107 protein-coding genes and 1 pseudogene (2 of these 108 running past the window's edge) are annotated in these 115,343 nt (G+C 32.8%); 62 read left to right on the top strand and 46 right to left on the bottom strand.

Annotation, left to right across the window (positions count from 1 at the left end):
• The 4 genes in view from G6042_RS13390 to G6042_RS13375 are tightly spaced (at most 50 nt apart) and all read right to left on the bottom strand, a layout consistent with a single transcriptional unit that may run on beyond the window.
• On the bottom strand, window positions 1-1,248 hold the 5' portion of the coding sequence (locus tag G6042_RS13390) for a (Fe-S)-binding protein (RefSeq protein WP_169524948.1). It extends 60 nt beyond the left edge of the window; only the first 1,248 of its 1,308 coding nucleotides appear in the window; the start codon lies at window positions 1,246-1,248; its stop codon lies off the left edge, out of view.
• Between the two features lie 15 nt (window positions 1,249-1,263).
• Complete coding sequence (locus tag G6042_RS13385) at window positions 1,264-2,214, bottom strand: MlaD family protein (protein ID WP_169524947.1); 951 nt, start codon at window positions 2,212-2,214, stop codon at window positions 1,264-1,266.
• Between the two features lie 50 nt (window positions 2,215-2,264).
• Window positions 2,265-3,419 carry an N-acetylmuramoyl-L-alanine amidase gene (locus G6042_RS13380; protein ID WP_169524946.1) on the bottom strand — a complete coding sequence of 385 codons (1,155 nt, stop codon included), beginning with the start codon at window positions 3,417-3,419 and terminating at the stop codon, window positions 2,265-2,267.
• Window positions 3,420-3,439: 20 nt separating this feature from the next.
• On the bottom strand, window positions 3,440-4,504 hold the full coding sequence (locus G6042_RS13375) for an N-acetylmuramoyl-L-alanine amidase (RefSeq protein ID WP_169524945.1): 1,065 nt from the start codon (window positions 4,502-4,504) through the stop codon (window positions 3,440-3,442).
• A gap of 167 nt (window positions 4,505-4,671) precedes the next feature.
• Between G6042_RS13375 and G6042_RS13370 the strand changes: the two genes are divergently transcribed.
• Window positions 4,672-7,341: a putative LPS assembly protein LptD gene (locus G6042_RS13370; protein WP_211161690.1), complete on the top strand. Its 2,670-nt coding sequence runs from the start codon at window positions 4,672-4,674 to the stop codon at window positions 7,339-7,341.
• A gap of 10 nt (window positions 7,342-7,351) precedes the next feature.
• Window positions 7,352-7,732 (top strand): RidA family protein, encoded by a 381-nt coding sequence (locus G6042_RS13365; RefSeq protein WP_169524944.1) that lies wholly within the window; start codon window positions 7,352-7,354, stop codon window positions 7,730-7,732.
• Between the two features lie 8 nt (window positions 7,733-7,740).
• Here G6042_RS13365 and G6042_RS13360 read toward each other — a convergent pair whose 3' ends face one another.
• Complete coding sequence (locus G6042_RS13360; protein WP_169524943.1) at window positions 7,741-8,919, bottom strand: AIR synthase related protein; 1,179 nt, start codon at window positions 8,917-8,919, stop codon at window positions 7,741-7,743.
• Window positions 8,920-9,147: 228 nt separating this feature from the next.
• Window positions 9,148-10,206, bottom strand: a complete 1,059-nt coding sequence (locus tag G6042_RS13355; protein ID WP_169524942.1) for a carboxypeptidase-like regulatory domain-containing protein — start codon at window positions 10,204-10,206, stop codon at window positions 9,148-9,150.
• Between the two features lie 179 nt (window positions 10,207-10,385).
• On the opposite strand from G6042_RS13355, the gene G6042_RS13350 reads away from it, so the two are divergent.
• The 4 genes from G6042_RS13350 to nhaA all read left to right on the top strand — a co-directional run bounded on the left by G6042_RS13350 (window position 10,386) and on the right by nhaA (window position 13,442).
• Window positions 10,386-10,868 (top strand): hypothetical protein, encoded by a 483-nt coding sequence (locus G6042_RS13350; RefSeq protein WP_169524941.1) that lies wholly within the window; start codon window positions 10,386-10,388, stop codon window positions 10,866-10,868.
• Entirely contained in the window at window positions 10,861-11,343 is a 483-nt protein-coding gene (locus G6042_RS13345; protein ID WP_169524940.1) for a hypothetical protein, read from the top strand. Before G6042_RS13350 ends, G6042_RS13345 begins: the two co-directional genes overlap by 8 nt.
• A 181-nt stretch (window positions 11,344-11,524) precedes the next feature.
• A complete protein-coding gene (locus G6042_RS14210; RefSeq protein ID WP_211161689.1) occupies window positions 11,525-11,749 on the top strand; it encodes an SRPBCC family protein in 225 nt (74 codons plus the stop codon).
• A 370-nt stretch (window positions 11,750-12,119) separates the two neighbouring features.
• On the top strand, window positions 12,120-13,442 hold the full coding sequence (nhaA, locus tag G6042_RS13335) for a Na+/H+ antiporter NhaA (RefSeq protein ID WP_169524939.1): 1,323 nt from the start codon (window positions 12,120-12,122) through the stop codon (window positions 13,440-13,442).
• A 77-nt stretch (window positions 13,443-13,519) separates the two neighbouring features.
• On the opposite strand, the pseudogene G6042_RS13330 reads toward nhaA, so the two are convergent.
• A pseudogene (locus tag G6042_RS13330) lies at window positions 13,520-14,696 on the bottom strand (IS3 family transposase).
• A 185-nt stretch (window positions 14,697-14,881) separates the two neighbouring features.
• Between G6042_RS13330 and G6042_RS13325 the strand changes: the two are divergent.
• From G6042_RS13325 to G6042_RS13290, 8 genes are all read left to right on the top strand, one after another.
• Complete coding sequence (locus G6042_RS13325) at window positions 14,882-15,643, top strand: Rossmann-like and DUF2520 domain-containing protein (RefSeq protein ID WP_169524938.1); 762 nt, start codon at window positions 14,882-14,884, stop codon at window positions 15,641-15,643.
• Window positions 15,627-16,154 (top strand): KdsC family phosphatase, encoded by a 528-nt coding sequence (locus G6042_RS13320; RefSeq protein ID WP_169524937.1) that lies wholly within the window; start codon window positions 15,627-15,629, stop codon window positions 16,152-16,154. The genes G6042_RS13325 and G6042_RS13320 overlap by 17 nt, the downstream gene beginning before the upstream one ends.
• A gap of 58 nt (window positions 16,155-16,212) precedes the next feature.
• A complete protein-coding gene (locus tag G6042_RS13315; RefSeq protein ID WP_169524936.1) occupies window positions 16,213-17,139 on the top strand; it encodes a geranylgeranylglycerol-phosphate geranylgeranyltransferase in 927 nt (308 codons plus the stop codon).
• The gene (locus G6042_RS13310) at window positions 17,132-17,716 is read left to right on the top strand and encodes a Maf-like protein (protein ID WP_169524935.1); all 585 of its coding nucleotides are present in this window, start codon (window positions 17,132-17,134) and stop codon (window positions 17,714-17,716) included. Before G6042_RS13315 ends, G6042_RS13310 begins: the two co-directional genes overlap by 8 nt.
• Window positions 17,717-17,722: 6 nt before the next feature.
• Window positions 17,723-18,253: a mechanosensitive ion channel family protein gene (locus G6042_RS13305; protein ID WP_169524934.1), complete on the top strand. Its 531-nt coding sequence runs from the start codon at window positions 17,723-17,725 to the stop codon at window positions 18,251-18,253.
• A gap of 333 nt (window positions 18,254-18,586) precedes the next feature.
• Window positions 18,587-18,964 (top strand): hypothetical protein, encoded by a 378-nt coding sequence (locus tag G6042_RS13300; protein ID WP_169524933.1) that lies wholly within the window; start codon window positions 18,587-18,589, stop codon window positions 18,962-18,964.
• 90 nt (window positions 18,965-19,054) lie between these two features.
• A complete protein-coding gene (locus tag G6042_RS13295; RefSeq protein WP_169524932.1) occupies window positions 19,055-21,556 on the top strand; it encodes a PIG-L family deacetylase in 2,502 nt (833 codons plus the stop codon).
• Between the two features lie 111 nt (window positions 21,557-21,667).
• Window positions 21,668-23,392 (top strand): sodium:solute symporter, encoded by a 1,725-nt coding sequence (locus tag G6042_RS13290; protein ID WP_169524931.1) that lies wholly within the window; start codon window positions 21,668-21,670, stop codon window positions 23,390-23,392.
• A gap of 54 nt (window positions 23,393-23,446) precedes the next feature.
• Here G6042_RS13290 and G6042_RS13285 read toward each other — a convergent pair whose 3' ends face one another.
• Window positions 23,447-24,301 carry a DUF2911 domain-containing protein gene (locus G6042_RS13285; protein ID WP_169524930.1) on the bottom strand — a complete coding sequence of 285 codons (855 nt, stop codon included), beginning with the start codon at window positions 24,299-24,301 and terminating at the stop codon, window positions 23,447-23,449.
• A gap of 136 nt (window positions 24,302-24,437) precedes the next feature.
• Here G6042_RS13285 and G6042_RS13280 point away from each other — a divergent pair, with 136 nt between their 5' ends.
• The 3 genes from G6042_RS13280 to G6042_RS13270 all read left to right on the top strand — a co-directional run bounded on the left by G6042_RS13280 (window position 24,438) and on the right by G6042_RS13270 (window position 27,100).
• Complete coding sequence (locus G6042_RS13280) at window positions 24,438-24,905, top strand: SRPBCC family protein (protein WP_169524929.1); 468 nt, start codon at window positions 24,438-24,440, stop codon at window positions 24,903-24,905.
• Between the two features lie 3 nt (window positions 24,906-24,908).
• On the top strand, window positions 24,909-25,607 hold the full coding sequence (locus G6042_RS13275; RefSeq protein ID WP_169524928.1) for an SDR family NAD(P)-dependent oxidoreductase: 699 nt from the start codon (window positions 24,909-24,911) through the stop codon (window positions 25,605-25,607).
• A gap of 206 nt (window positions 25,608-25,813) precedes the next feature.
• Window positions 25,814-27,100, top strand: a complete 1,287-nt coding sequence (locus tag G6042_RS13270; RefSeq protein WP_169524927.1) for a cryptochrome/photolyase family protein — start codon at window positions 25,814-25,816, stop codon at window positions 27,098-27,100.
• Window positions 27,101-27,159: 59 nt separating this feature from the next.
• Here G6042_RS13270 and G6042_RS13265 read toward each other — a convergent pair whose 3' ends face one another.
• The 5 genes from G6042_RS13265 to glmM form a co-directional block, all read right to left on the bottom strand.
• On the bottom strand, window positions 27,160-27,579 hold the full coding sequence (locus G6042_RS13265) for an endonuclease domain-containing protein (protein ID WP_169524926.1): 420 nt from the start codon (window positions 27,577-27,579) through the stop codon (window positions 27,160-27,162).
• Between the two features lie 100 nt (window positions 27,580-27,679).
• Window positions 27,680-28,333: a GDSL-type esterase/lipase family protein gene (locus tag G6042_RS13260; RefSeq protein ID WP_169524925.1), complete on the bottom strand. Its 654-nt coding sequence runs from the start codon at window positions 28,331-28,333 to the stop codon at window positions 27,680-27,682.
• A 2-nt stretch (window positions 28,334-28,335) separates the two neighbouring features.
• Window positions 28,336-28,992: an HAD family hydrolase gene (locus G6042_RS13255; RefSeq protein ID WP_169524924.1), complete on the bottom strand. Its 657-nt coding sequence runs from the start codon at window positions 28,990-28,992 to the stop codon at window positions 28,336-28,338.
• Between the two features lie 71 nt (window positions 28,993-29,063).
• Complete coding sequence (locus G6042_RS13250; protein ID WP_169524923.1) at window positions 29,064-29,789, bottom strand: tRNA threonylcarbamoyladenosine dehydratase; 726 nt, start codon at window positions 29,787-29,789, stop codon at window positions 29,064-29,066.
• Between the two features lie 143 nt (window positions 29,790-29,932).
• Entirely contained in the window at window positions 29,933-31,321 is a 1,389-nt protein-coding gene (glmM, locus tag G6042_RS13245) for a phosphoglucosamine mutase (RefSeq protein WP_169524922.1), read from the bottom strand.
• A gap of 135 nt (window positions 31,322-31,456) precedes the next feature.
• Here glmM and G6042_RS13240 point away from each other — a divergent pair, with 135 nt between their 5' ends.
• The 5 genes from G6042_RS13240 to G6042_RS13220 all read left to right on the top strand — a co-directional run bounded on the left by G6042_RS13240 (window position 31,457) and on the right by G6042_RS13220 (window position 37,434).
• A complete protein-coding gene (locus tag G6042_RS13240; RefSeq protein ID WP_169524921.1) occupies window positions 31,457-32,041 on the top strand; it encodes an acyl carrier protein phosphodiesterase in 585 nt (194 codons plus the stop codon).
• Window positions 32,038-33,786, top strand: a complete 1,749-nt coding sequence (ggt, locus tag G6042_RS13235; RefSeq protein WP_235933318.1) for a gamma-glutamyltransferase — start codon at window positions 32,038-32,040, stop codon at window positions 33,784-33,786. The genes G6042_RS13240 and ggt overlap by 4 nt, the downstream gene beginning before the upstream one ends.
• Before the next feature lie 9 nt (window positions 33,787-33,795).
• Window positions 33,796-34,467, top strand: coding sequence for a DNA alkylation repair protein (locus tag G6042_RS13230; RefSeq protein WP_169524920.1), 672 nt, complete (start codon window positions 33,796-33,798; stop codon window positions 34,465-34,467).
• Window positions 34,468-34,504: 37 nt separating this feature from the next.
• Window positions 34,505-36,325: a chloride channel protein gene (locus G6042_RS13225; protein ID WP_169524919.1), complete on the top strand. Its 1,821-nt coding sequence runs from the start codon at window positions 34,505-34,507 to the stop codon at window positions 36,323-36,325.
• Window positions 36,326-36,471: 146 nt separating this feature from the next.
• Complete coding sequence (locus tag G6042_RS13220; protein WP_169524918.1) at window positions 36,472-37,434, top strand: Fic family protein; 963 nt, start codon at window positions 36,472-36,474, stop codon at window positions 37,432-37,434.
• 38 nt (window positions 37,435-37,472) lie between these two features.
• Here G6042_RS13220 and G6042_RS13215 read toward each other — a convergent pair whose 3' ends face one another.
• Window positions 37,473-37,994 carry a hypothetical protein gene (locus G6042_RS13215; protein ID WP_169524917.1) on the bottom strand — a complete coding sequence of 174 codons (522 nt, stop codon included), beginning with the start codon at window positions 37,992-37,994 and terminating at the stop codon, window positions 37,473-37,475.
• A 111-nt stretch (window positions 37,995-38,105) separates the two neighbouring features.
• Between G6042_RS13215 and uvrA the strand changes: the two genes are divergently transcribed.
• From uvrA to G6042_RS13125, 18 genes are all read left to right on the top strand, one after another.
• Window positions 38,106-40,937, top strand: coding sequence for an excinuclease ABC subunit UvrA (gene uvrA / locus G6042_RS13210; RefSeq protein ID WP_169524916.1), 2,832 nt, complete (start codon window positions 38,106-38,108; stop codon window positions 40,935-40,937).
• Window positions 40,938-41,043: 106 nt separating this feature from the next.
• Window positions 41,044-41,769, top strand: a complete 726-nt coding sequence (locus tag G6042_RS13205) for an LOG family protein (RefSeq protein WP_169524915.1) — start codon at window positions 41,044-41,046, stop codon at window positions 41,767-41,769.
• Window positions 41,770-41,887: 118 nt separating this feature from the next.
• Entirely contained in the window at window positions 41,888-43,321 is a 1,434-nt protein-coding gene (locus tag G6042_RS13200; RefSeq protein ID WP_169524914.1) for an MBOAT family O-acyltransferase, read from the top strand.
• Window positions 43,321-44,211 (top strand): hypothetical protein, encoded by an 891-nt coding sequence (locus G6042_RS13195; protein WP_169524913.1) that lies wholly within the window; start codon window positions 43,321-43,323, stop codon window positions 44,209-44,211. The genes G6042_RS13200 and G6042_RS13195 overlap by 1 nt, the downstream gene beginning before the upstream one ends.
• Entirely contained in the window at window positions 44,208-46,997 is a 2,790-nt protein-coding gene (locus tag G6042_RS13190) for a gluzincin family metallopeptidase (protein ID WP_317168097.1), read from the top strand. The genes G6042_RS13195 and G6042_RS13190 overlap by 4 nt, the downstream gene beginning before the upstream one ends.
• A gap of 185 nt (window positions 46,998-47,182) precedes the next feature.
• Window positions 47,183-49,588, top strand: coding sequence for an alpha-ketoacid dehydrogenase subunit alpha/beta (locus tag G6042_RS13185; protein ID WP_169524912.1), 2,406 nt, complete (start codon window positions 47,183-47,185; stop codon window positions 49,586-49,588).
• Window positions 49,589-49,829: 241 nt separating this feature from the next.
• Entirely contained in the window at window positions 49,830-50,261 is a 432-nt protein-coding gene (locus G6042_RS13180; RefSeq protein WP_169524911.1) for a MarR family winged helix-turn-helix transcriptional regulator, read from the top strand.
• A gap of 100 nt (window positions 50,262-50,361) precedes the next feature.
• Window positions 50,362-52,752, top strand: a complete 2,391-nt coding sequence (locus G6042_RS13175) for a 3-hydroxyacyl-CoA dehydrogenase/enoyl-CoA hydratase family protein (RefSeq protein ID WP_169524910.1) — start codon at window positions 50,362-50,364, stop codon at window positions 52,750-52,752.
• 132 nt (window positions 52,753-52,884) lie between these two features.
• On the top strand, window positions 52,885-53,238 hold the full coding sequence (locus G6042_RS13170; RefSeq protein WP_169524909.1) for a four helix bundle protein: 354 nt from the start codon (window positions 52,885-52,887) through the stop codon (window positions 53,236-53,238).
• A gap of 53 nt (window positions 53,239-53,291) precedes the next feature.
• Complete coding sequence (locus G6042_RS13165) at window positions 53,292-54,473, top strand: acetyl-CoA C-acyltransferase (RefSeq protein ID WP_169524908.1); 1,182 nt, start codon at window positions 53,292-53,294, stop codon at window positions 54,471-54,473.
• A gap of 133 nt (window positions 54,474-54,606) precedes the next feature.
• Window positions 54,607-56,397: an acyl-CoA dehydrogenase family protein gene (locus G6042_RS13160; protein WP_169524907.1), complete on the top strand. Its 1,791-nt coding sequence runs from the start codon at window positions 54,607-54,609 to the stop codon at window positions 56,395-56,397.
• A gap of 196 nt (window positions 56,398-56,593) precedes the next feature.
• Entirely contained in the window at window positions 56,594-57,526 is a 933-nt protein-coding gene (locus G6042_RS13155; protein WP_169524906.1) for a HipA domain-containing protein, read from the top strand.
• A 1-nt stretch (window position 57,527) separates the two neighbouring features.
• Entirely contained in the window at window positions 57,528-58,181 is a 654-nt protein-coding gene (locus G6042_RS13150) for a hypothetical protein (RefSeq protein WP_169524905.1), read from the top strand.
• A gap of 277 nt (window positions 58,182-58,458) precedes the next feature.
• The gene (gene def / locus G6042_RS13145) at window positions 58,459-59,103 is read left to right on the top strand and encodes a peptide deformylase (protein WP_169524904.1); all 645 of its coding nucleotides are present in this window, start codon (window positions 58,459-58,461) and stop codon (window positions 59,101-59,103) included.
• Between the two features lie 59 nt (window positions 59,104-59,162).
• Entirely contained in the window at window positions 59,163-60,818 is a 1,656-nt protein-coding gene (locus G6042_RS13140; protein WP_169524903.1) for an LIC_10190 family membrane protein, read from the top strand.
• Window positions 60,819-60,891: 73 nt separating this feature from the next.
• The gene (locus tag G6042_RS13135) at window positions 60,892-61,416 is read left to right on the top strand and encodes a superoxide dismutase family protein (RefSeq protein WP_169524902.1); all 525 of its coding nucleotides are present in this window, start codon (window positions 60,892-60,894) and stop codon (window positions 61,414-61,416) included.
• Window positions 61,417-61,425: 9 nt separating this feature from the next.
• Complete coding sequence (locus G6042_RS13130) at window positions 61,426-61,989, top strand: YdeI/OmpD-associated family protein (RefSeq protein ID WP_169524901.1); 564 nt, start codon at window positions 61,426-61,428, stop codon at window positions 61,987-61,989.
• Window positions 61,990-62,067: 78 nt separating this feature from the next.
• On the top strand, window positions 62,068-63,267 hold the full coding sequence (locus G6042_RS13125; protein WP_169524900.1) for an LETM1-related biofilm-associated protein: 1,200 nt from the start codon (window positions 62,068-62,070) through the stop codon (window positions 63,265-63,267).
• Between the two features lie 31 nt (window positions 63,268-63,298).
• On the opposite strand, the gene G6042_RS13120 is transcribed toward G6042_RS13125, so the two are convergent.
• From G6042_RS13120 to G6042_RS13100, 5 genes are all read right to left on the bottom strand, one after another.
• A complete protein-coding gene (locus tag G6042_RS13120) occupies window positions 63,299-63,934 on the bottom strand; it encodes a carbonic anhydrase (RefSeq protein ID WP_169524899.1) in 636 nt (211 codons plus the stop codon).
• An 11-nt stretch (window positions 63,935-63,945) separates the two neighbouring features.
• Window positions 63,946-64,629, bottom strand: coding sequence for a carbonic anhydrase family protein (locus tag G6042_RS13115; protein ID WP_169524898.1), 684 nt, complete (start codon window positions 64,627-64,629; stop codon window positions 63,946-63,948).
• 25 nt (window positions 64,630-64,654) lie between these two features.
• Window positions 64,655-66,436: a SulP family inorganic anion transporter gene (locus tag G6042_RS14315; RefSeq protein ID WP_235933316.1), complete on the bottom strand. Its 1,782-nt coding sequence runs from the start codon at window positions 66,434-66,436 to the stop codon at window positions 64,655-64,657.
• 60 nt (window positions 66,437-66,496) lie between these two features.
• Window positions 66,497-66,778, bottom strand: a complete 282-nt coding sequence (locus G6042_RS13105) for a hypothetical protein (protein WP_169524897.1) — start codon at window positions 66,776-66,778, stop codon at window positions 66,497-66,499.
• Between the two features lie 65 nt (window positions 66,779-66,843).
• Window positions 66,844-67,323 carry a Dps family protein gene (locus G6042_RS13100; RefSeq protein ID WP_169524896.1) on the bottom strand — a complete coding sequence of 160 codons (480 nt, stop codon included), beginning with the start codon at window positions 67,321-67,323 and terminating at the stop codon, window positions 66,844-66,846.
• 115 nt (window positions 67,324-67,438) lie between these two features.
• Here G6042_RS13100 and G6042_RS13095 point away from each other — a divergent pair, with 115 nt between their 5' ends.
• The gene (locus tag G6042_RS13095; RefSeq protein ID WP_169524895.1) at window positions 67,439-68,380 is read left to right on the top strand and encodes a LysR substrate-binding domain-containing protein; all 942 of its coding nucleotides are present in this window, start codon (window positions 67,439-67,441) and stop codon (window positions 68,378-68,380) included.
• A 36-nt stretch (window positions 68,381-68,416) separates the two neighbouring features.
• On the opposite strand, the gene G6042_RS13090 is transcribed toward G6042_RS13095, so the two are convergent.
• From G6042_RS13090 to G6042_RS13070, 5 genes are all read right to left on the bottom strand, one after another.
• Window positions 68,417-68,611, bottom strand: coding sequence for a hypothetical protein (locus G6042_RS13090; protein ID WP_169524894.1), 195 nt, complete (start codon window positions 68,609-68,611; stop codon window positions 68,417-68,419).
• 213 nt (window positions 68,612-68,824) lie between these two features.
• Window positions 68,825-69,019 carry a hypothetical protein gene (locus G6042_RS13085; RefSeq protein ID WP_169524893.1) on the bottom strand — a complete coding sequence of 65 codons (195 nt, stop codon included), beginning with the start codon at window positions 69,017-69,019 and terminating at the stop codon, window positions 68,825-68,827.
• Between the two features lie 114 nt (window positions 69,020-69,133).
• Entirely contained in the window at window positions 69,134-69,802 is a 669-nt protein-coding gene (mnmD, locus tag G6042_RS13080; protein WP_169524892.1) for a tRNA (5-methylaminomethyl-2-thiouridine)(34)-methyltransferase MnmD, read from the bottom strand.
• 2 nt (window positions 69,803-69,804) lie between these two features.
• Window positions 69,805-70,263: a hypothetical protein gene (locus G6042_RS13075; RefSeq protein ID WP_169524891.1), complete on the bottom strand. Its 459-nt coding sequence runs from the start codon at window positions 70,261-70,263 to the stop codon at window positions 69,805-69,807.
• Window positions 70,264-70,266: 3 nt separating this feature from the next.
• Complete coding sequence (locus G6042_RS13070; protein WP_169524890.1) at window positions 70,267-70,755, bottom strand: DUF4920 domain-containing protein; 489 nt, start codon at window positions 70,753-70,755, stop codon at window positions 70,267-70,269.
• A 272-nt stretch (window positions 70,756-71,027) separates the two neighbouring features.
• Between G6042_RS13070 and G6042_RS13065 the strand changes: the two genes are divergently transcribed.
• Window positions 71,028-72,095, top strand: coding sequence for a branched-chain amino acid aminotransferase (locus G6042_RS13065; RefSeq protein ID WP_169524889.1), 1,068 nt, complete (start codon window positions 71,028-71,030; stop codon window positions 72,093-72,095).
• A gap of 82 nt (window positions 72,096-72,177) precedes the next feature.
• Here G6042_RS13065 and G6042_RS13060 read toward each other — a convergent pair whose 3' ends face one another.
• Window positions 72,178-72,561: a pyrophosphohydrolase domain-containing protein gene (locus G6042_RS13060; RefSeq protein WP_169524888.1), complete on the bottom strand. Its 384-nt coding sequence runs from the start codon at window positions 72,559-72,561 to the stop codon at window positions 72,178-72,180.
• Between the two features lie 76 nt (window positions 72,562-72,637).
• Between G6042_RS13060 and G6042_RS13055 the strand changes: the two genes are divergently transcribed.
• Window positions 72,638-72,826 (top strand): hypothetical protein, encoded by a 189-nt coding sequence (locus G6042_RS13055; protein WP_169524887.1) that lies wholly within the window; start codon window positions 72,638-72,640, stop codon window positions 72,824-72,826.
• On the opposite strand, the gene G6042_RS13050 is transcribed toward G6042_RS13055, so the two are convergent.
• Window positions 72,823-74,442 carry a class I SAM-dependent methyltransferase gene (locus G6042_RS13050; protein ID WP_169524886.1) on the bottom strand — a complete coding sequence of 540 codons (1,620 nt, stop codon included), beginning with the start codon at window positions 74,440-74,442 and terminating at the stop codon, window positions 72,823-72,825. The genes G6042_RS13055 and G6042_RS13050 overlap by 4 nt on opposite strands.
• A gap of 92 nt (window positions 74,443-74,534) precedes the next feature.
• Here G6042_RS13050 and G6042_RS13045 point away from each other — a divergent pair, with 92 nt between their 5' ends.
• The 4 genes from G6042_RS13045 (at window position 74,535) to G6042_RS13030 (ending at window position 77,167) form a co-directional block, all read left to right on the top strand.
• On the top strand, window positions 74,535-75,659 hold the full coding sequence (locus G6042_RS13045) for an SRPBCC family protein (RefSeq protein ID WP_169524885.1): 1,125 nt from the start codon (window positions 74,535-74,537) through the stop codon (window positions 75,657-75,659).
• 61 nt (window positions 75,660-75,720) lie between these two features.
• Window positions 75,721-76,263 (top strand): RNA polymerase sigma factor, encoded by a 543-nt coding sequence (locus G6042_RS13040; RefSeq protein ID WP_169524884.1) that lies wholly within the window; start codon window positions 75,721-75,723, stop codon window positions 76,261-76,263.
• Window positions 76,264-76,293: 30 nt separating this feature from the next.
• Window positions 76,294-76,704 (top strand): hypothetical protein, encoded by a 411-nt coding sequence (locus tag G6042_RS13035; RefSeq protein WP_169524883.1) that lies wholly within the window; start codon window positions 76,294-76,296, stop codon window positions 76,702-76,704.
• 4 nt (window positions 76,705-76,708) lie between these two features.
• Complete coding sequence (locus tag G6042_RS13030) at window positions 76,709-77,167, top strand: sensor of ECF-type sigma factor (protein WP_169524882.1); 459 nt, start codon at window positions 76,709-76,711, stop codon at window positions 77,165-77,167.
• A 54-nt stretch (window positions 77,168-77,221) separates the two neighbouring features.
• Here G6042_RS13030 and G6042_RS13025 read toward each other — a convergent pair whose 3' ends face one another.
• Entirely contained in the window at window positions 77,222-78,277 is a 1,056-nt protein-coding gene (locus tag G6042_RS13025) for a sialidase family protein (RefSeq protein ID WP_169524881.1), read from the bottom strand.
• Between the two features lie 122 nt (window positions 78,278-78,399).
• Between G6042_RS13025 and G6042_RS13020 the strand changes: the two genes are divergently transcribed.
• From G6042_RS13020 to G6042_RS13000, 5 genes are all read left to right on the top strand, one after another.
• The gene (locus G6042_RS13020) at window positions 78,400-79,653 is read left to right on the top strand and encodes a hypothetical protein (protein ID WP_169524880.1); all 1,254 of its coding nucleotides are present in this window, start codon (window positions 78,400-78,402) and stop codon (window positions 79,651-79,653) included.
• A 129-nt stretch (window positions 79,654-79,782) separates the two neighbouring features.
• Window positions 79,783-81,765, top strand: a complete 1,983-nt coding sequence (locus G6042_RS13015; protein WP_169524879.1) for a KUP/HAK/KT family potassium transporter — start codon at window positions 79,783-79,785, stop codon at window positions 81,763-81,765.
• 83 nt (window positions 81,766-81,848) lie between these two features.
• Window positions 81,849-83,060, top strand: a complete 1,212-nt coding sequence (locus tag G6042_RS13010; RefSeq protein WP_169524878.1) for an RsmB/NOP family class I SAM-dependent RNA methyltransferase — start codon at window positions 81,849-81,851, stop codon at window positions 83,058-83,060.
• Between the two features lie 4 nt (window positions 83,061-83,064).
• Window positions 83,065-84,168 carry an endonuclease gene (locus G6042_RS13005; RefSeq protein WP_169524877.1) on the top strand — a complete coding sequence of 368 codons (1,104 nt, stop codon included), beginning with the start codon at window positions 83,065-83,067 and terminating at the stop codon, window positions 84,166-84,168.
• Window positions 84,169-84,328: 160 nt separating this feature from the next.
• Complete coding sequence (locus G6042_RS13000) at window positions 84,329-86,380, top strand: DUF349 domain-containing protein (RefSeq protein ID WP_169524876.1); 2,052 nt, start codon at window positions 84,329-84,331, stop codon at window positions 86,378-86,380.
• A gap of 170 nt (window positions 86,381-86,550) precedes the next feature.
• Here G6042_RS13000 and G6042_RS12995 read toward each other — a convergent pair whose 3' ends face one another.
• The 6 genes from G6042_RS12995 to G6042_RS12970 form a co-directional block, all read right to left on the bottom strand.
• Entirely contained in the window at window positions 86,551-89,004 is a 2,454-nt protein-coding gene (locus G6042_RS12995; RefSeq protein ID WP_169524875.1) for a DUF7619 domain-containing protein, read from the bottom strand.
• A gap of 121 nt (window positions 89,005-89,125) precedes the next feature.
• Window positions 89,126-90,055: an aspartate carbamoyltransferase catalytic subunit gene (locus G6042_RS12990; protein WP_169524874.1), complete on the bottom strand. Its 930-nt coding sequence runs from the start codon at window positions 90,053-90,055 to the stop codon at window positions 89,126-89,128.
• 74 nt (window positions 90,056-90,129) lie between these two features.
• A complete protein-coding gene (gene pyrR / locus G6042_RS12985) occupies window positions 90,130-90,663 on the bottom strand; it encodes a bifunctional pyr operon transcriptional regulator/uracil phosphoribosyltransferase PyrR (RefSeq protein ID WP_169524873.1) in 534 nt (177 codons plus the stop codon).
• A gap of 138 nt (window positions 90,664-90,801) precedes the next feature.
• On the bottom strand, window positions 90,802-91,287 hold the full coding sequence (locus G6042_RS12980; protein WP_169524872.1) for an Lrp/AsnC family transcriptional regulator: 486 nt from the start codon (window positions 91,285-91,287) through the stop codon (window positions 90,802-90,804).
• Between the two features lie 75 nt (window positions 91,288-91,362).
• Window positions 91,363-92,502, bottom strand: coding sequence for a M14 family metallopeptidase (locus tag G6042_RS12975; RefSeq protein WP_169525102.1), 1,140 nt, complete (start codon window positions 92,500-92,502; stop codon window positions 91,363-91,365).
• An 18-nt stretch (window positions 92,503-92,520) separates the two neighbouring features.
• Window positions 92,521-93,084, bottom strand: coding sequence for a 1-acyl-sn-glycerol-3-phosphate acyltransferase (locus tag G6042_RS12970; RefSeq protein WP_169524871.1), 564 nt, complete (start codon window positions 93,082-93,084; stop codon window positions 92,521-92,523).
• A 60-nt stretch (window positions 93,085-93,144) separates the two neighbouring features.
• Here G6042_RS12970 and G6042_RS12965 point away from each other — a divergent pair, with 60 nt between their 5' ends.
• Window positions 93,145-93,807 (top strand): spermidine synthase, encoded by a 663-nt coding sequence (locus tag G6042_RS12965; RefSeq protein WP_169524870.1) that lies wholly within the window; start codon window positions 93,145-93,147, stop codon window positions 93,805-93,807.
• Between the two features lie 150 nt (window positions 93,808-93,957).
• On the opposite strand, the gene G6042_RS12960 is transcribed toward G6042_RS12965, so the two are convergent.
• The 7 genes from G6042_RS12960 to G6042_RS12930 form a co-directional block, all read right to left on the bottom strand.
• The gene (locus tag G6042_RS12960) at window positions 93,958-94,473 is read right to left on the bottom strand and encodes a hypothetical protein (RefSeq protein ID WP_169524869.1); all 516 of its coding nucleotides are present in this window, start codon (window positions 94,471-94,473) and stop codon (window positions 93,958-93,960) included.
• 4 nt (window positions 94,474-94,477) lie between these two features.
• A complete protein-coding gene (locus G6042_RS12955) occupies window positions 94,478-94,765 on the bottom strand; it encodes a hypothetical protein (protein ID WP_169524868.1) in 288 nt (95 codons plus the stop codon).
• A 74-nt stretch (window positions 94,766-94,839) separates the two neighbouring features.
• The gene (gene kdsB, locus G6042_RS12950; protein ID WP_169524867.1) at window positions 94,840-95,565 is read right to left on the bottom strand and encodes a 3-deoxy-manno-octulosonate cytidylyltransferase; all 726 of its coding nucleotides are present in this window, start codon (window positions 95,563-95,565) and stop codon (window positions 94,840-94,842) included.
• A gap of 79 nt (window positions 95,566-95,644) precedes the next feature.
• Window positions 95,645-96,298, bottom strand: coding sequence for a response regulator transcription factor (locus G6042_RS12945; protein ID WP_169524866.1), 654 nt, complete (start codon window positions 96,296-96,298; stop codon window positions 95,645-95,647).
• 5 nt (window positions 96,299-96,303) lie between these two features.
• Window positions 96,304-97,062: a sensor histidine kinase gene (locus G6042_RS12940; RefSeq protein WP_169524865.1), complete on the bottom strand. Its 759-nt coding sequence runs from the start codon at window positions 97,060-97,062 to the stop codon at window positions 96,304-96,306.
• Entirely contained in the window at window positions 97,055-97,294 is a 240-nt protein-coding gene (locus tag G6042_RS14205) for a hypothetical protein (RefSeq protein ID WP_211161688.1), read from the bottom strand. Before G6042_RS14205 ends, G6042_RS12940 begins: the two co-directional genes overlap by 8 nt.
• A 425-nt stretch (window positions 97,295-97,719) precedes the next feature.
• The gene (locus G6042_RS12930) at window positions 97,720-98,298 is read right to left on the bottom strand and encodes a hypothetical protein (protein ID WP_169524863.1); all 579 of its coding nucleotides are present in this window, start codon (window positions 98,296-98,298) and stop codon (window positions 97,720-97,722) included.
• 266 nt (window positions 98,299-98,564) lie between these two features.
• On the opposite strand from G6042_RS12930, the gene G6042_RS12925 reads away from it, so the two are divergent.
• Both G6042_RS12925 and G6042_RS12920 read left to right on the top strand, forming a co-directional pair.
• The gene (locus G6042_RS12925) at window positions 98,565-98,792 is read left to right on the top strand and encodes a hypothetical protein (RefSeq protein ID WP_169524862.1); all 228 of its coding nucleotides are present in this window, start codon (window positions 98,565-98,567) and stop codon (window positions 98,790-98,792) included.
• Window positions 98,793-99,008: 216 nt separating this feature from the next.
• Entirely contained in the window at window positions 99,009-100,556 is a 1,548-nt protein-coding gene (locus G6042_RS12920; protein WP_169524861.1) for a T9SS type A sorting domain-containing protein, read from the top strand.
• Between the two features lie 7 nt (window positions 100,557-100,563).
• Here G6042_RS12920 and G6042_RS12915 read toward each other — a convergent pair whose 3' ends face one another.
• Together G6042_RS12915 and G6042_RS12910 are read right to left on the bottom strand one after the other, a co-directional pair.
• Entirely contained in the window at window positions 100,564-100,977 is a 414-nt protein-coding gene (locus G6042_RS12915; protein ID WP_169524860.1) for a DUF6691 family protein, read from the bottom strand.
• 3 nt (window positions 100,978-100,980) lie between these two features.
• A complete protein-coding gene (locus G6042_RS12910) occupies window positions 100,981-101,538 on the bottom strand; it encodes a YeeE/YedE family protein (protein ID WP_169524859.1) in 558 nt (185 codons plus the stop codon).
• Window positions 101,539-101,673: 135 nt separating this feature from the next.
• On the opposite strand from G6042_RS12910, the gene G6042_RS12905 reads away from it, so the two are divergent.
• From G6042_RS12905 to G6042_RS12890, 4 genes are read left to right on the top strand one after another with little or no spacing between them, the layout of a single operon-like run.
• Window positions 101,674-102,132 carry a 2-dehydro-3-deoxyphosphooctonate aldolase gene (locus tag G6042_RS12905; protein ID WP_169524858.1) on the top strand — a complete coding sequence of 153 codons (459 nt, stop codon included), beginning with the start codon at window positions 101,674-101,676 and terminating at the stop codon, window positions 102,130-102,132.
• A gap of 53 nt (window positions 102,133-102,185) precedes the next feature.
• Window positions 102,186-103,004, top strand: a complete 819-nt coding sequence (gene kdsA / locus G6042_RS12900; RefSeq protein ID WP_169524857.1) for a 3-deoxy-8-phosphooctulonate synthase — start codon at window positions 102,186-102,188, stop codon at window positions 103,002-103,004.
• Window positions 103,005-103,022: 18 nt separating this feature from the next.
• The gene (locus tag G6042_RS12895; protein WP_169524856.1) at window positions 103,023-103,865 is read left to right on the top strand and encodes a hypothetical protein; all 843 of its coding nucleotides are present in this window, start codon (window positions 103,023-103,025) and stop codon (window positions 103,863-103,865) included.
• A 54-nt stretch (window positions 103,866-103,919) separates the two neighbouring features.
• Window positions 103,920-110,006, top strand: coding sequence for a choice-of-anchor L domain-containing protein (locus tag G6042_RS12890; RefSeq protein WP_169524855.1), 6,087 nt, complete (start codon window positions 103,920-103,922; stop codon window positions 110,004-110,006).
• A gap of 119 nt (window positions 110,007-110,125) precedes the next feature.
• Here G6042_RS12890 and G6042_RS12885 read toward each other — a convergent pair whose 3' ends face one another.
• The 4 genes from G6042_RS12885 to G6042_RS12870 all read right to left on the bottom strand — a co-directional run bounded on the left by G6042_RS12885 (window position 110,126) and on the right by G6042_RS12870 (window position 114,217).
• Entirely contained in the window at window positions 110,126-111,667 is a 1,542-nt protein-coding gene (locus G6042_RS12885) for an acyl-CoA carboxylase subunit beta (RefSeq protein ID WP_169524854.1), read from the bottom strand.
• Between the two features lie 81 nt (window positions 111,668-111,748).
• Window positions 111,749-113,188, bottom strand: coding sequence for an acetyl-CoA carboxylase biotin carboxylase subunit (gene accC / locus G6042_RS12880; RefSeq protein ID WP_169525101.1), 1,440 nt, complete (start codon window positions 113,186-113,188; stop codon window positions 111,749-111,751).
• A gap of 87 nt (window positions 113,189-113,275) precedes the next feature.
• The gene (locus G6042_RS12875; RefSeq protein WP_169524853.1) at window positions 113,276-113,761 is read right to left on the bottom strand and encodes an acetyl-CoA carboxylase biotin carboxyl carrier protein subunit; all 486 of its coding nucleotides are present in this window, start codon (window positions 113,759-113,761) and stop codon (window positions 113,276-113,278) included.
• A gap of 96 nt (window positions 113,762-113,857) precedes the next feature.
• Entirely contained in the window at window positions 113,858-114,217 is a 360-nt protein-coding gene (locus G6042_RS12870; RefSeq protein WP_169524852.1) for a DUF1801 domain-containing protein, read from the bottom strand.
• A gap of 84 nt (window positions 114,218-114,301) precedes the next feature.
• Between G6042_RS12870 and G6042_RS12865 the strand changes: the two genes are divergently transcribed.
• The 3 genes in view from G6042_RS12865 to G6042_RS12855 are tightly spaced (at most 6 nt apart) and all read left to right on the top strand, a layout consistent with a single transcriptional unit that may run on beyond the window.
• Window positions 114,302-114,922 carry a hypothetical protein gene (locus G6042_RS12865; RefSeq protein ID WP_169524851.1) on the top strand — a complete coding sequence of 207 codons (621 nt, stop codon included), beginning with the start codon at window positions 114,302-114,304 and terminating at the stop codon, window positions 114,920-114,922.
• 2 nt (window positions 114,923-114,924) lie between these two features.
• Window positions 114,925-115,311 carry a hypothetical protein gene (locus tag G6042_RS12860; RefSeq protein WP_169524850.1) on the top strand — a complete coding sequence of 129 codons (387 nt, stop codon included), beginning with the start codon at window positions 114,925-114,927 and terminating at the stop codon, window positions 115,309-115,311.
• Window positions 115,312-115,317: 6 nt separating this feature from the next.
• Window positions 115,318-115,343, top strand: partial view of a winged helix-turn-helix domain-containing protein gene (locus tag G6042_RS12855; RefSeq protein WP_133532891.1) — the 5' portion only. The gene runs 271 nt beyond the window's last position; the window shows 26 of its 297 coding nt (coding positions 1-26); it begins with the start codon at window positions 115,318-115,320; its stop codon lies beyond the right edge, outside the window.

Genomic DNA, 115,343 nt, shown 5'->3' with positions numbered 1-115,343 from the left:
ATTTTCAATATTGGTCATCATTGCATTCAACGATTGTGGTGCAGCACTTTGCTCCATTACTAAATATCTTCTCATGTCCATAATAATAGATAACGGACTGATACTGACTGGACATTCTTCAACACAAGCGTTACACGATGTACATGCCCATAGTTCTTCTGGTGTGATGTAATCGTTTAGTAATGATTTATTATCTTGAACAAAAACACCTTTATTGGCATCGATATTTCTTCCAACTTCTTCCATTCTATCACGTGTATCCATCATGATTTTTCGTGGCGAAAGTTTTTTACCTGTTTGATTTGCAGGACATGATGATGTACATCGTCCACATTCGGTACAAGTATAGGCATTTAACAACTGAACCCAATTCAAATCCTGAACATCAGAAGCACCAAATTTACTTGGAACTGCATTTTCATCAACAGGTTGTGCTGCAAATGGATCGGCGTTTGGGTCCATCATTAGTTTTACTTCTTTAGTTACACTTTCTAGATTGTCAAATTTCCCTTTGGCGTTCAAATCAGCGAAAAAGGTGTTTGGAAACGCTAAAAGTATGTGTAAATGCTTTGAATAATACAAATAGTTCAAAAAAACTAAAATCCCAACGATATGTAACCACCAAGCCGTTCTTTCTACCACTTGAATTTCAAATAGTGATAACGAACTAAACAATGGTGAAATGTATTGAGAAATTATATTTCCAGAATTGGCTTGTTGGAAATAAATATCTGTAGCATTCATTATCAGAAACAAAGACATCAAAATCACTTCAAAATACAGAATGATATTAGCATCTTTTTTAGGTTTTCCTTTTAATTCTGAACTAGTGAAACGTTTCAGTTTGATGATATTTCTTCTAATCCAAAAAGCAAAAACAGCTATCAAAACTAAAACCGCCAATATTTCGAACGAACCGATTAAAACTCCATAAACAACTCCTAATTCTTTGAACACTCTGTGCGTTCCAAATAATCCATCGATAATGATTTCTAAAACTTCAAGATTGATAATTACAAAACCTACATATACTATAATATGTAAAAACCCTGAAACTGGTCTTTTTACCATTTTGGATTGACCTAATGCAATCATCGCCATGTTTTTCCATCGTTCAGAGGAATTGTCAGTTCGATTTACATCTTGTCCGAGCTTGATATTTCGGATTAGTTTTTTTACATTTTTTACAAAAAAACCAACTCCAATCGTTAAAATTATGGCAAAAAGTATATTGTCAATATATATCATAATCTTTGGTTTTTATTATTTAATTGTATCCGAAACTGGCGCTTTATAGGGTTTGTTTTTCTTTCCAAAAAGCGAAACATTCACATATCGTGTTGGATTTAAACGCAAATCTTGCAGCAATAATTCCAATTCCTTTGAAGTTTTGGCAAAATTATTATACATCGTTTCGTCTTTGGCTAATTTACCTAAAGTTCCTTTTCCTGATTGAATATCAGCCATTAATTTATCTACATTAGCCAATGTTTTCTCCAGATTTTTAACCGTTTGACCAATATTAGCTTTCGCAATAGAATCGGAAACTTTACTAAAGTTAGCCGATACTTTTTCAACATTAGTCATTGTTGCGCTTATTTTACCTTTATTATCTGCCAACATTTCGTTAGCCGATTTTGAAACTTCTTTAAATTCAGCCAAAGTTGCATTTAGGTTTTCTAAACTACTTCTCAAATTTTGCTTGGTTTTATCATCCAAAACTTGATTGATGTTTACCAACATTGTATTGGCGTTTTCAAGAACTTTGTCTAATTTATCTTTGATAGGTTTAATTTGATTGGATACTTCCTCGGTTAAACCTAACTTACTAGATGAACCTAAATAATCGCCCGAAACAGCAAATTCAGTAGTTTTTGTATTTGGAATAATACTAATTTGCTTTCCACCAATTGGTCCAGGAGAATACAACTCGGCCACACTGTTTTTTGTAATTTGATAATCGCCATTGATTTGTAATTCAACTAGCGAAGTCCAATCTTTATTCAGTTTTATCGAATGTACTTTACCTACAACCAATCCGTTGATGGTTACTGGTGCCGAATTGATCAAACCTTCTACATTGTCATATTTAACATAAAACGTTTGATAATCAGACAATAAATCTTTTCCTTTTAAAAAACTATAACCCCAAATAAATAGTAAAATGGAAGCTATAACAAGTACTGCGGTCTTAATTTCTCTAGTGATTTTCAATGTGTAAGGTTTTTTGCAAAGTTAAAATAAAATATTAAAACGATGGAGAATTATTGTTTTAAAGCTTCTTGAACCGTTACTTTTTTACCATCTTTAAATGCAATAACAAATGCCGATGTGTAACCTTTTCCTCTAGCTTCTTGCATCAATCGTTTGGCTTCGTCATAACTTGATGTTTGACCATACATATATTTGTATAATGTTCCTTCAGATGACATTGAAATATTGCTCAATCCGTTGAAATTACTTGGAACTAAATCTAGTTTTTTACTACTTGCTGACAATTGTACTTTAAAAACAACACCCGAAGTTACTTCTGGCTTCACTTCTGGTTTAGTTTCCGGTTTTTTAACTTCAGTTGGTGTCGTTGTTGGTTTTTGAACTGGTGTTTCAACTACTTTTACTTCTTCTACTTTTTGTGAAGGTTTTACAATATTATCACTATCATTTGCACCGTAATTTTCTTTTTTATAGGCTATGATTGCGTTAGCTATAGATTGAGCGATTTCGTTTTGACCTTCTTCCGAGTCTAGAATTGCGCCTTCTTTTGGATTAGAAATAAACCCCATTTCAATCAAAACTCTTGGCATATACGCTTTATGCAAAACCATAAATGGCGCTTGTTTTACACCGCGACTTTTTTTACCTATATCAATAAATTCTCTTTGAATCGTTCCTGCCAATGCAATACTATTATCAAGAAATTCTTCTTGCATCATGGTTAATCCAATCAAAGTTTCTGGTGATTTTGGATCAAAACCTTTATATTTTTGCTCGTAATCTTTTTCTAAAAGCACAACTTTATTCTCTTTTCGTGCTGCTTCAAGGTTGGAAGCATTTTTGGACATACCCATTACATAGGTTTCACAACCCGAAGCTTCGGTGTTTTTATTAGCATTACAGTGAATTGACACAAAAATATTAGCATCGGCACGATTAGCAATATTAGCACGTTCAATCAAATCAACAAAAACATCGTTTTTTCTCGTGTAAATTACTTCTATTCCTGAATTTTTTTCTAAAATCTTACCTACTTTAAGCACAACTGCCAAAGCGATATTTTTTTCAATATGTCCGTGATAAACTGCACCAAAATCATGGTCACCATGTCCAGCATCTAACGCTACTTTGAATTTAGCTTGACCAAACGTTAAACTCGAAATTAGTAATGTTATTGCAACTACAACTTGTTTTAATCCTTTCATTTTTTCAATCTATTAAAAACTTAAATTTTCCCTTCTGCAAAAGTAACGATAAACGCATCCGAAAAGCCATTATCTTTTGCTTCTTGACACATTTTTTTTACCTCATCGGCATTTGAAGTATTACCATAATAATACTTGTAAAGATTATTTTCAAACGTAAATGAGATGTTTTTCAACCCTTTAAAATCAGATGAATTCACATTTCTCTTTTTTGAAGTGGCAAACAATTGTACTCGATACAATCCTTGATTATTTGCACTATTTTCAGCTATTGAAACAACTTGTTCTGTATTTTGATTTTTACTTTTTTCTGTAACCAATGGTTTTTCTTCTAAAAAAGTTTCGTTGAAATATTCCTTTTTATACTTGATTATGGCTTGGGCAATTTGTTTTGCCATTTTATTTTGTCCTTCACTTGAATTTAAAAATTCGCCTTCAGCTTTGTTAGACAAAAATCCTAACTCGATTAAAACGCCTGGCATAACTGCTGCATCTAAAACCCACAAAGGTTGCTGCTTTACACCTCTTGATTTTCTGTTTAGATTAAACGTGAAATTATCTTGAATTGTGGAAGCCAAATTAATACTATTGTATAGATTTTCTTCTTGAGCAATAACTCTTCCAATCATACTTTCGGGCTTTTTGGGATCAAAACCTTTGTAAGTTTGTTTATAATCATCTTCCAATAAAATTACGGAGTTTTCTTTTTTTGCAACTTCAAGATTCATATCACTTCTATCCAAACCCATCACAAAAGTTTCTGTTCCTTCTGGTCCATGATTACTAACTGAATTGCAGTGAATGGAAACAAATAAATCAGCTTTAGCTTTATTGGCAACTTTTGGACGATTACTCAACTCAATAAAAGTATCAGACTTTCTGGTGTAAATAACTTCAAATCCTTTTTCTTTTTCTAATAATTCACCAACCAACAAGGTAGTTTTTAATGCAATTTCCTTTTCAACAAAACCGTGATAGGAATTTCCAGGATCTTTTCCGCCATGACCAGCATCCAAAACCACAATAAACTTGTCGTTTTTTGACTGACCAAAAACAGTAAAAACACCTGCAAATAAAAGTGTCATTATCAGAGGTTTTATTTTCGATTTAAAAATCATAAATACTAAAAGTTAATTTTAATTAAAACCTAAAGGTTATAAATACAATATTTCTTTATTTTTGACCGGAAATTATCATTAAGTTTGCCACGTCAAAAATCGAGCCATATATCTACAAAAATAGTATTAAACCTTTGCAAAGAAACTTATTTTATATCGTTTTTTTAACAATCTTCCTAACATTTGGGAATACTCTAACATTTGCGCAAGACGGAAAAAAACCTACCGAATCGTTTCCTCCTAAAAATCAAACAACTACAACCGAAGAAAAAAAAATAGCTACTGAAGAAATTGCAAAAGTCGACATCGATACAAATAAAGTAAACAAGAAAAAACCTTTACTAGAACATAAAGTGAAACGTAAAGCGGTTGATTATGAAAAAATTGACCAAAAAAAGAAACTCATTACACTGTACAATCAAGCCGAAGTTTACTATGACGATATTGAGCTAAAAGCTGGAATTATTGTTATTGATTATCAAAAAAATGAAGTTTATGCCGGAAGAATAAAAGATTCAACTGGAAAATATACCCAACTTCCCGTTTTTAAACAAGGTACAAATGTTGTTGAACCCGATTCTATTCGATTTAATTTTAAGACAAAAAAAGCTATCGTTTGGAATTCAAGAACTGATCAAGGCGAATTTAAAGTAAAAGCTGCCATCACCAAAAAAGAAAACGACTCGGTTTATTTTATGAAAGGTGCGCGTTTTACGACTTCCAAAGACATCGACAATCCTGAATATTATTTTTATACAAACAAAGTAAAAATGGTTCCAGGTAAAAAAGTGGTCGTTGGAATGACCAATATGGTTATTGCTGATGTTCCTACTCCTATTGCTTTGCCTTTTGCTTTTTTTCCAATAACAGATAAAAGCCGTTCGGGTATCATTATGCCAACCTATAATGATAGCAATCTAAGAGGCTTTTCGCTTCAAAATGGTGGTTATTATTTTGCGCTGAGTGATTATTATGATTTAGCCATTTTAGGAGATTATTACACTAACGGAAGTTATGGTTTTAGATTCCAATCGAGTTATGGAAAAAAATATAAATTCAATGGTAACGTTAATGTTCGTTTTGAAAATTTAGTTAATGGCGAAAGAGGTTTCCCTGATTATTCATTGAATAAAATCTACAATATTCAATGGTCGCATTCAAAAGACGCAAAATCCAATCCAAATTCTAGATTTTCGGCTTCGGTAAACTTGGGAAGTAGCACTTATTTTAGGCAATCGTTGAACCAAATCAATGCTGGTTCTGAATTGAACAACACCTTGAGTTCATCGGTTTCCTATTCGAAGACATTCAATACTGTTCCACAAGTCAACATGTCGTTGACGGCAACACATTCTCAAAACACTAATACTGGAGCAATTAACATGACTTTACCAACGCTTCAAGCTAGTGTTGATCGTATATTTCCTTTTGCAAAAGGCGATGGAATTAAAAAAGGTATCATAAAAAACATTAACTTCCAGTATAATTTAAGAGGCGAAAACCGAATCAATACTAACGATTCTATTTTCTTTAAACCCGAAATGTTTAGAGATGCAAAAATGGGTTTTCAACACAGCATTCCGTTGAGTACCAACTTCAAAATCTTCAAGCATTTTAGTGCATCGGCAGCGGTAAACTATAATGAAGTTTGGTATTTTAAAACCATCAGAAGAAGTTACAATGATTTCCAAAATAAAGTAGTCGATACCGAAGTTCAAGGCTTTGATGCGTTTAGAACCTATAATTTCTCTTCGGGAATTGGAACCACAATTTATGGAACTTTCAATTTTAAAGAAGGTAAAAGAATTCAAGCCATTCGCCACGTAATGCGACCAAACGTAAGCTACAGTTATACGCCAAGTTTTGAAAGATATTACGACACTTATGATTCTGATGGAAGCGGAACAATGATTAAAGATTACACTCGATTTGATGGTGGAATTTTTGGCGCACCAGGAAAAAAAATGTCCAACATTATGTCATTCTATTTGAATAATACTTTTGAAGCTAAAGTTACCGATAGAGACTCGACTAAAACCGAACCAAAGAAAATCATGCTGTTGAACAATCTTAACTTTTCAACGAGTTATGATATCACAGCCGACTCGCTTCGTTGGGCACCAATGAGAGTTAGCGGTGGAACGCAATTGTTCAAACAAAAGATGAATGTAAACTTTGCGGCAACGCTTGATCCTTATGCTATCAACAATTCAGGACAAAGAATAAATACTTGGAATATTGACAACGGCGGAAGTTTGTTTAGAATGACAAGTGCAAATATGACTATAAACTATGCTTTTTCTAGTAGTGAATTAGAAGGCAAAGAAAACGAAAATACTGCTGGAAAAAGAAATGGTGGTCGAGAAGATGATTTATTTGGCACCAATGCCGATTTAAGTGATCGGCGCAAAAGTCAGTTTGGTGAAGATGATGAAAGCGAAAGCAAACCTTCAGAATTTTTTAAATATAAATTGCCTTGGGATATGAATTTTGCTTATTCTATAACGTATTCTAACAACAGGCGAGAAAAAAAGATTACCGGAAACTCCTTGATGGTTTCTATGAACACCGATTTAACGCCTAAATGGAAAATTGGGGTTTCAACAGGTTACGACTTTGTTCAACAAGGTGTTACCTATACTCAATTACGATTTGAACGTGATTTATTGAGTTGGCGAATGGATTTCAATTGGGTTCCTTTTGGTACTAATGCCAACTGGGGATTTTTCATCGGGATAAAATCAGGTGTGTTAAGCGATATCAAATGGGATAAACGTAGTTTACCAGATCGTTCTTTAAGATAAAATTACAATTATGAAAAAAATCATTTTTACCGAAAAAGCTCCAGCGCCAATCGGACCATACAACCAAGCGGTTTTAGTAAACGACACACTTTATACGTCAGGTCAAATAGCATTGCATCCTGAAACAATGGAACTAATTCTAGATGATATTGAAACTGAAACCAAGCAAGTAATGGAAAATATGAAAGCCGTTCTTGAAGCTGCTGATATGACTTTTGACAACGTAATTAAAACAACTATTTTCATTATGAATATGGGCGATTTTGCTCGCATCAATTCGGTTTATGGAAGTTATTTTGACGAAAAAACCGCTCCAGCGCGTGAAACGGTTCAAGTAGCTTGTTTGCCAAAAAATGTCAACGTAGAAATCTCTATGATTGCTGTAAAATAAGCTAAAAATTAATATTCAAAAACACCAAACTCACTTTCGATAGTGAGTTTTTTGTTTGCAGAAGCTTCTACTCTACCAACAATTTGTGCCTCAACACCAAATGATTTTGAGATTGCAATAATATCATCAGCAATAGCTTTTGGTACATATAATTCCATTCGATGACCACAATTGAATACTTGATACATTTCTTTCCAATCGGTTTTTGATTGTTCTTGTATTAGTTTAAACAAAGGTGGAATTGGAAATAAATTATCCTTAATTACATGAACATTGTCAACAAAATGCAAGACTTTCGTTTGCGCTCCGCCAGAACAATGAACCATTCCGTGAATTTCGTTTGAAGTATATTTATCTAAAATCGATTTGATAATTGGCGCATAAGTTCGCGTTGGCGAAAGCACTAATTTTCCAGCATCGATTGGCGAATTTTCAACAGCATCGGTTAATTTTATATTTCCAGAATAGACTAAATCAGCTGGAACCGAAGCATCAAAACTTTCTGGAAATTTTTGAGCTAATTCGTTACTAAAAACATCATGTCGCGCCGAAGTCAATCCGTTGCTTCCCATTCCGCCATTGTAACTTTTTTCATATTTTGCCTGACCAAAAGAAGCCAAACCAACGATAACATCTCCAGCTTGAATATTAGCATTATCAATTACATCGCTGCGTTTCATTCGAGCCGTAACCGTTGAATCTACAATAATTGTTCGAACTAAATCACCAACATCGGCAGTTTCGCCACCAGTAGAATGAATGGTTACACCAAAGTTTTTAAGTTCGGTGATCAATTCTTCTGTTCCGTTGATAATTGCAGAAATAACTTCAGCTGGAATTAGATTTTTATTTCTTCCGATAGTTGATGAAAGTAAAATATTATCGGTTGCACCAACGCAAAGTAAATCGTCAATATTCATAATTAACGCATCTTGAGCAATGCCTTTCCAAACCGAAATATCGCCAGTTTCTTTCCAATACATATACGCCAAAGACGATTTTGTTCCGGCACCATCAGCATGCATAATCAAGCAATAATCTTCATCATTGGTTAAATAATCGGGAACAATTTTACAAAAAGCTTTAGGAAATAAACCTTTATCGATGTTTTTTATAGCATTGTGTACATCTTCTTTAGAAGCTGAAACACCGCGCTGACTGTAGCGTTGACTGTTATCAGAACTCATTTTGTAGTGTTGTGTGTTGTTGTGGTGCAAATATAGTTGTATTGTATCAATTTGGCAATGTGAAATTGGTATTCTTTGGTTACATAAACTAATTTTTTAATTTTTAAAACACATAAAAACATAGTTTGTGTTGCTTAAAGAAGAATACCAAAAAACTTCGTTTTATCTAGTTACATCACAATAAAATTAATCAAAATTCGACTTCATTTCTTTGTGAAACAAAAACCACTATTCATCCAAAACCTTTGTTCCTTCAATTCCATAATTGGTTGGTAACAAATCGCCTACACGTTTATCACTCATGTCGCCAGCAAAAAGAATATCGGCAACATTAGAGTGAATTCCAAATTGATCTACATTAAAAACTTGTGTCAAAAAAGTAACTGCCGATGTTCTACTTTTTTGAAAAGAAATTTGATAATGAGCATAAAATTTTTCGTCAACCAAAGCATTTTTTGAAACCACTTTCATTGGCATATCGTTTAACTTCACCTCTATCAAACCTAAATTATCTTTGAGCTTAAAATTATCTTTTACGGCTGCTATCTTTTTACTTTTTACCAACATAAAATCGTTTTCAACCATTTTATCGCTAACCAAACTTCTAAAAAAGTGTAAAACCGAACCGCGATAGGATTTCATTCGTTCCTTTACAACCTCTTTAGAATTAGATGTTTCTTTAAAACGAGAAACACCTGTGAACAATATTTTATGCACATCTTCTGATTTTATGCTTAATGAATGAAACTGAACAATAAAATCACTGATTTCATAAGTAACTTCATATCCAAAAACTGGATTTTGGATAATCAACGGTTTGTCAGACGAAGCTTTGAATACTTTATAATTTTCGTCATATTCAAAATCTAAGTCATTTTCGTTAAGAATAATTGCTTTTTTTCCGGCTTTGGTTTCACCTAGAAATTGCTCTCTAAAAAGCTTTAGCATTTCTTTTCGGGTAAATCGTTCTTTTTTAATAACAACTTCTTTCAAGGAATTGATTGAAGGTTGCAACGTAATTTTTAGTTCCGTTGTATCGTTATAAGAAGCAATACTAACCGATTGATAACCAACATAACTTACAACTAAATTGGTATTAATTCGTGCAATTACAGGAAGTTGAAAAAAACCTTCTTCATTAGAAATGGTGGAAATAGACGTTCCGTCAAGAAAAATTGTAGCTCCAAAAAGTGGTTTATTCGTTTCGTCAAAAACTCGACCTTTAATGGCTTGAGCCAAAGTTATATTGGCAAAAAAGAAGCAAAACAGCAAAAAATATTTTTTCAAAGTGATGGTTTTAATTTTTTTGAAAGATACTACTATTTGTTTTTCTAATATATTGGTTTGATAATTTATTTTATATATTTACGATTGTAAGTACTAATAAAGGTTTGTAAGTACTTGTGATTATTTATAAATAGAACATGTTGCAGACAATAGTGGAAAATCGTAATAAAAAAACATTAATGAGAACATCAACACCTTTTTACAAAATAATCATTTCATATTTTGAAGTTTTGGAAAATGAAAAAAATGAAAGAGAAGTTGAACTAATTTTTAAAAATAAAAACCCATTTTTATCAAGAAGCGAAGCGATTGAAAGATACAATTCTTATTTAGACATTTTTAGCAAAGAAAAAGAAGATGGAAATATTAAAAATTGGTTAGAAATTTTAAAAAGTGATATTGAAACTTTTACAATACCAACTCTGAATTTGTATTTTTGTCAAGACGACAATCAAGAAAATGATTTAGTTTTATTTGGTTCTTTATTAGAAAATTTTGAAGAAAGAATTGAAGAACTTGTAGATGAACTTAATTTCTATAAAGAAAATAATTTTGAAAATATTGAAGAACAAAAAATTGAAGATTTGGACGGAAACAAATATTTGATTTTAAAAAACAGTTTATTTCATAATGAAGACAAAAAGTTTTTAAAAAATGGATAAATACAAAAAATTAGGTTTTCAAGGTTTTTTAACTATTGAAGAACTTCAAAGAAACTCATCAGTAATTCCGAAAAGCATGGGAATTTATTATGTTTTAAACTTAAAAAGAGGAAAACAAAGATTTCTTAACATTGGAACAGGTGGTTTTTTTAAAGACAAAAATCCAAACGTAAGCATTCTAGAATTAGAACAAAATTGGATAGAAAATACTGAAATTATTTACATCGGAAAAGCTGGAAGTCTTGACGGTAGCGCAACATTACAATCGAGATTAAAACAATATTTAAACTTTGGTCTTGGTAAAAAAGTTGGTCATTGGGGCGGAAGATATATTTGGCAAATTGAAAACTCGCAAGAATTATTAATTTGTTGGAAAATATTAGATAAAGAAGAACCAAGAAAAGTCGAAAAAGACCACATCGAATTGTTTAAAAAGGAATATGGAAAAAGACCATTTGCAAATCTAACTGACTAATTTGCCGATCCGCCAACACACGTAACCGTTACACAACTTCCTTTTTTTCAAAATAATTCCAAAAAAACACCTATTTCAAATCAATTTAAAAGAGGTTGGTTTTTGAAGACAAAAAACGCAACTGATTTTCAACTTTTTGTATCTTCGAATACACAAATAATTAAAACTAATCCATTCAAAAATGGCAAATATCAATCAGAGAATAGGCATACAATCTTCTGTACAAAAAGTTTATGAAGCATTAGCCACAACGGATGGAATTTCAAATTGGTGGACAAATGATACAACGGGAACATCCGAAATTGGGAAAACGATTTGTGTTCGATTTAATACGCTCAACGGAGAAGAATTAGGCAGCATGGAAATGGAAGTTACCGTTTTAAATCCTAATAAAACCGTGCAATAGAAGTTTGTTTCTGGTCCAAATGAATGGATTGATACCAAAGTAACGTTCAATTTAGCTCAAGAAGAAAATTATACTATCGTTTTATTTCAACACAGCGTTTGGCGCGAAGAAGTTGAATTTATGTCACATTGCAGTATGAAATGGGCAACTTTTTTAATTAGCTTAAAAGAATTTGTTGAAACCGGAAAAGGAAAACCATCGCCTGATGACTTCAAAATTGACAATTGGAATTAATTTTTAGTTTCTTTTTCAAAAAATAACAAGCAACGAAAACTTTTTACACTAGTATTCGTTGCTTTTGCTTTTATCATCGTTTGTTAATCCTTTTTTAAAAACGTAATTTTGTACTATTCTAAAAAAATAAAAAACAATGACCGAACAAAATTATTCTACAATTGACCGTGTTACTTATCCTATTCGAAAATTTATGCAACAGGAAAAAGCAGGCGGAATTGTACTTGGCATCAGTGTTATAATTGCTTTGATATTAGCAAATTCGCCTTTATCACATGATTATCATCATTTTTTAGAACACAAACTAGGATTTCTATTTGATGGAAAACCATTTCTAGATTACACCTTTCACCATTGGATAAACGACGGATTGATGTCGATTTTCTTTTTTGTGGTTGGTTTAGAATTAAAACGAGAAATTGTTGGTGGCGAACTTTCTAATCCACGAAAAGCATTGTTGCCTATTGGTGCTGCACTTGGCGGAATGATTGTTCCAGCACTAATTTATCTAGCATTTAATCCAGTAGGCGAAGTTCACAGCGGTTGGGGAATTCCAATGGCTACCGATATTGCTTTTGCTCTGGGCGTTTTATACCTTTTAGGAAGTAAAATTCCGGTGAGTTTAAAAGTATTTTTAACCGCTTTAGCGATTGTTGACGATTTAGGAGCAGTTCTAGTCATCGCATTTTTCTACACTTCTGATATTTCAATGACGAGTTTAGCCATTGGTTTAGGCTTCATTTTAATTATGTATGCTGGAAACAAAATGGGAATTAGAAATATTTTATTTTATGCCTTTGTAGGTATTATTGGTGTTTGGATTGCGTTTTTACTTTCGGGAGTTCATGCTACAATTGCAGCGGTTTTAGCGGCATTTACCATTCCTGCTGATGTAAAAATAAAAGAAAGTGATTATTATACTAAAATTCAAAAATACTTATCAGAATTTAGTTCGATTGATCCCAATAATAAAATCCCAACTTTAACCCATGATCAATTGCATCTTTTAGACGAAATTAAAAAAGATACTAATAGCGCAATTCCACCACTACAACGCTTGGAACATGCTATGCATCCATTAGTTACCTTTTTTATTATTCCTATTTTTGCTATTGCAAATGCTGGAGTTTCGCTAGATATTGATGTAGATCAGCTATTTAGTACCAATGTTGCAATTGGTGTTGCGCTTGGTTTGTTATTAGGTAAAGTTATTGGTGTTGTAGGGTTTACAATGGCTTTTGTCAAGCTAAAAATTGCTCCGTTTCCAACCGGAATGAATGTTAGAAATTTGTTTGGTTTAGGACTATTGGCAGCTATCGGTTTCACGATGTCGCTATTCATCACATCATTGGCATTTACTCATGAAGAATATATGGTACAAGCCAAAATTGGAATTTTTACAGCCTCAATAATCGGTGGTGTTTTAGGATATTTTATTCTGAGTAAATCAAGTAAGTAAATTAAAATCAATTGAAAATATTTATTATATTTGATTGTGGAATTCCTATAAAAAAAGTGGACAATTTTTCATAGACCTTAAGCCACCATTTTTAAATAGTTGTTAATTAGTTTTTGATGCTCTAAAATAGTTAAATTATTTAATTGTTTGTGTCTTCTTTTTGTGTTATAAAATGTTTCTATGTATTCAAAGATTGATAATTCTGCTTCTTGTCTGGTTTGATAGCGATTTTGATAAATCAGTTCTACTTTTAATGTTTTAAAAAAACTTTCGGCTACGGCATTGTCCCAACAATTTCCTTTTCTAGACATGCTTCTGATTATAGATTTATGCCTATTTAATTCGGATACAAATTCTTCGCAAGCATATTGTATTCCTCTATCTGAATGAAAAATCAACGATTGATTATTTTTAATTGGTCTATTAATTAAAGCCATTTTAAAAGCTGCAAGCTAGTATCTTTTGCTCTCATTGTGTTGCTTAATGACCAACCAATCACTTTTCTGTCAAACAAGTCAATTACTGATGTTAAACACAACCAGCCTTGACCAGTGCTGATATAAGTGATGTCTAAAACCCAAGCTGTATTTTCTTTAATAACAGTAAATTCTCTGTTCAATTTATTTTCTACAACAGCATATTTGTGGGAAGAATTGGTAGTTATTTTAAATTTTCGTTTTACAATACTTTGCAAATTAGATTTTTTCATTAGCTTTCTAACTAATTGTTTGGATACTTTATATCCTAGCATTTCCAATTCTTTTGCTATCCGTGGACTGCCATATCTTCTTTTGCTTTGGTAATAAATTCTTTTAATTTCTTCAAACAAGAATAGATTGTATAATTCTCTTTTTGATGGTGTTCTCACCAGCCATTTATAATAACCACTTTTACTTACTTTAAAAACAAAACACATCTTCTCGACTGAAAATTCAGATTTATAGCATTGGATAAATTTATATTTTACTTGTCGCTCTTGGAGAAGATGCCAACTGCCTTTTTTAATATGTCACGATCCATTTTTACATCAGCCAATTCTTTTCGCAATCGTATCACTTCTTCTTCCTCTTTGCTTCTCACAGGTGTAGTCTTGCCTGTCAATTTTCCTTGATTAAACTCTTTATTCCAACGTTTTATATTATCCGAACTAACATTTAATTCGTTTGCAACACTTACCAAGCTACCTCTTTGATTGCTCAATTCTACTGCCTTTAGCTTAAATTCTAAACTGTAAATTCTTATCTGTCTTTCCATTTTGTAAAGTTACAGCATAAGGTCTTAATCAATTCGTCCACTCAAAGGTAGGAACTCCAGTACAGCAACGGTATGGTTGTGGTACTCCATCAATTTAAAAAACCATACTCTTTCCTCAATTTTCTAAATTCTAAATTCTAATTTCAAATTTTTAAGATCTTGCTAATTTTAGTACTTTTGCCATTATGACTAAAGTAGTAGTAATAGGTGCTGGAAATGTAGCGCAACATTTGATTGTAGCTTTTAAAGAAAGTAATCAAATTGAGTTGGTTCAAGTAGTGGCACGCGATGTAACCAAGTTATCTCACCTACTCGATTCATCGTTGCTAACTTCTACTTTTTCAGAAATTAAAAAAGCAGATGTTTATATTATTTCGGTTAGCGACAATGCCATTCAAGACGTGTCGAGCCAAATTCCTTTCGGCAATCAATTGGTTGTACATACTTCAGGAAGTGTTGCTATGACTGATTTGAATGACAAAAACCGAAAAGGTGTTTTTTATCCATTACAAACATTTTCTAAAACCAAAGCTGTTAATTTCAAGGAAATACCTATTTGCATCGAAGCCGAAAATGAAGCTGACTTTAAAACGCTTGAAACTTTGGCAAAAAGTTGTTCCGATGTAGTGTATAACGTTTCCTCAGCACAACGAAAAGCTTTGCACGTAGCAGCTGTTTTTGTTTCTAATTTTGTAAACCACCTGTATGCTATTGGAAATGAAATATGTGAAGAAAACCAGCTGGATTTTGACCTTTTAAAACCATTAATTGCAGAAACTGCCAACAAAGTACAACTGCTATCGCCAACGGCTGCGCAAACTGGTCCAGCAAAACGCAATGATACTACTACTATCAATAGTCATTTAACTTTTTTAAAAGACCACAACCAAAAAGAAATCTATAAATTGCTCACAAAATCAATTATTGACCATGAAAAAAAGCTATAAAGAACTCATGAACGATATTACGACTTTCATCTTTGATGTAGATGGCGTATTAACTGATAGTTCTGTTCATGTTACTGAAAAAGGAGAAATGCTTCGTATTATGAACATTCGTGACGGTTTTGCGATGAAAGCAGCTATCGAAAGTGGTTACAACGTTTGTATCATTTCGGGCGGAAACAACGATGGCGTTCGCATCCGATTGAAAAATTTAGGTATTAATGATATTCATTTGGCTTCGCCAGATAAAGTAGCTACGTTCAATGAATATGCCGCATTGTACAACATCAATCCAGAACACGTTTTATACATGGGCGATGACATTCCCGATTACCATGTGATGCAATTAGTAGGTTTACCAACGTGTCCACAAGATGCAAGTCCTGAAATTAAAGCGATTTCCAAATATATTTCGCATAAAAATGGTGGAAAAGGTGCCGTTCGTGAAGTCATTGAACAAGTGATGAAAGTACAAGGAAAATGGCATTTGTATTATAATGGGAAACATGATTAGTCTGAAGTTGGGAGTTTGGAGTTGGAAGTTTAATAGAGTTTAGAAATAGAATGTTAGGATGAAGTACTTGAAATTAATACGTTTTCAAAATTTACTGATGATTGCTTTGATGCAATGCATCATTCGTTATGGTTTTTTAAAATTGCAAAAGGTTGAATTGGCTTTGGCGGATTGGCAATTTGCTTTGTTGGTTTTAGCTACCGTTTTTATTGCGGCTGGAGGTTATATCATAAACGATATTATGGATCAAGAAACCGATAGTATCAATAGACCTAATCAAGTAATTGTTGGAAAAAGTATTAGCGAAAGCATGGCATACAACCTTTATTTTGGATTTACCATTTCCGGAGCTTTGATTGGGTTTTACTTGTCGAATTTAATTTATAGAGATAACTTTTTTGGCATATTCATCATCACTTCGTTATTGCTTTATATCTATGCTACGAGTTTTAAACAAATAGCCGTTATCGGTAATATTTTAGTTTCATTGGCTTTGGCTTTGAGCGTAATTATTGTTGGTTTATTCGATATCATACCAGCTACAGATCAAGTCAATCGCTTTCAAATGATGCTTTGGTTAGAACTGCTTTTTGACTATGCGGTTTTTGCATTCTTACTTAACTTTATCAGAGAAATTATCAAAGATTTAGAAGATATAAACGGCGATTACAATCAAGGTATGAGAACATTGCCTATCGTTCTTGGTGTTTCGAGAACCGCAAAAGTAGTAGCGGTAATCACTGCCATTGCCACAGTAATACTACTTTGGTACATCAACAATCATTTGATGAATTCAGGTTTATATATTGCCACTATTTATGCATTAGTGTTCTTGGTTAGCCCGATGATTTTTGCTGTAGTAAAGGTTTGGACCGCTACCACACAAAAAGAGTTTCACTTGTTGAGCAACGTGATGAAAGCGGTTATTTTCTTCGGTATTTTGTTTATTTTAATTGTTAATCTTAACATCAAATTCAATGCTTAGAGAAAAATTAAAAGACTATAAAATAGTTTTAGCTTCGGGTTCGCCACGGAGACAACAGTTTTTTAAAGAACTGGACTTAGATTTTGAAATCCGAATAAAAGAAGTCGAAGAAATCTATCCTGATACTTTGCAAGGCGTTGAAATTACTAACTATTTAGCCAAATTAAAATCAGCAGCTTTTGATAATGATATCCAACCTAACGAAATCATTGTTACGAGCGATACTATTGTTTGGCTTGACAACAAAGCTTTGGGCAAACCAAAAGACAAGCAAGACGCATTCTTGATGCTTCAATCAATGGCGGGAAAAACACACGAAGTAATTACATCCGTTTGTTTTAAAACTATAAATAAAATTGACATTCTAAACTGTGTTACTCGCGTTACTTTTAACCCAATAAGCGATGCTGAAATCCTTTTTTACATCGACAAGTACCAACCGTTTGACAAAGCTGGTGCTTATGGCATTCAGGAATGGATTGGCTTAATGGCCATTGCTAAAATTGAAGGTTCATATACTAATGTCGTTGGTCTTCCAACCGATTTAGTCTATCGTTATTTATCTAACTTAAAATAATAAAGCATGAATTTTATAACTAGTTATTCCAAAGAATTGATTGCTACTGGTATTACCTTACTTTTATTGGTAATACTTCGTTTTTTCTTTGCAAAATTGGTTAGAAAATACGCCAAAACCAATCACACTTTTGAGCAAAGAACCAATTTGGTTATCAAATACATTCACATTTTATTAAACATTCTTGCGGTAATTGCTTTAATCATTATTTGGGGAGTTAACAAAGACGATATTTTACTTACTTTTTCTTCAGTAGCAACAGTTATTGGTGTTGCTATGTTTGCCCAATGGTCAATTTTAAGTAATGTAACTTCGGGGATTATTTTGTTTTTCTTCTTCCCGTTTAAAATTGGTGATATCATTAAAATTCACGACAAGGATTTCCCTATTCAGGCTGAAATTGAAGATATAAGTGCGTTTCATGTCAATCTAAAAACCACTGATGGCGAACGAATTACCTATCCAAATAATCTTTTACTTCAAAAAGGAATATCGATTATCAACCAAGAATATGACGATAATGACTTCACAGATTAATATCATTCTTTTAAAATAAAAACATTTCTTTTGAACAAAAGAGACAGCAAATAAAAGTGTTAATTATTTGAAAAAATCTCATTTTATTTACAATTATTTCGTAAATTTAAATTCTCTTTTTTACTAAAATCCATCTACTCGAATGTAATTTCTGCCATTCAACGCTAATAAAATCATACAAATACAATCATTATAAAATAGCTATAAACCTACAATTTTATACATAAAAATGCATTTTAACGATTTTTTATGTATTTAAACGGAAAAATGTTTTATATTTGTCGCATAATAATTCGATACTGACTTTTTTTAGTATCCTAAAAATCTTTAATCATGAATGCAAGAAAAATACTCTTAGTGATTGCATTTATAGTTTGCAACACTATTACAGCTCAAGTTACTTACTTGGAAAACTCAACTTTGAAGTTTGATGCAGATACCAATTGTCAATTACGCTATTTGTATTTTCCAAATATGCAAGCTTACTATGACAAATTGAACAAAGTATATATCTTTAGAGACAAAGGAAATTGGGTAGAAGCCGAAGAACTTCCTCATTTATATGGCGGTTATTCTCTTTACAGCAAAGTAAGAGTTGAAATTACCGATTATGACGAAGACAAACCGTATCTACTGTTAAAACAACACAAAAAGCAATTTCCTTACAGCAAAAAAGGTCATTTTACCTATCAAACTGCTGCGATAGATTAACCAAAGAAATTGTTAAAAACTAACTAAATAAAACTCCAAAATTTATTTAATCAGTATATTTGAAGCCATTGCACCATTAGTATAAAAAACATGCAACAGCTTTACAAATCATCAATTTTACTGTTATTACTATCTTTTCAAATTGGTTTTGCGCAACGACCAACTAAACCAACATCGGTAGAAATTTACCACCAAATACAAAAACTGAACTTTCTGGGTTCAGTTTTATATGTTGCGGCACATCCTGACGACGAAAATACTCGATTAATTTCTTATTTGTCAAATGACAAAAAAGCTCGAACCGGTTATCTATCGCTAACTCGTGGTGATGGTGGACAAAATTTAATTGGAACTGAACTACGCGAATTGCTTGGCGTTATTAGAACACAAGAACTTATCGAAGCTCGAAAAATTGATGGTGGCGAACAGTTTTTTTCTCGTGCCAATGACTTTGGTTTTTCAAAAAATCCTACGGAAACATTAGAAATTTGGGATAAAAATCAGGTTTTGAGTGATGTTGTTTGGGCAATTAGAAAATTTCAACCCGATGTAATCATTAACCGTTTTGATCATCGTTCACCAGGAACCACTCATGGTCATCACACCGCTTCGGCTATGTTGAGTTTGGAAGCTTTTGATTTAGTTAACGATAAAACCATTTATCCTGAACAACTAAAATATGTTTCAACTTGGCAACCTAAACGAGTATTTTTCAACACTTCGTGGTGGTTTTATGGCAGCAAAGAAAAGTTTGAAAAAGCCGACAAATCCACACAAACCAAGTTAAACATTGGAACCTATTATCAAAGTTTGGGTAAATCCAATCAAGAAATTGCCGCTTTAAGCAGAAGTTGTCATCAGTCACAAGGTTTCGGAAATACTGGAACTCGTGGTGAAGAAGACGAATATTTAGAATTTCTAAAAGGCGAAAAACTCAACGACAATACTAATCTTTTTGAAGGAATTGATACTTCTTGGAACCGAGTTCAAGGCGGAAAAGCTATAGGCGATATTTTAAATGCCGTGGAAAAAAACTTCGATTTTAAAAATCCTTCAGCTAGCATTCCTGAATTGGTTAAAGCGTATACTTTAATCCAAAATCTATCGGATAAACATTGGAAAGAAGTCAAAACAGAAGAAATCAAGAAAATCATTGCGGCTTGTGCTGGTTTATACTTTGAAGCTGTTGCCGATGTTCAAGAAATTACACCAAATAGTCCGTTAAAAATTAAACTAGAAGTTATTAATAGAAGTTCAATTCCGATGAAACTTAACGGAATTGGCGCTATTCCAACGTATGAAACTAAGGAGAAAAAAATCATTGACTTAAAAAATAACGTTCCTTTTACCGAAACTACTTCGTTAAACTTAAACAACACCATTGATTACACCAATGCCTATTGGCTTAATCAAGTTGGAACCGAAGGAATGTATCGAGTAGATGAACAAGAAAAAATAGGTTTACCCGATGTAATTCGCCAAGTTACTGTTGGATTTTGGATTGAAATTCTGGGTGTAGAAATTCCGTTTGATAGAAAAGTAGTTTACAAATACAACGACGATGTAAAAGGCGAAGTCTATCAACCGCTTGATATTGTTCCGCTTGCTACTTCAACTATTGCTGAAAAAGTATATATTTTCAACAACGACCGAAGTAAAACCGTAACCGTAAAAGTAAAAGCAGGAAAAGACAAAATCGCAGGAAATGTAAAACTTCAACTTCCTGAAAACTGGTCGGTTTCTCCAACTGAAATTCCTTTTTCGTTAGATAGAAAAGGCGAAGAAGTTTTGGCAATTTTCAATGTTTCGCCTTCCAAAGAAATCAGTGAAATTGAAATCAAAAGCATTGTAACTATTGATAATCAAGTTTTTGACAAACAAAAAATCGACATCAACTATCCGCACATTTACAAACAAATGGTTTTAAAACCTGCTGTTGCTAAAGCCATCCGACTAAAAATTAAAACGAAAAATGAAAAAATCGCATACATTATGGGTGCAGGCGATGAAATTCCAAAAAGCTTGCAACAAATGGGTTATGAAGTAGAAATCATCAAACCTGAAGCTATTTCTGCCGAAAAGTTAAGTCCGTTTGATGTTGTTATTACTGGAATTCGTGCTTATAACGTAGTAAACGCTTTGGCTTACAAACAAAAAACACTTTTAGATTTTGTCAAAAATGGAAAAACAATGATTGTACAATACAACACTTTGGACGATTTAGTTTCTAAAGAAATGGCACCATTTCCATTAAAAATTTCTCGTGACCGAGTTACCGAAGAAGATGCTGAGGTTCGCTTTTTAGCACCAAATCATCCCGTTTTAAATTATCCAAACAAAATTACGGTTGACGATTTTAAAGGTTGGAAACAAGAACAAGGATTGTATTATCCAAGCGAATGGGATAACGCGTTTACTCCTATTCTATCGGCAAATGATACTGGCGAAAAGCCAAAAGACGGCGCATTGCTTATTGCAAAATATGGCAAAGGAAATTACATTTACACCGGATTGAGCTTTTTTAGAGAGTTGCCCGAAGGCGTTTCTGGAGCATTCCGATTAATGGCAAATATGATTGCAATTGGTAAATAATTATGGAAACAAACAAAAAATCTTCTTGGAAAAATAGCTATACTTGGGTTTTATTGGCCAATGCTATTTATATCATTATCTTTTTTCTACTAATGCAATTATTCTATTGATATGCAACAACTTGACTGGATAATTTTATCGGTAACGCTACTTTTTATCGTTTTCTATGGCGTTTATAAAACCAAAGGAAGTGCCAACGTAGAAGAATATATTTTGGGCAACAAAGAAACGCCTTGGTGGACAGTTGGTTTATCTGTAATGGCAACTCAAGCCAGCGCAATTACTTTTTTATCAACGCCAGGACAAGCGTATCATGACGGAATGGGTTTTGTGCAATTCTATTTTGGTTTGCCTATTGCGATGGTCGTAATTTCTATGACGTTTATTCCTATTTATCATAAACTGAAAGTTTACACCGCTTATGAATATCTCGAACAACGATTTGACTTAAAAACACGTTCGTTTACAGCCGTTTTATTCTTAATTCAGCGTGGTTTAGGAACTGGTTTAACCATTTATGCACCATCCATTATTCTTTCGGCGGTATTGGGTTGGAACTTAACGATGTTGAACATCATCATTGGGATTTTGGTAATTATTTACACATTTACTGGCGGAACAAAAGCGGTAAACGTTACTCAAAAACAACAAATGTTTGTCATCATGAGCGGAATGTTTATCACATTTTTCTTGATATTACATTATTTGCCAAACGACATGACATTTTCTAATGCGATGCATATTGCTGGCGCCAATGACAAAATGAATGTACTTGATTTTTCCTTTGATCCCGAAAATCGATATACTTTTTGGAGCGGAATTACCGGAGGTTTTTTCTTGATGCTTTCCTATTTTGGAACGGATCAATCTCAGGTTGGACGTTATCTATCTGGAAAATCAGATAAAGAAAGCCAAATGGGATTAATCATGAATGGTTTCTTAAAAGTACCTATGCAGTTTTTCATCCTATTGACTGGTGTAATGGTTTTTGTTTTCTTTCAATTCAATCCGGTTCCGTTGCATTTTAATCCGGTAAATCGTGGTGCGATTGAAAAATCGATTTATGCCAATGAATACAATTCACTTGAAAAACAACTCAATCAACTTAGCGAAGAAAAAAAGGAATTCAATTTGTTGTATATCGACCATTTGAACCAAAATTATGATAATCCAATCTTGAGGAGAAAACTGAGTTCGCTTTCTGAAAAAGAAAAAGATTTACACGACCAAGCCAAAGTTATCATTCAAAAAGTAGATGCTAAAGCTGAAACCAATGATAAAGATTACGTTTTTATCTATTTCATCTTAAACTATTTACCTTCGGGATTAATTGGACTTTTATTGGCAGTTATTCTTTCGGCAGCAATGTCTTCATCGGCTTCAGGTTTAACAGCATTGGCTTCAACCACAGCAATTGACATTTATAAACGAAATGTAAAAGGTCAAAAATCAGACAAACACTATGTTGATGCCACTAAATATTTCACATTGCTTTGGGGAATTATTGCCATACTTTTTGCTTGCGTTGGAACGTTATTTGAAAACTTAATTCAGTTGGTAAACATTGTAGGTTCTATTTTTTACGGAACTGTTTTGGGTGTTTTCTTGGTAGGTTTTTATGTGAAATATGTCAAAGCAAATGCTATCTTTTTAGGTGCCGTAATCAGTCAAACTACTATTTTCTTTATCTATTACTATGCCATTCACATTCATCCAAATGGACAAGAAAAGCTTGGTTATTTGTGGCTAAATTTCATTGGCGCATCGTTAACCGTACTACTATCGATTGTATTTCAAACCTTTATTAAAAGTAAACCCAAAGAAATTGTAGCATAAAAAAAAGCCACGAGAATTAAATTTCGTGGCTTTTTTCATTTAAAGAAAGAGTTATTATTTTTTACTCCATTCTTTAATACTGTCGTTGTTCATTTTAACGTAGTCTGCATTTCCAGCTTTTTCAGCAGCAGCCAATGAAGCTTTAGCCGTAGTAATTGCTCCAGCTTTATCACCTAATTTAGCTTGGATTAATGATTTTAATCTCAAATGCCAAAATGGAACATCTTGTCCTGCTTTTACAGAACTTACTGCTTTGTTTACATATTCTAAAGCTTTATTCAAATCACCATCTGCTTGATAGAAATACTGTGCTGCAGAAAAATAGTCATTTCCTGTTGGACCAGCTAACACTTTTTCGATACTAGCCATAGCCGCTTTTTTAGTTGGTACTTCAAACTTGATAGAAACCATTGTTTTTTCCCAAGAAATATCCAAAGTTGCGCTATCGTTAGTCAAGTTATTTACACCAATAGTGAAAGTTTCAACATGATTTCCTAAAGCCGTTGGATCAACCATAGTGCTTAACGCTACTTTGTTTACATCCCAGTTTTCTGGTGTTCCCCAATTTTCTGTATCCGTGTAGAAAATAACTTCCCACATATCAGCTTTTGGCGTAGTGAAAATAGCATATTTACCTTTTTTCAAAGTATTTCCTTTGATAACTACATCATCACTGAAAGTTACCATTGAGTTTTGGTTTGCACCCGTTCTCCAAAGTTTTCCAAAAGGAACTAAATCACCAAAAACAACTCTTCCTTTTGCACTTGGACGAGAATAATCTAATGTTACATCTGTCAATCCAACTACTTGATTAACTGTAGTCTTAGGACTTGATTGAGGTGTTTTTACCTGAGCTTCAATAGTGAAATTGGCAATCAAAACTGCCAAAACAAAAATAATTTTTTTCATAATGTTTTATTTAGTTGGTCAAATTTACAAATAGTTAAAGACTTCAAATGTTAATTAAAACTTAAATAGCTGTATTTTTTGTTTAACAAAATATAAAATTCATTAAACACTTTGTATCTTTACCAAAAATAATGAGATGAAAATATATAGATTACAAACCCAACAAAAGTTACCTATTACAATGGACAAAGCCTGGGAATTCTTTTCTGATCCAGCGAATTTAAAAACCATTACACCTAATTATATGGGATTTAAAACACTATCAGGCGATGATAGAAAAATGTTTCCAGGACAAATCATTCAATATATTGTTACGCCAGTTTTAGGTATTCCAATGAAATGGGTTACTGAGATTACACACGTAATTGATAGAAAGTATTTTGTTGATGAACAACGCTTTGGTCCTTATTCGCTGTGGCATCACAAACATTTTTTTAAAGAAATTGATGGTGGCGTTGAAATGGAAGATATAGTAGATTATAAAGTTCCGATGGGAATTATTGGTCAACTGGTTCATCCATTTTTAGTAAAACCTAAATTGAATGAAATATTTGAATACCGAAGAAAAAAATTAATTGAACTATTTGGTGAATTTAAAGGTTAAAAAATGAAAAATATATTACTAATTGGTGGTTCGTATGGCATTGGACTTGCTATTGCCATAGAATTACAATATGAAAATAAAGTATTCATCGCTTCAAGAACTAATGAAGAAATTGCCGAAATGAATGTAACTCACATTCCTTTTGATGCAACAACCGATATTTTGGAAACATCCAAATTACCCGAAGTTATCGACGGATTGGTGTATTGTCCTGGAAGTATTAATTTACGTCCGTTTCGTGGTTTGAAGCCCGAAGCATTTGAGCACGATTTACAAATCAATTTTATAAGTTTGGTAAAGGTTATCCAATCGGTTTTACCCAATTTGACGGCTTCCAATCAATCTAGTATTGTGCTTTTTAGTTCGGTTGCTGCCAGCATGGGAATGCCTTTTCACACCTCGGTTGCTGCTGCCAAAGGAGCGATTGAAGGATTTGCAAAAGCATTAGCCGCAGAATATGCTCCAAAAATTAGAGTAAATGTTATTGCACCATCATTAACCGATACACCATTGGCAGAGAAGTTTTTGAGCAACGATGAGAAAAAAGAAAAATCAGCTCAACGCCATCCGATGAAAAGAGTTGGAACTTCTGACGATATGGCGCAAATGGCAAGTTTTTTATTGTCTGAAAAAAGCAGTTGGATATCGGGGCAAATCTTCCATGTTGATGGCGGAATGTCCACTTTACTAACCAATCAATAAATTCAAGTTCAACTTCAAAAATCAAGTTCAACCTCAAAAATCAAGTTCAACTTCAAAAATCAATTGGAATATAAAAATTTAATTTTTTTTTGAATATAATTATAATTTTGAAGTTGCTTTTTGAAGTTGCTTTTTGAAGTTGATTTTTGAAATTGATTTTTGAAATTGATTTTTGATGTTGCTTTTGATATTGAATTTTTAAAAATATGAACATATTCTGGTTTCGACGCGATTTACGATTAGACGATAATGTTGGGCTTTTTCATGCCTTAAATGCAGATGAAGAAGTGCTTCCGATTTTTATATTTGATGAAACTATTTTGTCGCAACTTCCAAAAGATGATGCGCGAGTTACCTTTATTCATCAGCAGTTGGAAAAAATCCAGAAACAACTTCAAGAGATTGGAAAATCATTAGCTGTTTTTCATGGAAAACCATTGGATGTTTATCAAAAATTAATTTCAGAAAATAAAATCAAAGCGGTTTATACCAATCATGATTATGAACCTTATGCTCGCAAACGCGATTTGGATTTATACCATTTATTTAAAGAAAATAACATCGAATTTAAAACTAGTAAAGACCAAGTCATTTTCGAAAAAAGTGAAGTAGTTAAAGACGATGGAACGCCGTATGTAGTTTATACTCCGTATTCTAACAAATGGAAAGAAAACTTTAAAAAAATCCAACTAGTTCATTATAATTCAGAAGATTATTTAAGTAAAATAACGCTTCACTCCTATCCATTTTTGAGTTTAGCTGCTATAGGATTTGAAACCTCATCTATAAAAGTTACTCCATTTGATGTATCGACAACTTTGATAGACAACTATGAAGCCACACGAAATTTTCCAGCTTTGAACAAAACGTCGTATCTTGGAATTTATCTGCGTTTTGGTGCGGTTTCTATTAGAAAAATGGTTGCCAAAGCACTTGAAAGTAGAAACGAAACGTTTTTAAAGGAATTAATTTGGAGGGAGTTTTTTATGCAAATTCTTTGGCATTTTCCGCATACTAACAAATCGAGTTTTAGACCAAAATACGACGAAGTAAAATGGGAAAACAATGAAGTTTTGTTTAAAAAATGGTGTGAAGGAAAAACCGGTTATCCTTTTGTAGATGCTGGAATGCGTGAATTGAACAAAACTGGTCACATGCACAATCGTGTGCGAATGATTGTAGCGAGTTTTTTGTGCAAACATCTTTTAATTGATTGGCGTTGGGGAGAAACTTATTTTGCTACAAAATTATTAGATTACGAACAAGCTAGCAACGTTGGCAACTGGCAATGGGCAGCTGGAAGTGGTGTTGATGCTGCGCCTTATTTTAGAATTTTCAATCCAACGGAGCAAATCAAAAAATTTGATAAAGACTTAAAATACATCAAAAAATGGATACCTGAACTGGAAACCATTCACTATCCAAAACCTATTGTTGAGCATAAAGAAGCGCGAGAAAAATGTTTGAAAGTTTATAAAGAAGCGGTTGGCTAATTGTTTTTATTCTCCTCCTTTGGAGGAGTGTCCGAAGGACGAGGTGGTTTTTGTATTTCTCATTTATACGAAAAATTTTCAATAATAAATAATTCCAACTCTTTCATAACATTATCTAAATCATGTAACACTCTTAGATTTGTTGTTTTGAATATTTTTAATCCTAATGATTCTAAGTAATCCTCTCTTTTTTTATCATATTCCTCTTTATCATTATGGCTTTCTCCATCAATTTCTACTATCAATCCTAGTGTTTTTACGTAAAAATCAACAATAAAATTTCCTATAACTTTTTGCCTATCGAAGTCTATCTTGTGAAATCCATCTTTTTTAACTTGCATCCAAAAAACAACTTCGGAATAATTTCCTGCTTTACGTAAAGCTCTTGCTCTCGATTTAAGTTTAATGTTATAAGGAAGATTTTCAACAAAATTTCTTTTAATAGGGATTTTATTGATGTATGTAATTATTTCTTCCATTTCTTTTCTTTTAAAATTAGTATTTCATTAGATTGAAACTTTTAAAACCACCTCGCCTTTCAGGCACTCCTCCAAAGGAGGAGAATTGTAAACGTAAAAATCAATCGTTAACTAAAGCATTCATTTTTTCAACCCAAATAGCATATCCTTTGGCATTCATGTGAAGGTTATCATGAATATAAATGTCTTTTCTAGGTTCGCCGTTTTCAATCATATCATCCCAAATGTTTACGAAAGTTGCGTTCTTTTTATTTTTCATAAACTGGCTAATCAATTTATTTGTTGCCATCATTCGGTCTTTCATGTGCCAACGGGAAATAGCTGGTTTTAAAGAAACAAAAATAATTGGAGTTTCTGGAAATTGCTTTCTCAAAGTTTTATAGAACGTTTTATATCGCTTGAAAACCATTTTTGGAGTTACTTTTTCTGAGCTTGCAATGTCGTTTTCTCCACAATAAATGAAAATCTTTTTTGGCTTGTATTTCAAAACTACATCGTTTTGAAAATAAATCAAATCCAATAAGGTAGCGCCACCAAAAGCACGGTTTAAAATATTTTGATTATTAAAATCTGACTTTACATCTTTCCACAATCTGAAAGAAGAACTACCTATAAAAAGCAACATTCCATCATTCGGTTTTTGAATACTGTCTTGTTTTCTGAAAGCTTTTATTTCGTTGGTAAATTGATTTTCTTGCGCAATTGTATTGACAGAAATAAAAAGTATCGAAAGAAATAAAATTAGCTTTTTCATTATTATTTTATATTTTTTATAGTATTGAAATCCAATTCGTTAAAATGAGTAATCACTCTATCCGCTTTTGAATAGTCTTGTAGTTTAGAATGAAAACTATCATAACCAACACAATAAATATCAGCCGATTTTGCCGCTTGAATTCCGTTGGTGCTGTCTTCAATCACGATGCAATTTTCTACTGGCGTTTGAGCCAATTCGGCTGCTTTTAAGAAAATGGCAGGATGTGGTTTCGACTTTGGAAAATCTTCACCAGAAACTTTATGAGTGAAATAGTGATGCAAATTAAATCGATCAAAAATACGCTCAATAGTAACATTAGCCGACGATGAAGCCAAGACCAATTGCATTCCGTTAGTATATAAATCTTTAATCAAATCTTCTACTCCATCCAGTAAATACAAATCTTCTTTGCTGTCAAAAGCGTCATTAAATAAGTTGCGTTTGGTTTCGACTAAGGTTTGAACGTCTTGTGCCAAATTATAGGTTTCTTTTAAGCGCTCGTAGATATTTTTGGTAGAATTTCCCGTAAACGAAGCATACATTTCTGGAGAAACTTCAATGTTTAGTTGTTTAAAATGTTGCACGTAAGCATAATGATGAACGGGTTCTGTATCCACTATCACGCCATCCATGTCGAATATTACGGTTTGTATCATTTGTTTAATGAGTTGTGAGTTGTAAATTGTAAATTGTGAATTGTGATCAGTTATTCTTTATTCTTTCCTCTTTACTTTTTACTCTTTTTCAATAAATATTTCACCACTGTTTCGGCAGCATGAAGTCCAAAAAGGCATGGCATCCAGCTGTTTGTTCCGTAGAATGATTTTTTGAAATTTTTCCCATCAGTCAGTTTAATACTAGATTGATCGGGTACTTCGGTAGAAAAAACGGCTTTAATTCCTTTGGAAATTTTTTGTTCTTTTAATCGTTTGCGCATGTTTTTTGCTAACGGACAATATTCGGTTCTACTAATATCGCGAACTTTTACTTTACTTGCTTCATATTTTCCGCCTGCGCCCATACTTGAAATTACTTTTACCTTTTTACGTTTTGACGCAATTAATAAATTCAATTTTGGCGTTACACTATCGATGCAATCTAAAACGTAATCAAAATCGGTAGTTACAATTTCCAATGCTCTTTCTGGCGACAAAAACTCTTCTAAACGAGTTAAATTTAGCTCAGGATTAATATCCATCAATCTGTCGCCAACAATATGAACTTTAGGCAAACCAACTGTTGAATGCAATGCTGGTAATTGTCGGTTAATATTGGTAATATCTACCACATCGCCATCTACAATAGTCATGTTTCCCACGCCAGCACGAGCCAAAAACTCGGCTGCAAACGAACCCACGCCACCTAAACCAACTACTAAAACATTTGCATTTTTTAGATTGTTTAACCCTTCTGCTTTAAATAATAATTCTGCTCTTTCTTGCCACTTTGCCATCGATATTCAAAATTTTAAAGTGGCAAAAATAGGGAATTTATAAATAATGCTGTTACTTTTAACCTTTTGGATTTTATCTGAAATTTGTATAAAAAAACCTTTCTCAAAAAAAGAAAGTTTTTAAAATTTTATAGAAAACTGATTTAAATTCCAGCAATTGCTTTCAATTCATTTACAAAACGAACTGCCAATGCATCAGCAGAATCTTGGGTTGGTGCTTCTGTATAAATTCGGATAATTGGTTCGGTATTGGATTTACGCAAATGAACCCATTCCGTTGGGAAATCAATTTTTACGCCATCAATTGTAGATATATTTTCAGATTTGTAGGTTTCGGTTAAGGTTGCCAAAATTCCGTCAACATCAATTTGTGGTGTCAACTCAATTTTGTTTTTACTCATATAATATTGCGGATAACTTGCTCTAAGTTCTGCAACTGTAACATCTAAATTTGCTAAATGCGTTAAAAACAAAGCGACACCAACCAAGCTATCTCTTCCATAGTGTAACTCTGGATAAATAATTCCGCCGTTTCCTTCGCCACCAATTATGGCGTTTGTAGCTTTCATCAATTCTACCACATTTACTTCACCTACTGCACTGGCTTGATAACTTCCGTTGTGTTTTTCAGTAATATCACGCAACGCACGCGACGAACTCATATTAGAAACTGTATTTCCTGGTGTTTTACTCAAAACATAATCCGCAACGGCAACCAACGTATATTCTTCGCCAAACATTTCGCCATCATTAGAAATAAACGCCAAACGGTCAACATCTGGATCAACTACAATTCCGAAATCGGCTTTTTCTTCTACAACCAATTTACAAATATCTCCTAAATGTTCTTTCAAAGGTTCAGGATTGTGAGGAAAATGTCCGTTAGGTTCACAATATAATTTTACACATTCCACACCCATTTGTTCCAAAAGCTTCGGAATAATAATTCCACCTGAAGAATTCACACCATCAACTACTACTTTGAATTTTCTTTTGGCAACAGCTTCGGCATCAACTAAAGGCAATTCTAAAACCTCATCAATATGAATATCCATGTAAGCATCGTTTGCCATAATTTCACCTAAACTATCTACATCCGAAAAATCAAACGCTTCGGCTTCGGCAATTTCTAATATTTTTGCACCTTCAGCACCGCTAAGAAATTCACCTTTTGCATTTAAAAGTTTCAAAGCATTCCATTGTTTTGGATTGTGAGAAGCTGTTAAAATAATTCCGCCATCAGCTTGTTCCATCGGAACGGCAACTTCAACTGTTGGTGTTGTAGATAAACCTAAATCAATAACATCAATTCCTAAACCAATTAAAGTATTGACTACTAAATTATGAATCATCGGACCTGAAATACGAGCATCACGACCAATAACTACTTTTAGTTTATCTTTATTGATATTGTTTTTCAAAAAAGTACCATAAGCCGAAGCAAATTTTACTGCATCAACTGGGGTTAAATTGTCACCAACATTTCCACCAATTGTTCCGCGAATTCCTGATATTGATTTGATTAATGTCATTTGTATCTTTTTTAGGTTTGTTTTGTTATTTTTTACAAATATAATAGTTGACAGTACGAAAAATAGAAATAAGATATTTTTTTCTATATTTACTATCATATCATCGATGAAAAACCTATTGCAATTATTTTCAGTATGAATTTCCTAGCACATATTTATCTTTCTGGCGACAATGATTTGTTAAAAATCGGCAATTTTATGGCAGATAGTATTCGTGGAAATAGCTATGAAAATTATCCTGACGAAATCAAAAAAGGAATTCTGCTTCATCGTTCGATTGACAGTTTTACGGATATGCATCCCGTTTACAGAAAAAGTAAACATCGATTGCATGAAAAATACGGACATTATTCTGGTGTGATTATGGATATTTTTTACGACCATTTTTTGGCAAAAAACTGGGCAAATTATTCCAATAAAAAGCTAGAAGAGTATGCCGATGAATTTTATCAGCTTTTACAAGACAATTATGATTTACTTACGGATAAAATTCAAGGAATGATGCCGTATATGATTGCTCGAAATTGGTTGGTAAGCTATGCTTCCATCTCAGGCTTGGAAATGATTTTATTCCAAATGGATCATCGAACTAAAAATCGTGTCGCGATGCATGAAGCTATCGTTGAATTACAAGAATTCTACTTGGAATTTGAAACCGAATTTACTTTATTTTTTGAGGAATTGCAACAACATTGCAAAAACAAGTTACTTGAATTATGAAAAAAATATTTAGAATGTTGTCATTCCGTAGGAATCTAATTTGTTATAGATTCCTACGGAATGACAAACAGGACTTAAAAAAGTTAATTCTAGTCTTTTTAACTTTAATATCCTTTTCTTCTCAAGCTCAACAAGGTGTAACTTCTTCCAACGGAATGGTAGTTTCAGCTCGTGAAGAAGCTTCCAAAATTGGCGTTGATATTCTAAAAAAAGGAGGAAATGCATTTGATGCTATGATTGCAACCCATTTGGCTTTGGCAGTTGCTTATCCTTATGCGGGAAATATTTCGGGTGGCGGATTTTTAGTTTACCGAAAAAATAACGGTGAAATTGGTTCGCTTGATTTCAGAGAAAAAGCACCGCTAAAAGCATCCAAAAACATGTACTTGGACAAAAATGGCAATGTAATTCCTAATTTGAGTACCGATAGCGCTTTATCCGTTGGCATTCCAGGAAGTGTTGCAGCTATATTTGAAATCCATAGAAAATTTGGTTCATTACCATTAAAAGATTTGTTTGAACCTGCTATCCTTTTGGCAAAAAAAGGCATTGTTGTAACCGAAAAAGAACACGCAAAACTCAATGAATATCGCTCTAAAATTGTTGAACTAAGCGGAAATCAAACACTTTATGCAGAAAACTTTAAAGTTGGCGATACCATAAAATATTTGGCATTAGCTAATACATTGGAACAAATTCTTAAAAACGGAGAAACCGAATTCTACAAAGGAAAAACCGCTAAAAAATTAGTCAAATTTCTAAAAAGTAAAGGCGGAATAATTTCGCTAAAAGATTTAAAAAAATACAAAACCATTTGGCGAAAACCGATAACTTTTCAATACAAAGAACTAAACATCATTTCGATGGCACCACCAAGTAGCGGCGGAATTACATTGGCTCAAATTATGAAAATGATTGAACCCTTCGACCTTAAAAAACTGCAACACAATTCGGCAGATTACATTAATCTTTTGAGCGAAGCTGAACGTAGAGCTTATGCCGATAGAAATTACTTTCTTGGTGATCCGGATTTTATTACTATTCCCGAAAAAGAATTACTCGACGAAAATTATTTAAAAAATAAGATGAAGAATTTTTCCTTTGTAAATGCAACGTCATCCAAAGAAGTTAGTCATGGTGATATTCAAGTGGTAGAAAGTGATGAAACCACTCATTATTCTATTGTTGATGCAGCTGGAAATGCGGTTTCGGTGACGACAACTTTGAACGGTGCGTATGGTTCTAAACTATATTGTGACGAACTGGGATTTTTTCTCAATAATGAAATGGATGATTTTTCGGTAAAACCTGGTGTACCTAATTATTACGGATTAATTGGTGCTGAAGCCAACAGCATTGCTCCCGAAAAACGAATGCTAAGCTCGATGACGCCAACAATTGTAGAGAAAAGCGGAAAGTTATTTATGCTTTTGGGTTCGCCTGGCGGTTCGACCATAATCACTTCGGTTTTACAAACTATTTTAAATGTTCATGAATTTGAAATGGGAATGCAAAAAGCGGTAAATCAGCCACGTTTTCATCATCAATGGCTACCCGATGAAATTATGCTTGAACCTAATAAATTCAATGTAGAAAGTAAAGAAAAACTCAGACAGAAAGGTCATATTATTAACGAGAAATTTGCACCTGTTATTGGTAAAGTAAATGCGATTTTGGTTCTACCAAATGGCAATTTTGAAGGCGGAGCCGATTTTCGCGGAGATGATAAAGCTATTGGATATTAAATTTAAAAAATGAATTTCATACAAGAATTAGAAACCGAATTAGTTCATCAACAAAACACTGAAAACGCAGCAAAAATGGAAGCTTACATGAAGCATCATTTTTCTTTTTTAGGTATTAAAACCGAAACAAGAAGAGCTATTTTTCAAGATTTATGGAAAAAACACCAATCGGAAATACAATCCAACTTTCGTGAAATCAGTTGGGAACTTTTCAACAAAAAAGAGCGAGAATTCCAGTATTGCGGAATGGAAATTTTAATTAAAGAAATTAAAAAAAAGTATTTAAAAGAAGACGACAAACTGATTGAACAATGGATTATTACCAATTCTTGGTGGGATAGTGTTGATGTTTTGGCAAAATATCTTTTGGGTGGTTATCTTTTGCAATTTCCTGAAAAAACATTAAACATAATCGAACGGTTTTCAAATTCAGAAAATATGTGGCTCAATCGAAGTGCCATTCTTTTTCAATTGAGTTATAAACAAAAAACCAATTTTGAATTATTGAAATCCGAATGCGAAAAACACAAACATTCGAATGAATTTTTTATTCAAAAAGCCATTGGTTGGTCACTTCGAGATTATGGTCGATTTAATCCAAATGCGGTAAAAAGCTATGTAGAAAACACCAATTTAAAACCTTTGAGTAAAAAAGAAGCGCTGAGAAATATTTTAAAATAATCATTTATAGCTATTTTTGTGGAATATTCTCTAATAAATGCCAACAAAAAAAGCACCACTATATAAAATCGTTTTCCGAAATATTTTTCGAAGAATAGAGAATATTATCTTTTCTTTGAAAGAGAAAATATCCGAAAGACAATTTCTTTATTTTTCGGCTGTTGTTGTTGCTATTTCGTGTTCCCTCGCCGTAATTTTATTGAAGAATTTTGCGCACTCCGTTTTTGTATTTGCTAATTATGTAAATACGTATCTCAAACTTCCTTATATCAACAGTTTGTTGCCTATTATTGGAATTCTTTTAACGGTTTTTGTGGTCAAACATTTACTCGATGGAAGCATCGAAAAAGGAAGTTCTAAAATTTTATATGCGGTTGCCAAAAAAGGTGGAATTGTTCCAAAAAAACAAATGTATGCCCAAATTGTAACCAGTTCATTAACTGTTGGACTTGGTGGTTCTGCTGGATTAGAAAGTCCTATAGTAATTACTGGTGCAGCTTTTGGTTCTAATTTTTCTCAGCGTTATCGACTTAGTCAAAAAGATAGAATTTTACTTTTGGCTTGTGGCGTTGCTGCTGGAATTGGTGCAGCTTTTAATGCGCCAATTGCTGGTGTTCTTTTTGCAATTGAAGTTGTTTTAGCCGATATAACGATTTCTGCTTTTATTCCAATTATGATTTCGGCAGCAACAGGAGCTTTAGTTTCAACCGTTGTATTGAATGAAGATGTTTTACTATCGTTCAAACAACAGCAAGTTTTTGATTATCATAATATTCCATATTACATTTTACTCGGTGTTCTTGCTGGATTGGTTTCGGTCTTTCATGCTCGAAATTTCCGAAGAGTTGAACATTATTTCCAAAAAAAGAAAAGTAAAATTTACAACAAAGCACTTTTTGGAGCTAGTATTTTAGCTCTAATGATTTTCTTTTTTCCAACACTTTTTGGCGAAGGATATGAAAGTATCAAAACACTTTCTACCAAAAATCCTGGTGCATTATTAGAAAATACTTTACTAGACAATCATAAAAGTAACGAATGGATTTTACTGATTTTTGTTGGTGTAACAATGCTGCTAAAATCATTTGCAACCGGATTAACTTTAGGTTCGGGAGGAAATGGTGGTAATTTTGCACCATCGCTTTTTGTTGGAAGTTATTTGGGCTTTTTTGTGGCCAAATTTTTTGATTTAACCGGAATTAACAACCATTTACCCGTTGCTAATTTCACTATTGTTGGTATGGCAGGAATTCTAAGTGGTTTATTTCATGCGCCATTAACTGCTATCTTTTTGATTGGTGAAATTACTGGTGGTTATAATTTGATGGTTCCGTTGATGATTGTTTCTTCCATTAGTTTTGCGGTTTCAAAACGTTTTGAAAAACATTCAATGGATGTAAAACCTCTGGCAGATAAAGGCGATGTTTTCACAAGCGATAAAGATAAAAACATTCTACTGAAAATTGATGTTTTAAAACTTATTAAAACCGATTATCAAACACTTTCAAAAGATAATTCACTTGAAAAAGTAGTTGAATTGTTTGCTTCTACTTCCCAAAAAGTAATTCCAATCATCGATGACAAAAAAAATCTTCTTGGTATTATCGAATTTCAACAAGTTAAGTCATTTATTTTCAATCCTTACAGGGTAAAATTTACCACCATTGAGGAAGTCATCACGCAACCCGAAATCGTACTTCAATTTGACGACGGAATGGAAAAAATCATGAATTCTTTTGACAAAACAAATCAAGAAGTCTTACCATTACTAAAGGATGGAAAATATTTTGGTTGTCTTTCTAAACTTGATATTCTGGAAAACTACAGAACCAATTTCAAGGAAATGGTTATTGAGTAAGTCAATTGCAATAACAAATTCAATAGTAATTTTAATATCAAACTAAAAGGAATAAATCCTTAATTATCTCTTTTTGAAAAAAAAATTAATATCGGATTAGTTAAAAATTTTCAATATCCGATATTAAGAAGTATCTTTGTGGTGAAATGTGGAAAATAGATACAACATATAGAGAAGAATTTCAATCAACATTCGAAAGATTGTATGATAAAATGGCTGTTTTAAAACAAAGCAGACCATTACCTTCTATTGCTTTATCCAAAATAAAAGAACAACTTTCTATAGAATGGACTTATAATTCCAATAGTATTGAAGGAAATACATTAACACTTCGTGAAACCCAAATGGTTCTTCAAGAAGGAATTACCGTAAAAGGAAAATCGCTTCGAGAACATTTTGAAGCAAAAAATCACGAAAAAGCTATTAATTACCTTTTTTCAATTGTTAAAGACGATTATGAATTAAGATGCATTGATATTTTATCCATTCATGGTTTAATTTTAAATTTAATCGAAGAAGATTTTGCTGGAAGAATTAGAAACGGTGGTGTTAGAATTACCGGAGCTAATTTTATTCCTCCCAATGCCAATAAAGTTTCAGATTTATTAGATGAATTGATTGATTATGTCAATACCAATCCATTAGATTTAAACGATATAGAATTGGCTACAATCTTTCATCATAAACTCGTTTGGATACATCCTTTTTTTGATGGAAATGGAAGAACGGTTCGATTAGTCATGAATTTATTATTGATGCGAAAAGGTTTTCCGCCAGCAATTATTTTAAATACCGATAGAAAAAAATATTATGAAGCGTTAAATCTTGCTAATAATGGTAATTACCAAAAACTAATGCTTTTAATGTGTCAGGCATTGGAAAGAACTTTAAATATTTATTTGAGTTCGCTTCCTGATAATGATTATGATTTTCAAGAAATATCAAGTATCGTTAACGAACCTGGATCATTTTATGGTCAAGAATACATTTCGCTTTTAGCACGTCAAGGTAAAATTGATGCTCATAAAGAAGGTAGAAATTGGTACACTACAAAGAAAGCCATTCAGGATTATATCGATAATCGTCAAAGGAAAAGAAATATTTATTAACTCCAACAGAGTTTTGAACTCTGTCGGAGTTTTTGTTTTTATTTCGTCTTTTCACCAACAAAATAATCGCTTGTACTTTTAAACAAAACATTAAAAGTCGTCAAACTTCCGTAACATCGTGTAATGTATTGTTGCAATTCAACTTTTTCAGAATTATCTAAATTACTTGAATTTATTTTTTGTTCCATAACTCGAAGTCGATCTCTTACCATAATTATTTTATTGAAAAAAATATCGATAGGAACTTCTTTGTTTTGAGTTGGTGTTCCTGGTTCAAGGACTAATTTTCCGCCTTTCCATTTATCTGCAATTGGAACAATTTGAGAAACATCGCTCCATTTTTGCAACAAATTTTTCAATATTTTTTCCACTTCATAAAAACTAACCGTATCCACTTCACCTTCAACAGCTTCAATCACTTCAAATTCGCTGTCAATATCAATAGTTTCCAATCCGTTTTCGATAAAAGTTACCCAATAGTGCTTTGCTGTAACGTTGGTTACAACTCCAACTCCATACTCTGAGTGTTTTAATCGCGAACCTATACCAAGTATTTTCATTATTTACTATTTTAAAATTTTCCCAAATATAAAATTCTTTAACAAATTCTTGTCAAACGTTCTAATGAATTTTGACCTGAAAAACGTACTTTTGCCATTCAGGTATTTTTTATGCAAAATCAAGACGAATTTATCGAAGTTATTGGAGCAAGAGCTCATAATTTAAAGAATATAGATGTTGTAATTCCTCGTGAAAAACTGGTTGTAATTACTGGTTTATCGGGTTCAGGAAAGTCTTCATTGGCTTTTGACACTATTTATGCCGAAGGTCAACGAAGATATATTGAAACTTTTTCGGCTTATGCTCGTCAGTTTCTTGGTGGATTGGAACGACCAGATGTGGATAAAATCGATGGACTTTCGCCGGTAATTGCTATCGAACAAAAAACAACGAGCAAATCACCTCGCTCGACTGTTGGAACCATTACTGAAATTTATGATTTCTTACGATTACTTTTTGCTCGTGCTGCCGATGCGTATAGTTACAACACGGGTGAAAAAATGGTTTCTTATTCGGATGAACAAATACAAGGTTTGATTAAAGAAACTTTCAACGGAAAACGAATTAATATTTTAGCTCCAGTTATTCGTGCCAGAAAAGGTCATTATGCAGAACTTTTTCAGCAAATTACCAAACAAGGTTTTGTAAAAGTTCGCGTAAATGGAGAAATTCAGGATTTAGTTTCCGGAATGAAACTCGACCGATACAAAACCCATGATATTGAAATTGTGGTTGATCGAATGGAAATCAACACTAATGAAGATACGGATAAACGTTTAGCCGAAAGCATCAAAACGGCAATGTATCACGGCGAAAATATCATGATGGTTATCGAACATGGTAGCAATGAAGTTCGCTATTTCAGTCGAACATTAATGTGTCCGACTACCGGAATTTCCTATCCGAATCCGGAACCGAATAATTTTTCGTTCAATTCACCCAAAGGTGCATGCGATAGCTGTAATGGTTTGGGAACTATCAACCAAATCAACGAAAAAAAGATTATCCCAAATCCAAAATTATCCATAAAAGCAGGTGGTTTCGCACCACTTGGCGAATACAAATCATCTTGGATTTTTAAGCAATTGGAAATCATTGGCGAAAAATTTGGTTTTACTCTGAATGATGCTATCGAAACCATTCCTGCTGAAGCGATGGAAATGATTATGAACGGTGGAAATGAAAAATTCTCTGTAAAATCAAAAGCTGCTGGCGTAACGAAGGATTATAAAATTGAATTTGAAGGTATTGCCAACTTCATCAAAAACCAATATGACGAAAGCAATTCAACCTCTTTAAAACGTTGGGCAAAAGAATTCATGGACGAAATTGCCTGTCCAGATTGTCACGGTTCCCGATTGAAAAAAGAAGCTTTATATTTCAAAATTAATGAAAAAAACATAGCCGATTTATCTACAATGGATATTTCAGAATTGATTGATTGGTTCCAAAATTTAGACGGAAAATTATCTGAAAAACAAGTTACTATTGCTTCCGAAATTTTAAAAGAAATTAAAGCACGATTGCAGTTTTTAATGGATGTTGGTTTAAATTATTTGTCCTTACATCGAAGTTCAAAATCGCTTTCTGGTGGTGAAGCACAACGTATTCGATTGGCGACACAAATTGGCTCGCAACTGGTTGGCGTACTTTATATTCTTGACGAACCAAGTATTGGTTTACATCAAAGAGACAACGAAAGATTGATTAATTCGTTGGAAAATCTTCGTGATATTGGTAACTCGGTTTTGGTAGTAGAACACGATAAAGATATGATTGAACGTGCCGATTATGTTATTGATATTGGACCAAAAGCGGGAAAATTTGGTGGAGAAATCATCAGTAAAGGAACGCCAAAAGAACTATTAAAGGAAAATACCATTACGGCACAGTTCATGAATGGAAAAATGCAGATTGAAGTTCCAAAAAAACGTCGTGAAGGCAACGGAAAAACGCTGAAATTAACTGGTGCAACTGGAAATAACTTAAAAAATGTTTCGGTGGAATTTCCTTTAGGAAAATTGATTTGCGTTACTGGAGTTTCGGGAAGTGGAAAATCGACGTTAATTAACGAAACGCTCTATCCTATTTTGAATGAACATTTCTTTAATGCGGTAAAAAAACCAATGCCTTTCAAGAAAATTGAAGGTTTGGAACACATTGATAAAGTAATTGATATTGACCAAAGTCCGATTGGTAGAACGCCAAGAAGTAATCCAGCAACTTATACTGATGTTTTTAGCGAAATTAGAACGTTGTTTACTCAAGTTCCCGAAGCGATGATACGCGGTTATAAAGCTGGTCGATTTAGTTTTAATGTTTCTGGCGGACGATGCGAAACCTGCGAAGGTTCAGGAGTTAGAACGATTGAAATGAGTTTTTTACCTGATGTTTATGTAGAATGCGAAACGTGTCAAGGAAAACGTTTTAATCGGGAAACTTTGGAAATCAGATACAAAGGAAAATCCATTTCGGATGTGTTGAATATGACAGTGGATGAAGCCGTTCCATTTTTTGAAAACATACCCAAGATTTATAGAAAAATAAAAACTATTCAGGATGTTGGTTTGGGTTATATCACGCTTGGACAACAGAGTACAACACTTTCTGGCGGTGAAGCGCAACGTATCAAATTGGCAACCGAATTGTCTAAAAAAGATACCGGAAATACATTTTATATTATGGATGAACCAACAACTGGTTTGCATTTTGAAGATATTCGGGTTTTGATGGATGTAATCAATAAATTGGTTGAAAAAGGAAATACGGTTTTAATTATTGAACATAATATGGACGTAATCAAATTGGCAGATTATATCGTAGATATTGGTCCGGAAGGCGGAAAATCCGGCGGAGAAGTTGTTGCCAAAGGAACTCCGGAAGAAATTAGTAAGAACAAAAAAAGCTATACGGCTCAATTCTTAAAAAAAGAGCTAAATTAGCAGGCTGTTTTTAGCCCAGATAGAGCCGATATCCTCGCGTAGTTTACGAAGCGAGATAAAGGCGAAAGCTGGAAATAGCTCCAAAAAAAAATTAAAATTTATTATTATGGCGTTTGAACAATACGAAAACGAAGACGAGAGAATTCAAGACAAATTAAAACAAAAAACGTGGAATGAAATCCGAACTAATGATAGTTGGGCGATTTTCAAAGTGATGTCGGAGTTTGTGAACGGCTACGAAACTATGGCGAGAATTGGTCCTTGTGTTTCTATTTTTGGATCGGCACGAACAAAACCGGACAACAAATATTATTTATTAGCCGAAAGAATTGCTTATAAAATCAGTAAAGCTGGTTATGGCGTGATTACTGGTGGCGGACCAGGAATTATGGAAGCCGGAAATAAAGGTGCGCATCATGGCGGCGGAACTTCGGTTGGATTGAACATCGAATTGCCGTTTGAGCAACATTTTAACCCTTATATCGACAAAGATAAAAACTTAAATTTTGACTATTTCTTTGTTCGCAAAGTTATGTTTGTCAAGTATTCACAAGGTTTTGTGGTTATGCCTGGAGGTTTTGGAACTTTGGACGAGTTGTTTGAAGCGGTTACTTTAATCCAAACGAAAAAAATTGGTAAATTCCCAATCATCTTGGTAGGAAGAGAATTTTGGTCGGGATTGATTGATTGGATTAAAACAACTTTAATCGAAAAAGAAAAAAATGCAAGTCCGGAAGACATGAACTTGATTAAGATTGTAGATACTGAGGACGAAGTGGTTGAAGAGTTAGATCGTTTCTATAAAAAATATAATTTAAGTCCGAATTTCTAATAAAGTGTTTAACCACGAAGAACTAGAAAAAAGCACTAAGTACACAAAGAAAAAACTTTGTGAACATTGTAAAAATCTTTGTGTACTTCGTGGTTAATTTTTTTCAATATTTTAAAGGATGTTTTTCAACTCGCTACAATTTGCCATTTTTCTTCCGATAGTATTCATTTTCTATTGGTTTTTTGCCTATAAATCTCGAAAATATCAAAACTTTATTCTTATTCTGGCGAGTTATTATTTTTACTCTTGTTGGGATTGGCGTTTTTTATTTCTTTTAGTTTTTTCAACTTTACTCGATTATTTTTCGGCGATTAAAATAGAAGGAAGTCAAACGAAATCCAGTAAGAAATTTTGGCTTTGGCTTTGTATTTCTATCAATTTAGGGTTTTTAGGTGTTTTTAAATATTATAATTTTTTCGCTGAATCATTTGCCGAATTATTGAATGGTTTTGGGTTTCATACCAATCCAGTTTTACTCAATTTAATTCTTCCTGTCGGGATTTCGTTTTACACCTTTCATGGACTTTCTTATATTATTGATATTTATTACGGTAGAATAAAATCAGAAAGAAATTTTGTTGATTATTCCTTGTTTGTAAGCTATTTTCCGCTTTTGGTTGCCGGACCAATTGAACGAGCAACGCACCTTTTACCACAGTTGAAAATAAAACGGGAATTTAATTTTGAAAAAGCCAAAGAAGGCGTTTATCAAATAATTTGGGGTTTGGTAAAAAAAGTAGTCATTGCTGATAGTTGCGCCATTTATGCTAATGAAATTTTTGACAATCACAATTCTATGAATTCGTTGTCCTTAATTTTAGGTGCTATATATTTTGCTTTTCAAATTTATGGCGACTTTTCGGGGTATTCCGATATTGCATTGGGAACATCCAAACTCTTCGGAATTGATTTGTTGAAAAACTTTAATTATCCATACTTTTCTCGAGATATTGCCGAATTTTGGCGACGTTGGCATATTTCGCTTTCGTCATGGTTTCGAGATTATTTATATATTCCGCTTGGTGGAAGTAAAGGTTCTAAACTATTTCAAATTAGAAACACTTTCATCATTTTTCTTGTAAGCGGTTTTTGGCATGGTGCCAACTGGACGTTTATTGCTTGGGGTTTGATTAATGCAATTTATTTTTTGCCTCTTTTATTATTAAATCAAAATCGAAAAAACTTAGATAATTTTACTTTAGGATTTAATTTTTCATCTGTTCGAATTTTATTCAGTATCGTTACTACCTTTTGTTTAACTTCGTTAGCTTGGATTTTTTTCCGCTCAAAAACTATCCACGATGCTATTGCGTATATTCAACGAATGTTTACCAATCAAAACTTTTCTCCTCAGTATTTTAACATCGAAAGATATAATTATGAGATTTTATTTTTAATCGTACTCTTTACACTAGTTGAATGGAATAATAGATTAAAAATTGAACCAATATCTGGTAAATATAGTAGTTTAAAGCTAGCTATATGCATATTAACTATATTAGCGTTAGGTGTTTTTACTGATTACAAAAGTTTTATTTACTTTCAATTTTAATGAAAAAGTTTATCCTATTTATTGGCCAAATTGTACTGACAATTATACTTTCAGCAATTCTGTTAGATTTAGTTTATACCTATGTATATTCAAAAAACAATAATCGAAACAAAATTGAGTTTGTTCTTAATAGCAATCCAAAAGAGTATGAAGTCATCTTCATTGGCTCATCAAGAGCTCAAAATCATTTTGACAGTAGGATTTTTTCAGAACAAGGAATGACTGTCTTTAATTATGGTATGAGCGGTTCAAGACTTGAAGAGTCTGCTTTGATGTTAAAGTTAATGCTAGAAAAAAAGTATGTTATAAAAAATATTATAATAGAAGTAGATTTAAATATTAGCTCTGATGGTTTTTCTAATGGTACTAGAGCGATGTATATGCCCTATATAAAAGATTATGAAACGATCCAAAATCATTACCAATCAATTACAAATTATAACGAATTATATCATATTCCTTTTTACAGATACATTAATTTTGATACAAAAATAGGCTTCAGAGAAGTGCTTTTTTCTGCTATAAAGAAGAAAACAAGTGCGCTTGGAATAGAAGGTTTTTCTCCATTGAGAAAAGACCAAAGACCACTTATAGCAGCAGACTTTTCTAAACGCTCACCAAAACGCAACAAGTCATACGAAGAGATAAAAAAAATCTGTTCCGATAATAAAATAAATTTAATAGCCATCACAACTCCCGTTTGTTCAGAAGCTATAAACCGTGATTATTTTAATCATATTCATAAAATTTATCCCGAAATTTATCGCATGGAAGATACCGTTATTGATGACAAATATTTTTCTACTTGCGGACACATGAATGAAAAAGGCGCAATAGCTTTTACAAAAATTGTTTTCGACAAATTCTTTAAACCAAAAACTAAATCTTGAAAAAAATTAGCTACATAATTCTCTTTTTCAGTATGATGTTACAAGCACAACATCATTCTAAAATTGTGGCAGAATATGACGAAAAAGAAAAGAAAATCAATGTAGTTCAAGAACTTACTTTTTTTAATCAAACCAACGATACGCTACAATCTATCGTGCTAAACGATTGGATGAATGCTTATGGTGATAAAAATTCGGATATAGGAAAACGATTTGCCGACGAGTTTGAGCGTGCTTTTCATTTGGCAAAAGAAAAAGATCGCGGAAGAACTGAAAATATTACTATTATCACTATTGAAAATTCATTTCTGTCTTGGAAACGTGATGAAAATACAGCCGATGTTATTCAAATTCAATTAAAAGAAAAACTTTCTCCTGGCGAAAAAATCAAGTTGCATCTCACCTATTCCGTTAAAATTCCGAATGCTCGTTTTACAAAATTTGGATTTACCGATGACGAAAAAGTATATCTAAAAAACTGGTTTTTAACGCCTTCTCGATATGAAAACGGAAGTTTTGTTCGATACAACAATCACAACATTGATGATATTGCCAATGCGGTTTCTGATTATGATTTAGAAATTAGATTACCTAAAAATCTTGAAGTTTTTACCGATTTAAACAAAGTTTCTGAAACCGTTTTTACAGGAAAAAATCATCTGGATTTCAACTTGTTTTTTGGCAAAAAAAATGAATTTGAAAGTTTTATTAATCAAAAATTAGAAGTCGTTACCGATTTTAGAGACAATCGTGTTGATGATATTCAACGTGCGATTGTTATTGACAAAATCGTCAATTGGGTTGATAAAAATCTTGGTAAATATCCGCATCAAAAACTAATTTTGGCGAAAGCCGATTATGAAAGAAGTCCGTTTTATGGATTGAACCAACTTCCAGCATTTATTGCGCCGTTTCCCGACCAGTTTTTATATGAAATTAAATTTTTGAAAACCTTTTTGAACAATTATGTTCACTCTACTTTAAATCTAAATCCACGAGATGACAACTGGATTTATGATGGTTTTCAAATTTATTTGATGATGAAATACATCGATGAATTTTATCCAAAAGTAACCATGATGGGAAATGTTGCCAAGCTAAAAATAATGCGTGGTTACAATTTAGTAAGTTTAGATTTCAATGGTCAATACAGCTATTTTTATATGTTGATGGCACGAAAAAATTTAGACCAACCGCTTAATTTTCCAAAAGATAAACTTATCAAATTCAACGAAAAAATCGCTTCAAAATATCGTGCAGGTTTAAGTTTTAAATACCTCAACGAATATTCTCAAAACGGATTAATTGATAAATCAATCGTTCAATTTTATACCACAAATCTTCAAAAACAGCAATCAGCTAATGATTTTGAAACACTTTTAAAGCAAAATACTCCTAAAAACATCAATTGGTTTTTTGACAAAATCATCAATTCTCGAGAAACTTTTGACTATAAATTTGATATGGTTTCCAAAACCAAAGACAGCATCAGTTTCCGATTAAAAAATAAAACCGAAACTCATGTTCCTATTCCAGTTTATGGCACAAAAAAGAAAGAAATTGTATTTAAAAAATGGATTGATGCGTTGTCAAATGACAGCATTTATACCATTCCGAGAAACAATGCCGATAAAATTGTCATAAATTATAATAACGAAGTTCCAGAATTTAACTTGAGAAACAATTGGCGTTCGCTAAAAGGTTTCCGACTGAATAATCGTCCGATAAAATTCATTTTTTTCAAAGATTTAGAAGATCCAAATTATAATCAAATCGTTTACATTCCAACCTTGGAATACAACCTTTATGACGGTTTTTATCCTGGAATACGTTTTCATAACAAAACCATTTTGGACAAACCGTTTATTTTTGACGTAAACCCAAGTTATTCTACAAAAACCAATCAATTAACAGGTCGAGGAACGATTTTTTTCAATCAATACAATCGCGATAGTAATTGGTATCATACTCGCTATTTACTCAACGGTCATTATCTGCATTATGCACCAGAAGCTTCCTATTTAAAACTGATGCCTGTGGTTCATTTTAGAATTCGTCCCGATGATTTTAGAGACAATAAAATTCAAACACTTACTTTAAAACAAACCATTATTGAAAGAGAAAAATCGGATTTTATTGTGGAAGAAAACACCGAAAATTATTCTGTTTTTTCGGCTAAATACTATAACGGAAGAACTGAAATTACCAATCATTATAATTTTTTAACCGATTTTCAATTGTCTAAAAACTTCGGAAAATTAGCTGGAGAAATTCAGTACAGAAAGCTATTTAACGACAACAGACAGTTAAACCTTCGTCTTTTTGCTGGAACATTTTTATACAATAAAACAAAATCGACTTACTTTGATTTTGGGTTAGATCGTCCGTCTGATTATTTATTTGAAAGTGAATATCTTGGTCGTTCGGAAACCACTGGTTTCTTTAGCCAACAATTAATTCCAAATGATGGTTTTTTCAAATCTATTTTTGAAACTCGTTTTGCTAATCAATGGATGATTACCAGTAATGCTAGTTGTAATATTTGGAATTGGATTGAAGTTTATGGCGATATCGGTGCGTTTAAAAACAAAAATAATCCAACAAAATTTGTCTATGATAGTGGTATTCGGCTAAATCTAGTAACCGATTATTTTGAATTGTATCTTCCGGTTCATTCTAGTAATGGTTGGGAAATTGGTCAACAAAATTATGCCGAAAGAATACGATTTATCATCACTTTTAATCCTGACACCTTATTTAGTTTATTTACCCGAAAATGGTTTTAATTTTCAAAAAAATCACATTCATTTTACATTATTCTTATCAAAATTATTGATTTACAGAATTATAATCAAAATAAAATCCAATAACGCCATTTTATTTATCAATAATTAAATTATATTTTTCACAAAGAATTATAATTTTCACTTCTTTTTAGCTAAATTTGTTTCATCTAGAAATAAATTCAGTTATGATTGAGCCACAACTAAAAACAGAAATCACTTTTGAAGATTTTAAATCCGAAGTTACACACGATTACAAAATTGCCCGAATTAGCCGTGAATGTAGTCTTCTTGGAAGAAAAGAAGTACTGACAGGAAAAGCAAAATTTGGAATTTTTGGCGATGGAAAAGAAGTTCCACAATTGGCTTTGGCAAAAGCATTTCAAAACGGTGATTTTCGTTCAGGTTATTATCGTGACCAAACTTTTATGATGGCAATTGGTCAACTATCAATCGAGCAATTTTTTGCAGGATTGTATGGTCATACCGATTTAGATTTTGATCCGATGAGCGCCGGAAGACAAATGGGCGGACATTTTGCAACCCATTCATTAGACGAAAACGGAAACTGGAAAAACCTAACGGCTCAAAAAAATTCCAGTGCCGATATTTCGCCAACAGCTGGTCAAATGCCGAGATTATTAGGATTAGCTCAAGCCTCAAAAATATATAGAAACGTTCGCGGATTGGAAAATTTTACTAATTTTTCAAAAGAAGGAAACGAAGTCGCTTGGGGAACAATTGGAAATGCTTCTACTTCTGAAGGATTGTTTTTTGAAACCATCAATGCTGCTGGAGTTTTACAAGTTCCAATGGTTATGAGCGTTTGGGATGATGAATATGGAATTTCGGTTCACGCTAGATATCAAACTACTAAAGAAAATATTTCTGAAATCTTGAAAGGTTTTCAACGCGATGAAGAAAATAACGGCTACGAAATCTTTACAGTAAAAGGTTGGGATTATCCAACATTGGTTGCAACCTATCAAAAAGCGGCCGCCATTGCTCGTGAAGAACACGTTCCGGTTTTAATACATGTGGATGAATTGACACAACCGCAAGGACATTCTACTTCAGGAAGTCATGAAAGATATAAAAATGCCGAAAGATTAGCTTGGGAAGCTGAATTTGATTGTTTGGCTCAAATGCGTAATTGGTTAATCGAAAATAATTTGGCAACAGCCGAAGAATTAGACGAAATTGATGAAACATCAAGAAAAGAAGTTCTTGAAGGCAAAAAAGCAGCTTGGAATGCTTTTGTTTCACCAATGAAATCGGAACAAAATGAATTGGTTTCTTTGTTAAATTCAATTGCTTCTACTAGCGAAAACAAAGTTTTTATTGAGAAACATGCAAACGATTTGGCTTCGATTAAAGAACCAATCCGAAAAGATATTATTACAACAGCACGCAAAGTTTTACGACTGATTATTAAAGAAAATAGCAAAGGAACTTTGGCAACGTGGATAAAAAATTACACCGAAAAAATTCAGCCAAAATTCAGTTCGCATTTGTTTTCGCAATCAGATAAGAATGTTTTGTCAACAAAAGCTGTTGAACCAACCTATGATAATTCAGCCGAAGCTGTTGATGCACGTTTAGTATTACGTGACAATTTTGACGCTATTTTCAATAAATATCCTGAAACTTTAATTTTTGGTGAAGATGCAGGAAACATTGGTGACGTTAACCAAGGTTTAGAAGGCATGCAGGAAAAATATGGAGAACTTCGTGTTGCCGATGCTGGAATTCGTGAAGCAACTATTCTCGGACAAGGAATTGGAATGGCAATGCGTGGTTTACGACCAATAGCTGAAATTCAATATTTGGATTACCTTTTATATGCTATCCAAATTATGAGTGATGATTTGGCTACGCTACAATATAGAACTCACGGGCGACAAAAAGCACCGTTAATCATCAGAACTCGCGGACATCGATTGGAAGGAATTTGGCATTCGGGTTCACCAATGGGAATGATTATCAACGCTATTCGTGGAATTCATGTTTTGGTTCCAAGAAATATGACCAAAGCCGCAGGTTTTTACAATACATTATTAGAAACTGACGAACCAGCATTGGTTGTAGAATGTTTGAACGGCTATCGTTTAAAAGAAAAAATGCCAACTAATTTAGGTGAATTTAAAACACCAATTGGAGTTGTTGAAACCATCAAATCAGGAAATGATATTACGGTGGTTTCTTATGGATCAACACTTCGCATTATAGAACAAGCTTCAAAAGAACTACTTGAAGTTGGTATTGATGTAGAAATTATTGATGCGCAATCGTTATTACCTTTTGATATCAATCATGATTGTGCTAAAAGCGTTTCCAAAACCAATCGCTTATTAGTAGTCGACGAAGATGTTCCTGGTGGCGCAAGTGCTTTTATTTTACAACAAATTGTAGAGGAACAAAATGCCTATCAGTTTTTAGACAGTCAACCACAAACAATGGCTGCCAAAGCACATCGTCCAGCGTATGGAACTGATGGTGATTATTTCTCAAAACCATCTGCTGAAGATATTTTTGAAAAAGTTTATGCGATTATGCACGAAGCCATGCCAGAAAAATATCCGAGCTTGTATTAGTGATTTATCATAAAAAATTAAAAAAGGAACTCTATTTGGGTTCCTTTTTTTATTAAAAATATCCTTCTATATTTTTCTTATATTTTATCATATAAAAGTTAAAATTCTTAATTTTTACATTTACTTAAATGTTAAATTATTAGAGTTTTGCTTTTTTTTACATTAAATAGTATGCGTGCATAATATTTTTTATTATCTTTGAAATTCAAACTAAAACGTTTTAGTAAAAAAACGAAGTGCAATGAAAGATAAAACAATAGATTACATCCTTCGAGCCACTTGGCAAGCGGTTTCAAGAATGTACAACGAAGAAGCTTCCAAATTTGATGGTTCAATGGCTATAGGTTTTGCACTTTTAAGCATTGACAAAGAAGAAGGAACTCCATCAACAGCTATCAGTTCTAGAATGGGAATGGAAGCAACTTCTCTAACTCGAACATTAAAAACTTTAGAAGAAAAAGGATTAATAATAAGGAAGAAAAACCCAAATGATGGTCGTGGCGTATTAATTTACCTGACTGATTTTGGAAAACAAATGCGAGCGCAATCGAAAGAAACGGTACTTAAATTTAATGAAAGTATTAGAAAAAATATATCCGAAGAAAAACTTCAAAACTTTATAGAAGTCGCAGATATCATTAATGATTTGATTGCAGAGAAAAAGATATTTTAAATTAAGAATATAGAACATAGAATAAAGAACATAGAGGTTGAACTAGATCGAAAAGTCTATTTTCTATTCTCTATTTTCTATTCTCTTTAAAAAGAAAAAAATGAAACGAACAATTAAAAAAGTGGCAGTGGTAGGTTCTGGAATAATGGGTTCTGGAATTGCTTGTCATTTTGCTAACATCGGTTTGGAAGTACTCCTTTTAGACATTGTGCCCAACGCACTAACTGAAATCGAGGAAAAGAAAGGACTAACTTTAGAAAGTAAAGTCGTTCGCAACCGTGTGGTAAATGATCATTTGGCAAATGCTTTAAAGAGCAACCCATCGCCTATTTACAGTCAGAAATTTGCAAGTCGAATTACAACAGGAAACACGACGGATGATATGTCCAAAATTGCAACTTGCGATTGGATTATTGAAGTGGTTGTAGAACGTTTGGACATCAAAAAATTGGTGTTTGAACAAATCGACAAATTCCGTAAACCAGGAACATTGGTAACGTCAAACACTTCGGGAATTCCAATTAAGTTTATGAGTGAAGGCAGAAGCGATGATTTTCAAGCGCATTTCTGTGGAACGCATTTCTTCAATCCTGCTCGCTATTTGAAATTATTTGAAATCATTCCAGGTCCAAAAACATCACAAGAAGTATTGGATTTCCTTTTTGAATATGGTTCAAAATTCTTAGGAAAAACTTCAGTTATAGCAAAAGATACTCCAGCTTTTATCGGAAACCGAATTGGAATTTTTGGAATTCAAAGTTTATTCCACCAAGTAAAGGAAATGGGATTAACTATTGAAGAAGTAGATAAATTAACTGGTCCAGTTATTGGTCGTCCAAAATCGGCAACCTTCAGAACTGTGGATGTCGTTGGTTTAGATACCTTAGTTCACGTAGCCAACGGAATTTATGATAATTGTCCGAATGACGAAGCACACGACTTGTTCAAACTACCCGATTTCATCAACAAAATGATGGAAAATAAATGGCTAGGAAGTAAAACAGGACAAGGATTTTACAAAAAAGAAGGTAAAGACATTCTATCTTTAGACTTAGATACATTAGAATATAGAGCAGCTAAAAAAGCGTCATTTGCCACTTTAGAATTAACAAAAACTATTGAAAAACCAATTGACCGCTTCAAAGTTTTAGTTAAAGGAAAAGACAAAGCAGGCGATTTCTACAGAAAGAATTTCTCAGCAATGTTTGCTTATTGTTCTAACAGAGTTCCAGAAATCACAGAAGAATTCTATAAAATTGATGATGCCATGAAAGCCGGTTTCGGTTGGGAAAATGGACCATTCGAAATTTGGGATGCCATTGGTGTAGAAAAAGCCATTGCCATGATGGAAGCCGAAGGTTACAAACCAGCTGCTTGGGTAACGGATATGTTGATTTCAGGAAACAAATCGTTTTATTCTGTTAAAAATGGTAAAACGTGCTTCTACAACATTTCTTCAAAATCTCAAGATGAAAAACCAGGTCAAGATGCCTTTATCATCTTAGATAATATCAGAGAAAGTCATAAAGTTTGGGGTAACTCAGATGCATCAGTAATCGATTTAGGTGACGGAATTTTGAATTTAGAATTCCATTCAAAAATGAATACCATTGGTGGTGGCGTTTTAACTGCTATCAACAAAGCAATAGACTTAGCCGAAAAAGATTACAAAGGATTAGTGATCGGAAATCAAGGAACTAATTTCTCTGTTGGAGCGAATATCGGAATGATTTTCATGATGGCTGTTGAGCAAGAATACGACGAGTTGAATATGGCTATCAAAATGTTCCAAGACACGATGATGCGAGTGCGCTACTCCTCTATTCCTGTAATCGTTGCGCCTCATGGAATGACACTTGGTGGCGGATGCGAAATGAGTATGCACGCTGATAGAGTTGTTGCCGCTGCTGAAACCTATATTGGTTTAGTAGAATTTGGAGTTGGAGTAATTCCAGGTGGTGGTGGTTCTAAAGAAATGGCAGTTCGTGCAAGTGATTTGTTCCGCAAAAATGATGTGGAATTAAACGTTCTTCAAGAAAACTTCTTAACCATCGGAATGGCAAAAGTTGCAACTTCTGCATACGAAGCGTTTGATTTAGGCATTTTACAAAAAGGAAAAGACATTGTAGTAGTAAACAAAGACCGTCAAATTGCAGTTGCTAAACAAGTAGCATTACAAATGGCTGACCAAGGTTACACACAACCAGTAAGAAGAACTGATATAAAAGTTTTGGGTAAACAAGCATTGGGAATGTTCTTAGTAGGAACCAACCAAATGGTAGCCGGAAAATACATTTCAGAACACGATTTGAAAATTGCCAACAAATTAGCGTATGTAATGGCTGGAGGTGATTTATCAGAACCAACATTAGTAAGTGAACAATACTTATTAGATATCGAACGTGAAGCTTTCTTATCACTTTGTACAGAAAGAAAAACGTTGGAGAGAATTCAATTCATGCTTACTAAAGGTAAACCGTTGAGAAATTAGTATTAAGACTGAAGTATTAAGTATTAAGACTGTTGTATTAAGACTGATGATAAGGGTTTTTAAAATATAAAATAATTAAACATGATTAGTAGACTTAATACTTAATACTCTAATCTTAATACAACACAGAATATGCACAATTTTGAAAAACTAAAAATCTGGCAAAAAGCAATGGATATAGCTGTTGAAGTTTATGAAATTTCTTTGCTTTTACCTGATGATGAAAAATTCAATTTGATACATCAAATAAAAAAATGTGCTGTTTCTATTCCTTCTAACATAGCTGAAGGTTCAGGTAGAAATCATAATAAAGAATTTATCCAATTTTTAGGAATAGCTAATGGTTCTACTTTTGAATTAATAACTCAATTAATACTCGCAAAAAGGTTAAAACTAATATCAGAAGAAATAATACAGCCTATAATTAACAAATTAGTAGAAGTTTCAAATATGAATTTCTCCTTTCAAAAAACATTAAAAGTTTAATAAACGATTGGTAAGTCTTAATACTTAATACTCCAATCTTAATACTTTAAAATATGAAAACAGCATATATAGTATCAGGCTTTAGAACAGCCGTTGGAAAAGCACCAAAAGGAGTTTTTCGTTTCAAACGTCCTGACGAATTAGCAGCAGAAACCATCGAACACATGATGGCACAGTTTCCTGATTTCGACAAAAAAAGAATTGACGACGTAATGGTTGGAAACGCCATGCCAGAAGCTGAGCAAGGTTTAAATGTAGGTCGTTTAATTTCCTTAATGGGATTAAAAGTTACAGACGTTCCAGGTGTTACTGTCAATAGATATTGCGCTTCAGGATTAGAAACTATCGGAATGGCAACGGCTAAAATCCAAAGCGGAATGGCAGATTGTATCATTGCCGGTGGCGCTGAAAGTATGAGTTTTATTCCAATGGGTGGATATAAACCAACACCAGATTACGCCGTAGCAAAAGAAGGTCACGAAGATTATTATTGGGGAATGGGTTTAACCGCTGAAGCTGTTGCTAAACAATTCAATGTATCACGTGAAGACCAAGATGAGTTTGCTTTCAATTCGCATCAAAAAGCCTTAAAAGCTCAAGCCGAAGGTAAATTTAACAGACAAATTGTTCCGATTACTGTGGAGCAAACATTCATCAATGAAAATGGTAAAAAAGAAACCAAATCGTATGTAGTAAATAAAGATGAAGGTCCAAGAGCTGACACCAATATTGCCGCTTTAGGAAAACTAAAACCAGTATTCGCAGCCGATGGTTCTGTAACAGCTGGAAACTCTTCTCAAATGAGTGATGGTGCAGCTTTTGTACTAATCATGAGTGAAGAACTAGTAAAAGAACTTGGCGTTACTCCTATTGCACGATTAGTAAATTTTGCATCTGCAGGTGTTGAACCAAGAATTATGGGAATTGGTCCAGTAAAAGCTATTCCAAAAGCATTGAAACAAGCAGGTTTAACCTTGAATGACATCGATTTAATCGAACTAAACGAAGCATTTGCCTCACAATCCTTAGCAGTTGTTAGAGAATTAGGTTTAAATCCTGATATCGTGAATGTTAATGGTGGTGCCATTGCTTTAGGACATCCACTAGGTTGTACTGGAGCAAAACTATCGGTTCAATTATTTGACGAAATGCGTTTAAGAAAATCCAAATACGGAATTGTAAGTATGTGTGTTGGAACTGGACAAGGTTCTGCAGGTATTTACGAGCTGTTGTAATTAAAATCGGTTCCTCCGCTTTTTGTCATTCCGACGAAGGAGGAATCTCATAATCTTAGAGGAATAGCTTAATGAGATTCCTACGGAATGACAAAATTGTGAATAAACTATTTAAACTAAAAAACATAAAACCATGGAAGATATAACAAGAGGTGGACAATTTTTGGTAAAAGAAACCAAATGTGAAAATGTCTTTACACCAGAAGATTTCTCAGAAGAGCAAATCATGATGCGCGACAGCGTTAAAGAATTCGTTGATAAAGAAATTTGGCCAAACAAAGACCGTTTTGAGCACAAAGACTATGCTTTTACAGAAGAAATGATGCGCAAAGCAGGAGAAATGGGCTTTTTGAGCGTTGCCGTTCCAGAGAATTATGGCGGAATGGGAATGGGATTTGTGGATACTTGCCTTGTTTGCGATTACATTTCGGGAGCTACAGGTTCGTTTTCAACGGCTTTTGGTGCGCATACCGGAATTGGAACTATGCCAATCACATTATACGGCACCGAAGAACAAAAATTAAAATATGTTCCAAAATTAGCTTCTGGCGAATGGTTTGGAGCGTATTGCTTAACCGAACCAGGTGCAGGTTCGGATGCGAATTCAGGGAAAACGAAAGCGGTTCTTTCAGAAGATGGAACACATTACAAAATCACAGGACAAAAAATGTGGATCTCTAATGCAGGTTTTTGTTCGGTTTTCATTGTTTTCGCCCGAATTGAAGATGATAAAAACATCACTGGTTTCATTGTAGAAAATGATCCAAGCAATGGAATTACCATGAACGAAGAAGAGCATAAATTAGGAATTCGTGCTTCTTCTACGCGTCAAGTTTTCTTTGCAGATACTAAAGTTCCTGTTGAAAATATGTTGGCTGGTCGTGGTGAAGGTTTCAAAATAGCAATGAACGCATTGAATGTTGGTCGTATCAAATTGGCAGCTGCTTGTTTGGATGCGCAACGTCGTGTAACTTCAAATGCAGTGAACTATGCTAACGAAAGAATTCAGTTCAACACGCCTATTTCCTCATTTGGAGCTATTCGTTATAAATTGGCAGAAATGGCAACTTCCGCTTATGCTGGAGAAAGTGCTACGTATCGTGCCGCAAAAGACATTGAAAACCGCATCAAACTTCGTGAAGCTGAAGGCGCAAGTCATCAAGAAGCGGAATTAAAAGGAGTTGAAGAATTTGCTATCGAATGTTCTATCTTGAAAGTAGCCGTTTCGGAAGATGTTCAAAACTGTGCTGACGAAGGAATTCAAATTTATGGCGGAATGGGATTCTCAGAAGATACACCAATGGAAAGTGCTTGGCGCGATGCTCGTATCGCTCGTATCTATGAAGGAACGAACGAAATCAACAGAATGCTATCCGTGGGAATGTTAATCAAAAAAGCGATGAAAGGTCACGTTGATTTGCTTGGACCAGCCATGAAAGTACAAGAAGAATTAATGGGAATTCCATCATTTGACACACCAGATTATTCTGAATTATTTTCGGAAGAAAAAGAAATGGTGGGCAAATTGAAAAAAGCCTTCCTAATGGTTGCAGGTGCAGCCGTTCAAAAATATGGAATGGATTTAGATGCTCACCAACAACTATTGATGGCTGCAGCCGATATGTTAATTGAAATTTACATGGCGGAAAGTACTATTCTTAGAACTGAAAAATTAGCCAAAAAAGAAGGCGAAGCCAAAGTACAAGAGCAAATTGCTATGGCAAAATTATACTTATACAAAGCAGTAGATATTGTAGCCGCTAGAGGAAAAGAAAGCATTATCTCTTTTGCCGAAGGCGACGAACAACGCATGATGCTTATGGGATTACGCCGATTTACAAAATACACCAACATGCCAAACATTGTTGGATTAAGAGAAACCATAACCGCCAAGTTAGTGGCTGAAAATAGTTACTGTTTTTAAGTTTAGTTGATTTAATTGTTTGAAAACCACCTCTAAACGGGTGGTTTTTTTACATGACCTTTTATTAAGTTATTTTTTATTAGAATATAATTGCAAAAATAATATCAATTTTCAAAATTAAAGTGGAAATTTTATTGTTAGATGATGTATATTTGAATTTATAGCAATTAATTATAAATAATTTATACAAAATATAGTGGTAAAATTGACTGACATAAGTAAATGGCCAAGTCAAATAAGCGATGTTGTTACAATTGGAAAACGTATTAAAAAAGTTGTTTATCATCCAACATCTTTCAGAGAAAATTATTTTAAAGAACCAAAGGAAGAATTTCCTTGGGAATTTTGGACTGAAGTAATTGCATCAAGAATTGGATTAGAATTTGGGTTCAATATTATTCAATATGATATTGGAATTAGTAATGAAAGTGTAGGTTGCTTATCAAAGTCAATGGTAAAAAGCAACGAAATGCTTGTTCATGGACAACAGTATCTAACCGCATTAAAACTTGATTTTGAAATTGAAAAAGGAATTGACCATACATTTCAATTAGTCGAACAATTTTTTAAAAGCCGTGGAATTTATAACGGAATGATTGATGAGTTTATTGAAATGTTAATTTTTGACGCTATCATTGGAAATAGAGATAGACATCAACAAAATTGGGCTATAATACAACCTAATAGCTTCGTAAGTACAGGTAAAATTCTTTATTCGGAATTTTTGAAAAACCAAACTATGCCTAGATTCTCTCCAATATTTGACAATGGTAATAGTTTGGCTTATGAAATTTTAGAAGATAAAATTCCTAAACTTTTAGATAATTCCGTAACTTGTGAAAAATATTTATTCGGAAAAAAAGCAACGTCTCATGTCAGATGGAATGGGAAAATCGTTACACATATTGAACTTATTACAGAAATACATAACATTTACCCAGACACAGTAAAAAAAGTTGTTCAAAGAGTTCGTGAAAAAAAAGGAAAAATAAATATAGAAGCTATAATTCAAAATATAGATGATGGTATTATATTTGCTGATGCTAAATTCTCTTTAACTGATAATAGAAAAAAATTAATTACGTTATTATTAGAAAAAAGAATAAAAAAATTATTAGATAATTTTTGAAATGATAAATTCAATTCATGTAAGTTGGAGACAAGGTAAAGGGAAATCAAGATATTTGATAGGCTTTTTGATGCGTAATACTGAAGATGAAGGATTTACGTTTAGATATAATCTTAACGAAGTAATTGAAGCAAGGAAAGAAGGATTTGAGAATTATCCAGATTTACCAGAAATTGGAAGAATTTATTCATCTAATTTACAAACTATATTCAAAATGAGATTAATGAGCAAATCGAGACCAGATAGAGAAAAATTTCTATCTTTTTGGAATGCAGATAATCCAAATTATGATTGGTTTGACGAATTGGGATTTACTCAAGGTAAGTTAGCAACAGATAATTTTGAATTTTTAGCGGATTTCCCTCTAATAAAAGGAATAACTTTTGTTTCTGATGCGGCAGCCTTGACTCATAACAAGGTAAGAAATGAAGACATTGAAGTTAATGATAATTTAAGTTTTGTTATTGATTTAAACAATGAATTTGATAAAGATGCTGTAAAACTTTATAAGAATAATGTTAATATTGGTTTTGTTAAGAGAGGACACAATAAGTTTTTTCATAAAATTGCTAAAGAAAAACTTGACATTAGAGTTAAAAGTATTGAAAGAAATGGAAATGCAAATCAGATTTATTTTACTGTTGAAATTAAGTGATTATTTTATAGATGACAAATAGAAATATCCGATAGCGCAAATTAGCAATCCATACCCACAAAACTAATTCCAAAAAACAAATTCAAATAAACCCAACCTTTGTCAATGTTTCCTACTTAGGCAAAGGTTTTTTATTTGCTTTTTTACTAAACGATTAGTACATGTGTCACACTCATTTCAATGCATCCACTAACCCATCGATACAATCCTAAAATCTTAAAATCCGAAAGTCTTAAAATCTTAAAATGACTATCTTTGAAAAAAGTACCGTTTCGCTATGACGTATATCATCAAAACCTTTCTGTTCACTCTATTGTTTTCAACTGTGGTGCATTCGCAGCACGATGAAAAGTTAACCACTCAGGAAAAAGAGTTGATACTTGTCGATACTACCCAAATGATGCGAGTAACGCAAACCAAGTTTCACAACGATTCTATTATTTTAAAAAGTGTTTCCAAACCGATAAATCCAAAAGACAAACTGACCAAAGTATTAGCCAAACGAATGCTGAAATCGGTTATGGATCCAAATCGTCGTGGTGTTGGAATTGCCGCGCCACAAGTTGGCATCAACCGCAGAATGGTTCTAGTACAACGATTTGATAAAGAAAATAAACCGTTTGAAGTTTTCATCAATCCCGAGATTATTTGGCGTTCTGATTTATGGCAAAAAGGTCCAGAAGGCGATTTATCGTTTGACGAACGCGGCATGATTATGCGTCATTACTCGGTTCAAGTGCAGTATTATAACGTGAAAGGTGATAAAGTAACTGAAATATTGGAAGGTTTTACAGCCGTTATTTTTCAGCACGAACGCGACCATTTGGATGGAATTCTGCTTATCGACAGACAAAAAGAACAAGAAAACTTGAAGTTTAAACCGTCAACTACAACAGCCAATTTGTTTTTTATTGAACCATAAATCGATGCTACTAACCTATTTCTTTGCTATTTTTACGCTGAAATACTAACCCAACAATCGTGATTTACTTACTATTAAGTCTGCTCGTTCTACTTCCGCTGCTTTTCGGTTGGGGAAAATTAACTTCTCGTTTGTTAGGTTTTACTTTTACTAGTCTGTGGGCAAACTTAACTGCTGGAATAGTTGGCATTACCGTTGTTGCCAGCGTTGTTGCTTTCTTTTTCTCTTTAGGAATTGTGTTTGAAATTGTTGTTATTCTTATTGGTTTAATCGGTTTGGTTGTTTCAAAAAACAATTTTTCCGAATTCTTTTCATTACTAAAAAACCGATGGTTGCTGGTTTTTATCTTCCTTGGAGTTAGCATAACCACCTTTGCTCCTTTCATCAACGACCATTTTGGTTACTATGTTGGAACCATCAAATGGCTTAGTGAATATGGTTTAGTAAAAGGCATTGCCAATATCAATCTGATTTTAGGACAACAATCGTCTTGGCATATTTTTCAAGCCAGTTTTGATGCTATTTTAGATCCTTTTTTGAGGATAAATTTAGTGTTATACACCATCTTTGTTCTTTATTTATTTGAAAAAAAACTTTGGAATTTATTACTTTTCATTCCTTTTTTCTTTCTCTTTTTACATTCGCCTTCACCCGATTTACCTATTTATATTTTTAGCATTCTGCTTATCGTAGAACTTTTTAAAACTGATTATGCTGAAAATTTTAGTGTTATTTGGTTGCTTTCGGTGTTTATTTTTACGTTAAAACCAACCGTTTTTTGGCTTCCACTATTTGTGTTTTTATTAGGTTTTAAAACTAATAAACAACTGCTATTTAGCATAAAAAACATACTATTGACAGTAGTTTTAGTATCACTTTTTTTCATCAAACAGATTTGGGTTTTTGGCGATTTTATCTTTCCAATAAATAGTAATTTAATCGATGTTTCCTGGAAACCTTCTACTTTTTTATTAGAATTATCCAATAAAATCGGATTACTTAAAACTTATGATTATCAATACACTATACCCGAAATAAACTCGTGGTCAACTTCTGACAAAATCATAAAATGGTTAACATTAAGTGGTTTCAAAAAAATAGTAAATTTGGTGGTAGTTCTTGCTGTGTTTGGATTTGGATTTCTTGCAATTAAAAAACGAAATACCAAACTCATCTTGCTTTGGGTTTGTATCACACTAAAAACTATTGTTATCTTTTATTTCTCTGGACAATATCGCTTTATGATTGATGCGGTTTTGCCTCTTGTTGCTTTAGTACTTTTGAGTATTACATTAAAACCGATACTATCCAAAGGAATTACGCTAGCAGGAATTGGACTGATTTTTATCGTTTTCTTGTTTCCAAAAATTCTGCAAGAAAATGTTAGTTCGTTTTATGTAGGGCAACTTATGGGAAAACCTAGCGCGGAACAACTAACCAAACCTTTGGAATACAGCATTAGCGACTACAACCAACATAAAGTGTCGAATTTTACTTTTCATACGCCAAAAAATTACCATTTGATGCACGATATTCCGTTGCCATGCCTTACACCTTATTCGCTTCATGAGTTTTATGTTGCTGGTATTTTTCCTTATGCATATGATGAAAACGACTTCAAAAAAGGGTTTTATCTAAAAAAATTATCGCCTTCTGATAAGAAAAAAATTGATGAAATTTTGAAAAATTATGTCATCTATTATAAAATCGAATAACTTAGTAAAACGTTAAAAAAAGACAATGCCCATTGATTATTTTGTAAATTTGAAAAACTAAAAATCACAACTTATGAAAAAGATAGTCTTATTTTCCGCCTTACTTTTAGTAATTATTATAGCCTGTAAATCGGGTGACAACACGCCTAAAAATAGTGTAACCATCAACTTAGAACCTAAAAGTGGTAGTAAAGTTGAAGGAAAAGCCACTTTTACTGAACGAAACGGAGTAGTTTATTTAGAAGCAAAAATTAGCGGTTTAACTCCTGGTGTTCACGCTATCCATATTCATGAAAAATCAGATTGTTCAAGTGCTGATGCTGCTTCGGCTGGCGGACATTGGAACCCAACGTTTAAAAAGCACGGAAAATTTGGCGAAGGCGAATACCACAAAGGCGATATTGGTAATTTCACTACTGATCCACAAGGAAATGCTACTGTAGTTTTCAAAACCAACGAATGGTGTATTGGCTGTGGCGATGAAACCAAAGATATTCTAAACAAAGGGTTAATTGTTCATGCCAATCCAGATGATTTTGAAACACAACCTACTGGAAATGCCGGCGGAAGAGTTGCTTGTGCAGGTATTATCAAATAATTTTCACCTTTGGAAGAAGAACATTTATACTTTAAAAATGCCCAAGAATGGAGAAATTGGTTGCACGATAATCATACGAAAGCTACCAAAGCGTATTTAATTTTATACAAAGTTAGCAGTACATTCGAAAGTATGCGATGGGAAGAAGCCGTTCAAGTTGCCATCTGCTACGGTTGGATTGATTCTACTGTAAAGCGAATTGACGACGACAGAAGACGACAACTTTTTACACCAAGAAAAGACAAAAGCGTTTGGAGTAAACTCAATAAAACCTATATCGAAAAACTGATTGCCGATGACTTGATGCATGAAAGTGGTTTGAAAAAAATTGAAATTGCCAAACAAAATGGTTCTTGGGAATCGCTTAATGGCGTTGAAAATTTAGAAATTCCTAAAGATTTAGTAATTGCTTTTAGCCAAAACAAAACCGCTTTAGACAACTACAACAACTTCAGTAAATCCTATAGAAAAAGCTACCTTTATTGGTTAAATCAAGCCAAAAGAGAAGAAACACGAAGCAATAGAATAGCCGAAATCATTTCGCTATGTGAACAAAACATTAAATCGAGGTAACTATTTTAAATTTACTGTTTTTTTCGCTGTTTTTTCTTTCTAAAAAATATAATTTTGCCTTGATTAAAATTCAAAACAATGATTAACCCTTCAATACACGGCTGGATTGACAAGTATTTTGCCGAGCAAAAGCACAAAGAAGACGAAATAGTCATTGACGAAGTTGAATTTTATGAAGCAACGAGAAAAACAGGTTTCATCTTTGGACATATTGTTGCTGTTGATACCATCATTCCTATTGATATTGACAATTGGTTACCGATAGAAATCTCAAAGATTAGCTTACTAAACACGCTATTTAAAGTTCATTGTCTAGTTACTAAAAAAGTAGACAGCACAAAATTCACTAGTGATTGTGTTGCTTTTTATAAAAGTTTAAATCCAAAAAGCAGTTCGATTTTTAAGATTTTAAGCAGCAATTCTAATGTTCAAAACTTAGAAGAAATTATCCATACGAGAGTTCAAACGAATGAAGATATTTTTAGCAAAAACTTCTCTCACGTCATTACCAATGCGCTTTCGTTTATAGATGTTTTGGCTTTTAAAAAGTTTTTGGAACTAGGTGAAATTCCCGAAAAATATTCCAATAAAATTGAAGAAATCGTAATTGGAATTGTTTCGATTTCCTTGAAAGTAAAAACCGGAAAATCGGTTCACGACGAATTGTTGCAAAAACTGTTTGAATCGTCTGTTCGATACAACAAGTTTTCAAACGTTAGCAGTAAAAATATTGAAGAACTAGATCTGAGTTATCTAAACGATGAAATTGAGAAATTATACATTGTTGATTTGGCTGGAATTAGTCTTTGGAGCGATGAAAAAGTAGAAAATGAAGAACGCTATTTCATGTTTAAACTAGGCGAAAATCTAGCCATAAACGATGAGCAAATCATCAAAAGTATTGATTTTATCAACTATTTTATCACAAAATATAAAAGCGAAATTCCCTATTTCAACTTCTCCAATCCGGTGAAGCATTTTTATGACACTACCACCGAAAGCGTTGGTGTTTTAATCAATCGGAATAAAAAACGTTTGATTAAAGAAATTAGACAAAGTAAGGAATTGATGCATCTTTTGGCAAAATCTACGCACAAAGATTTGGATAAAGACGAGAAAAAGAAAGTCAAAAAACAGTTGTTGGACATTTGTAAAACCGTTCCATCGTTAACGATATTTCTATTGCCTGGCGGAGCTTTGCTTTTACCTATTTTAATCAAATTTATCCCGAAAATGCTTCCCTCTGCATTTAACGAAAATAGCGATGAAGACGAATAAAAAAACGCCGCTTAATTAAGCGGCGTTTTCATTAAAACTTGAGTTGATATACATCGTCTAAATCTTTCTCTGAACTGATGTTTACATCTAAATCAGTCACATAACCCGAATTTAATCCATAAACCCAACCGTGTAAATACAACGGCTGATTATTCTGCCAAGCATTTTGTACAATGGATGTTTTGGCCAAATCAAAAACTTGTTCTTTTACATTTACTTCAACAAATTTATTGAAACGTTCTTCTTCATTTTCAATAGCATCCAATTGTTTTTGATGCAAACGATAAGTATCTTTTATATGCCTAATCCAATTATCAATTATTCCGATAGAACTATTTCCCATAGCAGCTTTTACACCACCACAACCATAATGTCCGCAAACGATAACATGTCTAACTTTCAACACATTAACTGCATAATCAAGTACGCTCAACATGTTCATATCCGAGTGAACGACCATGTTTGCAATGTTTCTGTGAACAAAAACATCACCAGGTTTTGCGCCTACAATTTCATTGGCTGGAACACGACTATCAGAACAACCAATCCAAAGGAGTTGCGGATTTTGACCTTTTGCTAAGTCTTTGAAAAAATCTTTATCAATAGCCAATTGATCATCAACCCATTTTTTGTTGTTTTCTAATAGTTTTTTATATAATTCACCCATTGAAATAAATATTAATGTCTTAGTTCTACTACTGAAAATTCTGGATTTAAATCGTCTTTGATATAAGTTACATCATCATAAAACGTAACTTTCCCCGATTCTAAATCGTGCATTGCACCAACAATTCCAATTTCACCATTTTCAAGCATTTGCTCTAAAATAAAACTGCGCTCAATAATGCTTTTCACGCTTCTTTTTACATTGATTTGTGCCACGTTTTCAACAAATGTAGCGTTTTTTGAGCTTCGTTCATCTGTTGTGTCTTTTTCAGCATAAACCGCTGGTTGTAATTTTGATAACAATTCAGTTAAGTTACCCATTTCAACATGATCGCAAGCACCTTTTACAGCACCACATTTACTGTGACCAAGAACAACAATTAGTTTTGAACCTGCTACTTTACAAGCAAATTCCATACTTCCTAAAATATCAGTGTTTACAATATTTCCGGCAATTCTAACCGAAAATACATCGCCTAAACCTTGATCAAAAATTAACTCAGCCGATGTTCTACTATCAATACAACTTAAAATAGTTGCAAACGGCCATTGTCCATCACGAGTTTCATTGGCTTGTTTTAATAAATCTCTATCGGTTTGTAGATTTTTCATAAATCTACCGTTTCCTTCTTTTAAAATTTCTAAGGCTTTTCTAGGTGTAATTTGTGCTTGTAATTCTTTATTTAATGTTTTCATTTTTTATCTTTTTATTTATTAAAAACTAGTTATTAGATGAATTTTGTTCTACAAATACATTCTTTTTTCCAGCTTCTTCAGTGTTTTCTAATTCATAAACTTTTTTAAACCCAACGAGTTTTACTTTTATATTTTCTTCTTTGGCTCTAATTTTTTTAAACTCTTTAATCAAATCCAATATATCGTGAGCAATATAAACAGTATCCGAAGCATTGATAACTACTTTTGAATTTTCAGGAATTGAACTCAATGTTGTTTTGACAGCTGCTTTGTTTAAAAACGAAACTTCTTGCGCTAAATCAATATGGATAATATCACCATCTTTATATTCTTCTTTTCTAAAATTGTAAGCTCGTTTCATGTTTCCTCTTAAAACAAAAATAATACTTATAATCATTCCTAAGGCAACACCTTTAAGCAAATCGGTGAAAACTACAGCAAGCGTTGTTGCAAAAAACGGGAAGTAAATATATTGATTCCGTGATACATTTTTCTTAAATTCTACAGACTTTGATGCTTTGTAAAAACAATATAATAATATCAAAACCGATAATGATGCTAATGATGTTAGCACAATTGAACTAACAGAATTTGTGTATCCAATGATTACTAATACAATAGAAATAATCAATAGGTTTACTTCTTTTGACATGTAACCTGCAAAATGCTTAATATTTGGAACGGCTAATTTATAACCTACTAATAATAAAACGGCAGCTAATGTTGCCAATGGAATTTTATTTAAAACTACTGGAATTGCCAATACACTAATTAGCAATAAAACACCATGAATGATAGTTGACATTTTTGATTTTGCTCCGGCATCGTTATTTGCAGAAGTTCTTACGACAACCGAAGTCATTGGCAAACCACCTAACAATGAACTAACTATATTTCCAATTCCTTGTGCTTTCAACTCGATATTAGTGTTGGTATATCGCTTTAAAGCATCCATTCTATCAGCAGCTTCAATACAAAGTAACGTTTCGATTGAGGCAACAACAGCAATTGTAAAAGCAACAACCCAAACTTTAGAATTGGTTATTGCGGTAAAATCAGGTAAAATAATAATACTTTTAAATTCTTCCAAAGTAGTTGGAACAGGAAGACTAACCAAATGTGATTTGCTTATGGCTAAACTATTTCCTGTGCTGATGAAAAACTCATTTAATAAAATACTAACGATTACAGCTACCAATGCTGGAGGAACTAATTTAATTCTCTTTAGCACATCAACCTTTGGCCACATAATGAGTATAATCAACGAAATAACTGTGATTACAACTGCTCCTGGATGAATATAATCTATTATATTGAATAATTCTGAAAACGTATTTTGTCCATCAGCTTGAGTAAACGTTTCATCGCCTTCATAATCAGCATCGTATCCGAGAGCATGAGGAATTTGTTTTAAAATGATAATTACACCAATACCAGCAAGCATTCCTTCGATTACATTGGTTGGAAAATAATTAGAAATAGAACCAGCTCTTAAAAACCCTAATGCTAATTGGATAATTCCTGCTATTAAAACAGCTAGCAGAAAAACGTTGAAAGCACCCAAATCGGTAATTGCTGTTAATACGATGGCTGTTAAACCTGCCGCTGGACCAGAAACACTCAAATGGGATTGGCTTAAATAACCCACTACAATTCCGCCAACTACTCCAGCTATAATCCCCGAAAACAATGGTGCGCCAGATGCTAATGCAATTCCTAAACATAATGGAAGTGCTACTAAGAAAACCACTAAACCTGATGCAAAATCAGATTTAAGGTTCGCAAAAAGATTTATTTTTTTTGTCATTACCTTACTTTATTTAATACAACTATTGTTCCGCAAGTGCGAAAACTAAACTCGATAGTATTAAATAAATTCGGGCGGTGGAGAAAATATAACCGATGAAACATTGTCGTGTTTAGACAAGTTTTCGGACACTATTCTTGATTTTTTTAAAGCAATTGTAGAAATTGGATAGTCATAAGACTTTATCTCTGCTTTAACTTCTTTTAACTCTTTATGAATTTCTTCTTCGGCCAAACTATAAAAAATTGATACATCAGTCTTCTTTTCTATAATACTCACAACCGTTGGAGTAGAAAGAAAAGCAACAAACAAGACTAATACAATTTGTGCCAAATACTTCATGTTGCAAATGTAATATTCACGAGGGTTTTACTGCTATTTTTAATTAAATTTTAACATCCTATTTTCTAAATTTCTTCTTCAAGCCAAGCTTTCATCATCCAAATAGTTTTTTCTTGTTCTTTGATAAAATCGCTCATCATGGAGTTAGTTCCTTCATCGTCAATAGTTCCCGATTGTGATAAGATAATTCGCTCTACTTTCAACAATTCTGTTAATGAATTTACAATCAAAGCGATAGCTTCTTCATCATTATGGATGTTTTTTCCAATTTTAATTTTGCTATTTTTGGTATAATCATCAAAAGTATGCAATGGAATTCCACCCAACGTTAATACTCTTTCGGCAATTAAATCGATTTTTAATTGAGAATCGTTATACAATTCTTCAAATTTTAAATGCAAATCAAAAAAACGTTTTCCTCTAATATTCCAATGCAAGCCTCGCAAATTTTGATAATACACTTGAAAACTTGACAATAAAATATTCAATTCTGCCACTAATATTTCGGTTTCTTTTACGGGTAATCCAAGACTATTTACTTTCATCTTTATACTTATTTAAATTTAAACAAATTTATTAAATCAAATTTCGACATAAAATGACAATTATCACTATAAATTAAATTGATAGTTTTTATATTTGTATCAAAATTTACTATAAATGACAATTACTCAATTACAATACGTTTTGGCAGTAGCCGAACATAAAAATTTTACGCTCGCAGCCGAAAAATGCTTTGTTACTCAACCTACTTTAAGCATGCAAATACAAAAAGTAGAAGAAGAACTTGGTATTCAAATATTTGACCGAACAAAAAAACCTATCCAACTAACGGAAATTGGTCAAAAAATTGTCAATCAAGCCAAGAATATCGTTAACGAAGCCGATAGAATTAAAGATATTGTTGACCAGCAAAAAGGATTTATTGGTGGCGAATTTAGATTGGGAATTATTCCAACGGTTATGCCAACGCTTTTACCAATGTTTTTAAACAATTTTATCAAAAAATACCCAAAAGTAAACCTCATCATTGAAGAGTTAAACACCAACGAAATTATTGATAAATTAAACAACGGTCATCTTGATGCAGCGATAGCCGTTACACCTTTGGAAGAAGAAAAAATCAAGGAAGTTGTTCTGTATTATGAACCGTTTGTTGCCTATATTCCTGAAAGTCATAAAACATTTGCAAAAACTGAAATTGTAATTGATGATTTGGACATTAACGAAATCCTTTTGCTTCAAGATGGACATTGTTTTAGAGATGGAATTTTAAACCTTTGCAAGAATAAAAATCAAACCGATAAAAATCATTTTCAACTGGAAAGTGGCAGTTTTGAAACTTTAATAAAACTCGCAGATGAAGGTCTTGGAACAACACTTCTTCCCTATTTACATACTTTGGATTTAAACGAAAAAAACAAAGCAAAGCTTCGTCAATTTTCTGAACCAAAACCAGCAAGAGAAGTTAGTTTGCTTTATCCAAAAAATGAATTAAAAATTCATATTATTGATGCTTTACGAAGCACTATTTCGGGAGTTGTTAGAGGTGCAATTGCTTTTCAAAATGTGGAAATTATTAGTCCGTTACAAAAAAAATAAGGAGTTTTTAAACTCCTTATTTTTCTCTTTAAACTCTTAGTTAACAACTTTTAAACACTTTTCTAATTCGGGCTTTTCTTGAATAAAAAATTGAAGCCACCTTTTTAATTGCTCAATTTCATAAGGCAATAAATTTTTAACTGCCTTTTTTAATTCTTTAGCAAAAAGAACTGGATCAAAACTCACTCTTTCGAGCACCGTTTTAGTGTAATCATAGATCATTCTAGGCATAATGGTTAAGATTTAGGGTTATCTTATTTTTATTTCAAGATAAAAGTATATGATTAAATTTTATTCACCAAATATTTTCGACAAAAAACATCGATAAAATACATATTTACACGACAATCGGTATTTTTTAACATTTTTTCAATGTATTTTCTTTCAAAAACAAATTTACTCAAAAAGAAAGAGCAAAAAAAATGCCCTTTCTATATTATATAGTTAATCAATATGTAAAATACACTGTCTTAATTCTGGTTTTTGTTGTGTAAAATTCAACAACCAGTCGGTTAATTCTTCAAGTTCGTGTGGCAACAAAACTTTGTATGCTTTCTTGAGTTCTTTACAAAATAACTCAACGTCAAAACTCACTCCTTTTAAAACTTTTTTGGTATAAACTAACATTGATTTTGACATAGTAAACTAATTTAAAATGAATACTAAAATTGTGCTTTTTTGTATTATTTCAAATTTAATCAAAAGAATTAGTAAGTCATCCGTTTAGTTAGTTAAAAATTATTTAGAGAAAAGTTAAATTTTTAGCATCTTTTTTGCCCGAAGCATTTCTCTCTTTCCTGGTGCGCCAGGAAGTTTTTCAACTTCAAAACCAGCTTCTTTCATTGCATTTTTAATTGAAGTTCTGCAAGCATAGGTAACCAAAATCCCGTTCACTTTCAATGCATTATACATTTTGATAAAAATAGCTGTTGACCATAATTCAGGTTGGACATCAAACCCAAAAGCATCAAAATAAATTAAGTCAAAACATTCTTTATCATCAATATCTTGAAAAAACTGTTTTCGCTTGGTTAACGAAAAGTTGGCATGAATTTGGTTTTCGCTTTCCCAATTTGCTTGATGAATTTCTTTAAAAACATCAATTGTATTAGCATCAATTAAGGCTGCATAATTCATTGCCAAAATTTCCTCAGGAGAAATTGGATACGCTTCTACTCCAACATAATTTATTTGTTGGTTATTTTTTTTGGCTTCCAATGAAGTAATGAAAGCGTTTAAACCTGTTCCAAAACCTATTTCTAAAATAGAAACGGGTTTTGCTTCAAATAAAGAAAACCCGTTTTTTATGAATACATGATACGCTTCTTGAATTGCTCCGTGTTTAGAATGATAACTTTCATTCCACTCGGGAATAAAAATTGAAGTCGAACCATCTTTTGTTTGAATAATTTCTCGTTTCAAACTTATTCTTTTATGTATAATTTTTTAATCCTTGGAATTGGTCCGCCACATTTTTGCTGATGACATTGAACACAAGCATCAACACCTTTGTTAAAATGTTCTTTGGCATTTTTTGGATCTTTATAAATCATTTCCTGCGCCTTGATAAACTTAGCTGCTTGCTCTTTAAAAAAATCATCGTTTTCTTGTTCATCAGTCATTACTGCTTTGTGAATTTTCAAGAAATGCTGTGGAAATTGACCAATAGTATCACCTTTTATAATACGTTCTTTTAATCGTTGATTGTCCACATACATTTGTTCCATCAAAGCTGCCATTTCCGACATTTGGTACATTTCAAAACCATCGTCATCCTTTGAAGTTTCCTTGATTTCAGTAGTACAAGATTCTTTTTTTTCTTCTTCCTTTTTTTGACAAGAAATAACAACAAAAGCAGTCAGTAACAGAAATAACTTCTTCATACTTTATGACTTCTTGATGTAAACACCTGTTGCAGTAAACGAATAAGTAATCTCTGGCTTAGTGATTTTATTGATTTCTTCCTTAGATTTTCCTGCATCTTTTGCATAATGTCTTAATTCATCAACTGATACTACATCTACAAAAGCATATCCGTTAACCACAGCTTGACTATTATCAGCATTTAATGGAACAAAAAAGGCATAGTCTTTAAATTTTACAAATGACTCTTTATTATTACCTAAATCTAGTTTCATCCAACAACCTTTTTTCTTGCAAACTGCTTTAATATTGGTTACAAATTGAACAGCTATACTATCACCTTTTTTCAAATTTTTGTATTTTTTTAGCATTTGTTTTTCGGTCAAAACTTTTTTTGCTTCAAATTTTTCTCCAAAAAGCTTATAATCCTTCGTGTTTACAGTTGTTTGTGCATTTAGATTTAATCCCATAAAAAGGATAATCAATAAAGAATAAAGAGTTGTTTTTTTCATGATCTAATTACGATTAATGTAAGTGTTACAAAAGTAAGAAGTTTAACAAGACTGAGAATTAAAACGGTAAAAAAATTAATTAATTATTAAGAATCTTTTATCAAAATCTAATCTAAATAGCGAATTTGAAAAAAGTTTTTAATATTCAAATTGGATGCATATTTTTATTAGTTTTACAAAAATAACATCACAACTACTAATACAAATAGTTTATTTTACAAGTGATTTAAAATCAATTACTTATATTTTAAATTATTACAAAACAAATTTTAATGAGTTTAAAAACTACCAACGAAATCGATATAGTTAGAGCAAATAGCTCAAAAATTAATGACGTTGATTTTGATAATCTTTCATTTGGAAGTGTATTTACAGACCACATGTTGGTTTGCGATTTTAAAGAAGGTCAATGGGGAAAACCGGTTATAAAACCTTATGAACCGTTTATGATTGATCCTTCAGCAAAAGTGTTTCACTATGGTCAAGCTATTTTTGAAGGAATGAAAGCTTACAAAGATGATAATAACGACGTTTGGTTGTTTAGACCAGACGAAAACTACATCCGATTTAATAAATCTGCTGTTAGAATGGCAATGCCTGAAGTTCCTGAAAATGTGTTCATTGACGGTTTGAAAGCTATTTTGGAAATAGAAAAAAATTGGGTTAAAAAAGGATTAGGCAATACTTTATATATCAGACCTTTTATGATTGCAATTGGCTCAGGAGTTATTGCTCAACCATCAACTCAATATCGTTTTATGATCATATTATCACCTGCAAAATCATACTATTCGGGTGAAGTAAAAGTTATTATCGCGGAACATTATAGTCGTGCTGCCAATGGCGGAATTGGTGCGGCAAAAGCTGCTGGAAACTATTCGGCACAATTTTATCCGCAAAAATTAGCTCAGGAAAAAGGCTTCCAACAAATCATTTGGACCGATGATGCTACGCATACCAAACTGGAAGAAGCTGGAACGATGAACGTTTTCTTTAGAATTAATGATACTTTGTTTACTGCGCCAACTAGCGAGAGAATTCTTGATGGTGTTACTCGAAAAAGTTTAATCGATTTGGCAAAACGCGAAGGAATTAATGTTGAAGTGCGTTCAGTTTTAGTTGATGAATTAGTTGCTGCTGCAAAAGACGGAAGTTTAAAAGAAATCTTCGGTGCTGGAACTGCGGCAGTGGTTAGTCCAATTGTTGGTTTTCAATACCAAGGCGATTATTTTGAATTGCCAAAAATTGAAAATTCTATTGCATTACAATTAAAAGATAAATTGACCAAAATTCAATATAAACTTGCCGAAGATACTTTTGGTTGGACGGTTAAAGTTTAAATTTAGAATTTAGAATTTAGAATTTAGAATTTAGAAATTAAATATTTTTAAAAAGCGGTTTTCACTGAAAACCGCTTTTTTGTTACTTTAATATCTCCTCAAAACTTGGTTTGAAATAATTTGGTCCTTTTAGTACCTTGCCATCTTCGCGGTAAATAGGTTTTCCGTCTTCGCCTAGTTTACTCATATTGCTACGCTGAATTTCATCAAAAACTTCTTCAATTTTATGTTGCAAACCATGTTCCAAAATCGTTCCACAAAGGATGTACAACATATCGCCAAGCGCATCGGCTATTTCCACCAAATCATTATTTTGAACAGCTTCCAGATATTCTTCGTTTTCTTCTTTCATTAAGTTAAAACGAAGTGTGTTTTTTTGTTCGCCTAGATCGGCTTTCATCTCGTTACTAACTCCTAAACCAAAAGCGGTGTGAAATTCTTTTACAGCATTAAGTTGTTTTTGCATTTTTATTCATTTTATTGTTGACGCAAATTACAACTTTCGGATACATTTCAGTAAATTTGTTGAAAATTTGAAATAAATGTTCACAACTGGTCAATGGATTTTTGCCGCACTGTTTTTTGTAGCTTTCGTCGTAGCTATTTACTTTGCTTATGGAAAAGACAAAGCGCTACACCAAAAGTTTTATAAAGGAAGTTATAAAATTCTTATAGGTTTTTTGCTATTTGTCGTTATGCTTTTTTTGATAAAATTTGTAATGAAACGCTAAGGTTTTCCTTTAAATAAATTCACGCTTACTGTTGCCAAATCTGAGTTGGGAAATTTGGTAAAAAAGTCATTATCAGAAAACAATCCAGCTTCGGCTGCAACTTTGTGCAAGACTTCAATTTCTACAATATATTGGTCTGAAAATCCGTGCGTAGCATCATAAGCTGTTGCGGCAGTTCGTCCTAAATTTTTAGCAGTTAAATCGGGAGAAATGGTATGCAATTCAATAATTAGCAAACCAAATTTTTCTACAAATGGTTTCCATTTTTGCAAATGTTCCAGCAGATTATCTTCAACATCGGCATTCAAAATTCGGTTTCCACGATGTGCAAAAGCTCCACTCGATTGACTAATTCTATTAGGCGTTTTGGTTTTTGGATTTTCCCAAATTCGGTTATGATCAAGAAAAGTTCTAACATTGAGTAATTCTTTCAAATCAATAGCATAATCATCTTTCAAGGTTTGCGCCAAAACATCTGGTCGACCAATATCTCCCCAAATTACTTTTGCCCAAATATCGGCTTTAATCAAATTAGCACGCGTAACTTTAAGCGCAGCTTCGTTATAATCAACGCCAACCAAAAACAACGGATAATCATCAAGCATTTTGCCACGTAACGTTTGTCGTTCAATCACTTCAAAAATATGCTGGATAAACGCGCCGTTTCCACAACCCATATCAAGAATTCCTTTCGGTTGTTCGGCAATTGGTCGATTAAACAAACTGATAATGACTTCGTCCACAATTTTAAAATACTCCGAATGTGCGCCGCCACTTCCCCAAACATTCATTTCTCTATCTACATGAAGCTCGGTTTCGTGTTCGCCTATATTTCTGAGAATTGACGGATTTCCAAAAAGCAATTCGTCCATTTTTCGCAACGTTGGAATATAGGAAACCGTCACGCCATAAGCCGTTGCTCTTTTAGCAAAAAACAATCCGGTTTCAGTAAATTGATAATTTTCGTTTTTCTTGGTAAACCAACCTAAATAAGTCAAAAAGTCTAAAATCTCTTTGAAACATTCGGGATTTTTATGAAACTCTTCCGGACGAAAGGACGTTTCCATAAAATATTTATGAAACATGCCGCTCATTCCAAGCATTACAATCGTTGGTCCAACCAGATTTCCTTCGATATGAATTAAAATCTGCTGCTGAATTTCTTTAACCTTTTCATCTTCAGAAAAAACAATGTCATACTGATTTTTATATTTTCTGAAATAAGAATTCAACAATTCAAAAGGTTCAATTTCAAATTTTCGCGGATGAAATTTCTCTGAAAACTGCATCAAATTGAAAACATCTTCATAGTTTTTTACCAATTCAAAGGCAATCTCGCTTTTCTCTGAAACCGAAAAAGTTACCTCATTTGATACTTCATTTATGGTTTGAATTAACCAACCTTGCGAAGCCAAAACACGCAAAGCCACATTCAAATAGCCTTCGTTAGCATTATACTTTTGGGTTAATTCGCTCAAAGTAGTTTCCTTTATTTCAAGAAAATAATCCAAAATTCCTTTTTTGTATAACGAATAAGCTACTGGAACAGTTGTAATTCCGTCTAAATGTTGAAATAAAACGGCTCTTAACTCTGATTTTGTCTTTGAAGTATTCATAAGCAATAAAAAAATGGTGTCTAACAAATATAAAAAAATGCTTTCCGAAAGACAGAATTTAATTTATAAATTTGTGTCAAGTTTAAACGACCATGCAAATCCTAAAATATCTTTTTCTTATAGTAGTACTTTCCTTCATTGGACTAACGGTTTATATCTTAACCCAAAAAGGTGATTATGCTGTAACGCGTTCCAAAGTTGTAAAAGCACCAAGAATGATTGTTTTTGAGTATGTAAACGATTATAAAAACTGGGAAACTTTTAGTTCTTGGAAAAAAAACGATCCCGAAATGACGTTTACTTATCCTGCAAAGACAATGGGAATTGGCGCAAGTTATTCTTGGCAAGGCAATGATGGCAACGGTTTTATGAAAACGTTTTTTGTAAAAGAAAACGATAGCATTGCTCAAAAAATGACTTTGGACGGAATGCCATCGGAAGTAAATTGGAAATTTAAAGATACCATTGGCGGCACAAAAGTAACTTGGACAACCAAAGGAACGATTAATTTAATGACCAAAATTACCAGCTTTTTTAAAGGTGGAATTAAAAATGTTATTGGTAATAATTATGAGCAAAGTCTAGCCAATCTTGATAAAACTCTTCGCTATGAAATGAAGACTTTTTCGATAAAAGTAAATGGTGTAGCGCAACGAAATTCGGGATTTTTCTTGAAACAAACCTATTCTTGTAAGCAAAAAAGTCTTATCAGAAACATTAAAATCGTTTTGCCACGAATGGTATATTTTTTCAAAAAGAATAACATTCAAATGGCGGGAAAACCTTTTGTAATCTATAACAACATTGATTATGCCAATGATATTGTAAACTTTTCGGTTTGTATTCCAACAGCGAAAAAAGTTTTTCTAGATACCAATAGCGATATGCAATCAGGCGAAATGGAAGCGTTTACTTGCCTGAAAACCACTTTAACTGGCGATTATTCGCATTTAGCTGAAACTTGGAAAAAAGCCCAAAAGCATATTACCGACAATGATTTTAAACAAAATTTTGCCGGAAAATATATAGAAGTTTACTCGAAAACTATTGACGATGTAAAAAATCCGTCAAAATGGATAACCGAATTGTACATTCCTGTTTTTCCAAAAGCTGTTCCAGTAACTCCTACAGTATCAAACGTTTCAACACCAATTTCAACACCAAGAACAGAAACGCAACCTGAACCGCAAACAACAACTCCAGAAGAAATTCCATAATTTTTGATGCAAGATTAAACCTTTTCGATTAATTTTATTCTAATACTAAAATTACAATAGGTTGCAAGACGAAAAGGTTTTTATCGCTGAGTTACTCAACCCGAAAACGCAAAATGAAGCGTTTCAAAAGTTGCTACGCGAATATCAAAAACCACTTTACAATCACATTAGAAACATTGTTTTAAACCACGATGATGCCGATGATGTTTTGCAAAATACCTTTATAAAAGTTTTTCAAAATCTTAAAAATTTTAAAGGCGAAAGCAAACTTTTCTCGTGGATGTATCGAATTGCCACCAATGAAGCGATTAGTTTTTTGAACCAAAAAGCAAAGAAAAACAACACAACCAGCGAAGAATTGCTAAGTAAAATTGTAGACAATCTTAAAGCTGACAGTTATTTTGACGGAGACGAAATTCAATTCAAACTCCAAAAAGCGATTGCTAATTTACCCGAAAAACAACAATTGGTTTTTAAAATGAAATATTTTGAAGAAATAAAATACGAAGATATGTCGGAGATTTTAGGAACATCGGTTGGTGCGTTGAAAGCTTCCTATCATCATGCGGTTAAAAAAATAGAAGAATTTATGAATGGAAATTAAACCATTTGGAATTATAAAAGTCAAACAATTATGAAAGAATTTAGATTAGATAATGAACCAAAAATTACTTCGGGATTTAAAACTCCTGAAGGTTATTTTGATGATTTATCCAAAAAAATTAATGCTAATTTACCCAAAAACGAACCCAAAGTTATTTCTATCTTCCAAAAAAGAAAGACTTGGTTTTATGGTATTGCGGCAGTTTTAGCCATTAGTCTTTCGGTTGTTTTTTATCAACAATCACAATCGACCGAAACGCTTGATGCTGAATTTTTAGAAAATTATATTGCTCGAAATACAACTGTTTCAGAATATGATTTATTAGAATTATTAGAAAAAGAAGATATCGAAAAAATACAAATCGATCTTGATATTCAGGATGATATTTTGGAAGAAACGATGATAAACAACACCAATTTAGAACATTATATAATAAACTAACATTATGAAAACAAGAAATATACTTTCATTAATTTTAATTTTAACTTCAATTATTTCCTTTGCTCAAAACGGAAGATTAATGAAGCAAAAAAAGGAACAAGTCAAATCGCTTAAAGTTGCTTTTATTACAAGTGAATTGGATTTAACCGCTGACGAATCGGCTAAATTTTGGCCTTTGTATAATGCATTCGACGAGAAACAAAGCGAAATTAGACGTACCAAAATGAAATCGTATTTGGACAGAATGGACAGCGAAAATTTTGATATTGTTTCCGAAAAAGAAGCTGCAACACTATTATCTCAAATGGAAAGCAGCGAAGAAGAATTGCATCAGTTGAGAAAAAAGTTCATCAGTAACTTAAAATCGGTTATTCCAGCAGTAAAAATTTTGAAATTGAAAAAAGCCGAAGAAGATTTCAATAGAAAATTGTTGCAACAATACCTAAATAAAAGGAATAGATAATTGAACACAGATTTCACAAATCTTCACAGATTTTACTCTTTGTAGAATAAAAGTCTATCGTTTCAATTGAATTCTAACAATTTTATCTTTTCCAGCGGCGAAAACTAGATTTGGTGAAACAAAACGTATTGTGTAAAGTGAATTATCGGTTGAAAATTGTTTCCATGTTTTTCCAAAATCGGATGAATAATGCAAACCTGTTGCGCCAACGGAAATGAGTTCTTTTCCATCAGAATTTGGCACAAATTGAATGCACGAAGCATATCCAAATCCTTGATTTTCGGCTACTAAATTCCATGTTTTTCCACCATCGAAAGTAATGGCTTTGTTTTGAAAATTCTGCGTTGGAATTTCATAATTTCCACCTGCAATGAAACCTATTTTTTCATCATAAAAATCGGCAGTAAAAATTCCAGTCATGGCTTGACCTTGAACGATTGGCGTTTCAAAAACTTGCCACGTTTTTCCTTTATCCGAAGAATAAAAAACTCTCGATTTTACTCCGCCAGAAACTATCCAACAATGATTTCCTTTAATTATAACATTGGTATTACTTGCGGCAAAAGCAGCTTCGCCTTCAACCGTTTTGGGAAGATTTTCGCAAGGAACTTTTTGCCAAGTTTTGCCACCATTTCGAGTAATTACTATCGAAAGACAATTGGAGATTGGATCGCCAATTAGAATTCCTTCGTCATTATTCCAAAAATTCATACTGTCATAAAACACTTTTTCATGCGTTTCTGAATAAACCTTTTCAACTTTTAAATTGGATTTATTAATCCTGAAAACTGTTGCTGGATTTCCAATATTAGTAATAAAAACTGCAACATCATTTTGAGCAATGCTTCTAAATTCAAGTTTTGAAGTATCAGTAATGGTTTCCATTTGGAGTTTATTTGCTTTAGCATCATAAAATCCAAATTTATTTCCGTTTCCGGCAAACCAAATTTTATCGTTATCAACTAAAATTGCTCTGATACTTATCTTTTGGTTTAAAACCGTATCGATTGAAATACTTTTAACCTCTGAAAAATTACTTTTAAAATTTGATTTACAGAAAGTTAAAATAAAAATAATTACTATTAAAAAACTCAATTGGTATCGCTTCATAGATTACATTTTCAGCTAAGATAATGCTTTTGACAATGTTAAACTTACCTTAAAATAATTTTTGTGGCATAGTAATTGGATATTTCGTTATAACTATTTTATGAACGCAAATTATATATATTATGAAAACGAAATTTTTAACTCTGGCTTTACTGTCGATTGTTAGCATTACATCAGTTTTTGCTCAAGACAGAACTACTGTTACAGCTAATAACAGTGAGATTAGCGATAATCTTGATTTAAGAGCTGTAGCTTCCATCTTTGGAGATTCTAAAGATTTAGCAGATTTTGAAAGACGATTAAACAATCCCGAAGTTCCAATTTCAAATCTTGATTTGAATGGCGATAATCAGGTTGATTATTTGAGAGTTATTGAAACTGTTGAAGGAAATGCGCATTTGATTGTAATTCAATCGGTTTTAGGTCGCGATATGTTTCAAGACATTGCCACCGTTGAAGTTGAAAAAGACAGAAACAACCGTATTCAAGTACAAGTTGTAGGTAACGTTTTCATGTATGGTAACAACTATATTTATGAGCCAGTTTATTCATTTACACCTGTAATTTACTCTAATTTTTGGGTTTCAAATTACAGACCATATTGGTCAACATGGTATTGGGGTTATTATCCAACTTATTATTATGCTTGGCGTCCGTTTCCAATATTTAGATACAGAAGTCACATTGGTTTATATATAAACGTGCATCATCATTATAACTACGTAAATGTTCGTAGATGTCAAAATGTGTACAACAACTACTATAATGGTGGAAGACGCGGAAGTGCTTATGAAGTAAAACATCCAAACCGTTCGTTTGCTGTTAGAAATGTAAATTATAGCAACCGATATGAATTAGACCAAAAAAGAAATGTTAGAACAGTTTCTCAACGTAGCGAATTAGCAACAAGAAATACAGCTATCAGCGGAAGAAATAACGCAGTTAGAAATGAAACAGGAAGAACTACTATTGCTACAAGAGACAATGCTGTAACTCGAAATGAAAGCGTTACATCAAGAAACAACAGTGTTAGAACCGAAAATTCTACAAGAGGAAATTCAAATCGAAATGAAGTTAGAGAAATTAATGCAACACGAAATAACGCAATAAATAGAAGCGAAACAGTTACACCAAGAAATAACAGTGTTTCAAGAAATGAAACTGCTACTCCAAGAAGCAACAGCAATCGAGTTGAAAGTAAAAGAAATGAAACGCCTAGAAATCTTTCTCAAAGAAGTGAAAGCAATAGAAGTTCAGAGGTTCAAAGAAGTTCTTCAAGCAATAGAAATCTATCTGAAAAAAGAGGAAATTCAGGCAGAAGCCAAGAAAATTCTGGACGAAGCCAAGGAAATTCAGGAGGAAACAGACGAGGTTAAACTGCGTTTGAATATTTGTGGTCAAAAGCCGATGTAATTTGCATCGGCTTTTGTTTTTAAAAATAATTAAACATAAAAGAAACTAAATATTTTAAAAACATCTAAATTTGCATTCTTTAACATTATATTATGAGTTCTCATAGTCATCAAAATTTGCATTCAAGGCTTTCTGCCGCTGGTTTGTTATTAACTTTAGGAATAATTTATGGTGACATTGGAACATCACCTTTATATGTAATGAAATCCATAATTGGTGACAATATCATCAATTCTGAACTAATTCTTGGTGGACTTTCGTGTATCATTTGGACCTTAACACTTCAAACTACATTGAAATATGTTATCATCACTTTAAATGCTGATAATCATGGCGAAGGTGGAATATTTTCGTTGTATTCGTTAGTAAAGAGAACAAAAATTCAATGGTTGATTGTTCCTGCTATTATTGGTGGAAGTTTGCTTTTAGCCGAAGGAATTATTACGCCGCCAATCTCAGTTTCATCAGCAGTTGAAGGACTTTTAATCTTTGAACCCGATATTCCAACTATTCCAATTGTAATTGCGATTCTCTTTGTTTTATTTACCATTCAACAATTTGGAGCCAAAATTGTGACCAAGTTTTTCTCACCAGTAATGCTAGTTTGGTTTTCAATGCTTGGCGTTCTTGGTGTTATTCAAATTACTCAAAACTTTGAAGTTTTAAAAGCCATCAATCCTTATTATGCTTATAAACTTTTAACATCCGAAGTTTCTGGTCATGGATTTTTCATCCTTGGAGCTGTTTTCCTTTGTACCACTGGAGCAGAATCGTTGTATTCTGATATGGGACATTGTGGACGAAAAAATATTAGAGTAAGTTGGGCTTTTGTAAAAACAACTTTAGTTCTAAATTATTTTGGTCAAGGTGCTTATTTGTTGCAACACAATGGTGATACTTTGGCTCATTTAAACGACCACAACCCTAACCCATTCTATTTAATCATGGCGGAATGGTTTCAACCAATTGGAATTGTTGTAGCAACATTAGCAGCGATTATTGCTTCGCAAGCGTTGATTAGCGGATCGTTTACGTTGATAAATGAAGCGATGCGATTGAATTTTTGGCCAAAAGTAAAAATCAATTATCCAACTGACGTAAAAGGTCAGTTGTACATTCCTTCTATAAACTGGTTACTATTTGTAGGTTGTGTAGGAATTATTCTTTACTTCAAAGAATCTAAATATATGGAACATGCCTATGGATTATCCATTATTCTAGGTATGATGATGACTACAACACTATTGAATTTTTATTTGATAATGAAACGTGTAAAATGGTATTTCATTGCACCAATAATATCTATTTATGTCATTATTGAAGTGAGTTTTTTAATTGCCAATATAACCAAATTCATGGAAGGTGGTTATGTTACCATTGTGATTGCAATTTTCTTAATTGGTATAATGTCAACGTGGTTTTTGGCTAAAAAGATCAGCAAAAGTTATACTAAAATTGTCAAAATCAACGATTACAAGAAAGTTCTTGCTGAGTTGAGCGTTGATTTATCTATTCCAAAATATGCTACGCATTTGGTTTACATGACCAATTCTAACCGAAGCGATGAAATAGAAGAAAAAGTAATGTATTCCATTCTTCAAAAAAGACCAAAACGTGCTGATTTATACTGGTTTATTCACGTAAACATTTTGAGCGAACCGTATAAAAAAGAGTATAAAGTTACTGAGATTATCAAAGACGATTTATATCGAATTGATTTTTATTTAGGATTTAGAGAACCAACCAAAATTAACTTGATGTTCAAACAAGTAATTAAAGAAATGGTACAACGTGGTGAAGTTGACATTACCAGTCGATATGAATCATTAAGTAAAAATCATATCATTGGTGACTTTAAATTTGTACTTTCTGAAAAATTCCTTTCAAACGATAGTGATTTAACTTTCTTCGAAAAAATAGTGATGAATACTTATTTTACTATGAAAAAATTCAGTTTATCCGAAGAAAAAGCATTTGGATTAGACAGTAGTTCCGTAAAAATAGAGCAATTTCCGCTCGTTCTTCATGCACCAGAAAAAATTGAAATGCGAAGAATAGACAAATCTTGCGATTAAAAAAGTTAAAAAGTATTCTAACCAAAGAATACTTTTTTTCTTTACAGTAAAAGCAATATCTTTGCTGGCTGATTTTTTTACAAATGCGATTACACAGAAACCTTGTTTACACCACGATTGATTCTTTAAACGCCATCTTCAACGAAGGTGAATATGCCGATAAAGTTGTTGCTCGTGCCTTAAAAAAAGACAAACGTTGGGGAAGTTCCGACAGAAAGTTTGTTGCCGAAACCATATACGAAATCGTTCGTTGGAAACGATTGTATATGGAAATTGCCGAAGTTAAAGAACCGTTTGACCGAGACCAATTGTGGAGAATTTTTGCTGTTTGGGCAGTTCTTCGTGGTTATCCAATTCCAGATTGGAGACAACTTGAAGGAACACCAACACGAAAAATCAAAGGACGTTTTGACGAATTATCCAAAATCAGAAAATACCGTGAATCTATTCCAGATTGGATGGATGAATTAGGTATAAAAGAATTAGGAGAAGAACTTTGGACCAAAGAAATTGCAGCCCAAAATCAACAAGCCAAAGTAATCCTTAGAGTGAATACGTTAAAAACCACCAAAGAAAAGCTTCGTGCCATTTTGATGGATTTAAACATTGAAACTGAGTTTTTAAAAGATCAACCCGATGCTTTAGTTTTAACCGAAAGAGCAAATGTATTTTTAACCGATGCTTTCAAAGAAGGTTTGTTTGAAGTACAAGATGCTTCATCTCAATTGGTTGCTGCTTTTCTTGATGTAAAACCAGGAATGAGAGTTATTGATACTTGTGCTGGCGCAGGTGGAAAAACACTTCACATGGCTTCACTAATGGAAAACAAAGGTCAATTAATTGCAATGGATTTATACGAAAGCAAACTAAAGCAATTAAAACTTAGAGCTAAAAGAAACGGCGCTTTTAATATCGAATATCGAATTATTGACAGTACAAAAGTTATCAAAAAACTTCACGAAAAAGCCGATAGAGTTCTAATTGACGCACCATGTAGCGGTTTAGGTGTTTTAAAAAGAAACCCTGATAGCAAATGGAAATTACAACCTGAGTTTATTGATAATATCAAAAAAACACAAGCCGAAGTTCTAGAAAATTATTCTAAAATGGTAAAACCTGGTGGAAAACTAGTTTATGCCACTTGTTCTATCTTACCATCTGAAAATCAGGAACAAATTAAGCATTTCTTAACCACCGAAAGTGGTAAAAACTTTACATTTGTAAAAGATTCAAAACTACTAGCTTCAGAAAGTGGTTTTGACGGATTTTACATGGCATTATTAGAAAGAAAATAAATTTATGAAAAAAATAATTACAACTTTATTAATCCTTTTAAGCGGAATTAGCTACAGTCAAAGTACATATAGTGTTAATACAATTCCAACAGGATATTACAATACCGCAACAGGAACAGGTTATACTTTAAAAACACAATTGTTCAATATTATTAATAATCATACCGACAGAGGTTACGGAGGTTTATATACAACCTATTTAACATCTGACGTTGATAATTATTACGAAAACAACGGAACAATGTTAGACATGTACACTGAAAATCCAACTGGATCTGAATGTGAATATGTTTATGGCGGTGGATTGCAAGATGATGGAACATTGGGAAATGCAGAATGTCAAAGATACAACAGAGAACATTTAATTCCTCAATCTGTATTTAACTCAGCAACACCAATGTATTCTGATGCCCATTTTGTGGTTCCATCAGATAAATATGTAAATGCTCAACGAGATAATTGGCCATTTAGCAAAGTAAACACAGCTACTAATACCTATTCTAACGGTACAAAAAAAGGACAAAACTTAAATTCTGGTTATTCTGCTGGATATACCGGAACCGTTTTCGAACCAATTGATGAGTTCAAAGGCGATATCGCTAGAATGATTTTATATTTTGCAGTAAGATACCAAGACCAAGTTGCTGGATGGAATTATGCAATGTTCAACAATACAAGCAATCAAGTATTTACTAGTCAAGCTATTAATGTTTTACTAACTTGGCACAACAATGATCCCGTTAGCCAAAGAGAAAGAGACAGAAATGATGCCGTTTATGCGCGTCAAAACAACCGAAACCCATTCATTGATCATCCTGAATATGCAATGTCAATTTGGGGAAGTTTATTGAATACAGAAACTTTTAACTCGTTAAATGCAACAGCTATTCATCCAAATCCATCAAATGATGGAACGATAAACATCACAACTGAAGCTAATTTAGATGAAATCAATGTAATTAGCGTAAACGGTCAATTAATGCAACAAATTAAAAAACCTATGAGCATTGATACCAATTATTCAGTTTCAAATTTGCCAAAAGGATTTTACTTTTTGCAATTAAACTCAAACAATCAATCAGTTACTAAAAAGATAGTAATCAACTAATATCAAAAAAAGATAGTAAATTAAACGTTCTGTTGCTTTGGTGACAGAACGTTTTTATTTCGTCAAAACTGTAGAAAACGCTGATTTTCTTTGCAGTTTAGCCACAGTTTACTATCTTTCGCCTTTAAATTTTGTGTAACCTTTTAATACATTTCAAAAAATGTTAGAAGAAAAGAATGATAACCTGCAAGAAGCAGATGGAAATTTGGCAAATAATCAAAATGATTTAGCTCCAACAGAAAATCAAGAAATTGCAATAGAAACTAGCGAAGAAGCTGTAGAAACTATTTCGGAAGAAGTTGAAATTCAGCAAGAAACAAGTACTGAAACTGTAGAAGAAACTACAGAAAATGTAATTGAACTTACTGATGAACAAGTAGCTGACGATACTTTAGTTATTGAAACCGGAAGCAATTCGGCAGTTGAAGCAATCGAAAGTGTAAATGCAGAAGAAAGCGAAGACGAAACTCTAAAAGAACGTCACGAAATTCCAATGCTTGATTATGAAACTTTATCAATGGAACAAATGATTTCCGAATTGGAAAATCTTGTAACGGTTGAAAAAGTAATGTCGGTTAAAGATCATGTTGAAGAATTAAAGAAATCTTTCTTGTCTAAATATCATCATTTTATTGATGAAAAGAAAGAAGAATTTCATGCTGAAAATCCAGAAACAACTGAAGATTTCCATTATCATTTTCCACTAAAAACAAAATTTGATCAATTATATTCTCAGTTTAGAGATAGAAAAAATGCGCATTTCAACAGCATTCAAAATTCATTGAAATCTAATCTTCAAAAAAGACTGGAAATTGTTGAAGAATTAAAGAATTTGGTTCATAGTCAAGAAAACATTTCTACAACGCTAAAACAATTTAACGATATTAGAGAACGTTGGAAAGTGGCTGGACCAATTCCAAAAGACAAATACAACCACGTTTGGAATAACTATCACTTTCATTTAGAGAATTTTTATGACATTCTGCATTTGGATAGAGAAATTCGCGATTTGGATTTCAAACACAATTTGGAACAAAAACAAAAAATCATTGCTCGTGTTGAAGAATTACTTCACGAGGAAGACATCAATAAATCGTTTAGAGAATTACAAAACTTACACCGAGTTTGGAAAGAAGACATCGGACCAGTTTCTCGTGAGCACCGTGAAGAAATTTGGAATAAATTCAGTGATTTAACCAAACAACTTCATGACAAACGCGAAGGTTATTATGAAAAATTCCGTGAAATTGAAGCAAACAATTTGGTTACCAAAAAAGATTTGATTGCTCAAATTGAGGTTTTGGCACAAGAAAAAGTAAATTCTCATAATGCTTGGTTGGCTCAAATTGAAAAAGTAGAAGCGTTAAGAGAAGCGTTTTTCAAAACAGGAAAAGTTCCAGCCGAGGTAAACGAAGAAACTTGGGCAGCATTTAAAACGGCTGTTAGAAATTTCAACGTTTTAAAGAATTCTTTCTACAAAGAAATTAAGAAAGACCAAAACGATAATCTTTCTAAAAAGCAAGCTTTAGTTGCCAAAGCACAAGAACTTAAAGATTCAACAGATTTTGCTGCAACAACACCGTTAATGAAGCAAATTCAAGAAGAATGGAAAACTATCGGACACGTTCCAAGAAAGTTTTCTGATACTTTGTGGACTGAATTTAGAGCAGCATGTAATGAATATTTCGAAAAACTAAAAGAGCAAAAATCAGAAGTTAACGAAGACGAAGCTGCTGCTTTTGAAAATAAAAAGAATTATCTTGAAACCTTGAGAAGTTTTGAACTTGTTGGTGATCACAAAACCGATTTAGATGCGATTAAAGCGCATATCGAAACATGGAAAGGTTTTGGAAAAGTTCCATTTCCTAAACGTCATATCGAAGGAAAATTCAATAAAATTCTTGATGTATTATTCGAAAAATTAAGCGCAAGTAAAAAAGACAACGAAATGGCTCGATTTGCTAATCGATTAGATAATTTAGCCAATTCTGATACGAGAAGACTTGACAATGAAAAAGTTTTCATCATGCGAAAAATTGACGAAGTACAACATGAAATCTTCCAATTGGAAAACAATATTCAGTTTTTTGCCAATGCAAAAGCAGATAATCCAATGGTAAAAGAAGTAATGAAAAACATCGAAAGACAAAAAGAAGAATTATCAACTTGGAAAGAAAAGCTAAAACAACTTAGAAATCTTAAAACAGAATAACAAACAAAAAAGCCTCAAAAATTTGAGGCTTTTTTATTGCTTCCTTTTCGTCTGTTCGAGTATTTTTTTGTTTAATGCAATGGAACAAAAAATGTATCGAGAACTAAAACCCGAAACTTCTCGATACAATTTTCCTTCGTTTCTCTCCAGAAAATCACTCGAAGTGACGTTTACTGCTTAATAAATTTACTTACTGCGTTTCCTTTGTCAGTGTAAACCTTTACAAAGTAACTTCCTGCGGTTAAATTAGAAACATCGATGTCTTTTAGATTATCTACATTGGTAATTGCAATCACTATTTGTCCCAAAGTATTGTAAACCGAAACCGACTTCACTCCTATTTCGTTCTTTATTTCGAAGTTTAGAACATCTTTTGCAGGATTTGGATAAAGTGTAAAATAAGTTCCAAAATCAAAGTCTTGATTACTTAAAGCAGCAACAGTTGTCGTAGCTGGATCAGTTATTATTGGGAAATTATAATCAAAATATATACTAGCTGAATTCGTAAACATATTTCCTAAAACCAACGTTGATTTTGTTTTGATTTTAAAGGCAACATAACCGTCATTGTTAGCATCATCAAACGGAAGATTAATATTCTCAAAAATGAATTCTACTTTGTTACCATTTATTCTGGTGTAAAAATCATGACTACCGCGTTGTGGAACCAAAGTAGTAATATCAAATTTTGTTGCATCAATTACATCAGCTACCACAATGTTTTCCGCTGGATATGTTCCTGTATTTTCAAAACGGATAACATAATGAACATATTGACCAACCATACTTGGCGTAATCGTTGCGCCTTCTAAACAGGTTTTATCATTTGGATCATACGAGTTAACAACCGTTTGGTTTAATGTAAACGTATTATCATTTGGTGTTTCATCAGTTGCGCCAACGATAGTTGCTGTATAATGTAAAACATCATCGCCATTAACCGCTGGAGTTTCCATTGGCGAATTGATATTGAATACCAAATCAATTTCTCTAGTTTCAAACGGATTAAGATTAGTATAATTCCAACTTAAACTGTTTGTTGCTGAATTATTATTAACAGGAATTACCGAAACCAAATCCATCACAGTATCATCAAAACTAAAACTCAACGAACCATTTGCCACTTGATTTCCTTTGTTTTTATAAATGATTTTATAGGTAGCATCAAAACCTGGACGTGCTACACTAACTGGAATAACTGTAACTTCCAAATCATTTTTTACACCATTTGCAGTAATACAAAAGTTTTGAGTATAAGGACTTGTTGCCGTTGGAAAACTAACCGTTACCGAATTTGGCGAAGCAGTAAAATAATTTGAATTTTCAAAAACAGGAGTAACTGTATGACTACCTGATTGAAAAGGGATGGAATAAGCACCAGTAGTATTTGCAATTAAAATCCCGTTGTTTGTTCCATCTGAAATAGCAAAACTTTGATTAGGCAAATTATTGTTATTATCATCATCACAACCGTTATTATAACTATCAAATCTTGTGTTTCCTTGTACAATATAATAGGTTCCTCCAGGCACAAAGGAACAATAAGTATTTACAAGACAAGTATTATTATATCCATATTGATTAATTATGTTTTGGATATAATCAACCATAGAATCACCAACACATATATAAGTCAAGCTAGGGTTGTTATAAAAATGTATTCCGAAAATAAACTCAAAAATGAAATTATAAGTAATTCCATTAATAAATAATGTAGTTAAATTATTATTACTACAATCTAACATCAATAAATTAGCAGAATCACTTAACAATAATTCACTTAAGTTTGAATTAGAACAATTTAAAGTCTGTAGTTGTGAGCAATTTGATAAATCAAGTGTTCCTTGTAATATGTTACCAGAGCAATCTAAATTAATTAGATTAATAAAATTATTAAAATTAATTGAAGGCAGTTGAGGATTATTACCACATGCTATATTTGTAAAATCCAAACCATCAATATTCAATGAGGTTAGCTGGTTGTTATAACATGCTAAACTATGAAGACTTGAAAATGCTGTGAGGTCTATATTTGACAAACTATTATATGAACAATTTAATATTTCTAAATTAACTAATGATGATAAATCAGGTAATTCTAACAATCCAATTCCAGATATATTGACATCTTTTAAATATGACAATCCAGAAAAGTTAATCAATCCTACTTGAGAATTAAAAGCACAATTTAATTTTTCAAGATTTGTTAACGTAGAAATATTTAGTGATGTGAGTTGATTATAATCACATACAAGTTCTTTCAAATGAATGAGGTTACTTATATTTAGTATTGTCAAAAAGTTAAAACTACACTTAAGACTTTCTAAATTCACAAAAGCTTCAATTCCAGTAAAATCACTTATATGTTCAATATTTGGCCCATAAGAACCATTCACATCAAGTTTTTTAATAAGTAACGCTTCACTAACTTGTATTTGTCCATCATTATTTATATCTACGGCAACATTATTATCATTAAAGTCAGTTGCAAAAGGTAATGATGTATTAGAATTTAATAATTTATGTTTAAAAGCTAAATCAGGAATATAAACTATATCGTTAGGATTTTGAGCATAAGCATACAATCCAAAAACTAAAAAGAATAAAAAGTAGAGTTTTTTCATAAAAATATTTGATTTTCAAATATATAAAAAATATTGCTTAACAAGTATAGATAATTGGTTTTATGAGATTCCTCCTTCGTCGGAATGACAAAAAAACTCAAAAAAAGATGATACAACGTGATTATTGTTTAATCTTTGAAGCTAAAAGATAAATTACTGCCATTCGAACGGCAACTCCGTTTTCTACTTGGTCTAATATCACCGATTGTTGCGAATCGGCAACATCAGAAGTGATTTCTACACCACGATTAATTGGTCCAGGATGCATGATTACAATTTCTTTATTCAGCGAATTGAGCAACGCTTTATCAACACCATATTGTTGTGCATATTCACGAGTTGACGGAAAATAATTCACATCCATTCGTTCGTTTTGCACTCGAAGCATATTAGCAACATCACACCATTCAAGTGCTTTTCTAAGATTAGGTTCAACAGTTACACCAAGACTTTCAATATATTTTGGAATTAGTGTTTTTGGTCCACAAACTTTTACTTCTGCGCCTTGCATTTGCAACGCATAAATATTAGAAAGTGCAACTCTAGAATGTAGAATATCACCAACAATCACTACTTTTTTTCCACCAACTTCGCCTAATTTTTCTCTGATTGAAAAACTATCTAGTAACGCTTGTGTTGGATGCTCGTGTGCGCCATCGCCAGCATTAACAATACTTGCGTTTACATTTTTTGACAAAAAATAAGCCGCACCAGGATTAGCATGTCGCATCACAACCATATCGACTTTCATCGAAAGTATATTGTTTACCGTATCGATTAACGTTTCTCCTTTTTTTACTGAGGATTGCGCCGCAGAAAAACTAATCACATCCGCAGAAAGACGTTTTTGAGCTAATTCAAATGATAATTTGGTTCGCGTACTATTTTCAAAAAAGATATTGGCAATAGTAATATCACGAAGTGAAGGCACTTTTTTGATTGGGCGATTAATCACTTCTTTAAAATGATCAGCCGTTTCAAAAATCAAATCGATGTCTTGTTTTTTGAGATATTTTATGCCTAATAAGTGGTTAACTGTTAATTCGGACATTTTAGTTGTGTTGTTGTATGTTGTATTATTTTATTTGAAACACTTCGACTGCGCTCAGTGTGAGATAATTTTCTTTAAATTAAATAAACCGCATCTTCGCCATCATTTTCGCTCCAGCAAACCTTTACTTTTTCATCTTCAATAGCATCAACTTGGCGACCGCGATAATCGGGTTGAATAGGCAAATGGCGACTAAATCGTCTATCAATTAGCACAAGAAGTTCCACTTCTGATGGTCGTCCAAAGGATTGAACCGCAGTCAAAGCAGCATTGATACTTCTTCCGGTGAAAAGAACATCGTCTATAAAAACGACTTTTTTATTTTCTACCAAAAAATCAATTTGGGTTTTATTGGCTTCTAATGGATTGGTATTTCTTCTAAAATCATCGCGAAAGAATGTAATATCCAAAAATCCTAACTGAATGTTACTGATTTTGTATTCATTTTCTAAAAGATGCTTAATTCTTTTGGCTAAAAAAGCGCCACGAGGTTGAATTCCTATTAAAACAGAATTTGAAAAATCGTTGTGGTTTTCGATTAACTGACAAGCCAAACGATGGAGTATGATATTGACTTCTTTGGAGGTGAGCAATATTTTATGACTCATAGTAGTGTTGTTTGGGATGTAAAAATAGTATTTTTTCTTGAGTGTATCAACTTCTCTACTCGATTAGTTTCATCTATTGTTTTAAACAAAAAAACCTCAAGCTTTCACTTGAGGTTTTGATATATAAATTGAAAAAGATTAGTCTTCTAATTCGCGGAAAATGGTGTGCATTAAACGTTTTTTATCGTTAATACTTTCTTCCAAAGAAATCATAGTTTCTGTTCTGTAAACTCCATCAATATCATCAATCATGTAGATAACATCTTTAGCATGTTTTGTATCTTTTGCTCTAATTTTACAAAAAATATTGAATTTCCCTGTTGTTACATGAGCAACCGTTACAAATGGAATTTCGTTAATTCTTTCTAAAACAAATTTAGTTTGAGAAGTGTTATTTAAAAACACACCAACATAAGCAATAAATGAATATCCTAGTTTTTCGTAATCAAGCGAAAGCGATGAACCCATAATAATACCTTGGTCTTCCATCTTTTTAACTCTAACGTGAACTGTTCCAGCAGAAATTAAAAGTTTTTTTGCAATATCAGTAAAAGGAATTCTAGTATTGTCAATCAACATGTCTAAAATTTGTAAATCAACTTCATCTAATTTAAACTTACTCATTTTTAAGGTATTTATTATTTATCAAATTTAAAAATCGGAAAATACATTTTCAACATCAATAAAAAGAAATCTATGCTAAATCATTAATCCATTAACAAATCTAATGCTTTTTTCTAAATAAAAATCAGCTTTCTGACCAATTATCGGAATATTTTTAACATTATCGTGATACAATTTGTTTTTTGCATCAAACTCAATGTGTCCAAAATGTTTTTCTAAATCATCAATCTGAACAATATAAGCTTCGAATAAAATTTTCCCTTCGCTTAGAACTTCTTTATATTGAGCTGCAAAATTGATGCTTTTTTCTAAATTATCATAATTTATTTTGACATTTTTATAAACAAAGTCATAAAAAACGACTTTATTTTGCGGAATATGCAAATATTTTTGGATTTTATTAAGAACTATATCGTTTTCGTTGATATATTTAATTCCAGAAAGTAATGCGATAAAAATAAATTTTCGTGAGAATTCCCTATCGTAATCGCCTTGAAAATGTCCAGCTTCAAATAAAATTGTTGGAACATTCATCGATTGAAAGGTATCGCCTATACAATTTATATTAAATGAATCGTCAAAGCGTCCAACCTGATTTGGAATAAATTGTTGCAAAGTTTCGTTCATTGCCACAATTACTTCAATGGCTTTGCTCCTAACTTCGTTAATTTCTCGTTCGTCATTATAAGCTGGTGCTAAAAATGAAACGGTTGCTGGTTTTCCTGTTTCGCCTGCGCCAAAAATAGTTCGTTGATCGTGAAGATTATAACAAAAATCGGGTTTAAAATCATTAAAAACTTCTCGAAGAAGAACGCTTTCGGGTTGAGAAAGGTTTTGTGCATCGCGATTTAAATCTACTTTATTGGCGTTTTCACGAGTGTAAAGTTCGGCACCATCGGGATTTAGCATTGGCAACAAACAAAAAGTAAAATTGTTTAAAATAGTATTACTTTCGGTTGTATTACTGTGCAAAAAATTGATGAAATCAAATAACGCTTTGGTTGTAGTACTTTCGTTTCCATGCATTTGTGACCACATGAAAATCTTAGTTTTACCCGTTCCAAATTCAAGTTTATAAATAGGTTTTCCTAAAACTGATTTTCCAATAACTTGATAAGGATACTTAAAAATTAAATCTTCAATATGCTTTAGCGTTATGTATCGACCAAAAAGTTTTTCCTCTTTATTTGCTTGATAAATGGTTTCGTAGTTCATGTTCATAGTAAGAGAAATTTAAAGGATAGTTTCAAAATCAAACTGTCTTTCAGGAAATCTTCCTTTTACACCTTTATAATGTTGTAAAAAAACAGTCATATCTGCATTATAATCACCTGTTGTATAGAATGGTAAACCAATTTTCACTTCTTTTTTTGCGTAATCAAAAGCAACTGGAATTATGGGAACATTGGCTTTGTGAGCAATGAAATAAAAACCCGTTCGAAGTTCGGTTACTTTTTTTCGAGTTCCTTCGGGAGCAATTCCCATTCTGAAAATTTCTCTAGAATTAAAAACATCAACCGTAGCATCAACGTTATTTTTTCCGCCACTTCTATCGAGTGCTGCGCCGCCAATACTTCTAAAATAATAGCCAAACGGAAACACGAATAATTCCTTTTTGCCCACAAAATTCATTTGCTGATTAACAATTCCGCGCGTAAACAAACCTATAAAAAAATCGAAATTACAAGTATGTGGCATAACAGCAATGACGCATTTCTTGATATTTTCATCAAAAGTCCCAACGATTTTCCATCCCATTAGCCGGAAAAAAATAAATTGATACAATCGTTTTTTCATGGTATTTATTTTTCGTAAAATTACTATTTATGAATTATATTTGAGAAAATTATTTCACCAATGATTAGGCGATTTTTTAGCTATTTTATTCCGATAAACATTTACAAGAAAAACTCTTCGGTTAGTAAAACCCTTGAAGTTACTTGGAATAATGGCGAATTGGTTTTGGATAGTAAAAACACTAATTATTCGTATGGAAGTTTGCAACGGATTTTACGCAAAGGACTGAAATACATTGGCTTTGAACGTATTAAAAACTTTGAAACGGTTTTAGTTCTTGGTGTTGCCGGCGGAAGCGTTATCAAAACTTTGGTCGATGAAATTAAGTTTAAAGGCAAAATTATTGGCGTAGAAATAGACGAAAACATTGTAGAAATTGCCAATAATTACTTTAATATTGACAAAATTCCAAATTGTGAAATTATTATTGACGATGCTTTTGAATATATTCTAAAAACAAAAAACACCTACGATTTAATTATCATCGATATTTTTCAAGATACAACGATGCCTAATTTTTTGTTTCAGGATTTTTTTATTCAGCGAATTAACGATTTGGTCAATGTGAATGGGTTTATTTTATTCAACACCATGGTCATTTCTAAAGCTGATGAAGAACGGAATTTGAAATACAAATCAAAATTTGGCGGAAATTATTCCCTTAGAATGTATCCAAAAGTAGAAGTTCACAATGAATTGTTTACGATTAAAAAGCTACAATAGTTGCGAGTTTCGGGTTGAAAGTTGAAGGTTTTTCGAAGTGAAATTGAAAACCTTTGTAAAAGTTTAAAGCTTTGACAAAGGTTTGGTTGATTAATATTTTTTTTGGTACGAGCAAGATGCTCGCACTAGCTGGATAAATAAGTTTTTTTTTTAGAAATCGTATTCGGATTGTTTAATTAAATCTTGAATTACGTCTTTTTGTGTACTACCACTTTTTAATAATTCCATCATTTTTTCCGCAGTTTTTTGTATTTCTTTTGTCTCGGAGCCATAACTTGCTGTTAAATATCTATTTAAATAAAAATCAATGTAATAAAATTGTTTTTTCTTTATATCATAAAAAGCATAGTTTCCTTCTCCATTTACTGCAACAACATACTTCTCAGTTTTCTTTGTTATTGTGTAATTATTCATAGTTTTTTCTATTGGATTTTTGGATGTTGAAAATTTAATTTCTTTATTATCAAAAATAACAGTCAAAACATATTCTCTTTCAGTTACAGTAACTCCAAATTTTTGACTACAACTAATTTCAGCGGAACATTTTATTTCTTCTTTTTTAGCAATACTACTTATTGTCTTTGTTTTTTGAGATTTTGCTTTATTTTGAGAAAATGAAATAGATGATAAAGTCAAAAGTAAAAATGTTAGTATTAAATTTTTCATATTATTAATCGTTTAAAATAAATTTTTGAATTAATTCTGTTATTGTTGGTTTCAGATATTCTATCAAGTCATCTTTTTCTTTCTCATCTTTGAATTCAACATTATTTTTTACTAAAATTTCATTCAATAAATCTACAATTTTTTTACTAAAATTATCAGCTTTTCCAATGTGCTCAGACATTGCTTTAATTTTTTCCAAACCTGAAGAATTCCCACCGATTTTATTTTCAGGTCGATTTAATAATTTCTGAACTTCTGATATTAGCTCACTCTTAATATTCTCACTATTCATATTTTCCAGCTTTTTATATAAATTTTCATTTAACACCAAATATCCGCAACTCGTTTCACTTTTATGATATAAATCTATAGCATCTTCCTCGCTTTTTCTAAATCTTCAGGTGTGTCGATACCGATACCAACATGAGTGGTTTCAACCATTTTGATGCGTTTTCCAAATTCTAAATAGCGGAGTTGTTCTAGTTTTTCAGATGCTTCGAGTGATTTCATCGGCAAATGATAAAAAGCAAGTAAAGCTTCTTTTCTGAATGCATAAATTCCGATGTGTTTCATGTAGCGAACGCCAACGTTTTTTTCTCTTGGATAAGGAATTACCGAACGTGAAAAATACAAAGCAAAGCCACTTTGGTCAGTAACTACTTTTACATTATTAGGATTATTGATGTCTTCTTCATCAGTAATTTCAACCATCAGCGAAGCTAAATCTACTTTTTTATCAAAATCATTCCTAAAAACATCCAACACTTTTGCTAAAGGTTCAGCATTTATAAATGGTTCGTCGCCTTGAACGTTTACCACAATATCAACGTCAAGATTTTCAACGGCTTCGGCTATTCTATCGCTTCCGCTTTCGTGTTCTTTAACGCTCATTATGGCTTTTCCTCCGTTGCTAATGATTTCGTCATAAATCAAAATGCTATCGGTTACTACAAAAACATCGTCAAATAATCGTGTGTTTACTGCAGCTTGATAGGTTCTGGAAATAACTGTTTTTCCTCCTAAATCTTGCATTAGTTTAGCAGGAAATCGTGTTGAAGCATATCGAGCTGGAATTACGGCAATGATTTTCATAAAATGGTAGCTTTTTTTAAATGGCTAAAATAATGAGTTTTGAATAAAAATGCAGTGTTATTTTTGACGAAAAACTTTGCTACAAAAATGGTCTGGTTAATTTGAAATTATAACTAAACAGCACTAACCCTACTTTTGATTTAATATTATAGCGTTCAAAAAGCGCCAATCTAAGCAATTCAACCGATCTAATATTGATGTTCATGTAACTTGCAATTTGGTCATAAGTTGGCTCGCGTTCATCACATACATAAGTGAGAAACTCTAGTTCGCGTTCTGACAAAATAGGAATTTCAGTAATTTTATTGGGTTTTGGTACAAAGTTTTTTATTCGTTTTAAAATATCTACAACATTAGTATAACCAACTGTTTTAATGTTATCTATGGCAAATTTCAACTCGTTTGCCGAGCAGTTTTTGTGCAAAAAACCTCTTGCGCCATGATGATACGCTAAATCGATAATATCTTCGCCAAAATGCTGTGTTAACAACATTACTTTGTATTCTTCTTGACGACTTTCTAATTCTTTTAATACTTGTATTCCGTTTTTATTAGGCATTGAATAATCGAGAATATAAATATCAGGATTGGGATGTAAAGGTAAAGCATCGAGAAAGTCATCGCCATTATCAAACTCATGAATAACCTGATAATCGCTAATTTTTTCTAACAATTGTTTTAATCCTTGGCGTACAATAACATGGTCATCAATAATGCAGATAGTGGTATTCATTGGCTTTACTTTTCAAATAATGATACTGTTGTTCCTTTTCCTTCGGTTGTTTCAAATGCTATTTTGTAGTCTATTAGCTTTGCTCTTTCTTTCATATTTTGTAAACCAAGTGAAGCTTTGTTTTTATTAAGTTCAAATCCTTTTCCGTTGTCAGAAATAATCATTGAAAAACAAGGCGAAGAAGCAATAGTAATATTTATAACATTTGCTTTAGCATGCTTAAAAATGTTATTTAAAATTTCCTGAAATATACGATAAATTACGATTTTTTCATTTCCGGTAAACTCTTTTTGTTTGTTGGTATCAATATTTGTGTTGATGGTTATTCGACTATTTTTTTGAACTCTTTCAATTTCAGAAGTTATTGCTTTAATCAAATCTTGTTGCATCAATAATTGATGGTTTAAGGAATGGCTAATGCTTCTGATGGATTGAGACAACTGTCCGAGTGATTCTGATAACGGTTGAAGTTGCTCTACTATTTGAGGTTGATCAATTTTTAAATTTTCTAGTTGAAAGTTAATATAGGTTAGCTGTTGTCCTGCATCGTCGTGTAAATCCTGAGAAATATTGTGTAAAACTTGCTCTTGGGTTTCTACAACCGTTGCCGTTAATGATTTTTGAAAATCGATATCTTTTTGATAAATAAGCTGTGTGTATTTTTTAATTTTAGTAAAATAAACTCTAATAAGTATAACACAAAAGAAAAGCGTCATGCTTATCAATATAAAACCAATTATAATTCCAAAAATGATGTTATCCATGTTTTAAATGTATTTTTTCGCGATAGATATAGATGTTTATCAATGAGTAATAAACCAAACACGCCAAATTAACAAAAAGTTCATAAAGAGTTACATTCCAAAACATTTCAGCTCTAACAATTTCAACTTTAGCAAAACTTAAAATTAAACTCAATCCAAGCATGAACATTAAGGGAGCAAAAATTAACAAATAGGTATCGTTTATAAAAAACTCTACCGATTCAGCTTTCATCTGTCTATAATTTTCTTTAATAAAAAACAAAGTATAAAGTATTGAACCTAAAACAAATGAATAAAAATTATACTTACCCGAAACAATGACAAAACAAAAATTAACGATAGAAAAGAATATAAAGAAATAGCTTAGGTATAGTAATAATTTCTTTTTGGTTACATAATCTATGAGAATAAACAACCAAAATGTATGAAACATAAAAGTACTGACTATATGTGCATAGGTAATTTTTAAATTATAGCTATACAATAAAATATAAGAAATCTCTGAAAATAAGCCCGAAAATAGTATAATCAACAAATAAATGTTAACCTTTTTTTTGGGGTTTAACCAAAATAAAGCATGTATAAAGGTCAACAAAACCATTACATTAATTGGATTAATATACCTCACAAAAGAACTCATGCTTCTATTTGAAATTACTATATTGGATTACCTGAAGCATCATAATAGTTTATAATATTATTACTTTCATCTTTAGTGATTACTAACAAAACCTGTGTACTATTTATCATTCCAGTCCTAAACTCTATTGTACTATCATCTGTTAAATTATCATACTCTGCGATGGCATTTATAAAAGGAATAGAATACGTTGGAACTGTTGGTTCAAAGCTTGGCACAAGTTTAATAGCTATAACATCGGAACTTCCATTAAAATCAAAACCTAAATAGGCATTATAGAAATTCAATCCAACAAACTTTCGTATTGTTTTCCATTTTCTACTATAAGCAACCGTGTGTTGACTTTGTATTTTTTTACTATCAATTTTATGGATATTAATTATACCTTCACTTAGTGAATCTTTACAAACAATTTCTCCATATTCTGTTAACCACTCAACCTGTTCAGCTACAGTTGTTAATCTACTGTAATCTGATAAACCAATGCATATTGAATCGCCTTGAGTTTTCATCAAAGATTCAGTCTCTGGTTTTTGTTTTTTTTGGCAACTCACCATCAATGATAGTACAATTGCAATTAGGGCAAATTTTCTCATAATTAATAGTTTTAAAGTTTTGTTTCTGAATGACATACAAATATGAGATTATTTAATCATATAACAATTGAGGAAAAGCATAATTTTTATGTGGGAATCCACATTGATAAAAAACAACTATAATTAATTGATTTTTAATAAATTAAAATTAAAATATAAGATATTACACCATGTGGAAAAAAGCGTAAAAATCATGTGGATTCCCACAACAAATTTTAAAAACTAGTATTTATTTTTGGAGAAACGTTAACTAACAACTTAAGATTATGAAATGGAATAATATCTCAAAAAAATTTAATGAAGATTATGACATTCAACTAATGCGTGGTATTTGCAGTAATAGTAGAAAAACAGCTATAGAAACTATTTCGGATGAATTTCCAGAAATCCCTAGAATTAGAATTGCAGCTACAGTTGATAGATGTCTTTTAAGAAATGAACAACCTGTTGCAACTACTGTGTTTTTAACATTCATTCAATCCATATTAAAATAAGAGTAAAGTTATTAATCAATTGAAAATTTCAACACAACCACAGAACAAATAGTTTAAAGCAATTTTCCAAAAGTAAATTTAGTAGTTTATAATTTTTGGATTTTGGTTGGTAACTCCGAATATCACTTATTCGGAGTTTTTTTTTGAAAAAATATAATTCTTTGTCACGCAACTAGTTCAATCAATTTGTATCTTTATTGTAGTAATTCAAAAGCAATGAAAAAAAACTACTTTTTTATAGTATTTCTATTTACTCAAACGATACTTTTTGCACAAAATTTTTCTTGGTTGCAAGTTCCAGCTATCAATTTGACTGTAAACCCAAGCATGATTAGTTATCCATCGGCGACAGACAATCAAGGAAATACTTTTGTTTGTGGATATAAAGACTCGCCTTTTTTATATAATAGAGTTCAAAGCAATTTGCTTTTATCAAAATACAACTCAAGTGGTACATTGTTATTTTCCAAAACACTTACTGGCGATTTACATGCTCATAAACTTATAACCGATTCTACTGGAAATGTATATTTGGCTTTAAATTTTCTAACAAATATTAGTATTGAGAATTTCAATTTAGAGAGTGAACTTTTTGTAGAAAACCCACTTTTAATCAAGTTCAATGCTAATGGCGATTTTATTTGGCATAAAACATTACCCGGAGAATTTACTAATCATTTTGCCGCTATGGCTATTGATACTAATCAAAATTTATACATTGGTTACGACGATTATAATAATTCCCATATTGAAAAAATTGATAAAAATACAGGCGAAACACTTCAATCTATCGAACAAAATGGTGTTAAACTTATCAGTTCAGTTAGTATTGATAATGAAGGTAATATTTATGCTGCAGGTTCATGTGCAGAAATAAATGCTACTTTTAACGGAACTGCTTTGCCTGCGCCACATTTATACAATGTTTATGTCACAAAATACAATACAATTGGACAAATGCAATGGACAAAATACATTGAAGATATTACCTGTCCAAGTCCAATAGTTAAAGCCCGAACTCCAAACGAAGTTTATTTTAGCTCGGAACTTTTTGACAGTTTCCCTTTTGATGCTATAATTCCCGAAGGTCCAACAAGCGGTTATTCTGATTTCTTTTTAGCAAAATTAAATCAAACCGGAAATTTTATTTGGGTAAAAGAAGTTCCAGGAATGGGTTCGGTTACACCAGGGATGACTAATTCTTTAGAAATTGATAACGACGGAAATATTTTTTTTGGTGGAAATACTAGACATACTGTTCAATGGAATGAAACGATTTCAACAACTGCCAATGGATTTAGCAATGATATTTTAGTTTTAAAATACAATACGTCTGGAAATCTTATTTGGGCAAAAACCGCTGGAGGAAATTCTGAAGATCAATTGCACAGTATTAGTTTATTGCCTGACGGAAACCTTGTTATCACTGGAATTGCTCATGAAAACACAACTTTTGAACCTTTAAATTATAATCCTACTAATTCTAATCATTATCCTTTTGTTGCTCGATTAAATCAAACCACTTTAGATTTACCTGAAAACGAAATCAAACCTTTGGTTATCTATCCAAATCCAGCAAAAGAAACGATTATCGTTCAATCCAACCGGATAAATGGCGTTGCAACATTGCATAATCCGTTGGGACAACTACTGAAAACAGTTGCAATAACTTCAAATGAAACCACATTTGACATTAGCAAATTATCAAAAGGAACTTATTTTTTCAAATTAAATTCCGATGTAATCAAGATTATAAAAGAGTAATTATTGATTAATGAGGCAATTTATCTTTGAAAACACCATAAAGAAATGTTCCAAAAATTGCTCCTATCAAAATCAATCCAACACTCATAAATCCTGCGCCAAGAAGTATAAAAATTGGCCCTGGACAAGCGCCAACCAAAGCCCAACCCAAACCAAAAAGTGTTCCGCCAATCCAGTAGCGAGCGTTTCCTTTTTCTTTGTCTTGAATGTAAATAGGATTTCCGTCGATGTCTTTTAGATTTTTTCTTTTAATGATTTGAATACCAATAACTCCTGTAAAAATAGCAACTCCAATAATTCCAAACATGTGAAACGATTGAAAATGAAACATTTCATAAATTCGGTACCAAGAAACGGCTTCAGCTTTCGTTAAAACAATACCAAAGAAAAAACCAACCAATAAATATTTTAATAATTTCATAGCTTAAAAAAGTAAGGGTAAAACAAAATGTGACATGATTAATCCGCCAATAAAAAATCCGATAACGGCTTTTAACGATGGTAATTGAAAATTACTCAATCCCGAAATGGCGTGACCAGATGTGCATCCGCCAGCATAACGCGAACCAAAACCAATTAAAATTCCGCCAATTATTAAAATAGCAATCATTTTTGGCGACTGCAAAGCATCGGAACCAAAAAGAAAATCAGGAAGCAACTTTCCGTTTGGAGCATCAAAACCTAAACTTTGTAATTGTGAAATCGTTTCTGGATTAATAGCAACATTAGAACTATCGCTTAAAAAATGAACGGCAACATATCCGCCAATCATTGCACCAAGAACTACGACTAAATTCCATCGCTGTGATTTCCAATCCCAATCAAAAAAAGAAACCTTCTTCCCTATTCCAGTCATTGAACAAAGCGAACGAAGATTAGAAGACATTCCAAAAGTTTTTCCAAAATAAGTTAGCAACAACATTACAAAACCTATCAAAAAACCCGAAATAGCCCAATGCCACGTTTGTGTAAAAATTTCCATAAATACATATTTTCTACAAAAATAGAGATTCATTTAAAGTTCTGTTGACATATTTATATAATTTTATAGTTTCAAAACATTCTTATTTTATATTAGCACGATAATTGTGATACAAAAACAAAACATTTTCTATTTATGAAAAACATCATCAAATACGTTTCAATTCTTTGCATAACACTAAGCGTAAGTTCTTGTATTAGCACAAAATCAACCATCAAAAACATTGATGATAATGCGCCTAATTTAACGTTGACAAAAAGCAATACCTTTGTAATTACTGATTACAGTCAAGATCCAAAATATGGTTATGATGCTGATTATCCAGTAAATGTTTTCTACAAAAACTCCAAAGGAGAAGACATTAATGCACATCGATTTTTAAATGCATTAGCTGGTCCAAAAGGCGAAAAAATTACTTTTAACAAACTAGAAAGCTGTTGTCCCTTTCCAAGCAAAAGAACCGAAATGGGCGCAGGTTTTCTTGATGTGTATGAAATTACTTGGGAAGGACAATCAAAACCTATCAAACTATATATCAACATTTATGAAAAAGGATATTTGTTTGTTCCAGTTGGATTATCCTTAAAAAAATAGCCTCATTTCGATAAAATATTCTTAAATTAGCGCTTTTAAAAATCCTAATTATAATGAATATAAAAAGTATTCCGCAGATAAAAAATATCGAAAGCGGAAATTTCTTTGTTTTGGCTGGTCCATGTGCAATAGAAGGTGAAGAAATGGCTCTGAAAATTGCCGAAAAATTAGTTACAATTACCGACAAATTAGAAATCCCTTATGTCTTTAAAGGTTCGTTCAAAAAGGCAAACCGTTCACGAATAGATAGTTTCTCTGGAATTGGAGATGAAAAAGCATTGAAAATTCTTAGAAAAGTATCCGAAACTTTCAATATCCCAACCGTTACTGATATTCATACCAATGAAGATGCCGATAAAGCAGCTCAGTATGTAGATATTCTTCAAATTCCTGCCTTTTTAGTAAGACAAACCGACTTAGTTGTTGCTGCTGCTAATACAGGAAAAGTGGTTAATCTTAAAAAAGGACAATTCATGAGTCCAGAAAGCATGAAACATGCCGTTCAAAAAGTATTGGATTGCCAAAACGAAAACGTAATGGTTACCGATAGAGGAACAATGTTTGGCTACCAAGACATGATTGTTGATTTTAGAGGAATTCCAACTATGCAAAATTATGCCACAACTGTTTTAGACGTTACCCATTCGTTACAACAACCTAATCAAACGGCTGGAGTTACAGGCGGAAGACCAGATATGATCGAAACCATTGCAAAAGCCGGAATTGCTGTTGGCGTAGATGGTATTTTTATCGAAACCCATTTTGATCCAGCTAATGCTAAAAGCGATGGTGCAAATATGTTGCATTTGGATTATTTCGAAAATCTGATGACGCGACTTGTAGCCATTAGAAAAACAATTAATACATTTTAATTTTATAGATTTTTAATTTTGAAAAAAATAATTTTATCAGCCATAACGCTAGTCTGTTCTTATAATCAACATAGTTTTGCTCAAGATACAGCTTCTCCCGAAAAATACACTGCTCATAACAAAGGGAAATTTTATGTTTTTTGGGGTGGAAACAGAGAAAGTTTCTCAAAATCAGATATTCATTTTCAAGGCGAAGATTATGATTTTACATTGAATAATGTTGCCGCCAACGATAAACCAAAAGGATGGCATGTTGACTATGTAAATCCAGCAAGAATGACGATTCCTCAAACCAATTTAAGATTTGGATATTTTATAACTGACCACTATAATATTTCTATTGGTGTTGATCACATGAAATATGTCATGGCACAAAACCAAACCGTTGACTATAGCGGATATTATCCAAATTCAGGTAGTTATGGTGAAATATTACCTAACGACCAGTTACTTTTAACGGAAGATTTCCTTACCTTTGAACATACCGATGGATTAAATTACATCAATACTGAGTTTTCTCGCGTTGATGATATTTCGAATTGGTTCAAATTACCCAATACTGATAAATTTCAAATTAATATTACCGAAGGTATTGGAGCAGGAATTTTATATCCAAAAACCAATGCCAAATTATTAGGCAAAGAAAGACATGATGATTTTCATATTTCAGGCTACGGAGTTTCAGCAAAAGTAGGTTTGAATTTTACGTTCTTCAAGCATTTCTTTCTTCAAACCGAATTAAAAGGTGGATATATTGATATGCCAAATATTAGAACAACTAACAATACAGCTGATAAAGCTTCACAACATTTTTATTTTTTACAACGAATTATTGCCTTTGGCGGAATATTTAGAATATGACAAATTAAAGAATGAACCGATTAACCATCTATATACCAACTAAATTTAACTTTTATGAAAAAAATTACCATTATTTTATTGGCTATGTTTTTTTCTACTATAGGCTATTCACAGTTTACGCCTATAGTAGAAGGATTTGAGTTACCGCCAGGTCCTGATCCTGCGCCATCAACAAACTGGACATTAGACACAGGAAACTGGTTGGTTTTTGACAATGGAGTTGGAACCGCACTTCGCTGGGGATTTTCAACATCAACAGCGCCACCAACTCAAGTTTATCAAGGAACAACTTCGGCGTATATGAATCGCCAAACATCGTTTCCTGAAGGTCAAACCGTTGAAGATTATCTAGCTTCGCCATTAGTTAACATTCCTCAAAATGGTCAATTAAAATTTTGGACACGTGGATTTCTTGCTGGAAATCAGGGAACAATTTATCAAATAAAAATTGCTCCAGAAAATGCTCCAGATCCAACTAATCCAATTTACTATACTTTAGTACAACAATGGACGGATGCTGATTTGGTTACAACCATTAGTCAATTTCAAGAAAAAACAGTCGATTTATCTGACTATGCAAATCAAAACGTTCGAATTGCTTTTGTGATGCAACAAGCTCCTATTGCTTCGCCTTATGGTGATCGATGGTTTATAGATAATGTTTCTATTGTTGAACGTTGTTTTGATCCTACATTACTTCCTGTAAGCAATATCACATCGACTTCGGCACAATTAAATTGGAATTCGCCTCTAGGTTCAACAACTTGGGAAGTAGAAGTTATTCCTGCCAATGCCAATCCAACTGGTGTTGGTCAAATTTATACAGGTGGTTCGCCCTACAATATCACGACAACATTGCCTGCCGGCGTTCCGTTAACACCTTTGACAGAATATAAATATTACATTAGAGTAGTTTGTGCTAACAGTTCAAGTGCTTGGATGGAAGGAACTTTTACCACTTTACGAAGAGGTTTAAGTTGTGCTGATCCAATTCCTATTAACAGTTTGACTTATACTACAACAGACAACACAGCTAACTACGCTGATAACTATGATATTACACAACCGTTAGCTTGTGGTGGAACAGCAACAAATTACATGGTTGGAAACGATGTTTTCTATTCTTATACTGCAACAGAAACTGGAACAATCAACATTCGATTAACTCCAACAACTGCTGGCTCAGGAATTTTTGTTTACAATAATACTTGCCCTGGATTGAATATTCCTTGTGCTGGTGGTGTTGCAAATGCAAATACCAACGTTAGAAACCTAAACATTGCTGTAGTTGCTGGAAACACCTATACCATTGTAATTTCATCAAGTTCTGCCAATCAAACGGTTGGTTATACTATGGTCATTCAACAATCTTATTGTACTATGCCAGCAGCACCAACCGTAAGTGGAATTACTCAAACTTCTGCTAATTTCACTTGGGCACCAGGAACAGCATCTTCATGGGAAGTTTTGATACAAACTGCTGGACAACCTTTTCCTAACAATGTTTCAGGAACATTAACATCGATAAATACTAACTCACCTTCGCCAACAGTTTTAAATTCTAATACTGCTTACGAAGTTTATGTTAGAACCGATTGTGGAAATGGAACGTTTAGTGGATGGATTGGACCAGTTGCTTTTAGAACATTATGCGATCCTTTTACACCTAATTTTCAAGAAGGCTTTAACACTACTTCTACAACCGAACCTTGTTGGACAGTTATCAACGGAAATAACGATGGTAATTTATGGGATATGAATTTTGCCACAACTCCTTATGAAGGAAATCAGGTAGCATCTATCAACCCATCATCAGCTACAACTAATAACGATTGGTTAGTTTCTCCTCAAATTATTCTAAATGGAAACCAACGTTTAAAATACAGATACCGTGTTGGAGCAGCAACACCACTTGCTAATTTTAGAGTAATGTTGTCAACAGGTGGAATTACTCAAGCCGATTTTACGGAAACTCTTGTTGCTACAACAACCTATAATAACGTTACTTATCTTGAAAAAGTTGTAAATCTTTCGGCTTATTCTGGTACTGTTAATATTGCATGGCACGTACCCCAAGGTGTTGCTGGTGGAAATCGAGTTTTCATCGATAATGTAATTATAGAAGATATTCCAGCTTGTCCTGAACCAAGCGCTATAACTTTCAGTAATGTTACTCATAATACCGTTGACCTTCAATGGATAGTTGGTAGTGCTGAAACGCAATGGCAAGTAATCGCTTTACCTTGTAATGCTCCAGCTCCAACGGCAAGTTCTACAGGTTGGGTTACTGCAAATAGTAATCAGTTTACATTAGAAAACTTAAATCCAATTTATTGTTATAATGTATATGTAAGAGCCGTTTGCGACTCTGGAGTTAGTCAATGGTCATCTGACCCAACGATATTTACAACCTTAGTTGCTCCGCCTACATGTGGTGGAAACTATGTTGATTTTGGCGGACCAGCAGGAAATTATCTTGCAAATACCGATGAAACTTTTACCGTTTGTCCACCAGCTGGGCAACAAGCAACTATTACTTTTACTTCATTTGATGTAGAAACTAACAATGATGCTTTGTATATTTTTGACGGTAACTCAAATACTTCGCCACAAATACTAAGCTCAAATCCTCCAGGAAATGTTCCTGGCGGAGTTGCTGGCGGATTTTGGGGAACCGTACTTCCTGGTCCATATACATCATCTAGTGCTGATGGTTGTTTAACTTTCAGATTTAGAAGTAATGCTACAGTACAAAACTCGGGTTGGACTGCCAACATCGTTTGTACACCAATTCCAACGTGTCCAAGACCAACCAACGTAACAGTAACTAGCATAACAGAAACTAGTGCCGTTATAAACTGGGTTGAAGTTGGAACAGCTACCCAATGGGAAGTTTTAATTTTACCATTCGGTTCTCCACTTCCGGGTGCAAACGCAACTGGAACAATTGCCAATTCAACTCAATTTACAGCCAATCTAACTTCTGGAACTGCTTATACAGTATATATTCGTTCTATTTGTTCTGCAAATGATATCAGTCTTTGGAGCATTGGAAGAAATTTTGTTACTCTGATTACTAATGACGAATGTTCAACCGCTACCGTAATTACTGTTAATACCAATGCAAACTGTTCACAAGTTGCTTCGGGAACATTAACTGGCGCAACTGCTTCTCCACAAGCTAATGCTTGTCTTGGAAGTGACGACGACGATGTTTGGTATTCATTTGTGGCGCTTGCAACATCTCATTTAATTGATATAACCAATGTTACAGGAAGCACTCAAGATTTGGTACACGTGGTTTATCGAGGAACATGCAATGGTTTAATCCAAGTACTCTGTGAAGACAACAATAATAGTGTTCTTAACAATTTAGTAGTTGGAACAACTTATTTCATTCGAGTTTACTCAGCAACGTCAGCACCAAACCAAAATACAACTTTCACTATTTGTGTAGGTTCAATTCCTCCACCAATTGCAACATCAACTACACAATACACAACAAATCAATTAGTTGAAGATATTTTATTAAACTCTACTTGTGCAATCGTTAGTAACATAACCTCATCAACGGGAACTAACTTTGGTTCATCAAATGGAATTGGATATTTTACTAAAAACAATTCAACTTTCCCTTTTCAAGATGGAATAATCCTATCTACTGGTAGTGCAAATAATGCTCCTGGTCCAAATGATGATATTCTTGGCGACGGAACTTATGCTTGGACTGGAGATGCTGACTTAGAAGCAATTGTATTAGCCGCAACTGGAAATGCAATGGATAGCCAAAATGCGACTAAACTTGAATTTGATTTTATTCCAATTATCGACACAATCAAATTTGACTTTATTTTTGCATCCGAAGAATATGGAACTTTCCAATGTTCTTATTCTGATGCTTTTGCTTTCTTGCTAACCGATACTTCAACTGGTATAACAACAAACCTTGCTGTTTTGCCAAATACTAACATTCCAGTTTCGGTGGTAACTATTAGAAATCAACTATATAATAATGGTTGTAATTCACAAAACGCACAATATTTTAACACCTATTATGGTGATGATGGAACAAATATTTATGCCGCACCAATTAATTTTAACGGTGTAACTGTTCCTTTAACAGCATCCGCTACGGTTGTTCCTGGAACTCAATATCATATTAAAATGGTAATTGCAGATAGATTAGACACCAATTATGATTCTGCGGTTTTCCTTGAAGGTGGAAGTTTTGACATTGGAACGGTTAATCTTGGTAACGATTTATTAGAATCTACTAATAACGCGATTTGTTATGGTCAAACTAGAGTAATTGATACTGGTTTAAGTCCTGCGCAATTCTCGTTTACTTGGTATTTAGAAGATCAAATCATTCCTGATCAAACTGGACCAAGCATCACGATTACTGAACCTGGAACCTATACTGTATCTGTTTTATACAATAATTCAACTTGTACAGTTACTGATTCTATAGAAGTTGAATTCTACAATGATTTAGCTGCTGGAATTGCAAATGATTTAACCGTATGTGAAACAACGCCTGCATCTACATTTAATTTAACGCTAAACAATTCAGCTATTCTAAATGGATTAAGCAGTACAACTCATACTATTACTTATTATTTATCGCAAACGGATGCCGAAGACAATGTTAACCCAATTACAAATCTTACAGATTTTCCAAGTACTTCAAATCCACAAACGATTTATTATGAATTGAAAAATACTGGAGGTTGTTCGCTTATTGGTAATTTTGATTTAATCACAAACCCAATTACAGCGATTGAGTTTTCGTTACCAACACAAGTTTGTCAAGGTACAACAACATTGCCTACGCTTTCATCTACATCTAATAATGGAATTTCTGGAACCTGGACACCAGCAGTAATTGATTCTGCAACACTTGGAGCAACTGTATATACTTTTGTTGCCGATGCTTCTACTCCATTCTGTACTGAACCGTATGAAGTTACTATAGAGGTAATTCAAGAAATTACACCAACATTTAGTTTTGGACCAACATTGACGGCTTGTCAAAGTACAAATACATTTACATTGCCATCAACTTCAGATAATAACATCAGTGGAAATTGGCAACCAGCAGTTGTTAATTATGCAACCGTTGGAGAAACAACCTATACTTTTGTTCCAAATCCTGGTCAATGTGGTGTAAACGTTACTTATGTTGTAACGATAAGTCCAGCATTTACGCCTACATTCCCAGCAGTTGCTGCCATTTGTACAGGAGAAACGCTAAGCGATTTACCAACAACATCTAACGAAGGTGTAAACGGAACTTGGTCGCCAGCGTTAAACAATACGCAAACGACTACATACACTTTCACACCAAGTGGCAATACTGGTTTAAATGAGTGTTCATTAACAGCTCAATTAACCATCGTTGTAAACCAATTAACTCCAGCAACTTTCACCAATACTGAAATTTGTTCGGGTGCAATGCTTAATTTCCCAACGACTTCGATTGAAGGATTTACTGGAACATGGAATCCATCTACAATCAATACAACTGAAACAGGAAGTTATGTTTTCACGCCAAATAACGGTCAATGTGCTTCATCTGGAACTTGGACAGTAACCATTACACCAAGTTTTGATTTTGAAATCACAGGAAGTTGTGTTGGAAGCAATTTCACACTTCAAATCAGTCCGATTAATCAAAGTTTTGATATGACAACAGCTACATTTAGTTGGTCAAATAGTGAAATGCAAACCATTGGAACAAATGAATCTACTTTAAACGTAACACAATATGTAAACGGAACGCCAGAACAAGAAGCAGTTCCAATTACGTTCTATGCTACTGTAACCTCAGCCGATGGTTGTTCAAAAACACTACCGGTTTCTGTAGATAATATTATGTGTACTATTCAAAAAGGTATTTCAGCCAATAACGATGGATTGAATGACAACTTAGATTTATCTGGTTTTGACGTAAAAAAACTAACCATTTATAACCGTCATGGTTTAAAAGTGTATAGCAAATCGCAATACAAAGACGAATGGTATGGTCAATCAGATGGTGGAGATGATTTACCAGATGGAACGTATTACTACGTAATAGAGTTCAACGGAAACGCCGAATCTAAAACCGGTTGGGTATTTAAACTAGGCGAAAATAAATAAAGTAAACGTCCCGAGATTTCGGGACGTTTTTTTTATATCAAATTAATAAGTTTCATTCAAAACCTTAAATATCAGTAAAAAGAAAAACCCCGCTTTATTTCTAAAACGGGGTTTATTTTTTACAACGGGATGTTTCCGTGTTTTCTTTTGGGTGTATCAACTACTTTGTTTTCGAGTGAGCTAAAAGCTTTTAGCAACTTACGTCGTGTATCTCTTGGTAAGATAACCTCATCGATAAAGCCACGTTGCGCTGCGGTATAAGGATTGGCAAACAATTCAGCATATTCGGCTTCTTTTTCTAACAATTTTGCCGCTGGATCATTGGCTTCGCTAATTTCTTTTTTGAAGATAATTTCAGAAGCGCCTTTTGCACCCATAACCGCAATTTCTGCTGTTGGCCAAGCAAAATTCATATCGGCACCAATGTGTTTGGAATTCATTACATCATACGCACCGCCATAAGCTTTTCGAGTAATAACCGTAACTCTTGGTACAGTTGCTTCGCTAAACGCATACAGTAATTTAGCACCGTGAACGATAATTCCGTTCCATTCTTGATCGGTTCCGGGTAAAAATCCGGGAACGTCTTCCAAAACCAACAATGGAATATTAAAACAATCACAAAAACGTACAAAACGCGCGCCTTTGGTTGACGATTTTACATCCAAACAACCTGCCAAATATTTTGGATTATTGGCTACAATACCGATACTTCTTCCTCCTAACCTAGCAAATCCTACTACAATATTTTCGGCAAAATCTTTATGGATTTCAAAAAACGAATCTTCGTCAATAATGTTCGCAATGACATCGTGCATATCATACGGCTTATTCGGATTATCAGGAACAATGGTATCTAATTTTTCACGAATTTCTTCTTTTACTTCGTAAGGAATTTTTGGTGCTGTTTCACGATTATTCTGCGGAAGATAACTCAATAGTTTCTTAATGTCTTCCAAACATTCAATTCCGTTTGGCGACGTAATATGTGCCACACCAGATTTGGTCGAATGCGTACTCGCGCCACCTAATTCTTCGGAAGTTACTTCTTCATTGGTTACGGTTTTTACCACATTTGGACCTGTTACAAACATATAACTGTTGCCTTGAACCATCATTGTGAAATCTGTCATTGCCGGAGAATAAACTGCTCCACCAGCGCATGGTCCCATTATGGCAGAAATTTGTGGAATAACGCCACTTGCTTGTACATTTCTGTAAAAAATATCAGCATAACCGCCAAGTGAACGTACGCCTTCTTGAATTCTTGCACCACCAGAATCATTTAGTCCAATCATTGGCGCGCCATTTTTTAGTGCCATATCCATGACTTTGCATATTTTCTCGGCATGCGTTTCGGATAATGAACCACCAAAAACAGTAAAATCTTGTGCAAAAACATACACTAAACGTCCGTTGACCGTTCCGTAACCGGTTACTACTCCATCGCCATAAATGATTTCTTTTTCCATTCCGAAATCGGTCGTTCTGTGCGTTACCAACATTCCGATTTCTTCAAACGAACCTTCATCCAACAAGTATTCAACACGTTCGCGAGCCGTTAATTTCTTTTTGGCGTGATGTGCCGCAATTCGTTTTTCGCCTCCGCCTAATTTGGCCAAAGCCATTTTTTCGTTTAATATTTTGATTTTATCTTTCATATTTCGTTTTGTTTCAAGTTTAAGGTTTCAAGTTAAAAGTTAGGTTTTTGTCTTACTATTTAATTCTGAAATCTTAATACTTTAGTTTGGTAATCTCAATATTTTTTTATCCGAAACATATTGTTTTAAAGCAAGTAAAGCTGCTATTTCAGCTTCGGTATCGAGTTTTGATTTAAGTTTTTCAGCATCATAATAGGCTTTTACAAATCCGGTGTCAAAATCACCTGAACGAAACGCTTCGTGTTCCATTACGAATTTTCCAAACGGCAGTGTTGTGGTTACACCTTCCACCAAATAATTATCGATAGCTTTTATCATTAATTCGATAGATTCTTCGCGGGTTTTTCCATAAGTAACCAATTTAGACAACATTGGATCATAATAAATTGGAACGTCCATTCCTTCTTCAATTCCGTTATCTACCCGAATTCCTTCGCCTTCCGGTAATCGGTATTTGCTTAAAAACCCAACATTTGGCAAGAAATCATTCATCGGATCTTCGGCATACACACGAAGTTCCATCGCATGACCTTGAATTTTTAAATCTTCTTGTTTGATAGCTAAAGCTTCGCCTCGCGCCACACGAATTTGCAATTCGACCAAATCCAAACCGGAAATCATTTCCGTCACCGGATGTTCTACCTGCAAACGCGTATTCATTTCTAAAAAGTAGAAATTCAAATCTCCATCCATTAAAAATTCAACCGTTCCAGCACCAAGATAATCACAAGCTTTCGCAACTTTTACAGCGGCTTCGCCCATTTCTTTGCGTTTTTCGGGCGTTAAAATCGCCGATGGTGCTTCTTCAACCACTTTTTGATGGCGACGTTGAATGCTACATTCTCTTTCAAAAACATACAAAACATTGCCGTGACTGTCTGCCATTACTTGAATTTCGATATGACGTGGCTTGGTTACATATTTTTCAATAAAAACCGAACCGTCGCCAAAAGCATTCGTCGCTTCAGAAATTGCTCTGTCCATTTGGGAAATGAAATCTTCTTCTTTTTCTACAACACGCATTCCTTTTCCGCCACCACCAGCAGACGCTTTTATCAAAATAGGAAATCCAATTTCGCTAGCAATTTTCTTAGCGGCAGCGATATCGGTAATGGCATCTTCTGTTCCGGGAACCATTGGAATACCATATTCTTTTACGGCATCTTTGGCAGCGAGTTTGCTTCCCATCATTTCGATAGCTTTGGATTTTGGTCCGATGAAAATGATGTTATTTTTTTCGCATTCTTCAGCAAAAGCAGCATTTTCGCTTAAAAATCCATATCCAGGATGAACGGCATCGACATTGAGTTCTTTGCAGACTTCGATGATTTTGTCACCACGCAAATAAGACTGACTTGATGCGGCTTCACCAATACAAACGGCTTCATCGGCATATTTTACGTGAAGTGCATTTCTATCGGCTGTAGAAAAAACCGCTACCGTTTTAATGCCCATTTTTTTGGCGGTTTTCATTACTCTAATGGCAATTTCGCCACGATTTGCTACCAGTATTTTTTTAATTTCTTTCATATTTTTCTTTTTACCGCAAATTCGCAAATTACTCTTAAAATCAATCTGTTTAGATATTTTACAAATTATCGCAATATGTTATTCAAATTCAATTAATAATTGACCTTTATCTACAGCGTTGCCTTTTTCAACCGAAATGGATTTAATAACACCATCACGTGGCGATACAAAAGCATTTTCCATTTTCATGGCTTCTAGGATTAATAATAAATCATTTTCTTTAACGCTTTGTCCAACTTCTACATTGATTTCGAGAATTAATCCTGGCATTGGTGCTTTGATGGCGTTGACTACTTTGGTTTTTCCCCGTTCAATTCCCATACTTTTAATCAACAAATCCAAGTCGTTTTCAATAGCAACTTCATAGGTGTTGTTGTTTACTTTAACGGTATATTTTTTGGCTAAAAAATCCGTAGAGACAATTTCCGCTTTGTAAGGAATGTGATTTTTTAGTACGTGGAATGTATTTTCGCCAGTAGAAACGGCATCGAGGTTTTGAAGACTGCTTTCGGTTGCATCAAAAGTTGCGCTGTTATTTACCGAAAGTTTATACGAATTACTCATACTATTTTATTTTTGAGCACTAAAATAGCAAAAGAAAACGTTTTCGTAGAAGGTATTTTAAATAAAGTTGGAAATTTAATATAGGTTTTATAAAGATTATCTTTTTTCAAGCCATTGCTTTGCTTCTTTCAGTAAATCAATTAAAACATCGTTGTCAATTTCTTCCAATGTTTTGTATCGAAGTGATTTCACTCTACTTCGACCGCCGTCGGCAATGAGCAGATTTTGATGTGACTGTAACTGAAATCCATCCATAAAAGCAACATCTACAAATTGTTTTTTGTGACTGGCGTTTAAATAGCAAAACGGTTTTTTACCTATATAGAAAAAAGGGATTTTCCATTTGTACTCCAATGTTGCTTCGGGAACAACTTGCTCTATAACGGCAACGACATGCAATAAAATGTCTCGATAATTTTCTGGTTGGTTCAGTATATAAAGGTCTTGTGGCTTCACGATGATTTTTTATCAAAAATAATCGAAAAAATATTTGGTCACAGAAAAAATTATTATTTACTTTGTTTTTCAAAGTACTTTAAAATGGAAAACGAAAAATATCTTAAAGACATTCAGGACATCAAACAAATGATGACACAATCGTCCCGATTTATTTCACTAAGTGGTTTATCAGGAATACTTGCCGGAACTTATTCGTTGATTGGCGCTTGGTTAGCCTACAGAACAATTTACTTTGACAACTCAACTATGGGTTCATACCGAAATTTGGTTATTTCCTATGATGCTGTAGTGCGATTATTTATAATTGCAGCAACAGTAATCTTATTGTCTGTTATTACCGGAATAGTACTTAGTTTCAGAAAAGCAAAAAAAGCAAATGAAAGTTTGTGGAACCCAACATCAAAACGATTGTTAATCAACTTTTTAATTCCGTTACTAACCGGAGGATTTTTCATCTTGTTCTTAATAGAAAAAGAAATTTTAAGTCTCGTTGCTCCGTTAATGCTGATTTTTTATGGAATGGCTTGTCTCAATGCTAGTAAATATACTATTGGTGATGTTCGCTATTTAGGTATTACTTTAATTATTTTAGGATTATTATCAACCTGGTTTTTAGGATACGGATTGTTATTTTGGGCTTTAGGTTTTGGAGTTTGTCATATTGTTTATGGAGCGTTGATGTATTTTAAATATGATAGATAGTTATGCTAATTCTATTTTTAATAACTCAATTTCTTTTTATTTTTTACTTAAATAGATTAAGACTAAAAGGAAATTCTAAATTATCAATAAATAAAATAGCTTTGTTTTCTAGTTTATTAACATACATAATAACAGTAGCTTCTACTTCATATTTAAATTTAAAATATCAATCAGAACTAGATGCTTTCGATTTAAACAAAGACGGTTTATTTAGTGGTAATGAGATTAATGAAGAACAACAAAAAGCTATGCGAAAAGTGATTTCTGATACTGGAAGAAATTTTGCTCCATTTACAGGAATACTTATTTCAATGATTTATTATATCATACTTTTGCTAACTCTATCGTTAATTAATAAGATGAGTAAAAATTACTCTATCAATAATTAAACATAAATGAAAAACATCATCCAAAATATCAA

The sequence above is a fragment of the Flavobacterium solisilvae genome (genome assembly GCF_012911605.1).
Taxonomy (GTDB): domain Bacteria; phylum Bacteroidota; class Bacteroidia; order Flavobacteriales; family Flavobacteriaceae; genus Flavobacterium; species Flavobacterium solisilvae.
The sequence above is the reverse complement of the archived record's forward strand: the minus strand, read 5'-3'. Positions and strand labels throughout refer to the sequence as shown.

Bases quoted from the DNA above. Each gene is read 5' to 3' on its own strand.
- G6042_RS12945 (WP_169524866.1), bottom strand. From the start codon at position 96,298: ATGAATACCACTATCTGCATTATTGATGACCATGTTATTGTACGCCAA.
- G6042_RS13320 (WP_169524937.1), top strand. From the start codon at position 15,627: ATGAAAAAAAGCTATAAAGAACTCATGAACGATATTACGACTTTCATC.
- G6042_RS13120 (WP_169524899.1), bottom strand. From the start codon at position 63,934: ATGGGTGAATTATATAAAAAACTATTAGAAAACAACAAAAAATGGGTT.
- uvrA (WP_169524916.1), top strand. From the start codon at position 38,106: ATGCAAAATCAAGACGAATTTATCGAAGTTATTGGAGCAAGAGCTCAT.
- G6042_RS12905 (WP_169524858.1), top strand. From the start codon at position 101,674: ATGAAAAACATCATCAAATACGTTTCAATTCTTTGCATAACACTAAGC.
- G6042_RS12955 (WP_169524868.1), bottom strand. From the start codon at position 94,765: ATGAATAGTGAGAATATTAAGAGTGAGCTAATATCAGAAGTTCAGAAA.
- G6042_RS13300 (WP_169524933.1), top strand. From the start codon at position 18,587: ATGAATGCAAGAAAAATACTCTTAGTGATTGCATTTATAGTTTGCAAC.
- G6042_RS13135 (WP_169524902.1), top strand. From the start codon at position 60,892: ATGAAAAAGATAGTCTTATTTTCCGCCTTACTTTTAGTAATTATTATA.
- G6042_RS13325 (WP_169524938.1), top strand. From the start codon at position 14,882: ATGACTAAAGTAGTAGTAATAGGTGCTGGAAATGTAGCGCAACATTTG.
- kdsB (WP_169524867.1), bottom strand. From the start codon at position 95,565: ATGAAAATCATTGCCGTAATTCCAGCTCGATATGCTTCAACACGATTT.
- G6042_RS13025 (WP_169524881.1), bottom strand. From the start codon at position 78,277: ATGAAGCGATACCAATTGAGTTTTTTAATAGTAATTATTTTTATTTTA.
- G6042_RS14210 (WP_211161689.1), top strand. From the start codon at position 11,525: ATGGCAAATATCAATCAGAGAATAGGCATACAATCTTCTGTACAAAAA.
- G6042_RS13045 (WP_169524885.1), top strand. From the start codon at position 74,535: ATGCAAATCCTAAAATATCTTTTTCTTATAGTAGTACTTTCCTTCATT.
- G6042_RS13185 (WP_169524912.1), top strand. From the start codon at position 47,183: ATGATTGAGCCACAACTAAAAACAGAAATCACTTTTGAAGATTTTAAA.
- G6042_RS13125 (WP_169524900.1), top strand. From the start codon at position 62,068: ATGATTAACCCTTCAATACACGGCTGGATTGACAAGTATTTTGCCGAG.
- G6042_RS12965 (WP_169524870.1), top strand. From the start codon at position 93,145: ATGATTAGGCGATTTTTTAGCTATTTTATTCCGATAAACATTTACAAG.
- G6042_RS12875 (WP_169524853.1), bottom strand. From the start codon at position 113,761: ATGAGTAATTCGTATAAACTTTCGGTAAATAACAGCGCAACTTTTGAT.
- G6042_RS13010 (WP_169524878.1), top strand. From the start codon at position 81,849: ATGCGATTACACAGAAACCTTGTTTACACCACGATTGATTCTTTAAAC.
- G6042_RS13230 (WP_169524920.1), top strand. From the start codon at position 33,796: ATGAATTTCATACAAGAATTAGAAACCGAATTAGTTCATCAACAAAAC.
- G6042_RS13365 (WP_169524944.1), top strand. From the start codon at position 7,352: ATGAAAAAAATCATTTTTACCGAAAAAGCTCCAGCGCCAATCGGACCA.
- G6042_RS12975 (WP_169525102.1), bottom strand. From the start codon at position 92,502: ATGAACTACGAAACCATTTATCAAGCAAATAAAGAGGAAAAACTTTTT.
- G6042_RS13360 (WP_169524943.1), bottom strand. From the start codon at position 8,919: ATGAGTTCTGATAACAGTCAACGCTACAGTCAGCGCGGTGTTTCAGCT.
- G6042_RS13115 (WP_169524898.1), bottom strand. From the start codon at position 64,629: ATGAAAACATTAAATAAAGAATTACAAGCACAAATTACACCTAGAAAA.
- G6042_RS12915 (WP_169524860.1), bottom strand. From the start codon at position 100,977: ATGAAATTATTAAAATATTTATTGGTTGGTTTTTTCTTTGGTATTGTT.
- G6042_RS13375 (WP_169524945.1), bottom strand. From the start codon at position 4,504: ATGACACTTTTATTTGCAGGTGTTTTTACTGTTTTTGGTCAGTCAAAA.
- G6042_RS13295 (WP_169524932.1), top strand. From the start codon at position 19,055: ATGCAACAGCTTTACAAATCATCAATTTTACTGTTATTACTATCTTTT.
- ggt (WP_235933318.1), top strand. From the start codon at position 32,038: ATGAAAAAAATATTTAGAATGTTGTCATTCCGTAGGAATCTAATTTGT.
- pyrR (WP_169524873.1), bottom strand. From the start codon at position 90,663: ATGAGTCATAAAATATTGCTCACCTCCAAAGAAGTCAATATCATACTC.
- G6042_RS13090 (WP_169524894.1), bottom strand. From the start codon at position 68,611: ATGCCTAGAATGATCTATGATTACACTAAAACGGTGCTCGAAAGAGTG.
- G6042_RS12980 (WP_169524872.1), bottom strand. From the start codon at position 91,287: ATGAGTAAGTTTAAATTAGATGAAGTTGATTTACAAATTTTAGACATG.
- G6042_RS13100 (WP_169524896.1), bottom strand. From the start codon at position 67,323: ATGAAAGTAAATAGTCTTGGATTACCCGTAAAAGAAACCGAAATATTA.
- G6042_RS13020 (WP_169524880.1), top strand. From the start codon at position 78,400: ATGAAAACGAAATTTTTAACTCTGGCTTTACTGTCGATTGTTAGCATT.
- G6042_RS13240 (WP_169524921.1), top strand. From the start codon at position 31,457: ATGAATTTCCTAGCACATATTTATCTTTCTGGCGACAATGATTTGTTA.
- G6042_RS13255 (WP_169524924.1), bottom strand. From the start codon at position 28,992: ATGATACAAACCGTAATATTCGACATGGATGGCGTGATAGTGGATACA.
- G6042_RS13175 (WP_169524910.1), top strand. From the start codon at position 50,362: ATGAAACGAACAATTAAAAAAGTGGCAGTGGTAGGTTCTGGAATAATG.
- def (WP_169524904.1), top strand. From the start codon at position 58,459: ATGACGTATATCATCAAAACCTTTCTGTTCACTCTATTGTTTTCAACT.
- G6042_RS12995 (WP_169524875.1), bottom strand. From the start codon at position 89,004: ATGAAAAAACTCTACTTTTTATTCTTTTTAGTTTTTGGATTGTATGCT.
- glmM (WP_169524922.1), bottom strand. From the start codon at position 31,321: ATGACATTAATCAAATCAATATCAGGAATTCGCGGAACAATTGGTGGA.
- G6042_RS13250 (WP_169524923.1), bottom strand. From the start codon at position 29,789: ATGGCAAAGTGGCAAGAAAGAGCAGAATTATTATTTAAAGCAGAAGGG.
- G6042_RS12860 (WP_169524850.1), top strand. From the start codon at position 114,925: ATGCTAATTCTATTTTTAATAACTCAATTTCTTTTTATTTTTTACTTA.
- G6042_RS13035 (WP_169524883.1), top strand. From the start codon at position 76,294: ATGAAAGAATTTAGATTAGATAATGAACCAAAAATTACTTCGGGATTT.
- G6042_RS13055 (WP_169524887.1), top strand. From the start codon at position 72,638: ATGTTCACAACTGGTCAATGGATTTTTGCCGCACTGTTTTTTGTAGCT.
- G6042_RS14205 (WP_211161688.1), bottom strand. From the start codon at position 97,294: ATGAAAGCTGAATCGGTAGAGTTTTTTATAAACGATACCTATTTGTTA.
- G6042_RS13265 (WP_169524926.1), bottom strand. From the start codon at position 27,579: ATGGAAGAAATAATTACATACATCAATAAAATCCCTATTAAAAGAAAT.
- G6042_RS12940 (WP_169524865.1), bottom strand. From the start codon at position 97,062: ATGGATAACATCATTTTTGGAATTATAATTGGTTTTATATTGATAAGC.
- G6042_RS12920 (WP_169524861.1), top strand. From the start codon at position 99,009: ATGAAAAAAAACTACTTTTTTATAGTATTTCTATTTACTCAAACGATA.
- G6042_RS13225 (WP_169524919.1), top strand. From the start codon at position 34,505: ATGCCAACAAAAAAAGCACCACTATATAAAATCGTTTTCCGAAATATT.
- G6042_RS13150 (WP_169524905.1), top strand. From the start codon at position 57,528: ATGATAAATTCAATTCATGTAAGTTGGAGACAAGGTAAAGGGAAATCA.
- G6042_RS13280 (WP_169524929.1), top strand. From the start codon at position 24,438: ATGAAAATATATAGATTACAAACCCAACAAAAGTTACCTATTACAATG.
- G6042_RS13005 (WP_169524877.1), top strand. From the start codon at position 83,065: ATGAAAAAAATAATTACAACTTTATTAATCCTTTTAAGCGGAATTAGC.
- G6042_RS13015 (WP_169524879.1), top strand. From the start codon at position 79,783: ATGAGTTCTCATAGTCATCAAAATTTGCATTCAAGGCTTTCTGCCGCT.
- G6042_RS12885 (WP_169524854.1), bottom strand. From the start codon at position 111,667: ATGAAAGATAAAATCAAAATATTAAACGAAAAAATGGCTTTGGCCAAA.
- G6042_RS13060 (WP_169524888.1), bottom strand. From the start codon at position 72,561: ATGCAAAAACAACTTAATGCTGTAAAAGAATTTCACACCGCTTTTGGT.
- G6042_RS13000 (WP_169524876.1), top strand. From the start codon at position 84,329: ATGTTAGAAGAAAAGAATGATAACCTGCAAGAAGCAGATGGAAATTTG.
- G6042_RS13085 (WP_169524893.1), bottom strand. From the start codon at position 69,019: ATGTCAAAATCAATGTTAGTTTATACCAAAAAAGTTTTAAAAGGAGTG.
- G6042_RS13260 (WP_169524925.1), bottom strand. From the start codon at position 28,333: ATGAAAAAGCTAATTTTATTTCTTTCGATACTTTTTATTTCTGTCAAT.
- G6042_RS13310 (WP_169524935.1), top strand. From the start codon at position 17,132: ATGCTTAGAGAAAAATTAAAAGACTATAAAATAGTTTTAGCTTCGGGT.
- G6042_RS13165 (WP_169524908.1), top strand. From the start codon at position 53,292: ATGAAAACAGCATATATAGTATCAGGCTTTAGAACAGCCGTTGGAAAA.
- G6042_RS13345 (WP_169524940.1), top strand. From the start codon at position 10,861: ATGGATAAATACAAAAAATTAGGTTTTCAAGGTTTTTTAACTATTGAA.
- G6042_RS13170 (WP_169524909.1), top strand. From the start codon at position 52,885: ATGCACAATTTTGAAAAACTAAAAATCTGGCAAAAAGCAATGGATATA.
- G6042_RS13105 (WP_169524897.1), bottom strand. From the start codon at position 66,778: ATGAAGTATTTGGCACAAATTGTATTAGTCTTGTTTGTTGCTTTTCTT.
- G6042_RS13075 (WP_169524891.1), bottom strand. From the start codon at position 70,263: ATGAAGAAGTTATTTCTGTTACTGACTGCTTTTGTTGTTATTTCTTGT.
- G6042_RS12925 (WP_169524862.1), top strand. From the start codon at position 98,565: ATGAAATGGAATAATATCTCAAAAAAATTTAATGAAGATTATGACATT.
- G6042_RS13205 (WP_169524915.1), top strand. From the start codon at position 41,044: ATGGCGTTTGAACAATACGAAAACGAAGACGAGAGAATTCAAGACAAA.
- G6042_RS13275 (WP_169524928.1), top strand. From the start codon at position 24,909: ATGAAAAATATATTACTAATTGGTGGTTCGTATGGCATTGGACTTGCT.
- G6042_RS12960 (WP_169524869.1), bottom strand. From the start codon at position 94,473: ATGAAAAATTTAATACTAACATTTTTACTTTTGACTTTATCATCTATT.
- G6042_RS12930 (WP_169524863.1), bottom strand. From the start codon at position 98,298: ATGAGAAAATTTGCCCTAATTGCAATTGTACTATCATTGATGGTGAGT.
- G6042_RS13180 (WP_169524911.1), top strand. From the start codon at position 49,830: ATGAAAGATAAAACAATAGATTACATCCTTCGAGCCACTTGGCAAGCG.
- G6042_RS14315 (WP_235933316.1), bottom strand. From the start codon at position 66,436: ATGACAAAAAAAATAAATCTTTTTGCGAACCTTAAATCTGATTTTGCA.
- G6042_RS12890 (WP_169524855.1), top strand. From the start codon at position 103,920: ATGAAAAAAATTACCATTATTTTATTGGCTATGTTTTTTTCTACTATA.
- G6042_RS12990 (WP_169524874.1), bottom strand. From the start codon at position 90,055: ATGTCCGAATTAACAGTTAACCACTTATTAGGCATAAAATATCTCAAA.
- G6042_RS13215 (WP_169524917.1), bottom strand. From the start codon at position 37,994: ATGAAAATACTTGGTATAGGTTCGCGATTAAAACACTCAGAGTATGGA.
- G6042_RS13305 (WP_169524934.1), top strand. From the start codon at position 17,723: ATGAATTTTATAACTAGTTATTCCAAAGAATTGATTGCTACTGGTATT.
- G6042_RS13160 (WP_169524907.1), top strand. From the start codon at position 54,607: ATGGAAGATATAACAAGAGGTGGACAATTTTTGGTAAAAGAAACCAAA.
- G6042_RS13290 (WP_169524931.1), top strand. From the start codon at position 21,668: ATGCAACAACTTGACTGGATAATTTTATCGGTAACGCTACTTTTTATC.
- G6042_RS13285 (WP_169524930.1), bottom strand. From the start codon at position 24,301: ATGAAAAAAATTATTTTTGTTTTGGCAGTTTTGATTGCCAATTTCACT.
- G6042_RS13095 (WP_169524895.1), top strand. From the start codon at position 67,439: ATGACAATTACTCAATTACAATACGTTTTGGCAGTAGCCGAACATAAA.
- nhaA (WP_169524939.1), top strand. From the start codon at position 12,120: ATGACCGAACAAAATTATTCTACAATTGACCGTGTTACTTATCCTATT.
- G6042_RS12970 (WP_169524871.1), bottom strand. From the start codon at position 93,084: ATGAAAAAACGATTGTATCAATTTATTTTTTTCCGGCTAATGGGATGG.
- G6042_RS13315 (WP_169524936.1), top strand. From the start codon at position 16,213: ATGAAGTACTTGAAATTAATACGTTTTCAAAATTTACTGATGATTGCT.
- G6042_RS13065 (WP_169524889.1), top strand. From the start codon at position 71,028: ATGAGTTTAAAAACTACCAACGAAATCGATATAGTTAGAGCAAATAGC.
- G6042_RS12865 (WP_169524851.1), top strand. From the start codon at position 114,302: ATGGAAAACGAAAAATATCTTAAAGACATTCAGGACATCAAACAAATG.
- G6042_RS13050 (WP_169524886.1), bottom strand. From the start codon at position 74,442: ATGAATACTTCAAAGACAAAATCAGAGTTAAGAGCCGTTTTATTTCAA.
- G6042_RS13350 (WP_169524941.1), top strand. From the start codon at position 10,386: ATGAGAACATCAACACCTTTTTACAAAATAATCATTTCATATTTTGAA.
- G6042_RS13200 (WP_169524914.1), top strand. From the start codon at position 41,888: ATGTTTTTCAACTCGCTACAATTTGCCATTTTTCTTCCGATAGTATTC.
- G6042_RS13070 (WP_169524890.1), bottom strand. From the start codon at position 70,755: ATGAAAAAAACAACTCTTTATTCTTTATTGATTATCCTTTTTATGGGA.
- G6042_RS13195 (WP_169524913.1), top strand. From the start codon at position 43,321: ATGAAAAAGTTTATCCTATTTATTGGCCAAATTGTACTGACAATTATA.
- G6042_RS13220 (WP_169524918.1), top strand. From the start codon at position 36,472: ATGTGGAAAATAGATACAACATATAGAGAAGAATTTCAATCAACATTC.
- G6042_RS12910 (WP_169524859.1), bottom strand. From the start codon at position 101,538: ATGGAAATTTTTACACAAACGTGGCATTGGGCTATTTCGGGTTTTTTG.
- G6042_RS13270 (WP_169524927.1), top strand. From the start codon at position 25,814: ATGAACATATTCTGGTTTCGACGCGATTTACGATTAGACGATAATGTT.
- G6042_RS13380 (WP_169524946.1), bottom strand. From the start codon at position 3,419: ATGAAAGGATTAAAACAAGTTGTAGTTGCAATAACATTACTAATTTCG.
- G6042_RS13030 (WP_169524882.1), top strand. From the start codon at position 76,709: ATGAAAACAAGAAATATACTTTCATTAATTTTAATTTTAACTTCAATT.
- kdsA (WP_169524857.1), top strand. From the start codon at position 102,186: ATGAATATAAAAAGTATTCCGCAGATAAAAAATATCGAAAGCGGAAAT.